Here is a 114,828-nt window from a genome sequence, read left to right as displayed (position 1 = left end):
GTTCGGGGCTCGTCACGTGTGAGGCAAGCCAGCCCGCACGGCCCCGGAACGCCCAAAACGAAGAGCGCTCCGGACGGCCCGCAGCGCAGCCCGACAGAATCGTGCGCCACCCTCGTGACGCGGCCTGCACGCTCAGTTCCCCGCGCTCTCGACCTTTGGTTCGGGCGGCAGCGGGCGATAACCCGGCGGGGGCCTGTATCCAGGCTTTCGGTATGTCAGGATCGCAATCTTTTCGTGCTTGTACGGCTGCGTTTGTCCAGGCAGGGGGCACTGGTCCCGCAGCCAGTACACATCGAAGGCGACGAGCTCATCCTCGGGGCGCCCCGTCTCCTCGTGCCAGCGCAGGAGGTACTCCTTGAGGCCGTGCCGAAAGACCTTGTTCCGATCGAGGCGGATGCGGTTGAAGTAGTCCTGCCAGATCTGGTTCAAGCCGAGCCCGCGCGCGTCCGAGAGATTGAGGTCCGGCTCCTCGCCGGTGAAGGGATCCACGTGGCGACCGCCGATCGTCCAGGCGTCGATCGTGATCGAGCCGTCGTCGCTGATCGGGTTCGGCGCGAACATCCCCCAGCCCTGGTACATGCGCGGGTAGCCGAGCGTCGCCTGCATCAGCCAGGGCTGCGGGTGCTTGAGGAACGCAGGGACGGACTTGTTCTCGTTGATCGTCTGGCTCACGGCGCAGACGAAGAACCAGGCGACGAGCGCCTCGCGCAGGCCGGCGCGCACGCGTGAGGCGCGCTCGGCCAGCGGGGAGGGCGTCCCGCTCGCCTCCTCACCCTGCCCGCGCGGGGGCAGGGTGAGGCCGAAGGCGCGCGCGGTCGCGTCACGGCGGCGCGCGACGTAGCCGAAGAGCGGCGCCGAGAGGCCGAGCGTGGAGACACGCGCGAGGGGCCAGAGGAAGCGGCCCGCGGGCAGCGAACGCGCGAGGGCGGCGAGCGCCTCGTGATCATCCTGCAGCTCGTTCGTCTCGGGATCACGGACGCGGAGCAGGGGCGGCGCGGCCTCGTCCTCGGGGCTCTCCTCGAACGAGAGCCGCTCGCAGAGGTCGAGGCGCGCGAAGAGCCGGCAGAGGAAAAACGCGAGCGGCGAGCGCCGGTCGTAGACGACGACCCATCGGCGGGCCTTCTTCGTGTACCAGCGGCCGAGGAGCTCCCAGTGCACGGGCTGGGGGAACAGGAAGCTCCAGGCGATCATGAACCAGGAGAACGGGCCGAGGCGCATCATGACGCCGAACGACCCGTGCAGGCCGGTCATCAGGAGCATGGCGAGGGGCCGCGTGATCCGGCGCCCGGCGGGGGCGAGGATGAGCGGGACGAGCAGCGCCTCGACCACGAGCACGCTCCACGCGACGGGCCGCATCATCCAGAGGGGCATGTGCTCGCGGAACGGCACGGCGAGCCCCGTGATCATGCGGTCGAGGTGGAGGACGTAATGGACGGTGTCGCCCTTCCGCCAGATGATCCCCGATTTGTTGACGACGTTGAAATAATAAATGACCGCGATGTTCAGGGTCGTGACGAGGCCGATGAGCGAGACGTGGGGCTTGTCGGCCCAGGCGAAGGGCGCGCGGGTGTTGAGCTCCGCCGCCGAGCGCTCCTTGCGCTCGCGGAAGGAGCGCAGGAGCGCGTCGACGGAGAAGCGCTGCCCGGTGGGCATGAACATCGCCCAGCCGAGGAGCAGGTTCTCCACGACGTACCCGCCGTTCTCGACCATCACGAACCGGTTGTCGAGGCTCGTCACGAAGAGGAACGAGAGCACCGAGAAGAGGCGCGTATACCAGCCGATGAAGAAACAGAAATGGCAAAACGTCGCGAGCGCGAAGGCGACGTGGACCTCTTCGAGCGAGGAGAACGCGTGGAAGAGGCTGAAATTGAAGCCGCTGCTCGGGCGGAAGAGGTGGTAATGGTTCGTGAGGACGCCCTCGTTCGAGTAGAACCAGCGCGCCTCCTTCCAGTGCCGGATACAATCCGCGGTGACGAGGAACCCGACCACGAGCCGGAAAAACCCGAGCGTGCGCGGGTCCATCGTCATGTAATGGTCGCGGACCCAGGCGAAGGCCCTCTTCGCGGAGCCCGCGCGCGATTTCGCGGCGGGGGCCTCGCCCTCGGCGGCAATCTCGGACACGGCGCGCCTACTCCTGCCGGCGGACGGCGGGCTTCACGAGGGGGAGGCGGTCGATCGCGAGGCGCCCGCCGCGCGAATGCGTGAAGAGTTTGTCCCGCCCCTTCTCCACCCGCGCAGGGCTCTCGCCGGGCCCGGCGATCGTGTACCGCACCCAGTAGGCGTCGTAGCCCATGAGCTGCTCGTCCGGCGCGCGGCCGGCGAGCGCGGGGCCGCCCTTGCCGAGGTAATCACGCAGCGCCTTCTGGAACGGCTCGTATTCGCGCTGGCGGACGCGGTTCAAGTAATCGTTCCAGAGCTGGCCGAGCTTGCGCGCGTTGAAGGCCGAAGGGTCGACCGCGGGAGGGGCGCCCGTGAGCGGATCGACGCTCACGCCCTTGCGGTTCTGGCCGTCGATCACGAAGACGCCGTCCTCGGCCGCGCTCACGGCGAGCACGTCGAAGCGCTCGAGCATGCGCGGCCAGGTGACGATCGCCGCGAGCGCCTTGCCCTGGGGGATCGAGAATGGCAGCGGGTTCTCCTTGGCCGCCTGCGCGAGCGCCGCGACGAAGAGGACGAACACGAACGCCTCGCGCAGGCCACCCGTCACGAATCGCCGCGCGCGCTCGGCCGAGGGCACCTCGAGGCTCTCGGCCGCCTCCTCGTCCCGCTCGTCCTTCGGCGCGGGGAGGCCACACGCGTCCATGCCGACGAGCACGCTGATGTCCGCGCGCCGCCTGGCGAAGGCGTCGTAAAAGACGTCGAGCAGCGCGCCGATGCCCGGGAGGCGCATGACGAAGGCGAGGGGCCGGCCGAACGGCAAAGCCCGCACGATCTCCGCAATGCCGCGGCTCCGCGTGAAGACGGTCCCCTTCTCGTCCACGACGACGATCGTGTCCTGCACGAGCTCGGCGGTGATACCCGCGGGAAGATCGACCCTCTCGACCGCGCCGTCGGCCTTGCCACGCGCGAGCCCTTCGAGGTCGCCATTGCCCTGGAACGTGAGGTGGTGGTGGGCGTCGAGGCGCTTGGCGAGGCGAGCGAGCCACAAGCAAACGCCGCAATCCTCGTCGTAAAGGACGCTGCGCGCGCGGCCGGCGGAGAATCGTCGCACGAAGGCGTCCCAGCTCTCCTCCGGAATCAAGAGCGCAGCGGCGGCGAGCAGCGTCCAGGCATAAAGGCCGAGGGAAAAGAGGACCCCGAGCGTGAGGGCATACACGACGAGCAGCCCCACGGCGATCCCGCGAAACACCCTCCGGGCGACGGGGACGAGCACGAGCAGGGGGACGACGCATTCGGCGGCGAGGAGCAGATAAGAGAGGCCCCTCGAGGCCCCCGGCGCGCCCTGGACCCGCGCGCCGATGTCGCTCACCCAGCGCTCGACGTGGAGCGCATAATGCAAGCCGCTGCCGTCCCGCCACGATCCCTGGAGATGCCAGGCCGCCGACGCGACCAGGATGATCACGATCTGGAGCGTGACCGCGAGCGCCGCGAACGAGAGCGGCGACCAGCCGGGCCCACGCGTGGCCGCGAGCTCGGCCTCCGTGGGCCTCGGGCGATCGTTCAGCTCGGCGTCGGTCTTCTCGTCGCGCGAGGACAACGATTTCACGAGGGCGTCGACGGAGAAGCGGCTGCCGAGCGGCAGAAAGAGCGTGAAAAAGAGGAGCGCGACGGCCGCGTAGTTGCCCTGGTTCTCGAGCAGGATGTTCCGCGAGCCGAGGCTCACGAGGCAAACGAGCGAGAGCGCGTGAAAGACACGTGTCTTCCAGCCGAGCAAAAAGCCGAGATAAACGAGGAGGATCAGGGCGAACGCGAAATGGTTCTCCCCGACGCTCGAAAAGGCGTGAAGAATGCTCCAGACCTGGCCCTGGTCCCGCAGGTTGAAGATGTGGTTGTGGTTCGGCAGGACGCCTTCGTTCGAATAAAACGCGCGGACCCAGGGCCAGCGGCGGAGGAGGTCGCCGAGGAGGACCGCGGCCATCACGATGCGGAAGAGCCCGAGGGAGCGCGCGTCGATACGAAGGAAGCTCGACAGAATTCGTTTGCCCACGTCAGTCCTCGACACGGAATCGGTACTCGTCCTCGTGCTCGATGAGCGGGACGCTCGGCTTGCGGAGCAAGATCGTCCGCACGGCCCAGAGGTCGTTGAAAATGCGATACCGGAGCGCCGTCTGATCGAGGTAGTCGACGCCCGCCGACCCGCCCGTGCCCGTGCGGCGGCCGATCACGCGCTCGACCATACGCGCGTGGCGCTGGCGCCAGATGATCATTTGCTGCTCGACCGCGATCACGAGGTCGATCACCTCGCGCGGCCACGCCAGGCGCGGCAGCTCGCGGTAGCTCTCCAGGAACACGATCGCCGCGCGCACGCGACGGCGGAAGGCGCGCGCCTCCTCGTCGAGCCCCTCCTCGTCCTCGGCCCGCAGGAACCGCTCGGCGAACTTGATCTCGTTGCGGTAACGCTCCTCGAGCCGCGCGATGTCGTCCGCCGTGAGCGCGTTCTGCTTGGCGAGACGGATGCGGTTCTCGATCTCCTTCTCGTGCCCCGCGATGAACGCCTTCGCGAAACGATCGGCCGACTCCGGCGTCGCGGGGCCGTCGATCGGCGTCCGCGCGAGCCACTCGTAGAGCACGCTCTTCAAGCTCGGGCCGCTCTCCCTGCGCTGCTCGACGCGGGCGAGCGCCGTCGAGGCCGAGCCGTCCGAGGAGCGCAGCGCCGCCATGTAGCTGCCCTCGCGGCCGAGCGGGATGCGCAGGTTGTCGTCGAGGCCGAGCAGGATCTCGATCTCGCGCATCTGCGCCGACTGGAAGCCGCTCGCGGGGATCAGGCGGTCGCGGAAGTCGAGGTAGTCGCGCGTGGTGAGCGTCTCCATCACGCGGAAGTGCGGCACGGCCTGCTCGAAGAGGGCGACGACGCGGCGGAGCGAGGTCGCCGCGCTCGCGAGCTTCATGTCGGGCACGGGGTTCTGGCGGAAGAGATCGCGCGCCGTCTCGAGCTCACGCAGGATGAGCTTGAACCAGAGCTCGTAGACCTGGTGCACGACGATGAAGACGACCTCGTCGTTCGAGAGCTTGCTCTCGTCGTTGTCGAACCCGCCCTGGAGCGACAGGAGCTCCTCGACCTTGATGTAGTCCCAGTAGTTTCGCATGGCTCGGCTCCTCGTCGCGCGAGGCGAGTCTACTTCCCGCGCGCGAAAACGGAAGCCACGAGCAGCCTCGTCGAAGGGCGATCTCGTCCGCGCGTTTCGTAACGTCGGGCTTCGTGTTCAGGGCGCCGTGGTGAAGCTCGTGCCCTCGGGGCCGATGTTCACGGGGGGCCCGTAACTCCGGAGTTCGGCTCGCTCGTGAGCCAGGCGCGCCTCGACGTCGAGCACGGTGATGCCGACATCGGGACAAAACGTGGTCGTGTACCGCATGGGTACGTCTCCGCCGCGCTCTTCGACCGTGACCACACACCCCTCGAAGCGGCCCGCCGGCACGGTGACCGTCGCGCCGACCGCCACGATCCGCGTCGGTCCGCCGTGCTCGCCGGTCCAGCTCGCGCCGAGGGCGAGCGGCGCGCGAAGGACGTAGACCGAGCGGCCGAGCAGCGCGACGCCCTCGCTCGTGAAGGCGACGCGGCGCGCGCCCGTGGGCGTGAGGAGCTCGCCCTCGAGGGCGCTCGTGCGACGGGCGCGGACGAGCAAGAGGCCTCGCTCGCCGTCGTCGCTCGTCGTCTCGTAGTGCCAGAGGTTTCCGTGCACGAGCGGGAAGTAGCGCTCGATCGGCATGCCGGACGACGCGGCGGCGGCGCCCTCGCCGGGCGAGGTGAACGAGGGCCGAGGCGCGGGCGCGGCGGGCCCACACGCGGCCGCGGAGCCGGCGAGCACGAGCGCGAGGGCGGCGCGCCTCGGCGTCATGGGGCGGGCGTGAGGCGGTGGGAGAAGTACCAGACCGTGAAGAAGGCGAGCAACACGCACGCGGCGAGCAGCATGTACTTCGCGAGCGGATCGGGCTCGATGCGGCGCAAGAGCTCCTCGGCGGCGCGGCGCACGGCCGGGTCCTCGGTGCTCTTCACGAGGCGCGCGCCGTCCTCGCGGACGCGGCCGTAGTCACCCCGCTCGAAGGCGGCGAGCAGCGCGTCGAGGGCCTCGTCGCGCGGGAAACGCGCGGCGAACGAGGGAACACCTTCGCGTGGCGCCTTCGCCTTCTTCTTGCGCTTCTTCCTGGGGCGCGTGTCCTCGCTCGGCGCTTCCGCCTCGCCCGTCTGCTCGGCGCCCTCTTTCGTCTCGCTCATCGTTCGTCTGGTCCTGTCGCAAAGCGCTGGTGCGGCGTCTACCTCGGCTGGACGGGCGCGCTCGGATCCGGCCGGTCACGCCAGCCGACGGGGCCCTGGCCTTCGCCTTTCACCTCGCAGGAGAGGTGCTCGCAGAGCGTCTGATAAGACGCCTTCCGGCCGCAGCCGACGGCCTTGTAGACCCCGCCGTACTCCTCGGTCACGCGGATGTCGTCCATGGGGCAGTCGAGGTCCTTCTCTGCGTGCATGAGCACGACGGGCCTGGCCGCGCCGCGCCCGTTGACGTTGTCGATGCAGCCGGCGAGGGGGACGAGCAGGAGAAGGGCGATGGGTCGCATGATCAGAACTGAAAGTACACGAACGGCACGGCCTTCACACTCGCGGCCTCGTGCAGCACCACGGCGACGAGGAAGAGCATGGCGCCCTGCGCAGCGGCAGGCATGGCCGCGAAGGCGGCGCGCAGCCGATCGTAGATCACCCGGGGCGTGTGATGCACGGCGATCCCGAAGGCGAGCAGCAGCGCGACGATCGGCGGCAGGTTCGGGTGGAACGTGGTCCCCGTCGAGATCTGCCGGAGCACGCGCACGCCGATGTCGAAGCTCGGCGCGCGGAAGAAGATCCACGCGAGGCAGACGTAGTGGAACGTGAGGACGACGCCGATCGGCTTCGGCAAGAGGCCCTTCGGCTTGCCCGCGCCCTTGCCCGAGGCGCGCTCGACGGCGCGCGTCACGGCGAGGCCGAGCCCGTGCAGGAACCCCCAGAAGACGAACGTCCACGACGCGCCGTGCCAGAGGCCGCCGAGCAGCATCGTGAGCATGAGGTTGCGGTAGGTGGCGAGGTTCGAGCCTCGGTTGCCGCCGAGCGGGATGTAGAGGTAGTCGCGCAGCCAGGTCGAGAGCGAGATGTGCCAGCGGCGCCAGAACTCGGCGAGGTTCGAGGACGTGTACGGCGCGTCGAAGTTCGGCGGGAAGCGCACGCCGAGCAGGAGCGCCGAGCCGATGGCGATGTCGCTGTAGCCCGAGAAATCGCAGTAGATCTGGACCGCGTAGCCGTAGACGCCCGCGAGCACCTCGACCGCGGAGTAGTTCTCCGGCCGCTCGAAGACCCGATCAACGAGGTGGATCGCGAGCTGATCGGCGAAGACGACCTTCTTCAGGAGCCCCGTCGCGATGAGGAACATGGCCTCGGCGCCCACGCGGCTCGGCAGCGACGGCACGGCCTCGAGCTGCGGCAGGAGGTCGCGCGGGCGGACGATGGGGCCGGCGACGAGGTGCGGGAAAAACGAGACGAAGAGCAGGTAGCGGAGGTAGCTGCGGTGCGCCGGCAGATCGCCGCGGTAGACGTCGATGACGTAGCTCATCGACTCGAAGGTGAAGAACGAGATGCCGACGGGCGGGAGCAGGACACGCAGCGCGTCGCTCGTCTGCGGGGTCGTGCCCGTGATCCAGGCGCGCAAGAGCTCGACGTTCTCGACGCCGAAGTTCCAGTACTTGAAGAAGCCGAGGAAGCCGAGGTTGAGGATGACGGTGATCGTCAGCAGCGCCTTGCGGCGCGAGGGGCGCGCCTCGTTCGCGATGATCCGCGCGAGGAAGAAGTCGACGGTGGACGAGCCGAAGATGAGCGGCAAATACCGCCAGTTCCAGGCGGCGTAGAAGCCGTAGCTCATCACGAGGAGGAAGATGATGCGCGGCCAGGAGGCGAGGAGGCGCCCGGAAGCGGTGGCGAACGACGGCTTGAGGGTCGAAAGGCCCCACCAACCGACGAACGCAACGGCGAAAAAAACCGCGTACTCGATGCTGATGAAGTTCACGAGCGGGCCGCATGTTGAACGGCGCGGGCTGCCGTGCCAAGGATTACGGTGATGCTCGGGCGCCTGATCGTAGGGATCCTCAAAGGCCTCATCGTGGGCGGGCTCATCGGGTTCGGGCTCGTGAAGCTCGGATTCGCGGTACTGCCAGCGTGGCTGGCGTACATCGCCGCCTCGATCACCGGGATCGTGATCGGCCTCATCGCGGGCAAACCCATCTGGGCGAAGGACGCGCGTATCGAGGCCGGGATGAAGGCCGTCGTCGGCGCGATCCTCGGCGCGGGGCTCATGTTCGCCGCGCGCAGGTGGCTGACGATGTACCTGCCGACCGAGCCTTTGAGCCTCATCGGCGTGATGACGAAGAGCGAGACGATCCGGTTCGGCCACTTCCCCATCACCGCGCTCGCCACGATCGCCGCGCTGCTCGGCGGGTTCTACGACGCGGACAACACGCCCGAGCCCGAGGGCGAAGCGAAGGACGAAGCGAAGGCCGAGCCGGCGAAGGCCGGGCCGCAGAAGCGCATCGCCGAGCCCTCGGCGGACGAGCTCGACGAGGACTTCGACACCTCGGCGGACGAGAAGAAGGCGAAGAAGTAGAAGCGGTGCCGCCCGCGCGGATCCTGTTCTACGTGGCGACGTTCGGGGCCCTCGCGCTCGTCGCGCGTTCGCTCCTGATCGGGCCCGTACCCGCGTGGATCACGCTCTCGATGCTCGTCGCCTACACGGCGATCGTCTTTGCAGGCGTGCTCTTCCTGCGCCTCCGCATGTTCGTCGATGCCGTCTGCCAGGGGCCGGACGACGCGCGGGGCGTGGCCCTGACCTTCGACGACGGGCCGAGCCCCGAGCACACGCCGAAGGTGCTCGACCTGCTCGACCGCGCGAACGTGAAGGCGACGTTTTTCGTGATCGGCAAAAAGGCCGAGGCGCACCCCGAGCTCGTGCGCGAGATCGTGGCGCGAGGTCACGCGCTCGGCTCCCACGGCCACGCGCACCCGCGCGCCTTCGCCATGCTCGGCACGTCCGCCGTTCGCGCGGACATCGAGCGCTCGCTCGTCGTGCTGGAAAAAATCACGGGGCGCCGAACGACCCTGTTCCGGCCGCCGATCGGGCACACGAACCCGCGCATCGCCAAGGTCGTGGACGAGCTCGGGCTGACGGTGGTCGGCTGGTCGGTGCGAGCGCTCGACGGGCTCGCCACCGCGGACCCGGCGAAGGTGGCGGCGCGTGTGGCGCGAGGCCTCGAAGACGGGGCCATCGTGCTCTTGCACGACGCCGCCGAGCGCGAGACCCACACGCCGGCGAGCCTCGGCGCGTTGCCGCGGATCCTCGAGGCCATGCGAGCGAGGAACCTCGACGGCGTGGTCGTCACGGATTTCGTGGAAAGTTCACGCGCGGAAGAAGCGGCCTAGGCCCTCGAAGAGCGCTACGACGAAGAGCGATTCGTCATGCTGCCTTCTCGTCCGAGCCTGACCCTCTTCGCTCACCTCGTCTCGTTGCCCGAATCGGAGCTCGATCTCGTGCAAGCCTCGCTCGTCTTCGCCGAGAGCGAGTACCCGTCGCTCGACGTCGCGCGTTACGTCGCCACGCTCGAGGGCCTCGGCCGCGCCGCCGCGCGGCGGATCGCCCAGACCGCGCCGCACGGGACGACGGAGGAGCGGGTGCGCGTGGTGCTCGAGTGGCTCTACGGATCGCAGGGCTTCCGCGGCAATGCCGAGGAGTACTACGACCCGCGCAACAGCTACCTGAACGAGGTGCTCGACCGGAAGAAGGGCATCCCGATCACGCTCGCGGTCGTGCTGCTCGACGTCGCGACACGCGCGGGGATCGACGCGAGGGGCATCTCGTTCCCGGGGCATTTCCTGGTCGGCGCGGCGGAGCGGCCGAAGCAAACCTCGCGGCTCGTGATCGACCCGTTCCACGGGCGGATCCTGGGCGCGTCGGAGCTCGAAGCCTTGCACGCGCGGGCGACGGGCGCGGGGACGCGGATCGATCCGCGGCTGCTCGAGCCCTGCAGCAAGCGCCAGATCCTGATCCGCATGCTCTCGAACCTCCACCGCATCCACGCGTCGCGGAACGACGACGAGCGGCTGCGCAACGTGCTCGAACACCTCGTCGCGCTCGCCCCGTCGCCGGAGCTCCACCGCGAGCTCGACCGGCTCGGCGGCAGCCGCGCGCTCCTCGCCCGTCCCAGCGCGCACCGCTCGCTCAACTGAGGTCCTTCGCGGCGAGCGGGACCGTGAAAGAAAAACACGCGCCCCCGTCCTCGCCGGCCTCCTCCTCGACGCCGATCGACCCGCCCACGGACTCGAGCAGCCCGCGACAAACGGCGAGGCCGAGGCCCGTGCCTTTGCCGACCTCCTTCGTCGTGGTGAAGGGTTCGAAGAGGCGATCGCGGACATGCGACGCGACGCCGGGGCCGTTGTCCCGGACCTCGACGCGCAGGCCCTCGGGCGCCGCGCGCGCGACGAGCTCGATACGCCCTCCCGGCTTCGGCACGGCGTCGGCCGCGTTGAAGAGCAGGTTCAGGAGGATCTGCACGAGCCGCGCTTCGGAGAGCGCGACGAGCGGCAGGTCCTTCTCCACGTCGAGCGTGATGGCCACGTCGCGCAGGGCCTTCTGCGGCTTGACGAGGGCGAGCGCCGCGTCGAGCGCTTGCGAGAACGAGCCGAAGGCCTCGGCGGCGCGTGGATCACGCATGCTCGTGGCGGGGCGCGCGAAGTCGAGCAGGTCTCGCAGGATGTGGTGGATGCGCTCGGTCTCGCGCTTCATGCGTTGCAAAAAATCGCGCTGGTCGGCCTCGTCGAGCCCGCCTGCGAGCAAGAGCTCCTCGAAGCCGAGCAGCGCCGCGATGGGGTTGCCGATCTCGTGCGCGAGCCCGGCCGCGAGGCGCCCCACGGAGGCGAGGCGCTCGGACCGCACGAGCCGCTCCTGCGCGCGCTCGAGCTCCTTCGCGTACCGCGTGGCCTCGTCGATCTTCACGCGCAGGCTCTCCTCGTCGGCGCGCAGGCGCTCGGTCATCCGCGCGACGCTGCCCGCGAGCTCGGCGAGCTCACGCGCGCCCGTCCGAGGCAGCTCCAGGCTCCGCGCGCCTTCGGCCACGCGGCCCGCGGCGCGCGAGAGTCGCTCGATCGGATCGACCACGAGCCGCGTCATCGCGAGGTACATGAAGACGAGCAACGCGAGGGCGAAGATGCCCATGTAGAGGGCGAGCAGCCGGACGAGGGGCGCGGTCGGGATGACGCCGGCCATGCTGGCCCGGTGCAGGCTCACGACGGCGAAGAAGAGCGGCAGGAAGGCGAGGACGAGCAGGGTGCCGAGCGCGAGGAGGAGCTGAAGCCGTATCCCAGGACGCACAGGGGCAGAGTAGCAGTCGACGCTTGGGGGCTTCGCTCGCGGGCGAGCTGCGCCCCCAAACCCCCGAGTTCTCCCAAAACTAGGCCCGCCCTGACAGCCTCTGCTACGGGACCGCTGGCACCCAGATGGCTCCGCTCGTGGTCCTCGTGCTCAAGCTCCGTCGCCTTGGCCGCGCCGCTTTGCCGCTCCTCGCCGCGATCGCGCTCGGCGCGGTCGTGGTCGCGTCCACGGCGAGCCCGCTCCCGCTCTTGCTCGAAGCGCCCGCGTCGGCGCTGCTCCTCGGCTTGCTCGCCGCGCGCGCGTCGAAGCGTGGTCGGGCGATCGAGGGCACGCTCCGGCTCGACCTCGAGGTCGGCGCGCTCCTCACCGTGCTCGTGTACGCGATCGTGACCCGCAGCGACGGCGCGCTCGACGGGCGCCTCTACCCGCTCGTCTACGTCTGCGTCGGCCTCGTCAGCGCCTTCGCGCGCCCTGTCGCGACGGTCCTCGTCCTCGCCTTCGCGCTCGGCCTCGACGCCTCCGTGCGGCGCTGGGCGATGGCCTCGTCGAGCTACGAGCGGCTCATCTACTCCGGCGCCTTCATGATCGTGTTCGCCTCGTTCAACGCGCTCCTGCTCCGCGCCGAGATCGCCCGCGCTCGCAGCGCGCTGAAGGAGCGCATCCAGGCCGAAGTGGAGAAGCTGCGCGACGACGCCCGCAGCTACCGGCTGCTCGGCGCGCCGGCTGGCGCGCGCAGCGCGTCACGCGGGAACGACGAGGAGCGGCTCGTGCGCTCGGGCGTGGAGGAGATCCACCAGTCGGTGCTCTTCGCGCTCCGCTTGCTCCGGCAGGCGATGAACCTGCACACGGCCGTCCTGCTCTGGCAAAACGACGCCGGCACGCACCTGCGCATCAGCGAGCTCTCGACCGACGACCCGAACGTCGCCGAGGGCCCCTTCCTCGCGGGTGACGGCATCTTCGGCGCGGCCATCACCCAGCGCGAGGCCGTCGCGCTCCGCGGCCTCGAGCCGCGCCACAAGCTGCCCTACTACACGGGCCCCTGCCCCGTGCGCGCCGCGCTCGCGCTGCCGGTCTTCGAACACGGCGCCATCCGCGGCGTCCTCGTCCTCGATCGCCTCACGGACGAGCCGTTTGGCCTCAAAGAACAGGAGCTCGCCGAGGAGGCCTGCCGCTACGCGGTGCGCGCCATCCAGAACGAGCGTGTCTTCGTGCAGCTCGAGCGCGCCAAGGTCGAGCAGGGCCGGCTCTACCGCGCGGTCGAGAGCCTCAACGCCGCGACGACCGAGGCCGAGGTGGTCGAGGCCGGCCTGCGCACGGCGCGCGAGATCACGAGCGTCGACTTCGCTGCGGTCACGCTCTACGACGAGGCGCAGAAGGCGCACGAGATCCGCGCCGTCAGCGGCGGCGACGAGGCGAACCTCGTCGGCCAGCAGTACAAGAAAAACGCGGGCCTCGTCTCGATGGCGCTCGAGAACAAGCACCCCTTGCCCTACCGCGGCGAGTACGACGAGAAGCGCCAGATCGTCTTCACGAAGAAGCTCGCGCCCCCGAGCATGCCGTCGATGATCGTCCTGCCGATGCTCGTGCACGACAAGCCCCTCGGCACGCTCGTGCTCGGCTCGCGCCGCCGGGCCGCGTTCGGCGACGCCGCGCGCAGCACGCTCGAGGTGCTCACGAGCCACGTCGCCGTCTCGCTCGCGAACGCGCGCATGATGCGCAGGCTCGAGGAGATGGCCACGCTCGACGGCATGACGGGCCTCTACAACAAGCGCGCGATGCTGGAGATCGCCGACCAGAAGATCAAGGCGGCCAAGCGCTTCGGCCGCAAGCTCAGCGTGCTCGTGACGGACATCGACCACTTCAAGAAGGTGAACGACACCTACGGTCACGACGCGGGCGACGTGATCATCAAGGGCCTCGGCGAGGTGCTGCGTCGCGAACGCCGCGCGACGGACGCGATCGCGCGCTTCGGCGGCGAGGAGTTCGTGGTGATCTGCGAGGAGACGGACGCGCGCGGGGCGATGCTCCTGGCCGAGCGGGTGCGTGAGGAGCTCGGCAAGACGATCTTCCACGCGCCGAAGCCCGGCCCGGACGGCCAGCCCGTCACGATCCGGGTGACCTGCTCGATCGGCGTGGCGAGCTTCGGCGAGTCGGGCGAGACCTGGGAAGACCTGTTCAAGGCCGCGGACGAGGCCCTCTACGCCTCGAAGCGCGGCGGGCGCAACCGCTCCACGGCGCACGCGTCCTTGCCGCGGGCGGCGGGGTCGAAAGCGCAACACGCGGCGTGATGGCTTGCGAGCGCGCTGACGCGACCCCTACACTCTGGGTATGAGCGGAAGCGACGATCGGGACGACCGCAACGAGCAAGCCGAGCGGGCGAAGACGCACCTGGTGCAAGGGCTCGGTCATCTGTTCCGCGCGGCCACGGCGGCGGCGAGCGGGATCAAGAAGGAGCTCGACCGGAGCGACGTGGGCAAGCAGGTCGAGGTCGCGGGCCGCGAGATCTACCGCGCCGCGAACAACGTGGTGAGCCGGCTGGGGACGGAGATGCTGTTCGGGACGAAGGACAAGGACAAAGAGAAGAAGCCGTCCCCGGAGGACGAGCGCAAAGACGACGACCGCGAAGCGCCGAGGTACCCGCCGGGGCAAAAGCCGAAGGGGCCGACGGAGGAGGATCCGGGGTTTCGGATCATGACGGACGACGAGGGGCCGAAGTAGACGTGGTGGAGCAGGCTGTCGATCGACTGGAGCGCTTCCGCGCGTTGCGAGCGAAGCTGGACCCAGCGGGGAATCCGGCACGGGCGCTGAGTGATGGCAGCTATGTTGAGCGAACAGGATCGGTGAGCGCGCGGCTCGTCGCGGAGCTGGCGCTCGCGCCGACTTCGACGCACCTGCTGATCGGGGGCGTGGGCTCGGGCAAGACGACCGAGTTGCTCAGGGCGCAAAGCCGTCTCGACCAGATACCGGATACGCGCGCCTTTTATGTCGACGTGAGCAAGGGGCACGACATCACCAAGATGGTTCCCGGGGCGGTCGCTGTACAGGTTGGGCTAGCACTCAGCGCATGGGTCCAGACGAACGACGCCTCCAACGCACAAGCGGCAGGCCGAGCGCTCAAGCGGCTGCGTGACATCGCTCATGGATATTACGAACGGATTGAGATATACGATCCCACGCCTGAGGATCTGGGATTTGTACCTGGAATCCTCGTCCCACCAGAAGAAGAAAAGGTTCAGGAGATCCTAACGCCGATTGCGTTGCTCCTCAATTTGATTCGCGCCAAATGGATGCACGCAATCGTGCTGCTTGACGGGCTCGATCGGCTGGCTGATATGGCCGCGCTTGAACAAATCGTAGACCACGACATCAATGCGCTTCAATCGCTTGGTCTCGGCGTTGTGCTCATCGGTCCCCTTCGAGCCCTATACGGTATGGCTCGCACTCTAGAACAGCGCTTCAACAACTTTCATTACCAGCCCTGGATCGACCCTAGCTCGGGAACATCAGCGAAAGAGCTTCTCATCACCGTCCTACAGAAACGGATTCCGAGCGATGCGATGGATCAGCAGGGGCTCGAAGCGCTAGTTCGCAACTCTGGTGGTGTGTTGCGAGATCTTCTCGCGCTCGCACAATCTGCATGCCTGGAAGCATATCTGAATGGTGCGAACGTACTCGGCCTGTGGGAAGCCGATACGGCCATCGACGCATTCGGCCGCAAGCACATGCAAGGTCTCCGGCCAGCGGACCTCGAAGTACTCCAGCGTGTACACCAAACGGGGAATTTCGTGCATACGTCGGAGGACGAACTCGCACTGCTCATGACCCGGCGCGTCCTCGAGTACCGCATCAACGGTCGGCCACGGTATGCCGTCCACCCGACCATCGTCCCCTTCCTGCAAGAGCGCGCCGGAGACGCCGCGTGAACGACACGCCGAAGCCAATCGGCACGGCGGAACTCGCGCTACGAGTGCTCGCTAGCCGTGGCGCGTCGGCATACTTTACGTACCTGGTCGGGTCCGGAAAAGGCGCGTCGGTCGTCGAGGATCTTGGTGCGGAAATCCAAGCCCTCGGCGACTGCCTGTCGCTCGGAACCATCGCCCCTTCGAGCGCGGCAGACCTGCTCCACGACATCACCTCCATCACCGACGAAGTGCTCCTCATCGACGCGAGCACCTACGACGAACGAGACTGGAAGCTCCTCGACATCCGCCGCTCCTCGCTCGGTCGTGACGGCGTGATGATCTTCGTCACCACCCCCGAGAGCTTCGCGAAGCTCATGCAAACCGCGCCCAACCTCGCGAGCTGGCTCGGCGGCTTCGTCTTCTCCCATGAGAACGAAGCCGCGCATATCGAGGAGCAGAGATCCCAGCGCCTCGAAGCGCTCCGGGCTTGGGCCGGGAAAGGCGACGACGAGGTCGTCCGGGCCGCGGAGCAGGGAACGTTGCCGCGCGACCCCGAATACGCGGAGTGGCTCGTCTTGCTCGGCCGCGGAGATCTCCTCGATGGCTGAGGTCATCCTCATCGGCGAGCACACGGACGCCATCACGCTCCGGCGGAGCCTTCGCACGATGCTGATCCAGGCCTCGAACGCCAGGAAGATCAGGACCTCTCCGGCGGACATCAACAAGCACGTGCTTCTCCTCGACGAGCCTCCACGGCACGTTCGCAAGCACCTCGAAAAGGAAGGCCTCCACCAGGGGGCCTCGTGCATCGTCCTCGGCAGCGAGAAGAACCAGTGCCGCGACCGCGCGCTCCCGCACATCGAGCGGAGCGACGGCGCGTGGTTCGACTTCACGATCACCGTGCGCAAAGGGAAGGGCGCGCTCGAGCTCCTCGCTTACGACTTCGAGCTCCGTCTCCCGCCAGGCATGGGCGCGCCCTTCCTCCGTTTCGATCTCAACCTGCCGGCGCACAGAAACGAAGAGCGCGAGCTGCGCTGCCATCTGCACCCGGGCTCGGACGACATCCTCGTCCCCGCGCCCCTGATGAGGCCGGCCGAGCTCCTCGCGCTCCTCATCGACGGCGTGCGCCCCACGGCCGAGCGCAAGGCTGCCCGGGCGCCGACGCTCTTCGAGGTGAGCTGGTTCAAGGACACCCTCGGGCTGCTCTCCCCTTCCGAAGCCGCTCCCCCGGCGCGGTGAGACGTCGCCGCGACGCCATTTTCACCACCCCACCCGCCGCCCCCGCCCCTCCCGGCGTGTGTACACTCTCACAAAACTAGGCAGCAAAGCAGAAGAACGGCCGTCGACGCCCGTCAGGAGGCGCGCCTCACGGCGAGGAGCGACCGTTGACGCCCGTCCGGGGGCGCTCCTCACGACGAGGAGCGATGCTCGACGCCCGTCAGGGGGCGCTCCTCACGACGAGGAGCAATGCTCGACGCCCGTCAGGGGGCGCTCCTCACGACGAGGAGCAATGGTTGACGCCCGTCAGGGGGCGCTCCTCACGACGAGGAGCGATGCTCGACGCCCGTCAGGGGGCGCTCCCGACGACGAGGAGCGACCGTTGACGCGCGCCGGGGGTGGTGGTGCGGCACGAACGGGTTCAGCGGCGCTGAGCCACGTGGCCCCCTCGATCGCGCCCGCTTGCTACGGCGGAAATCGTCATGCAGGGTCTTTCGCATGACGTCCCTGGAGCCCGAGTGTCCGGACGATCTCCCGCCAGACGACCTCTATAGCCAAGCGCTTGGCTTCGAATCCCCCCTGCATGCCGCGCAGCTCATGCTCCTCCTGGAGACCTTCGAACTCCACTGGAAGGACCGGACGGACATCTTCGCGGCCGGCAACCTGACGATCGAGTTCAGCACCCTCGAGCGCACGGGCGAGACGTTGGGCGCTCCCGACTTCTTCGTCGTCCTCGGCGCCCAACGTGGACCACGCAAGTCCTGGAACATCTCGCGCGAGGGCGGGAAGTACCCGAACGTGATCGTCGAGGTCCTCGCGCCGAGCACGGCCGCGTTCGATCGAGGAACGAAGAAGCGCATTTACCAGGACGTCTTCCGCACGCCCGAGTACTTCTGGTTCGACCCGGAGACGAAGGAGTTCTCGGGCTTCCACCTCGTCGACGGCCGGTACACACCACTCGCGCCCGACGCCTCCGGACGCCTGTGGAGCGCGCAGCTCGGCCTCTTCCTCGGCGTGCACCAGGGCAAGCTTCGATTCTTCACCAAGGAAGGCGCCCTCGTCCCGACGGGTCGAGAGCTCGCAGCGCGCCTCGCCGACAAACTCCGCGCCCTCGGCGTCGATCCCGACGCGCTCTAGTACTCGAACCCGCTGCCCCCGATGAACTCCCGCAGGATCGACGTCGGCGGGACGTGGTCCGGATAGATCGTCACCACCTTGTCGATGAGCTGCCGCAAGCGGTACGCCGTCACGAACGCCGGGTGCTCTTGCGGCACCTCGAGCAGGTAACGGTCCGCGAACACCTTGATCACCCCGAGCTCGTAGACCAGCGACGAGTCGAAGATCGCGTCCGCCTGCGCGAGGAACGGGAAGATGTTGCTCCGCTCGCCCGCGCGCACCGACGGCCAGCGCTGGATGTTCGCCGCCGCGTTCGTCCCGCGCCCGTGCCGGTCACGCACGATGCGCCGGAGCAGACGCACGTCGGACACGTTGATGCGGTTCACCCGGTCGAACGGCAGCGCCGTCATCGGCTGGATGAAGATGCGGAAGACCTTGTCCCGCGGGAGGATCCCGTCGAGGAGCCTCGGGTTCAACCCGTGGATGCCCTCGATCAGGAGCACGTCCGAGCTCCGCAGCGTCACCTCGCGCCCACCCTCGGGGTGGCTCTTGCCCGTCAAGAAGTCGTAACGCGCCGTCTTCACCGCCTCGCCCGCGAAGATGCGCGCGAGGTGGCCCCGCAAAGCGCCGAGGTCGATCGCCTCCAGCGCCTCGTAGTCGTACTCGCCCCGCGCGTCGCGCACCGTCTTCTCGCGGTCCACGTAGTAGTCGTCCAGCGACAAACCCACCGGGTGGATCCCGTTCACGAGGAGCTGCACCGTCAGCCGCGACAGGAACGTCGTCTTGCCCGACGACGACGGCCCCGCCACGCAGATCACGCGCACCGTACCGCGTCCGGCGATCGCGTCGGCGATGCGGCTGATCCGCTTCTCGTGTTGACCCTCGCTCACCCGGATGATCTCCGGCGTCTTGCCCCGCACGCACGCCTCGTTGAACGCGCCCACGCTCGTGATGCCCAGCGTCGTCAACCAGGGCTCGTCCTGCCGCACCCCGAGCCGCGCCGACGACGGCTGGATGTCCTCGGGCAGCCGCGACGACGACGGCGCCGCGCCGCCCTCCGGCGCCACGCGTGACTCGTCTCCGTACCGCAACATCACCGCCGCGCCGTCCACCTCGATCCGGAACGGGAAGGGCGGGAGGTGCCCGGCGCTCGGCAGCATCGGCGTCATCGACAGCACCGCCTCGCCTCCCGCGCACACGAGCTGCACGTGCCCCGTCCGCCACGTCCGGAGAAGCGCGAGCAGGTCCCGCGCGCCTCCCTCCGCGAAGTGGCTCCGCGCCTCGTCCACCGTCCAGAGCTCCTGCTGGAACGGCGCGTCCTCCGCGATGAGCTCGCGCATCATCCCCGTCACGCGCTCGGCCCACGACACGAGCGAGAGCGCGCCGGGCCGGAGCAGCTCGATCGGCTGACCAAAACCCGCCCCGGGCCCGAGCCGCACGAACACATCCGGATCGACGCGACGCGACGCCGCGAGCAAGAGCAGCCCGAGGCTCGCTCGATAGACCCGCTTGCCCTCCCAGTGCGACGCGCAGAGCGGCTCGACGTGCGCGTCCGAGGTGATCGGCATCGCGAGCGAGACGGCCTTGTTGTTCACGAGCGCCGCCACGACCGGATCGCCGTCGACGTCACGCGGCAAGAGCTCGCCGAGCGCGGTCCCCGTCCGCACCCGCATCCACGCGCGGTTCACCGTGACGTCGAGGAACACGCGCCGCGGCAAGGAGCGCTCGTGCAGGAGCGCTCCGACGTTCTCCGTCATCTCGGTGAGCTCCTCGCCGAGCGACACCACGAGCGCGTGCGTCAGGCAGAGCGCGAGCTCCGGGTCTTCTTTCGACATGCGCTCGTACTGCTCGCGCGAGAGCCGCGCGAGCGTGAGCGCCTCCGTCGCGACCACGCTCGACGTCCGCAGCCGCCCCGCGATGAGCGCGAGCTCGCCGAAGTGCGCGCCCGGCCCGATGCGGCCGAGGTCCACGTTCGCGCGCCGGAGGTGCGCCTCGCCTTCCACGAGGAAATACATCTCCCGACCGACCTCACCCTCGCGCACCACGACCGTCTTCGCGGGGAGCACGACGTGCTCGAGGTACGGCGCGAGCCTCGGGCCGATCGACGCGCAGACGGAGCTCGTGGCGATCAGTTTGTCGATGCTCGCGGGCGGGACGGGCTGGGGCGGGTAGAGCAGCGTGGACGGCGACATGCGGCGCAGGGAGAGGTACCATGCGCGCGCGAGGTGCTTTCATGCGGAAATCTCTTCCTCTTGGACTTTTGTCGCTCTTGCTCGGGCTCGGCTCGGTCGCCGCGTGTGGCGCCGACGTGCAGGTGGACTCGCTCTTCGCGAGCGGCGGGACGACCGGCAGCAGCGTGGGCGGCGCCGGCGGGCAGGGCGGCGTCGGCGGCGTCGGCGGCGCGGGAGGACAAGGCGGCGTCGGCGCGCAAGGAGGACAAGGCGGCGCCGCGAGCTCGAGCAGCGCCGTCACGGGCACGGGACCGAGCTCGAGCAGCGCGGGGACGGGAGGACAGGGCGGACAAGGCGGCGGCTTCGATCCCGAGGCCTGCGGGCAATGCTCGTTCGGCAACTGCCAGGCCGAGATCTTCGCCTGCGGCCAGGCGTGTCAGGGCTTCCTCGGCTGCGCGCAGAACTGCGCCGATTCGCTCTGCGTCGACGATTGCCTGACCCAGTACCCGCAGGCCGAGCCCGTCTACGATTGCACCTGCGCCTCGTGCAGCGCGCAGTGCGGCAGCTTCTGCGACGGCGCGGGCGGCGGGTCGAGCTCGTCTTCGTCCACGACGAGCTCGAGCGCGAGCGGCACGGGCGGCGGCGGCGGCGCGTGCAGCACGTGCTCGGAGATCCTCCAGGGCGGCATGAACACGCCGTGCGACGGCTCGGCCGCGCTGCTCGGCGCGCTCTTCAACTGCACTTGCCAGCAGAGCTGCGTGAACGAGTGCTCCGGGCTCTGCCAGGGCGGACAACCCTCGCAGGCCTGCTTCGGCTGCGTGCAGCAGGGCTGCGGGCAAGAGCTCAACGCCTGCCTGCAAGACTGATCCGACGCCACGCTCTGGGCCGGAAAAGTCCTGTAACGCCCCGGCCGTTTCGGCGTATGCTCGGGGCCTCGGCGATGCCGCTGCCCCAGAAGCCCCGCATCCTGCTCGCGCAGGAACAGGACGCAGAGCCGAGCTCGCCCGCCTTCCTGCGCGTCCAGCGCGTCATGCTCCGCGCCTCGTTCCCCGACGGCGAGCGGAGCGAGCCCTTCTCCTACGATATCGTCCTGCGGGATCGCCTCGACGCCGTGGTCATCGCCGCGCACTTCCGCGACGAGAGAGGCGTCCGCAACGTCTACCTCCGCTCCTGCGTGCGTCCCCCCGTCGCGCTCCGCAATCGCAACACCTCGCCGATCCCCGAGCGGGACGACCTCGGCAACCTCTGGGAGCTGCCCGCGGGCCTCGTCGAGGTCGACGAGCAGAGCCCCGAGGGCCTCCTGCTTTGCGCCACGCGCGAGCTCCACGAAGAGCTCGGCTTCGAGGTCGATCCGCGCTCGCTCCTGCCGCTCGGCCCCTCGTCGTTCCCGGCCCCCGGCATGGTCGGCGAGCGGCACTTCTTCTTCCACGTGGTCGTCGATCCTTCGCGGCGCGTCACGCCGACCGAGGACGGCTCGGTGCTCGAGCGCAAGGCGACCATCGCCGCGCTCCCCCTCGACGAGGCGCTCGCGCTCGCGCGGCAAGGCCTGCTCGAGGACGAGAAGACCGAGCTCGCGCTCCGCCGCCTCGCGGAGCTCTCGACATGAAGCGCGCCTCGAACGCGCGACGCGCGAAGGCGCCCGGGACCACGAACGGCCTCGCGGCCCCGGGCGCGCCGAAGCTCAAGGTCGCGCTCGTCGTCAAGCGCTCGGCCTACCGCGTGCAGGTCGAGGAGCGCAAGAACGGCCGCATCCAGCGCCTGCTCGCCGCCGACGACCCCACCGTCGCGCACCTGCGCGCCGCGCACGAGGAGCACGAGGCCACCGTGCGCGAGGTCAAGGCCGCGCTCGCCGTGCTCGGCGTCGACGTCGCGTTCGAGGGCAGCGTCGGTGAGGCCTTCGACGCGCGCGGCCTCGACCTCGTCATCACCGTCGGCGGCGACGGCACGCTCCTCAGCGCCTCGCACTCCGTCGCCGAGGTCCCCATCCTCGGCATCAACAGCGCGCCCGAGTACTCGGTCGGCTTCTTCTGCGGCGCGCGCCGCGGCGAGGCCGCGCTCGCCATCGGCCGCGCGCTCCGCGGCGAGCTGCGCCGCGCCGTGCTCACGCGCATGCAGGTCTCGGTGAACGGCCGCGTCGTCGCGGCCCGCGTGCTCAACGACGCGCTCTTCTGCCACGTCTCGCCGGCCGCCACCTCGCGTTACATCATGCGGCTCGGCGACGTCGAGGAGGAGCAGAAGTCGAGCGGCTTCTGGATCGGCCCCGCCGCCGGCTCCACCGCCGCGCAGCGCTCCGCCGGCGGCCGCGTGATTCCTTTGAAGTCAAAACAATTGCAGCTCGTCGTCCGCGAGCCCTACACGCCGCACGGCGAGCGGTATCGGCTGCGCCACGCGCTGATCTCCCCGGGCACGCCGCTCGTCGTGCGCAGCAAGATGACGGACGCGAAGCTCTTCATCGACGGGCCGAACCGCACGATCGACATCAGCGTCGGTGATCTGCTCGAGTTCACGCAGGCGAGCGAGGCCCTCACCGTGCTCGGCATCGCGCCCACGCGGCGCTGGGGCGTCGAGCACGACGAGCCTCAGGCGGCCGCGTCGAGCCGCGCGTCGCGCTGACCTCGCGGGGGTTCGTCCGCGCGCTCTCTCCTCTCGGAGGGCCTGTCTCTCGGCTGTCCCGTGAAAAATTCGCCTCGGACCGGCGCGCCCCGCGCGCTCACCTCTCCGAACCCGGATCTGCGCGGACCCTTCGGGATCCGAGGGATCCGCGGTGCGCGGACCTCCCACCGCGCCGCGATCCTCCGCCCCGCGTCGCCGTGGTTCTCCCGGAAGATCGCGCGTTTTGCCTGAAAATCACGGCTCTTTGGGCCACCTCGGGCGCGGCTCGGAGGGGCCGCTCTGCCGCGACCTCGGGCGGAGGCGGCGCCGAATGGCCTGTTTTTGTCGCTCCGAACGACGATTTCCCGCTCGACCTAGCGCGTCCCTTGTGGTTGTTTGGGCCGCGAGAGGGGCATTTACCTCGGAGGAAACACATCATGGCTGGCAAGAAGACGGAGACGAAGAAGGCGGCCTCGATCAGCAAGAGCGCGCTTCTCAACGCGATTGCGGAGGAGGCTGGGGGCGAGATCACGCGCAAGCAGGTCAAGCTCGTCCTCGACAACCTCGCGCAGATCGGCCACCGCGAGCTCAAGAAGGCTGGCATCTTCACCGTGCCCGGCTTCGCCAAGTTCCGCGTCGTGAAGAAGCCGGCCACGAAGGCGCGTGAGGGCATCAACCCCTTCACGAAGCAGCCGATGACGTTCGCGGCCAAGCCGGCGAGCAAGACCGTGCGTGCCCGCCCGATCAAGGCGGTCAAGGACGCGATGGGCTGAGCCTTCTTCCCGCCCCTCGTAGCAGGGCGGGGCAACGGGTCGCGGAACGCCGGTCTTCGCAACACGAAGCCGGCGCGCGACCCGTTTCTTCTTTTGTGCTGGGGGGTGAGGGAATCGCTCAACCCCGCAAATCAGCGAACCGCGCATACGCCCGATCCCTGTCGGCGCGGATCTCCTGCGCTCGCGTGAGCAGCGCCTCGATCGGCTCGCCGCGCAGCTTCTGGAAGTTCAGCTCCGACCTGTCGACGGCGCTCGCCTCGAACTCCTCGACCGAGCTCGCGAACACCGTGCCGCCCTCGTGCACGCCGGCCGGGATGAACTGCACGAACGGATCGGGCGCGCGTCGAAGCAGCCCCACGAGACGATGCGCTGCGTCGCGATCCCCGACGAGCTCGGGGTGGAACGCGGCCATCACCGGCGCCTCTGCGAAGGCGCCTTGCAGTCGCGCGAGCAGCGTCGAGGCGAAACGTTCGAACACGTTCGACGGCGGCAGCGCGAGCGGGAAGACCACGTGCAACACGTTGCTCTTCGCGTCGATCACGGCTTCACGCGTCGCGTCGAGGTCGGGCTCGTGGTCGAGCATCACGCAGAACTTCCCGAACGCCACGTCCACATCACGGACGAACGGGCAGAGCGCGTGCGCTTGTACGATCTCCGTCGCGTAACGCCGATGGACCCGCAGGACCTCGGCGGCGAACGCGGGCGCATCGGGGTGCGAGGCGAGCTTGCCCCGGATCATCGGCTCGAGCGCGGCCATCCTCGTCTCCTACCAAAGTTTCTCCGTGTTGCCGCGTGGTTTGCCCCGAGCGACCCTCGTGATCGTCCCTCGATCGTGGCCGGACCAACACGACCATGAACAAAACCCTGTGATTTCCGGCATCCCGGCGAGGTTTGTGCAGAAGTGAAGGGGTGCCGTGTGGTTCCGCTCGGCTTGTGTAGGGGAGCCGTGGTACTTATGCCGCCGCTGCGGCGGGTGTGGTGAAAGGAGGACGCGTGCAGGAATCGGCCAAGCTCACGCTGAAGAAAGATGGACAGGAGCAGACGATCGAGCTTCCGATCGTGACCGGGACGGAGAACGAGAAGGGCATCGACATCTCGACGCTCCGCGCAAAGACCGGCCACGTGGTGCTCGACCCGGCGTTCGTGAACACGGCGTCCACGTCGAGCTCGATCTGCTTCATCGACGGGGAGCAGGGCATCCTGCGGTATCGGGGCATCCCGATCGAGCAGCTCGGTGAGAAGTCCACGTTCGTGGAGGTCGCCTACCTCTTGATCTACGGCCACCTCCCGAGCCGCACGGAGCTCGCGCGGTTCTCGACGCTGCTCACGCGGCACTCGTTGATCCACGAGGACATGAAGCACTTCTACGAGGGGTACCCCTCGACGGCGCACCCGATGGCGATCCTGTCGTCGATGGTGTGTTCGCTCTCGAGCTTCTATCCCGAGGCGATGGACGCCGACAACCGCGAGATGGTCGACATCACCATCGCGCGCCTTCTCTCGAAGGTCCGCACGATCGCGGCCTTCTCGTACAAGAAGTCGATCGGCCAGCCCTTCGTCTACCCGCAGAACTCGCTCTCGTACTGCGCCAACTTCCTCAACATGATGTTCTCGGTCCCGGCGGAGCCGTACGAGATCGACGAGGACATCGTGAAGGTGCTGAACCTCCTGCTCATCCTGCACGCCGATCACGAGCAGAACTGCTCGACGTCGACCGTGCGGCTCGTGGGCAGCGCGAAGGCGAACCTCTTCGCCTCGATCGCGGCGGGCATCTGCGCCCTCTGGGGCCCGCTCCACGGCGGCGCCAACCAGGAGGTCGTCGAGATGCTCGACGAGATCCGCAAGGACGGCGGCGACGTCTCGAAGTTCGTCAAGCTCGCGAAGGACAAGAGCTCGGGCTTCAAGCTCATGGGCTTCGGTCACCGCGTGTACAAGAACTACGACCCGCGCGCGAAGCTCATCAAGGTCGCGGCGGACAAGGTCCTCTCCAAGCTCGGCATCAAGGACCCGCTGCTCGACATCGCGCGCAAGCTCGAAGAGGCCGCGCTCAGCGACCCGTACTTCGTGGAGCGCAGGCTCTATCCGAACGTCGACTTCTACAGCGGCATCATCTACCGGGCCCTCGGCTTCCCCACGAACATGTTCACCGTCATGTTCGCGCTCGGCCGCCTGCCCGGCTGGATCGCGCACTGGAAAGAGCAAAACGAGAACGCGTCGACGAAGATCGGCCGCCCTCGTCAGATCTACACCGGCGCGACCGAGACCAACTACATCTCGCTCGAAGAGCGCAGCTAGAACACGCGCGCCTGCGGGGGGGAGGGCTCGCTCCCCCCTCCCCCCGCGCCTCCCTCCAGCCTCAGTTGATGCTCAGTTGATGATCGAGCTGCCGAAGCTCGGCACGGGCTCGTCCATCCGATCGATCGCGGCCTTGAACCCCGCCCATGCGTTGCGGAGGGCGTCGGGCGACATGCGCACCGTCACCCCGTTCTGAAACATGGTGACGTGGACCGTGCCGCACGTGCATCGCGTGACGCGCACGGCGCTGTTCGACGCGAGCTCGGTGTGCTCTCCGCACTGCTTGTTGCCAGCCATCGACGAAACCTCCCGTGCCGCGACCATAGCAGCAAGGCGCCCCTCGCGCGCCTCCTCGCGCGCCCCCTCCCCGGAAAGGAAGTCGCGCCCGGGCAGCCGCGCCTGGATGGCCGACGACTTGCTTTCGTGTACCGTCGTCAGAGGCCCCTTTTCTCGAACCCCCGGGGAGGAATCGCCATGTCTGCGCTTCGATCTCTCATCGTCCTTTCGCTCGCCGCCCCCCTCTTCGCTTGCTCCGGGGACCCGAACCCCGTGACACCCGGACCCGACCAGGCACAACTCGACCCACCGCCGACGGGTCAGGGCTTCCAGATCGAGACCGACCTCTTCGAGGTCCCGGCGGGCGTCGAGAAGCAGGACTGTTACTTCTTCAAGGTCCGTGACCTCGCGGCTGCGAACGGCCTCGACCCGAACAGCCCCGTCTATGTCAACCGCGTGCAGATCGCCCAGCGCGACGGCTCGCACCACATGAACGTCTTCCGCGTCCGCACGATCACCGGCCTCGACCCCGCGAACGGCGCCGTCCAGGAGGGCACGGACAACGTCGGCGAGTGCTTCAAGAGCTCGAACTGGGCCGACTGGCCGCTCGTCGCGAACTCGCAGGTCGACGGCCAGCTCGACTGGAGCTTCCCCGAAGGCGTGGCCAACGAGTTCATGCCGGACGAGTGGCTCATGCTCCAGACGCACTACGTCAACGCGCAGACCCAGGGCACGCCCTCGGGCGAGGGCAAGGTGAACGTGAACTTCTGGACGATCCCGAAGGAGAAGGTCACCGCGCAGCTCGGCACGCTCTTCGCGACCAAACAATCGGTGCGCGTCTGCGCCTCGAACCCGACGCCCTCGTACAGCGGCACCTGCCAGTTCAACAGCCAGAAGCCCGTCCGCATCATCGGCGCGAACGGCCACTTCCACAGCCGCGGCAAGCAGTTCGACATGTTCGCGTGGGACGGCACGAGCATCGAGGAGCCGCCGATCGACCAGCGCTTCTACTCGTCGCAGACCTGGGACGAGCCGCCGATGCTCACGTCGCCCGAGCTCGACCGCGAGATCCCGACGGGCGGCGGCGTGTTCTACACCTGCTCGTACCAGTGGAACATGCCCGAGCAGTCGCTCGGCTGCGACGGCTTGAACTCGCTCGACAAGGAGGGCGCGGACGACTGTTGCTACACGTTCGGCCCGATCGTCGAGGCCAACGAGCACTGCAACATCTTCGTCTACTACTACCCCAAAGCCGACGACATCAACTGCTTCTAGCCGTGGACAAACGCTGGCTCGCCCTCGCGCTCGCGCTCTCGAGCGCGGCTTGCAGCTCCCCTTCCCCGCCGCCGGAGATCGACGCCGGCCCGATCGGGGGCTGCAAGCTCGCTTATCTCGGGGATCCTTCGGCCGAGCCGATCCTCGAGGTGATCGCGCTCGGCCCCGAGGGCGAGCTCCACGCCGTCAGCGACGGCGGCAGCGTCTCGCTGATCTTCCCGCCGCAGGGCGGCCGCGTCGTCTTCGCCGGCGTACGCGCCACGAACGTCGACCCCTGCGCCGTGCGTATCGCCGGCGCCCTGCGCGACCCGGTGACGAAGCAAGTTCGTTTGGACAACCGCATCATCAACCTCGAGCCCACCGAGGACGACCACGGGCGGAGCGCGCCGACGGACATCTCCACGTTCTCGAACATCCCCGCCTGCCCGAACCAGTGGGCGAGCGACGACATCTTCGACAAACCCTACGAGCTCACGGTCTCGCTCACCGATCGTGACGGCAAGAAGGTCACGAAGGTCATGACCGTGCACCCGCGCTGCGACGAGCCGGGGCGCGAGGCCGAGTGCCTCTGCATGTGCGCCGGCGACTACGTGCTCGGCATGCAGTGTGATCCGACGCTCGACGCCGGCGCGGACGCCGATCCGGACGCCTCGGGAGAGATGCCATGACGTGCCTTCGCCTCGCGCTCGTGCTCCCGCTCGTGGCGCTGCTCTTCGGCTGCTCCGATCCGCCCGAGCCGCCTCCGCCGCCCCCGGAGCAGGCCGGCTGGCAGGTCGTGCTCGACGGGGGCGACCTCGACCGCGCGGTGCTCAGCGTCTGGGGCAGCGGCCCGAAGGACGTCTTCGCGGTCGGCGGCCCGCTCGGCAACGGCCTCGAGACGCTCGTGGTCCACTTCGACGGCGAGACCTGGAGGGAGCTCCACCCCGGCGGCGACGAGACCTACTGGTGGGTCTCCGGCTCCGGCCCCGACGACGTCTGGATGGTCGGCGAGCAGGGCCGCATCACCCACTGGGACGGCGCGACCTTCACCGAGCATGTCTCCGGCACCACGGCGACGCTCTGGGGCGTCTGGGCGGCCGGCGAGGCCGACGCCTGGGCCGTCGGCGGCACCCCCGAGGGCGGCACGGGCGCCCCGAACGACGTCGTGCTCCGCTGGGACGGAGAGACCTGGACCCCCGTGACCTTGCCCGGCGCCCCCCTCGGACGCGCGCTCTACAAGGTCTGGGGCACGAGCTCCGACGACCTCTACGTGGTCGGCGAGTTTGGTACGATCTGGCACAAGAAAGGCGCGGACTGGGCCCTCGAATCGGACCCACCGCTGGCGAGCGGCACGCTCTTCACGGTGGCCGGCTGCGGCCCGGACGAGGTCTACGCCGTCGGCGGGTTCGACGTCCTGCGCTCGGACGGCGCCTCCTGGCAGAAGCTCGACGTCGCGCTCACGAACGGCGCCAACGGCGTGTCCTGCGGCGGGCCCGGGCAGGTCGTGGTCGTGGGCTTCGGCGGCTCGAAGCAGCGCCTCGACGCGGGCAGGTGGGTCGACGAGTTCGACCTGCCCCCGTACGCCGATCTCCACGCCGCCTGGGCCGACGGCACGGGCACGTACTGGGCCGGCGGCGGGAACTTCGTGACGGGCAGCATGCCCGGGGCGGCGCGGGAGGGCGTCGTGGCGCGGTACGGCCTCGGCAGGGTTGCGAGCGAAGTTACACCCTAGACGCATCTGGTCGCCCGAGAGGTCACCGGTATGACAATACCGCCCGAGGCGACGTGAACGGTGTCGCTCGTGGGTTTCGAAATCCTCGGCGGATCGTCGAACGCAGGACGTACCCTCGCGGGTGGTCGCCTCCTTGCACAGGGGGCGGCCGATCGAGGGATCCCTCGTCCACCCAGGAGACAGAAACCATGCGTACTTCCCTTGCCCCGATCTTCGCCGCCTTCGCGCTCGCCGGCGCCACCTTCGGCTTCGCTTCCTCGGCCGACGCCGCCAGGCTCGACGCCTGCAACGGCATCGAGCTCTCCGCCAACGCCAACTGTGAGATGCGTGTATCGGGCGGCTGCACGGCCGCCTGCGAACCCGTGAGCTTCCAGGTCCAGTGCGCCGCCGACCTCTACATCGGCTGCAACGGCCAGTGCACCGCGATGGTCGACGCGCAGTGCACGGCGGGCTGCACGGGTGGTTGTGAAGCGGAGTGCGAGGTCAACCCCGGCAGCTTCGACTGCTCCGCCTCCTGCCGCGCCGATTGCGGCGCGAACTGCGACGCCGCCTGCGCCGCCGACCCGAACAGCGCCCGGTGCAAGGCCTCGTGCGAGGCCACGTGTGGCGGCGAGTGCGACGCGCGTTGCGACGTCACGCCGCCCGACGCGAACTGCAAGGCGCAGTGCGAGGCGTGTTGCACGGGCTCCTGCGACGCCAAGGCCAACATCGACTGCCAGATCGACTGCCAGGCCGACGCGTTCGTGCAGTGCGAGGCCGATCTCAAGGGCGGCTGCGAGGTCGCCTGCCAGCGGCCCGAGGGCGCGCTCTTCTGCGACGGCCAGTACGTCGACGTCGGTGAGCAGATCGACTCGTGCGTCGCACAGCTCGAGAGCCTCCTCCAGGTCAAGGTCGAGGGTTACGCGCGCGGCGACGCGCAGTGCAGCGGCGGCCGCTGCACGGCCGAGGGCGAGGCGGGCGTCTCGTGCGCGCAGAGCCCGGGCAACACGTCGAGCAGCGCGGCCGGCATCCTCGGCGCCATCGCGGCCTTCGGCCTCGCGCTCGGCCGCCGCAAGAGCCAGAAGAAGTAATCGCCGGCCGCGGGGGACCTTGGGCTAGAGTCCCCCCGTCGATGCCCGCGCGTTCGAGAACCCTCCTCCTCGCGGCGGCGCTCGTCTCGGCCTGCGTCGCCCAGACGCCCGCGCCGCGCGACGACGCCGCGCCCCCTCCCCCCCAAGCTACGGCAGCCGCCGCCGCCCCGAGCGCCTCTGCGCAGGCGCCCTCGGCCGTCGTCGCCGCGACCTCCGCCGCCCCGAGCGCGCCCGCCCCCGATCCGTACCCGGCCCCGCCGCCGCCCGATCCACCCGTCGTCCTCCGCGCGGGGGGAAAACGCGCCGTCAAGGGCGAGGCGGGGCTCGTCACGTCCGTCGAGAAAAACGCCACGCGGATCGGCACGAGCGTGCTGCGCCGCGGCGGCAACGCCGTCGACGCCGCGGTCGCCGTCGCTTATGCGCTCGCCGTCACGCACCCGTCCGCGGGCAACATCGGCGGCGGCGGCGTGATGCTCGTCCGCCTGAAGAACGGCGAGGCGCACTTCATCGACTTCCGCGAGACCGCGCCCGCCGCCGGCGCGACGACCGAGAAGGTCCTCGCGATGCTCGATCACGACGGCGGCATCGGGCTGCGCTCGGCGGGCGTGCCGGGCACCGTGGCGGGTTTGTCCCTCGCGCTCGAGAGGTTCGGCACGCGCCCGCTCGCCGAGCTCGTCGCGCCCGCCATCGAGCTCGCGAAGAAGGGACACGCGCTCGGCCCGCGGCAAGCGCTCACGCTCGCGTGGGCCTGGAACAAGCTGAAGCACGACCCTGCGGCCCGCGCGATCTGGGGCAAGGGCAAGAAGCCGCTCGGCGAGGGCGAACGCGTGCGCCAGCCCGACCTCGCGCGCACGCTCGAGTCGATCTCGAAGGAGGGCCCGCGCGCCTTCTACGAAGGGTTTTTCGCGCGGGCGATCGACGAGTGGATGAAGAAGGGCGGCGGGTACGTCACGGCCAAGGACATGGCCGGCTACCGCGCGAAGCTGCGCGCGCCGCTGCGCTTCTCGTACCGAGGTTTCTCCGTCGAGACGGCGCCGCCGCCGTCGATGGGCGGCGTCGCGTTCGCGCAGATCATGCTCTCGCTCGAGCGCGCGCGGGCGTACGAGCACGAGCCGAGCTCGGCCGAAGCGCACCACCTCTTCATCGAGGCCGCGCGGCGCGCGTACGCCGAGCGCAGGCTCGTCGCGGCCGATCCGGACTTCGGCCCCGAGGACCTCGACGCGAAGATCACCTCGCTGCTCTCCGGCGTGCACCTCGCGACCCGCAAGCCGCCGATCGATCCGCTGCGCGCCACGCCCTCGTCCCAGCTCGCCGTCGCGGCGCCCGAAGGCGCAAAGGAGTCGCCCGAGACCACGCACTTCTCGATCGTCGACGCCGAGGGCAACGCCGTCGCTTGCACGTACACGCTCTCCGCGGGGTTCGGCGCGAAGGTCGTCGTGCCCGGGACGGGTGTCCTGCTCGGCAACGCCCTCGGCGGCTTCTCCAAGGACGGCCCCAACGTCATCGCGCCGGGCAAGCGGATGGCGACCTCGATGTCGCCCACCATCGTCACGCAGGGCGGAAAACTCGCGCTGGTGCTCGGCTCGCCGGGCGGCGACACGATCCCGAACACCGTGGCCCAGGTCTTCAGGAACCTCGTCGACTGGGGCATGACGATCGACGAGGCCGTCACGACCGGCCGGCTGCACCACCAGTTCCAGCCGGACAAACTGCGCGTCGAGCGACAGCGCCCGCCGCCGCGCGTGGTGCTCGCCGAGCTCGCGCGCCGCGGACACACGATCGAGCAGAGCAACCTCACGCAAGGCGACGCGAACGACATCCTCGTCGACCCGCAGACGGGCGCCGTCTACGGCTTCGCCGATCCGCGCGAGGGAGGCGTCGCCGAAGGGGTCTCGCGCGCCGAGCTCGAGAAGAAGCGTCCTTAACGCAGGCGCGGGTCGTATTGATCGACGCCCGGGTCGTCCTCGTCGCGCTTCGGGCGGACGATCACCACGGGGCACGGGGCATTGCGCGCGATACGATCGGCGAGCGGGCCGCCGAAGAGGCGCTCGAGCCGGCTCGGCGGATGGCTCGCCACGACGATGAGATCCGCCCCGATCTCGTGCGCCAGATTCACGATCGCCTTGTCCGGCCGTCCGTCCCGGTAATGCATGGCCATGAGCCGCGCCTGCCCGCCCGCGGAGCGATGTTCGAGCACCTTCAAAGGCGGCAGCTTCGCCTCGCTCGCGTGGGAGGTCGACACGCGCGGCGTCGCCACGTCCTTGATTTGCGGCGCCATGCCGCGCGCCCCGATCACCACGGCGTGAATCTCGGTCTCCTCGCCCCGCAGCTCCGCCAGATCAAACGCGAATCGCCAGGCCCGGCCGCCCGGCTCCGAGAGGTCGAGCCCCACGAGCACGATGTACGGGTCCTTCTTGCGCTCCGCCGGCGGCGCGACCTTGCGGACGGCCGATTCGGGCGGCGGCGTCGAGACGGCGCGCAGCCTCGGCTGCGTGGCTTCTTCGTCGTCTTGGGCGGAGGAATCGGGGCCGGGCTCTACCGTGGACGGAGCTAGGGCGACCATTGCCAGCGAATGTTTGGATCGCGTCGCGTGGTCGCAAGTCCTTTTCGCTCATCCTTCGAGCGAGAGCCTCTCAAAACGAGCACACGAGGCCGCGGACGGGGCTGGCCGCCGGGAACGGGCGCAGGCGGCCTCGACGGAGACGCCGCGGAAGTTTCAGCGGAGGAATGCAATCGCGAGGCCGACGGAGGCAGGAATGCGGCCGGTCAGGCCGAGCCCCAGCGTCGTATTGCGCCCCCTCCAATCGTCAGAATTGCCCCCGCACCATGACCGAGCCCGGCCCGAGGAAGACCTGCGGCGTGTACGTCACCTCGGGCTGGCGCTTGACCCTCTGGTTGCCGATGACGCCCATCGTGATGCCGCCGCCGAGCATCAAGGCGCCGAAGCCCGTGACCCCCCACGCGACGCCGTCGCCGCCGGCGCCGGCCCCGACGAGCCCTCCGATCGTGACGAACCCGCCGACGACGCCGAGGATGATCCCGCCGACGAGCATGCCCGTGCTGCGGCGGACCGTCGTGGGCCGAGGTTTGGGTTTGTCCGGCCGGCCCATTTGCGCCTGCGCGTTCGCCTCCGCGATCTGCTCGGGCGTCGGCGGCGGGACGTCGGTCGCGTCGAGCGTGACCTCGTCCTTGCCTTTCTCCTTCGATTCGACGCTCTCTTCCTTGAGCACGTCCTTGCCGCGCCGGAGCGTCACCACGTGTTTGCCCGGGTCGACCGGCAGGGGCACGCCGAACGTGACGGGCTCGAGCTTCACCTCGTCGCGGTAGACCACGAGCCCCTCGACGCTGCCCTTCACCTGCACCGAGAGCCGCGGCACCCGCGGATCGACCTCTTTTTGCCGGCGCGTGGCGAGGTCCTCGCGCGGTTTGTCGCCCTCGCGCTTGGCCTGATCCCGCGCCTCGCCCCACGCGACCCAGGCCTTCGCGAGCTGCCCCTGTTTCTCCAGGCAATCGGCCAGGTTCAGCTTCGTGCCGATGGCCGGGTCGAGCTTGTAACTCGCCTCGAATTTGGGGCAGGCTTCGGCGTAGTTTTTCTTCTCCATCAGGCCCTTGGCCACCTGGAACAGGGCCTCGGCCGCGGCCGGATCACTGGCGAGCGCCGGGGCCTGAGCGATGGAGATCGCCGCGCCGAGCAGGACGGGGGCGATGAAGCGCAAGGGGCGCCGCCGCGAAGGTTCAGCGGCGGCCGGACATGAGGTCGTCATCGTTCGGCTTCTTCTTGGTGGTTGTCGTCGGCGCCGTCTTCGGGGGGACCGAAGTGGCGGTGGAAACGGGCGCGGTGGGCTTCGCGGAGACGGCAGGCCGCGCGGCCTCGGGCTCGGCCGTGGGCTCGGCCGTGGGCTCGGCCGTGGCAGCGACGACGGGCTCGACGGTCGTCGGCGGATCGGCGGTCACGGGCGCCTTCGCCGTCGCCGTGGGCAGGGGCAAGGGCGCCGGTTCGACGGCGGGGGCCGCAGAGCCTTTCGAATCACCCCCGCCGCTCCGCGCCCCGAGAAACACGGCCGCGCCGAAGATCGCGAGCACCACCACGGCGATGCCGGCGAACATCGGGGCCTTGCTGCCCGAGCTGCCTTGCGTGCTCGACGCGGACGGCATCGGCACGGCCGTCGAAGCGGCGAGCACGGTCGCGCCCATGGCGGCTTGCGAAGAGAGCGGCGCAGCGCCCATCGGGGTCACGGCCATCGGGTTCTGCGGCCCGGGCGTGCTCGCGAAGACGGGGCGCGGGCCCGGGTCGCTCTGCGCGAGGTGCATCGGCGCGCCGACGACCGTGTGCTTCGCGGCGCCCTCTTGGGCCTGCGACCTCTGCAGGATCTCCGTCACTTCGAGCGCGAGCGCGGGCCCCTCGACCACGCCGAGCGCGGCCGCGAGATCCGTGATCGCCTCGCCCGCCGTGCGGTAGCGCTGCGAGGCGTCGCGGTTGCAGCAGCGCAGAAACCACGCGTCGAAGGCGGGGCCGAAGGGGCTGCCCTTCTGCGACGGCGGCGGGATCGGGTCGACCACGATCTGCACGACGAGGTCGCTGATCGTCTCGGCCTGCCAGTAGTCGAAGCCGAGCAAGAGGCGCGCGGCGATGAGGCCGAGGGCCCAGACGTCCGTATGAGGCCCGATGAGCTGCCCCTGCGCGCGCGCCTGCTCGGGGGCCATGTAGAGCGGCGTGCCGAAGACGGCGCCCGTCTTGGTCTTCGAGTGCGCGCCCATCGAGCTCGCCGCGCCGCCCGTGATCTTGGCGATGCCGAAGTCGAGCAGCTTCACGTACGGCGTGCCGTCCTCGCGGACCGTGAGGAAGATGTTCTCGGGCTTGAGGTCGCGGTGCACGATCCCGATCGCGTGGGCCTTGTCGAGCGCGCGCGCGGCCTGGCGCAGGTAGAGCACGACCTCCTTCGGGTGGAGCTTGACCCTCGCCTCGGCCTCACCTGCGAGGTCACGCCCGCGCAGGAACTCCATCACCAGGAACGGCGCGCCGCCGATCTCCGGCGCGACGTCGGCGTCGGTGACGCGCACGATGTGGTCGCTGTCGATACGCGCCGGCGCGCGCGCCTCCGTGCGGAACCGCTCGATCGTGCTTGGATCGGAGAGGGTCTCGTTGTGCAGCACCTTGAGCGCGAGGCGCTCGTCGGTGTGGACGTGCTGCGCGAGAAACACGGCCCCGACGCCGCCCTCGCCGAGCTGCTTGACGATGCGGTAGCGGCCGGCGATCACGAGGCCGGGCTGAACTTTTTCGGTGCTCATGGAGCGATGGCCCCCGTGAAAAGTACAGGCCCGAGCCTAGCACGCTCCGGCCGAGCCCGTCGCCTTTCCTGGTGCGCCCTCCGGGCCCGGCCCGCTTGACGGCGCGCGCGACTTCTCCCAGCTTTCGCCGCGAATGATCCCCCGATACACCCCGCCCGCGTTCGCCGCGCTCTGGTCGTCCGAGGCTCGTTACGCCGTGTGGCTCGACGTCGAGCTCGCCGCCTGCGAGGCGATGGAGGCCGAGGGCCTCGTTCCCGCCGGCGTGGCCCGCGCGCTCCGTGACAAAAACGTGAAGCTCGACGCCGCGCGGATCGAGGAGATCGAGCGCACGGTCAAGCACGACGTCATCGCGTTCCTCACGCACGTCGAAGAGCTCGCGGGGCCGGACGCGCGGTGGCTCCACCGCGGGATGACGTCGAGCGACGTGCTCGACACGAGCCTCGCCGTGCTCCTCGTCCGCGCCGCCGATCTGCTCCTCGAGCGGCTCGACGGCCTGATCGTCGCGCTCTCGCGCCGGTCCGACGAGCATCGCAAGACGCCCATGATCGGCCGCAGCCACGGCATACACGCCGAGCCCGTCACCTTCGGCCTCGCGCTCGCTGGCCACCTCGCCGAGATGAAGCGGGGCCGCGCGCGCCTGCGCGACGCGCGTGGCGAGATCGCGGTCGGCAAGATCTCCGGCGCGGTCGGCACCTACGCGCACCTCTCGCCCAGGATCGAAGCCCAGGCGCTCGCCTCGCTCGGCCTGCGCCCGGAGACCGTGGCCACGCAGGTCGTCCCGCGGGATCGCCACGCGGCCTTCTTCAACGCGATGGCGCTCGTCGCTGCGGGCATCGAGCGGCTCGCGACGAACGTCCGGCACTGGCAACGCACCGAGGTGGCCGAGGCCGAGGAGCGCTTCACCGAGGGGCAGAAGGGCTCGTCCGCGATGCCCCACAAGCGCAACCCCATCCTCAGCGAGAACCTCTGCGGCCTCGCCCGCGTCGTGCGTGCCGCGGCGATCCCCGCGCTCGAGGACGTCGTCCTCTGGCACGAGCGCGACATCTCGCACTCCTCGGTCGAGCGCATGATCGCGCCCGACGCGACGACCACGCTCGGCTTCATGCTGGAGCGCGCGACCTCGCTCGTCGAGGGCCTCGTCGTGCGCGAGGACAACCTCCGGAAGAACCTCTCGCTCACCGGGGGCCTCTTCTTCAGCGAGGCCGTCCTGCTCGCGCTCGTCTCGTACGGCCTGCGCCGGCAGGAGGCGTACGTGCTCGTGCAACGGAACGCGATGAAGGCGCTCGCCGGCGAGGGCAGCTTCCGCGACCTGCTCGCGGCCGATCCGGACGTCGCTGCGCGCCTCTCCGCGGCCGAGCTCGATCGGTGCTTCGACCTCGACCATGCGCTCTCGCATGTCTCCGGGATCGTCGATCGCGCCCTCGCGGCGCCCTGATCGACCCCCATTCCGACCTGATGAGAATGGCGATCGAGGACGCGCTCGCGGCTCCTCGCTTCGGCTTGACGCGACGATTTGCGGCGGGTTATCGTCGCATGCTGGAATGAAGCGCGTTTCATTCATTCTGGGCGCGCCGCTTCTGGCGACGCTCCTCCTCTCTTCGCCGGCCCGCGCGGACGACATCCTCGTCTGGACCGGCGGTCAGTTCCATGCGGGCATCAACAACGCGGTCACGCGGCTCCAGGCGCTCGGACACACGGTGACCCTGAGCGCGACGGTCCCGGCGGACCTCTCCGCGTTCGATACCCTGTGGGCCCTCGACTACATGAATGGCCCCGACGCGCAACCCGAGCGCGACATGGTGACCACGTTCCTCGACTCGGACCGCGGCGTGTACGCCCAGTTCGAGTGGAGTTGCTGCACCCCGTCCCAGGTCAACTGGATGGCGACCCTCGCGCCCCTCTTGACCAACCCGTTCGAGATCTCGGGCGTCCAGGGCATCAGCGCGAATGCGATCGCGGAGCCGAACGAGGTCTTCGGCTTGACGACCACGCCGAACGCGCTCCCGCTGCTCTGGACCAACGCCTCCGCCAACATCTCCACGATCCCGGACGAGAACGTCGTCTACCGGCTGAACGGCATCCCGGTCGTGGGCGCGTACGTCGACCCGCAGTTCGTCAGCGGCGAAGGCTGCATCGTGCTCTCCGGCGACATCGAACAGCTCTTCGACGCGCCCCAGGTGAACCAGTGGATCGAAAACGTCCAGCACTTCCTGCAGAGCTGCACCCCGATCCCGCAGCCGATCTGCGGCGACGGCGTCCTCGACGGCCAGGAGGCGTGCGACGACGGCAACATGACGAGCGGCGACGGCTGCTCCGCGGCCTGCGCGGTCGATCCGGGCTGGAATTGCACGAACGACACGAGCAACACGCCCGCCTCGACGTGCGTGCTCGATTGTCCTGACCATGGCACGCCCTGCTCGGCGGGCGTCGGCGCCTGCGCCGCGTCGGGCACCGTCGTCTGCGTCGGGCCGAACCAGCCGCAATGTAATGCCCTTCCCGGCGAGCCCGGGATGGAGGTCTGCGACGACGTCGACAACGATTGCGACGGCGAGACCGACGAGGGCTTCGACCTCGGCGGCGCCTGCTCCGCGGGCGTCGGCGCTTGCCTCTCGGCCGGCGTGTTCATCTGCGACGGCAGCGGCGGCGCCTCGTGTAATGCCGTGCCCGGGATGCCCTCCGCGGAGGTCTGCGACGACGGGCTCGACAACGATTGCGACGGCGAGGTCGACGAGGGCTGCCCCGTCGACACCGACGGCGACGGCCTGCTCGACTCCGAGGAGACGGACCTCGGGACCGATCCGAACGACGCCGACAGCGACGACGACGGCATCCTCGACGGCGACGAGCCCGACGACGACGAGGACACCGACGGCGACGGCCTCATCAACGCGCTCGACCCCGACAGCGACGACGACGGGCTCTTCGACGGCACCGAGGTCGGCAATGATTGCTCGGATCCGGCGACGGACCCTGCCGCCGAGACCTGCATTCCGGACGGCGACGCCGGCGCCACGACGACGGACCCGCTCGACGCCGACACCGACGACGGCTCGGTCGAGGACGGCGACGAGGACGCGGATCACGACGGCGTCATCGACGAGGGCGAGACCGACCCGAACCTGGGCTCGGACGACGTGGCGCCCGAGCCCGAGGACGACGGCACCCTCATCACGGGCAGCGGCTTCTGCACGGTCTCGGGTGATCGCTCGAAGGGCGGCGCGACGGACCTCGTCGTCTCCGCCGCGCTCGGCCTCGCCTTCGCCCTCCGCCGCCGCCGCGCGCGCCGCGGCTGAACCTTTCCCTATTTCGTCTCGTAGGCGCCGAGGCTCGGCGGCGACTTCCAGCAATTTCCGTCGTGGTCCCCGGGCGGCGCGCCCTCGATCACCTTGCCTTTGCCTGCCGCCGGGCTCGACGTATCGATGTGGTAATCACCGTTCCCCGCGTCCGCGAACGCCGGGTCCTGCCCCACGATTCCGTTCGTCTCGGGCACCGGCAGCGCGGTCGGCGCCGAGTTGCCCGGGTCGTCGTGCGCGAACCACAGGTTGTTCGCGAAGACGAACGTCTCCGGCGCCGTATTCGCCCCGACGTTGACGTTGGACGACGAGAGCTCGCTCCTCCGGAAATAGAAGACGTTGTTCTCGACCTTGCCATTCTGGGCCGGCTCGAACGTGTATCCGCTGCCCGTCACGGTCTCCTGCAGGATCCGGAAGAACCAGTTCCCCGGGTCGATCACGGTGTTCTGCGCGAACACGCAATCGACGCAGCCCACGAACGCGGCCGCGCAATCACCGCCCTCGAAGAGGTTCGCGACGACGCGGATCCTCCGGGCCTCGGCGTTCGGGCTCGACATGGAGAGCGGCGGCCGGAAGAATTCGAAGCCCGTCGAGCCGCCCATGTTGACGGGCCGCATGCCCGCCCGCTCGAAATGGTTCCAGCGGATGTCGATGTCCTCGGCGCCGCCCTTGTTCTGCACCGCCGTCGCGCCGAGGTCGTGAAAATGGTTCCGCGCGATGACGCCGTCGTGGCAGCCCACGTGATCGACCGCGCTGCCGCCGTCGCCGCAATGCGAGAACTCGCTGTCGAGCACGAAATGGTCGTTGAGCCCGGACAACTTGAGGCAGTCCTGGTTCCCGCCGAGCCCGATGTCGTGGATGTTGAGGTTCCTGAACACGACAAACCGGCTCGCCTCGGCGTTCGCGTACTCGCCGCCGTCGTCGGCGTTGATACCGTTTGCCGTGGTGTTGCGGACCTCGAGGTCGTGCAGCACGAGATATCGCACGCGCGAGAGGTGGATCGCCTGGCTGCCCCCCTCGATCACCGGTCGCGCCTCGCCCGGCGCGCCGCCGATCCATATCGGCGCGCCGCTCTGGCCCGAGAGATTGCCGATGTACGTGCCGCCCGCGTACGTCCCTGCGTGCACGCGGATCGCCGTCCCCGGCGTCGCCTCGTCGACGGCGCGCTCGATCGTGGCGAACGGGTTTCCTGCGCTGCCGTCGCCCGAGCCGTCGTTACCATTCGTCGCGACGTGCACCTCCTTCGTCGGGGCAAGGCCATCGGCGAACGTCGCCACGTCGCCGCACGCGCTCGCGCCGCCGCCGCTCCCGCCGCCGCCGCCGCTCCCGCCTTCGCCGCCGCCTGCGCCGCCGCTCCCGCCTGCGCCGCCGCTCCCGCCTGCGCCGCCGCTCCCGCCTGCGCCGCCGCTCCCGCCTGCGCCGCCGCCTCCGCTACCGCCCGTGGTCCCGCTCCCGCCCCCGCATGCGACGACGCCCGCGAGGATCCCCATACCCAGCCAAGCAAAGATGTTCCGCATGCCTCACGATACCCCGGGACGCGTCGCCCCGGGAAGACCCGATTCAGCCGTTCAATCGCGCGAAATGATCATGCCAGCGCTGGATCTCGTCGAGCACCGCCTTGCCCACCCGCGTCGGTTTCCCGTGCTCGAGCAAGACCTCTGCGCCCTCCGCGTTGATCTGCCGCACGCGCGCGAATCGGTCGGAGAAGCCCGGCGCCTTCGCGAGCGGGTGGCCCGCCTCGATCATCCGCTCGTAGAGCCGCGCCACGGGCAAGAATGCGTGGACCGCGAGGAGCACGCCGTGTAATGGCCGCGGGTCGGGGCGCACGGGCGAGGTGTAGAGCGGCGAGAACGCGTTCTCGAGGACGGCGTCGACCTCGAAGAGCGCGTTGATCTTGTTGTGCGAAAACTCGTGAATCACCGCCTCCGTCATGGTCATGAGGCTCGGGTGCAGGGACATGTAGATCGTCCCGATGGCCTCCTGGTACGACGCGGAGAGGTGCTTCTCGTCGTGGTATCCGACGGGCACGATCTGCTGCACGAAGAGCTCGATCTCACCCCGCAGGTCCGGCAGGTGATCCCGCACGAGGTCGAGCGCCGCGGAGAGCGCCCCCGTCCATTCCGACGCGTCCTTGCCGCCGAGGTCGATCGTATTGCCCTCCTTGTCGGGGTGCGCCTCGACCATCGCGAGCGGATTCGTGTCGACGAGCGCGAGCGCCGTGCTCCCGTCGATCGGGAAAAATGGCCGGGAGACGGTCACGCCGTCGCTCGTCTGGGAAAACCCGGGCGGCGCGGCCGCGAGCTTCTCGAGCGAGAGCGCCTTCGGCCCGAGGGCGCGCTCCACGACGATCTTTCCGCCATTCTCGAATGAAATGGCGCGTGTATCCCCGGGCAGATCGATCGAGAGGCCTGCCGTCGTGGAGACGAGCCGAGCGGGCGGCGCTTTTTGACGGATGGCCCGCGGCAGGGCCGATGCGCGCGAGAGGTGCAGCAGAAACACCCCCACGAGCTCGCGCGCGAGCGCCTCCGCATCGGCGCGCGGGGCGCGGAGGCAGCGAACGAGCGTGCCCATGGCCGTGCGCCGGAGCAGGCTCGGGAGCGCGCCCGGGTTCGTCCGGGCGACCTCCCGGCAGAGCGCTTGAAAGACCGCGAGATCCGCGCGCGCCTCGGGCGTGAGCGCGAGGCCCTGACCCACGCCCAAAAGCTCCGGCAAGAGGCGGCCGAGCGCGCGGGAGAGCACGCCTTTGGCGGTCTCCGAGCCCGGCGCGGGGATCGTGAGGTCGTTCGGCGGCTCGATCGGGCGCGTGGCGAGGGCGGGAGGCACGGCGGCATTGTGAGCAGAAGCGCGCGTGTCGACAAGCAGGAAGGGGCGGGCGGTTTGCGAGGCCAAAAACCGGCCTTCCCCTTGATTCCTCGCCCGATCGGGCTTACGCAGGGCCCTCTCCGTGGGAGGAATCATGCGATACAAGCTCTTGGGTCGGACGGGGATCAAGGTGTCGGAGCTGTGCCTGGGCACGATGAGCTTCGGCGACAGGTGGGGTTTCGGGGCGGACGAGGCGACGAGCATCGAGGTCGCGGCGGCGTTCGCGGAGGCCGGGGGGAATTTCCTCGACACGGCCAACAAGTATCACGAGGGCCATACCGAGGAGATCTGCGGCAAGATCATCTCGAACAACCGCGACCGCTGGGTGCTCGCGACGAAGTTCACCCTCTCGACGGCGAGCGGCGATCCGAACGCCTCGGGCAATTCGCGCAAGAACATGGTCCAGGCGGTCCACAAGAGCCTCGGGCGGCTCGGGACCGATTACATCGACCTGCTCTGGGTGCACGCGTGGGATTTCACGACGGGCGTGGAGGAGGTCATGCGCGGCCTCGACGACCTCGTGCGCACGGGCAAGGTGCTCTCGATCGGCATCTCGGACGCGCCCGCGTGGGTCGTCTCGCAGGCCAATACGCTGGCGGGCTTCCGCGGCTATGTGCCCTTCTCGGCGCTCCAGATCGAGTACAGCTTGATCGAGCGGACGGTGGAGCGTGATCTCGTCCCGATGGCCGAGGCGTTCGGGCTCACGCTCACGCCCTGGGCCCCGCTCGGCGGCGGCGTGCTCACGGGCAAGTATTCACGTGGCGACGGCGCGCCCGAGGATACGAAGCGCGCGGGCGGCAATGCGCAGCGCCTCTCGGAGCGGAACCTCGCCATCGCGAAGACGGTGGACGCGATCGCGGACGAGCTCGGGAAGAGCTCGGCGCAGGTCGCGACGAACTGGGTCCGTCAGCGCGGGGCGAACGTCGTGCCGATCGTCGGCGCGCGCAAGGCCTCGCAGATCAAGGACGTGCTCGGCAGCCTCGATTTCACGCTCACCGAGGAGCACCTCCGCCGCCTCGACGAGGTGAGCCGGATCGAGCTCGGCTTCCCGCACGAATTCCTCGGCAAGCCGTACATTCGCGGCGTCGTTTATGGTGACCGCGTGGACCAGATCGACCTGCCCGCCGCGACCCGCCCGCGCTGAAAAAAACTCCCGAATCCCGAAACAAAAAACCCCCTCTCCCGCGAGGGAGAGGGGGCTTGGGGGTGAGGCGGGGTGAGGGAGTCGTTCAGCCCTCCGGCAGCGCCGCGATCGGCGCCCGCTGCTTCTCGACCTGCATCTCCGCCATGAAGATCGGCGGACAATGCAGGGTCATGATCTCCGGGTTCGGCGGCGCCGTCTGCTTCGCCATGCGCAGCGCCTCATCCATCGTCCGCGCCGTCTCCCAGCCGAGCAATTGCGGGATGTACTCGTTGTCCGCGCCGACCACGATCATCCGACCGAGGTGCTGCCGCCCCGCCTCGCCCCAGTACCACATGAAGAACGGGTGCGTCGGGTGGTACGCGTGCCCGTACCGATACATCTCGATGTAGGCCGGGTTCTTCGCGAATTTCGGCTCCCAGATCTTGTGCAGCTCCATCGCGTCGCGCGTCTCGGGCAGGACCCGGTGCACGAACTCGATGTACGGCGCGTGGTGCTCGTTGTCGAAGAGGTCCGTGCACGGATGCATGATGATCATCGTGCCGCCCTTCTTCACCATCGGCGCGTTGCGATACAGGTTGAAGAGATACCCGTTCGCCATCACCTGCACGAGCAGCGGGTTCAGGAACGAATTCACGTTGTACGGGCTGATGTACGGGATGCCCGTGATGAGAATGTCGCTCTGCCCCACGACCGGCACGCAGTATTGCTCGAAGCTCCGCCGCAGCGTGTGCTCGTGCACCGCCTCCGTCTCGCCGGCGAACACGCCCGTCACGCCGTAGGGCGAGGGCACGCGCTGGAAGATCGCCTGGCGCGCCGGCTGCGGCACCTTGTCGAGCGTGAACCGGAGCGCGTGCAGCGCGTTTCGTTCGGTCCGCGTGAGGTCGTCCTCGTTCTTCGCGAGGAACTCGAGCGGCGTGTCGAACATCCGGTTGTTGATCGTCGTCTCGATCGTGAAGACGTTCAGCTTCTTGTTCGCGAGCCGGCCCATGCGCACGACGCTCGTGTTCAGCGCCGACGATTTCGGGTCCATGTACGAATAACATTGCCGCATCACGCGCGGATTGTGGTGCGCGCGCAGGCTCCGGTATCCGCACAGGCCCACGGCGACCGATTTGTGGCCGCCGTCCATGGGCACGAGGTTCAGGTTCACGTAGATGATGAGGTCGCTCTCCACGGCGCGCCGGTTGAGCTCGACCTCCTCGCCCTCCTCGGTCGTGCCGAGGTATTTCATGTTGGCGAGGTTCTCGGCGTCGTGGTTGTAGAGCTTCTTCGGCCAGTACGCGTTGAAGATCTTGTCGCCGACGACGTGCCGGATCTCCCAGTCCTTCATGCGCCGGTGCACGCTCGTCGCGATGATGATCTCGACGTCGTCGACCCCGTAATCGGCGAGCAGGTCGAGCACGATCGTGAGCACCCGCTCGCGCACGTCGGGCCGCCTCATCGGCGGCAGCGGCAGCGAGATGTCGTCCATCGCGATCGTCACCTTCATCCCCGGCCGCAGCTTCGCGTAGAGCGGCTCCGAGTTGTACGGGTGGTTGATCGCGTAGCGGATGGCCGCGTCGACGTCCTTGAGCGCCTTCAGCGGGGGCTTCGGGTAGACGACGCGGCTGCCCGTCGGCAGGTCGACCTCGACCAGCCTGTCGCCCGAGAAGAGGACGCGGGGTGCGCTGCGGCTGTCGATCGTCACGACACAGGGGTGGCTCATGGCATTCTCGTATTCGGCGGCAATCCCGCCCGCTTCAGTCGACGTGGATGATGGGCCAGTGGTAGGCGTTCGCGAGCAGGGACAGCTTCCTGTCCGGGTTCACGGCGGCCGGGTGTCCGACGATGCTCAGCATGGGGACGTCGGAGTAGCTGTCGGAGTAAGCGAAGCACTCGTCGAGGTCGTGGCCGCGCGAGCGTGCGTGCTCGCGAATGAGCCGTGACTTCTCGGGCCCCGCGACGACGGGCCTGAGCAGCTTGCCCGTGGCGAAGCGGTCCTTGATCTCGAGCCGGTTCGCAATGACGTCCGTCGCGCCGAGGTGCTCGGCGAGCAGGCGCATCAGGAAGTCGAGCGCGCCCGAGACGAGCACCACGTCGTGCCCTTTGTCGAGGCTCGTCTGCACGAGGTCCCGCGCGCCGGGGTAGATGTTGGGCTTGATCACGCGCTCGAACGTCTCGACCGCGAGCCCCACGAGCCGGTCCTCGCTCATCCCGCCGTAGGACGTGAAGAGCAGCTCGTTGAAGATACGCCGGTCGCGCGTCTCGGCCCACGCCAGCCACGGCGCCTTCACCAGCGCCCCGCCGAGCTTCGCGAGGCTGTGCAGCGGCGTGTTCTGGTTCAGGACGTAATAGAGCGTGGGGTGGACGAGGTTCGTGCGGATCAGCGTGCCGTCCACGTCGAAGTAGCTCGCTGCCATTTGCGTCCCGGAATCACCTCTGCGGGGCGATTCGTCAAGCACAAGCTGACGCGAACTCGCCTTCGCGCCGGAACTTCTCGGTCCGCTCGGCCCTCCCGCCGGCTTTCGCGCCCCAGAAAGGAGCGTAATCCCACAGGAAGAACGGGCTTGACAGGCGGGCGGAGTTGGCGGGGGCTGTCACCCCTCCCCCGCAGGGAGAGGGGTCGGGGGTGAGGGGCTCGCGCCGAGCGCCTCCGCATAACGATCATCCAATTCGATCGCCCCCTCGGCGGCCCCGCGATCCACGGGATTGATCCCGCAATACTGCACGCTCGCCAAATGCCGCCAGCGGCCGGCGCGCTCGGGTTCGTCGGGCAGGACCGGCGTCGTGCAGGGGAAACACCCGATCGTCCGGAACCCCATGGCGTGCAGCGGGTTCACGACGACCCCCGGGTCCTCCGCGAGGGCCCGGTTGAGCTCCGCGTTCGTCACGTGCGCGAGCGGGTGGACGCGCAGCGCCCCCATCACGAGGTCGAGCCCGACCGGACGAACCTTGCTGCGCGCGCCCCCTTCGCCCTGCCGGAGCGCCGAGACGAGCGCGTCGTAGCGGCCCCTCTGCGCGTGCAGCGGCGCCGCCTTGCGCAGCTCGCAGCAGCGCTCTTGCCCCTCCACCGACAGGTAGAGCAGCCCCTCCTCGGCCGTCTGCGCGGCGAACGTGCGGGCCGGCGAGAGCGTGATCACCCGCAGGTTCGTGTGCGCCCGCGCGAGCTCGTCCCGCGTCCTTCGGGTCTCCTCGTGCAGGACACCCGTGTCCACGAAGAGCACGTCGAAGTCGAGCCCGGCGCGGTCGGCGAGGCGGCAGAGCCACGTCCCGGCGCGCTGCATGCTGGTCAGGATCGCGGCCCTCCGGCCGAAGGTCCGGTGCACGAAACGCAGGACGTCGACGGGGGTCTCGCGCGCGAGGCGCTCGGAGAGGGCCTCGAGGCTCGCTTCGGTGACGCGCATTCCCCTCTTCGTAGCAGAACCCGGTTGCCTTTCGGGGCCTCGTCGCCTAGAGGATCGCCGGTTCGCTCATGCCCCCTTCTTCTCCCTCCGAAGGCCGCTCGTCGGGGCGGCTCGTCGATGACCTCGGGCGGCGCCGCTTCCTCTTCGTCACGGGCAAGGGCGGCGTGGGCAAGACGACCTTCTCTGCGGCCCTGGCGGCGGCGCTGGCGCGGGAGGGCAAGCGGGTCCTGGTCGCGCTCCCGAACACGAAGGAGCGGCTCTCGGCGATCCTCGGGTCGAAGCCGATCGGCGATGAGATCGTCCCCGTCGCCGAGGGCGTGTGGGCGGTGAACATCTCGCCCGAGAAGGCGCTCACCGAGTACGGCGAGATGGTCCTCAAGGTGCGCAGCGTGGCGCACGCCGTCTTCGACAACCGCTACACGAAGACCTTCTTCCGCGCGGTGCCGGGGCTCTACGAGTGGGCGATGCTCGGCAAGGCCTGGTTTCACACGACGGAGCTCGGCCCTGACGGACGTCCGCGCTTCGACGTGGTCCTGCTCGACGCGCCGGCGACGGGGCATGGCCTCGACATGATGCGCGTGCCGAAGGTGATCCTCGACGTCGTGCCCCCGGGCGTGCTCCGCCGCGACGCGGAGGAGGCGTGGGCGATGTTCCGGGACCCGGCGCGCAGCGGGATCGTGGTCGTCACGTTGCCGGAGGAGATGCCGACGCAGGAGACGATCGAGCTCGTCGAGGCGATCAAGAAGGACCTCACCTTGCCCGTGCTTCGCCTCGTGGTGAACGCGGTCCTGCCGCAGCTCTTCTCGCCGGAGGAGCGCGAGCGGCTCTCGCGCGAGTCGGGGCTGCTCTCGATCGACGCGCCCGAGCGGACGAACGGGACGCCCGAGAGCGCGCTCGTGGCGGGGGCGCGGCGGGCGGTGCGGGAGAAGGTGCAGGCCGAGAGCCTCGAGCGGATCGAAAAAGAGATCGACCTGCCGCGGATCCTGCTGCCGCACCTCTTCGACGAGGCCTCGACGGTGGAGGGGACGAGGGTCCTCTCGAAGTTGCTCTAGGTTTTACGGGGCAACCCGCTCAGGGCGCGCAGGTCTTGTTACCGGGAGCGCCTTCGCACTTGCCGCTCAGGCATTCGGCGTTGCTGGTGCACGGCTGCCCATTCTTGGACTTGCACGCGCCATTGCCGTCGCAGGCGCTCGTGAGCGTGCAGGTCGGCTGATCTTCCTCCCCGGCGGGCAGGTTCGAGCAGGTTCCGATGTAGCCCGGTCGAGCGCACGACTGGCAGTCGCCGCCGCAGTCCGAATCGCAACACACGCCGTCGGCGCAGAAGCCGCTCGTGCAATCGGCGCCCGTGATGCACATGTCGCCGAGGTTGCTGCCGCCGCCTCCCTCCCCTCCGGCGCCGCTGCTGCTGCTCCCGCCTTGCCCGGTCGCCGCCTGGCCCGTGACGGGGACCGGGCCTCCGCCCACGCCGCCCGCGCCGCCTTGCCCTCCCTCGCTCGTCGAGAGCGACAGACACCCGGGCGACCCGGCCATCCCGAGCACGCCTACCAGCACGCCTGCCGTCCAGCTCCACGCCTCGCGCATCCGCTCCTCCGTCTCCGGAGACGAACATACCGCAGCGCGGCAGGCCGACGACCTCGCGGAGCAGAGATGCCGCGAGACAAAAAAAAGAGCGCCTACTCGACGGCGGGGGGGGGGACCGGAGCAGGCGCTCGGTTGGCAGATAGAGCAACCAGCGGGCCAACCCCGAAGTGACGAAAACTCGTCAACTTGCAGGGGCTCGCTTGGGGGCTTGTTGCACTTCTGCAAGGCACACGGATTGCAGCCTTTCAGGTCCGCCGTGGAGCGAGGTAGGGGAACACACGATGGCATTCCCCTCGCTTCGTGGGATGCGTCACTGCATGGCGCGGTGGAGGAAGGTCGCCATCTGGCCGCGGGTGACGGGGCTCACCGGGCAGTAGTTCGTCCCGCCGCAGCCGCTCGTGACCCCGGCGGCGCCGAGCGCGTTGATGTCGGCCTCGTGGATCGAGGTTTCGTCGTCGGTGAAGAGGTCCTCGCCCGAGGCGTCGAGCTTGAAGGCGCGGACGAGGAACGTGGCCATCTGCTCGCGCGTGACCTGCGCGTCGGGGCAATAGTTCGTCCCGCCGCAGCCGGTCGTGATGCCCGCGGCGGCGACGGCGTTGATGGCGTCCTCGTGGATCGAGCCCTCGTCGTCGGTGAATGCGTCCGGGCCGGGCGGCAGATCGAGCGCCGCCGTGAGGAACGCGGCCATCTGCGCCCGCGAGACCGTCTCGTCCGGGCAGAACTTGCCCCCGCCGCAGCCCGAGGACAGGCCCTCCTTGGCCATCCATTCGATCGCCGGCTGGTGCGCCGATCCGCAGATATCGGAGAACACGGCCTGGCAGGTGGGCTCGGGCGGCGCGGCATTACATACAGCGCCCACGGCGAAACCGCCGGCCGGTGATTTGCGCATCCGCGACTCGGTCGCGGGGCCCCAGCTCCCGTCCTCGGCGATCTTGTCGTTCGGGTTGTTGCGGTTCCAGAGCCTCTGGAAGGCGAGCACGTCGAGGCCGCGGTGATCCTTGGCGCCGGCGCCGACCCAGTCGTAATGCCACGGATCCGAGGCGCCGAGCCACCGGAAGCCGTTCCCCTCGAAGATGCTGCGCCAGGACGAATACTCCTGCACGTCGATCGCGAGGCCGGACTCGTGGTTCGAGTTGCCGGGCTTCGCGGCGAGCGAGATCCCGCACCGGCCCGTCTGGTACCAGTTGTAGAGCAGGTATTGCTGCGCCGCCGTGCGCAGCATCGAGTTGATGGTGAGGCTCTTGCCCGGGTTCGCCTTGACGATCGACTGGAGTTTGTCGCGGGCCGGCTTCTGGATGAACAGAAAGACGCCCGACCCGGCCGTCGCGTTCGCGGGCAGCGTGAGGGGTGAAAAGGCGCCGGGCTCGATGCAGTTGCCCTCCTCGATGATCTGGAACGAGAGCCCCTTGACGCTCGCCGTGCCGCACGTGCTCGCCGCCGCGTCGGCGACGGTCCCTCCGGAGAAACCCTCCGCGATTTGCCCCGTCCCCTCGCCGTGATCGTCGGTCGCGCCGGAGGCGTCCTCCCCCGGCCCGGCCGGATCGCCGGAAGAACACGCCGCGAGCAGGGCAAACGTCGCAAAAACAACGAGTCGAGGCCGAAGGAAGGAGGACGTCGTCGGGAGGTCGTTCATGGTCCGCGCGGCAATAGCAAGGCCGGTGCCACGCAAAGCAGTGGCCGTTTCCGCGCGAATTCGCGCGCCCGTGAGGCCCGGGGGGTGGTACCTGGATGATCCAGTTGGATCGGGTGGTGATCAGCCGAAGCTGTTGACAATGCCCGGCCGCCGCGGCCTGCTCGTGAGGGACATGCCGCCGCACCACAGCCCCCTGCTCCTCGATGGCCGCGCGCTTCTCGACGCCGATCGCCTGCTCGACGCCAGGCTCGCCGATCGCCGCGCGAGCTTCGAGCTCTCGTTCCGCGCCGCGCCGCCCCACACGGGTTTCCTCGTCGTCTCCGGGCTCGAGGGCTCGCTCGAGCTCTTCGGTCGGCCGCTCATCGATCCCGCCGCCGTCGCCGCCGCGCAGAGCCTCGTCGGCTTCTCCGACGCCCTCGCGCAGAGGCTCGCCCACCTCGTGCCCGCGATCGACCTCGACGCCGTCCCCGACGGCACGATCGTCTTCCCCGGCGCGCCCATCGCCACGGTGGAAGGGCCCTTCCTCGAGGCCTCGCTGCTCGCCTCGCTCCTGCGCGCGGCCACGCGGCGCGCCACGGCGATCGCCACCCGCACGGCGCGGCTGCACCTCGCGGCCGCGGGGGATCCGGTGATCGACGGGTCGAGCGCGCACGCGGCCGGGGCCGAGGCCTCGATGCTGGTCGCGCGCGCGGCGTACGTGGGCGGCGCGGCCGCGACGACGAACGTGATCGCGGCGATGGCGCTCGGCGTGCCCTTCCGCGCGAGCCCGGCCCTCGTGCTCGGGCCGGCCGGGCCCTCGATCGAGACGACGGTCGTCGATGGCTGGGGCGCGCTCGACACCGACGACCTCGCCGACCTCGGCGCGGGTGACGACGAGGAGGCGATGCTGATCGAGGCGAAGCGGCGCGGGCGACGCGCGGGCGGGTGGATCGCGCGTGGGCTCGACGACGCCGAGGCGCGGGCGCTGCCGATGCGTTGCGAGCTCGTCGCGCTCGAGCAAGGCGGCGCGTGGGCCGTGCCGCCCGCCGACCTCGGCGACGAACCTGCGCCGCGACCGGGCCGGAAGATGGTCGTTCGTTACACCGACGCGGCCGGCAGGCTCGTCGCCGACGTCGTGCACCTGATGGCCGAGCGTATGCGCTCGCCGCAGGATTTCGGGGCTTCGACGCTCGCGCCCTTGTCGCGCCCGCGCGTCAGGCAGGGCCGCGCGCTCGAGCTGCCGGAGGCGCCGAGCGCGGGGCGGGATCGGTCGATCGCGGCGCGCGCGACCTTGCCCGAGGTCGTGACGTACCTCCGCGCGCCGGCGACGTACCGCGTGGAGGAGTCGGCCGCGGTCCTCTCGCAACGCGAGGCCGCGGCGCGGGCGCGCGCGAAGTTGCCCTTCCGGGCGGGCTGATCAGGCCGCCGAGCTTCCGGCGCGTGCCCCGAGCAGCGCGCGCACCGCGGCCTCCAGCATGCTCGCGGTGAACGGCTTCGGCAGGAACGGCACGCCGAGCGCCGAGATCGCGGTCGAGTCCTCGCTCGAGTAGCCGCTCATGAGCAGCGCGGGCAGCGTGGGATCGACGGCGCGCACCGAGCGGATGAGCTCGATTCCGCCCACCTCGCCCATGGTCAGATCGGCGACGATCGCGTTGACCTCGCGGCCGTGTTCGCGGAAGAGCCGCTCAGCTTCGCGGCCGTCGGAGGCGACGAGCACGCGGTATCCCGCGCGTTCGAGCACCCGGAGCGCGACGCGTCGGACGGCGTCCTCGTCGTCGACCACGAGGATCGTGCCGCGCGAGCAGACGGGCGCCGCCTCGGCGCTCGGCAAGAGCAGCGTGAACGTCGTGCCCTCGCCGGGGTGGCTCTTCACGTCGACGAGGCCTCGGTGTGCGCGGACGATCCCGAGCACGGCGGCGAGGCCGAGGCCTCGGCCGCCCACCTTCGTCGTGAAAAACGGGTCGAAGATCCGGGCGAGCACGGCCTCGCTCATCCCCTGCCCGGAGTCCGTGACCTCGAGCACGGCATAGTCGCCGGGCGGAATGGGCTCGGCCATGCAGGCCGATCGTCGCGGCGCCGCGAGCGCCTCTGCGCCGGTGCGGATCTGGATCTTGCCGGGCCGCCCTGCGAGCGCGTCCGAGGCATTCGTGATGAGGTTCATCACGACCTGCCGCAAATGGGTGACGTCGCCGTCGACGCAGGTGGGCGACAGATCGAGCTCCAGCGTGGCCCCCTTGGAGACGATCGTCCGCAGGAGGACGGCCATTTCCCGGACGACGGTGTCGAGCCGCATGTGTTCGGTCACGAGGGTGCCTCGGCTGGAGTATGCCAGCATTTGCCGGGCGAGATCGGCGGCGCGCTCGGCTGCAATGGATATTCCTTGGGCATCGCTGACAGCGGCGCGGGGTGGCTCGTGACGTTGGGTCGTTCGAACCACACCAAGACGCCGTTCTTCGGTTACCATGCGCCCCGGAAGGAACTGCTCCGCATGCGCCGCTCTTCTACGTTCGCCTTGCCCTTCGCCACGTTCATCCTCGTCGGCCTCGCCGCGCCGGCCCTCGCGTTTGCTGCGCCCCAGGCGGAGCCGGAGCCGCTGCCGCCGGGCGAGAAGAAGGCCGACCCGATGGAGATCGCCGCGCCTCCGCCGCCGCCTCCGCCGCCGCCTCCGCAACGTACGATGCAGGTGCCCGAGACCATCCGCACGCCGGAGCCGCCGCCGCGCTCGTCGTACGACGAGGACGACGACGACGACGACCGTCGCTGGGCCGCGGGTGACCATTTCGAGTTCACGATGGGCTTCCTCGCGGGACAGCGCTCGTACTCGAAGACCTCGTTCAAGTTCGAGGAGGGCACGGCCGAGGGGATCGGCGGCGGCGGGCTCGTCGCGCCCTTCGTCATGCCGCCCTTCGACAACGCGACCGTGCTCGGGCTCCGCTACGACATGCGCGTCGTGATGAGCCACATCCGCATGACGGTGGGCTTCGACCTGCCGTTCCCGACCTACAAGGCGAGCGACTCGACGGCGGTCTACGACGTGAACGGCACCCCGCGCACGGTGACGGTGCAGTCGCTCTCGGCGAAGGAGCTCCGGTTCGGGATCGGCGGCGAGTATGCGTGGACGAAGGTCGCGCTCTTCGCGGACCTGCTCGGCGGCGTGCACTGGGTCGACACCGAGCTCTCGATCGACGGCTACAAGGCCGACTACGGCGCGGTGACGTTCGCCTTCTCGGGCCGCGCGGGCGCGCGGGCGCACGTGCGCAAGTGGTTCTTCGCGCAGCTCGCCGGCGAGGTGGGGATCATCGGCGACGTCCGCTGGAACGCGGAGATGTCGGTCGGGTTTTCGCTGAAGTAGACGAGGACGAGGACCGCGACCACGGGCTCAGCCGGCGATCAAAGCCTCGACGATGTCCCATGCGCCCGCGGCATCGAGCCGCTGGCGAAGCGCCTCGGCCACGGCGGCGTCCTTCCACAAGGCCTGGTAGAACTCGTCGCAGCCCTTGCTGGCGTACCAGCCCGCCATGTGGGACCAGGCAAACTCCTTCGGCCCGGGGGGCGGGGCGTCCGGGCGGGCCACGAGCCACGCCGCGACAGCAGCGCCCCGATCCGGGTAGGCGGCGCACAGGGCCGAGCAGACGAGCCTCTCCAGGGTTTGCTTGGCGGGGACATGTGCAGGGACGCGCTCCGCGGCAGATTGCCAGAGGACGAGCGAGGCGACCGTCCTGCCGTCGTCGAGGATGAGGTCGCCGTTGGCGAGGCGCTCGTATCTGGGATCCGCCGCGGCGATGGCGCTCGTGAAGCTCTGACGTAGGCTCTCGGCGCGCTGCGACAGCGCGACGTCACTCGTGATCGCGTCGTTGTCGAGGCTCGTGATCACCCGGCGGAGGGCGTTTGTCTTTCGTCCTTCGAGCCGAGTGCGGAGCTCCTTCAGCACCCCGTTGTCCCCTCCGCAAGGAGAGACGCGCAAGAACCCACCGCCAGGCGTTCGGAACGCCCACTGCCCGCCCTGAACGGGCTTCCCGAAGGGATCCTTGGCCGTGCCGTAGCTCCCGTCGGGCCGCACGGGCCGAGCGTCCTCGCAGCGGAGGTGCTCGAGCCACCCTTTCCAGAAGGCCCTGTCGTGAAAGCCTTCGCAGAGGACGACCGATTCGGAAGGGCTCGTCATCGCAGATCGGTCTCGATTTCACCCCGGGCGTGCAGCACGTCCGGACCGGGGAACCGGCTGCTCGCGAGCCTCCCGGCGTCGAGCTTCAACCTGTACACGGTCAGGAGGTCCAGTTCGTCCTCGAGGAGCACGTCGAGCAGCGCGTCGACGAGCTCCATGCTGTGCGTCGTGAGGACGATCTGAAGGCCGCTGCGCACACCGGCGGCGATTGCGCTGGCGCTGGACCAGATACCCGCCGGGTGTTGATGCGCCTCGGGCTCCTCGAGCAAGACCACGCCCTCCTGCCGCGTCGAGAGCTCCAGGCCCAGGCGGATGAGCGCTTGAATGCCGTCTCCCGCGAGCACGACCGGCACGCTCCGGTCGTCGAAGGTGAGGTTCAGACGGGCGTCGCCATGCTCGGTGAGGATTTCGATCACGCGCAAGCCCGGGATGAGCGGCTGCACGAGCTCGAAGAGCGCTGCGCGACGACCATGCTCCGTGAGCCGCGAATACAGGTCGTGCAACGGGCGGCCGTGGCGCGGATCCGCGAGCCACGCCGTGGGGCCATCCGTCTGCGCCTCGTGGGCGTCGTTGGCTTCGTGCTCGTTGTCGGCCGCGAAGACACAGACATGCGGGAACATCGCCGCGACCGGCTCCGTGCGCACGTGGATCGCGCTGTAAGGCCCCTCGAAGCCTCGCTGGGCCAGGAGCGCGCGCTTGTCGGGTAGAAGGAAGTTTGAGTCCGACCAGGTCAGCTCTCGTTCCCGATACGCGCCGTCCGCGAAGCCCAGCCTGATACGTCCCGGCGCATCGCCGCCCCGATACAAGAGCCACCGCGCGCCATGTCGCATTCCGCTCCGGCGCTTCACGGCGTAACCGGCGCTCGAGGCGGGTCGCCGGCTGGCACCGATCAGCATGGCATCCAGGATCGTGCTCTTCCCGCTGCCGTTGGGCCCAACGAGCACGACGAGCGGCGTCAGGCCTTCGAGCTTGCCTTCCCGAATTCCCCGCAAGCCGTGAATGTCGATGGAGGTGATCACGTGCCGAGCTGCATCTGGCCGCAGAGGATCGGCCACGTCAAGCAGGCTCAGCAGGAGGAGGGGACGAGTCAGGGAGCGCGGCGGTCGCGCTCCCCTCGACGAACGCTCAGGGCGAGATCGTGCTGATGAACACGAAGAAGCCGCCGAGCACGATCACTGCGAGCCCGAGGAGCTTGGGCACGGTCCAGTCGTCGGTCGGAGCCTTCTCGTTTGATGTATCGGTCGCCATGATGCCTCCAGAGACGCGGCCGGCCGTGCCGGCGCCGCTCTCCGTGACACTGGCGCGGCGCCGCGTCAACCGTGGACGTCAGTGGGAGCGCGCCACGAGGACGGAGCAGTGCGCTCCTCGCACGATCTTCTCGGCCACGCTGCCGAGGGCCACGCGCGCGAGGCCGGTGCGGCCGTGGGTGGAGACGACGACGAGCTCGGCGTCGAGCTCCTCCGCGGTCCGGAGCACGGCCGTGGCGGCGTCGCCGTCGGTCACGCGGCGCTCGGCCTTCATCCCCATCCGCTCGATGATGCCTGCGAGCACGCCGTCGGCCCCGGTGCGCATCTGCTCGATGAGCTCGGGCGGCGGCACGACGGGCGCGCCGCCGAAGGGCACGGTGAAGCCAAACGCCGGCGCCGGCAGGATGTCGAGGCTGTGCAGCACGGTGAGCGTGGCGCCCTGCATGGCGGCGACCTGACCGGCGAGCGCGATGCCGGGCTGCGAGAGCTCGGAGAGGTCGGTCGAGGCGAGGACCTTGTTCGTCCGGGCGTGCGAGCGCGCGACGAGCACGGGGCAATGCGCGTAGCGCACGATCCGCTCGGCGACGTTGCCGAGCAGGAGCCGCGCGATGCCCGTGAGGCCGCGGCTGCCCGTGACGACGAGCGTGGCTGCGACCTCCTCGGCGACGCGGAGGATCGCGGCGTCGGCGCCGCCGCTCTCGATGCGCACCTCGAAGCCGTTGCTCGGGCGGCCCGTGATCTCCTTGACTCGATCCTCGACGGCGGCCGCGGCGCGGCTCTCGGCGTGGATCACGGCCTCCATGTCGGCCTGGACCGCCTGCGGGAAGAGGGGCGCGGAGCGCAGCACCTCGTGCACGACGTGACAGACGACGAGCTTGCCGCCCGCCCGCTCTGCGTACTCGTGTCCGAGCTTGATCGCCACGTCGGCGGACTCGCTCAGGTCCGTCGCCACCAAGACCACATCACCCAGGGCCATGCGCTCTCCTTGCCGGATTCGTGGCACACCTTAGGCGCTCTCCCGGCGCTGTTCAACGCCGGATGCGGACTCAGGCGGGTTCGAGGTGCCGATAGGCGCCGCGGAAGTAGAGCAAGGGCGCGGACGGATCGCCGGTCGAAGCGGCCACGACTTCGCCGAGGAACACGACGTGATCACCTGCGTCGATCGCGCGTTCGAGGCGGCAGTCGAGCCAGCCGAGGGATCCGGGCAGGACGGGGGCGCCGGTGACGGCGGTCTGGCCGATCTCGGCGAGCAGGGCCGAGCGCTCGGCGTCGGTGCCCTTTCCGGCGAAGAGGTCGGAGAGGTGGCGCTGGTCCTCGGCGAGCACGTTGACGGCGAAACACCTGGCCGCGCCGACGATCGTGCCGGAGCGAGCGCGTTTGTCGGCGCAGAAGAGGACGAGCGGCGGCTCGAGGGACACGGAGGTGAAGGAGTTCGCGGTCATGCCCTGGGGCACGCCCTCGTGGCGGGTCGTGACGACCGTGACGCCGGTCGCGAACTGCCCGAGGACCCTGCGAAGCTCCGCCGCGGAGAGGGACATCGGGCGGGACGGTAGGTCGGTTCTCGGCGGTCGGCAAGGCGGTTCGCGCGGGCGCTCCGGCTCGATCGGGCGCCAATCGTGGAGGTCAGCGCGGCGACGCGAATACCGTATGCAATGCATTGAATACGTGGGGGGTCGAGCAGGATCACTCGATCATCTTCCGCCCTTCCAGCGTGAGCTCCCAGCAGACCCCGCGGCCGCGCAGCTCCGCCGTGTAAATGGAGTCCTTTCGCAGGGCGCGCGAGATCGCCGTGGCGAGCGCGGTCGCGAGCATCAGCGGGAGCACGACCCCGTAATCACCCGACAGCTCGAAGGCCATGACGGCCGCCATCAGCGGCGCGTGTGTCGTCGCCGCCGTCGTCGCGGCCATCCCGACGAGCGCGTAGCTCCCCACGGAGCCCGCCGCGGGCCCGAAGAGGTACACGAGCGCGGTCCCGTAAAGAAAACCCACGCCGCCGCCGAGGAGCAGGGTCGGCGTGAACACCCCGCCGGGGCTGCCCGAGGAGACCGAGGCCGTCGTCGCCACACACTTCGCGACCAGGAGCACGGCCACGAACCCCGCGGAGAGGCGCGCGTCGAGCAGCTCGTTGAGCGGCTCGTACCCATTACCCGCCACCTCGGGCAACGCGGCCACGATGGCGCCCGTGAGCAGGCCCCCGAGCGCCGTGCGCCAGGGGAGCGGGATCCTCGAACGCTCGAAGAGGGCCTCGCCCTGCGCGAGCAGCCGCATGAATCCTTGCGCGGCCAGGGCGCCGAGCACGCCGACGCCCGCGTGGGCGACGAGCTCCCAGGAAGAGTATGCCGTGAAGGTCCGCGCGCCGAAGATCGGCCCCTCTCCGACGATGGATCGTGTGACGGCGGTCGCGAGCACCGTCGCGACGAACGCGGGGACGATCGTGTCGAGCACCACGATGCCCGTGACGACCTCGAGCACGAACAGGATGGCCGCGAAGGGGGTGTTGTACGCCGCCGCGAAGCCGGCGGCGGTGCCCGCGGCGATGAGGATACGCGCGTGTTCGAGGGGCAGGCCGAGCTTGCAGCTCACGAGGTTGCCGATGGCGCCGCCGAACTGGATGAGCGGCCCCTCGCGCCCGATGGAGCCGCCCGAGGAGATGGCGCAGAAGGAGCCGAGGGATTTGAGCAGCGTCACGCGCATCGAGAGGCGGACGCGCCCGAGGACGACGGCCTCCATCACGGAGCCCACGCCGTGGCCGCTCGGCTTGCGCGCGGCGAGGGCCACGAGCACGCCGGCGAGCAGGGCGCCCGCCGGCGGGAGCAGGAGACGCATCCACGGCGGCGAGCGTCGCATGGCGCTGACGACGTCGCCCTCGCCGAGCGCGTGCCCGAGCACGAACGAGAGCGACGCCCGGAAGAGGACGGCGAAGGCCGCGGAGACCAGGGAGACGACCAGCAAGCCCGCGACGAACCGCAGGGAGGCGGGGCCGGGTTTGCTCGCCGGCGGGCTCATGGGGGGAGGATGAGCACCGACAGAGCCTGGTGTAAAGCGCCATGCGAGCGCCAGGGCGGCCGAGCCCTGAAGGGAGGACTTATCCGGCCATCACCGCCTGCTCCTCGTCCCCTGCCGGCTCCTCCGCGACGGCCTTTCGCCGCATCCTCGGCCCTGCGCCGAGCGCCTCGAAGCTCGCGCGTTTCGTGTCGTCGTTCGCGAACTCGAGCCGTCCGGCGGCCTCGATGCGCGCGACGGCCGCCAGGATCCGGTTTCCGACCCGGTTCCTCTCCTGCGTCGTGAGCGGCGCGCTCGCGCGTTTTTTCTCCTGCACGGTATCGGCGTCCGTGATGGCGGCGAGCGAGAGCGCGAGGTTGTCGAGGTCCTTCTGCACGATCCCGAGCGACGCGGCCTCGGCCGGGTTGTTCTTGGCACGGTCGAGGATCTGCTGAATGGCGGCTTTCACGTGGGCCACGCTCTCCTTTCGCGCCCTTCGCCCCACGCCATAACCGCGTTTCACGTCCTCGGGCGCCATGGTGCGGCGGATGGCGGCGCGGATCTGCCGCACGCGCGTGTGCCCCTGGGCGAGCGCGGTATCTTGCGTGCTCGTGGCGGCCACCGACTCGCTCCGCGCCTGGATCGCGCTGGGAACGACCTCGCCGAGGATCTCGATGTCGAGCGAAAGGTCCTCGACCATCCCCTGCGGCAGCCGCGGGCCGAGCGCCACGGCGTACGTGAACGCGAGGTTCAAGGCCTTGAGGCCGAGCTGCGTGATGGCGATGAAGTTCTTCCGGGGCAACGTGTCCTTCACGATCAGGGTCGCAGTCATGACGATTCCTCTCTCGACGCGCCTGGGGGTGCGTGGCGCGTCGGGCGCGAGGCAATGCACGAGGAATGCCAGGAGGGGACAGCGAGGGCAAACGTGGGAAATCAAGCGTGAGCCACAGAGCGCGATGCCCGCAGGTCCGGTCGGATGGAGGAAACTTGTCCGGACATCTCCCCCATTTGTCCGGACATCTGGCCCCAGAGAGCGAGCCCCGCCGCCCTCGGCGCGAGCCCCGCCGCCCTCGGCGCGAGCCCCTCCGCTCTCGGTGCGAGCCATCCCGCCCTCGGCGCGAGCCATCCCGCCCTTCGCGCGAGCCATCCCGCCCTCGGCGCGAGCCACTCCGCCCTCGGCGCGAGCCACCCCGCCCTTCGCGCGAGCCATCCCGCCCTCGGCGCGAACCATCCCGCGCTCGGCGCGAGCCACCCCGCCCTCGGCGCGAGCCACCCCGCCCTTCGCGCGAGCTACCCCGCCCTCGCGGGACCTCGTCTCACCCGCCCGCAGAGCCCTTCCGCAGCCGGGGGATGCCGAGGGCATCCATCCACCGCGCGAGCTGCCGCTCGTGCACCCCGAGCTGACGCGCCGCCTCCCCTTGGGATCCCTTCGACCGGAAGAGGGCCGCCTCGATCGTCTCCTTGGGTGGCCGTTTTTTGTTCCGCCGCTCCTCGTCGCTCGCCTCGGGGACGGGCGGCTCGACGCTCGGCGCCTTCTTCTCCCGCGCCGTGCGTGCTCGAAGGGCGCTCAGGTGTGGCAGGTCGATCGGCCCGTCGCCCATGAGCACGACGGCGGTCCCGAGGGCTCGCTCGAGCTCGCGCACGTTGCCCGGCAGGTCGCCCCCGAAGAGCGCGCGCGCCGCCGTCGGCGTGATCGAGGCTCGCTCGGCGCCCGCCCGGCCGAGCAGGTGCGCGACGAGGAACCCCAGATCCTCGCGGCGCTCCCGGAGCGGCGGCAGCTCGGCGACGTACCCCGCGAGCCGAGCGCGAAGATCCGCGCGAAAGCCGCTCGTTTCGGAGAACACGTCGGCGTTCGTCGCGGCGATCCATCGCACGTCCACCTTCTGCCCCTGATCGGCGCCCACGGGCGTCACCTCGCGCTCCTGAATCGCGCGGAGCAAGCTCGCCTGCGCGCTCCCGGGCAGATTGCCGATCTCGTCGAGGAAAACCGTGCCGCCCTCCGCGCTGCGAATGCGGCCCTTGCGCTCCTCGTGCGCGCCGCTGAACGCCCCGCGGCGGTGGCCGAAGAGCTCCCCTTCCACGAGGTGCTCGGGGATGGCGCCACAATCGATGGCGACGAAGGGCCCCGCGCGTCCGCTCTTTTCGTGCACGTATCGCGCGGCGATCTCCTTGCCGGCGCCGGTCTCCGCGAGCAGGAGGATGGGCTCGACGGTACGCGCGAGCTGTCCGAGATCGAGCGCGAGGCGCATGATCTCGGGGCATAACGAGCGTGTCGGGCCAAACGTGAGCCCCCCGCGGATCATCCGGACCGCGGACGTCGCGTCGACGATCCGATAGACGAAGAGTGATTGCCCGATTTCCACGAGGTCGCCGTCGGCGAGGGGGACGGGCGCGTGGATGCGCTCCCCGCGCACGAACGTGCCGAGCCTGCTGCCGGCGTCCTCGAGGAGATCCCGTCCGCCGCGACGAACCACGCGGGCGTGGAGGCGCGAGACGAATCGATCGGGCAGGAGAAACCTCGTCTCCTCGAACGCGGGCGGCCGGACCTCGGGCGCGCGCCCGATCTCGAAGCCGTCGCCGTCCTGCGTGAGGGGAGGCAAAACGCCGGAGTCGGCCGCGCGGAGGTCCTCGTAACGCAGGACGAAGACGAGGACGCCGGCGGTCTGGGAGGAGCCTGCTTCCTCGATCGGATCTTCGGTGTTGGCCAGGAGGTGGCCCATGGGCGGGGCATTCTAGGCGAGGGCAGTTCGGCCGGACAAGGTGGTTGACGAGGAAACCACCAGCGGCCGCCCCCCTCACCTCACCATCACCACCCTCTGCTCGCACGGCCTGTCCTTCTCGTCGCGATGCAGCCCTGCGATCCGCATCGGATCCGCGTCCCGCGCTGCGATCGCGCCTCGCACCTTGCTCAGGATGAGCGCGTCCAGGTTTCCGCTCGTGTAATCCGTGTGTGTCCCGCCGCAGCTCGCCTTCGGGTCGCCGCCGCCCACCGACGCAGGCCCCGCGCCGCCGCGCAGGACGAACATGTGCGTGCCGCCCGTGTATTGCGCGATCTGACGGAAGACGACCTGCCCGAGCGTGTCCATCCCCGAGGCCGCGATCGAGTAGATCTGCACGCCCGCGTGGCTCGCCTCCTTCATCGCGGCCGCATACCCCTCGTCCTGCGCGTAATCGAGGTGCGGGGGCGCGTCGCCGATCAAGAAGACCAGGCGGGCCACGGATTCGGGGCGGTATCGCAGGTTCCGCACCGCCACGCGTAACGCCTCGTTGACGTGCTCGGGCGTGTCGCCGCCGCCGCCTGCGCCGAGCGACGCGATCCGCGCCTGCAGGCCTTTGACGTCGGTCGTCATCTGGTGCATCCGGGTCACGTAGACGTCGCCGCGGTCGCGGTACTCGACGAGGCCCACGCGCGGCCGGACGTTCAGCGTGGCGAGCGCGCTCGCCACCTTCTCCAGCGTGTCGCGTAATGCGTGGATCTCCTCCGACATCGATCCGGTCGTGTCGAGGACGAAGGCGACGTCGATCGTCTGCGCCTCGGGCAATCCACGCGGGCCGGAGAGGGCGAGGTCGACGACGTCGTCGCCCGGCGTGACCGTGGTCGTCTTCGTCACCACGCGGCCCTCGCAGCGCGCCGTGGCCTCGAGGTTCGGGCCCTTCAGGCCCTCGGCGCGCGGGAAAAGGAGCGCCCGGCCGCTCGCCGTCGTGCGCAACGAGAGCGTCGTCCCCGAGGGGTCACGCACCTCGATGGAGCAGCTCGGGACGGGCTTGCCCGCGCTGTCCCGCACGACGAGGAAGCGGCGCGAGGAGAGGTCGAGCGTCGCGGCGCCCGGGGCGCGCTCCTTGCCGAGCCAGCCCGTGTAATCGCGGAAGTTCGCGTTGTCGTCCCATTCCCCCGTGCGCACGCCGCCTTGCCATTGCGAGGGCGCGGCCGACGCGCCGAGCCCCCCCGAACCCACGCGCACGCCGCCCACGGCGCGGTGCGAGCCGCCGAGCCTGCCATGGCCCGAGCCGAACCCGGCGCCCGTGCCCACGCCCGCGCCGCGGCCCAGCGTGCCGATCGTGCCGAGGCCGATGCCCTCCCCGCGCCCGCCGCCGCCCTCGCCCACCCCGGTCAAACCCAGGCCACCCGCGGCGCCGGGCGCGGCGCCGTGACGCGTATCGACGGGCTCCACGAGGGGCTCCTCGGAGGCGGGCGCGCTCTCGACGGGCGCGGGCGCGTCGCTCTGGGTGACGGGAGGCGCGAGGGGCTCGTCGACGAGCGGCTTCGTCGCCCTGGCGACGGCCTTTTGCGCGGGCGCGAGGGGCGCGGCGGCTTCGGGGCCGGGAGGTGATTTCGTGCAGGAGGCGAGGACGAAGAGGAGGGCGGGGGCGAGGCGGCGGGTCGACATGGCCGATCCGAGCGCGGGCGCGGCCGGAAGTTCCCGCGAAGGCCGCCGGTTTGTCCCAGCACGCAGCGGGGCACGCCGGACGGATGCCCGCTCGGCTTGACCTCGACCCGCGCACGCTGGACGATGCCCCCATGTCGAGCGTGCCCGCCTCCGTCACGAACGAGCCTCGCGGCGAGGCGCCCGTGGCCGATGCCGCAGGCGTGACGGACGAGGTCTGGTACGACCGGGTCTTTCGGCCCCTGGAGCGGCAGTTCACGCTGCGCGCCGTGGTGTTCGGGTGCGTGATCGGCTCGGTCCTCTCCGCGGCGAACCTCTACACGGGGCTGACGATCGGCATCACGTACAGCGCCTCGATCACGGCGGCGATCTCGGCGTGGCTCCTCTTCCGGCTCTGGCGCGGTGTCGCGCGGGGGCCCGCGTTCACGGTGCTCGAGAACAACACCATGCAGACCGCCGCCTCCGCCGCGGCGGCCATGGCGGGCGCGGGCATGGTGTCGGCCATGCCCGCGCTCATGATCGTCACGGGGCAGCGCCTGTCGCTCCTCCAGATCACCGCGTGGCTCGTCTCCGCCGCCCTGCTCGGGTTGCTCTTCGCGATCCCGCTGAAGCGGCAGATGATCAACCGTGAAAACCTGAAGTTTCCGTCGGGTGTCGCCGCAGCGCAGATGACCCTCGCGCTGCACGGCGAAGGCGAAGGCGGGACGAAAAAAGCCGTGGCCTTGATGGTGGCGGCCGGGATCGGGGCGACGCTCGTGTTCACGCGCGGGGTGCTCGGCTTCGTGCCGGATACCGTGCCGTTCGCCTTCGCGAGCCTCGGGGCCTTGGGTTTGGCGCGGCTCACGCTGGGGCTCGACATGTCGCTCATGACGCTCGGCTCGGGCGCGCTCGTCGGGCTGCGGACGGCGGCGTGGATGGCCGTCGGCGCGACGCTCTGCTGGGCCGGCGTCGTCCCCTGGGCCGTCGGGCGAGGCTTCGTGACGCCCACGCCCGCCGCGCCGAACCTCTACGGCGACGCGGTGGGATATTGCGTTTGGCCGGGCGTAGCGATGCTCGTGGTGGGGGGGCTCGTGTCGTTCGCGCTGAAGGGCGGCTCGATCGTGACGGCGATGCGATCGATCGGCTCGATCGGGGCGAAGGCGCCCGGCGAGGCCGACCCGAGGGACGTGGAGGTGCCCTCGCGCTGGCTCGGCTGGGGCCTCGCCGCGGCGGCGATCCTGGCCATCACGACGCAATGGTTCGTGCTCGGGATGCACCCGGCGACGACGCTCTTCGCGATCGTGCTCGCGGGCGCGCTCGCGCTCGTGGGCACGAGGACGCTCGGCGAGACGGACGTGAACCCGCTCGGCCCCATGGCGATGGTCTCGCAGCTCCTCTTCGCGGTGCTCGCGCCGGGACAAACACACGTGAGCCTGATGGCCGCCGGCCTGACGAACGCGGGGGCCAATAGCTGCGGCGACATGATGCAGGACCTGAAGACGGGCCGGATCCTCGGCGCTTCTCCGCAAAAGCAGCTCTTCGCGCAGCTCTTCGGGATCACGGTGGGCGGGCTCGTGACGGCGCTCGTCTTCCTGACGGCGTTCCCGCTCGAGCTGCTCGGCACGAAATACCCCGCGCCCGGGGTGCAGATGTTCAAAGGGACGGCGGAGCTGCTCGCGCGAGGCTTCGCCGGCCTGCCCCCGCACGCGGCCCTCGCCATGGCGATCGCGGCCGCGCTCGCCGCGGTCTGCACGCTCGCGAGCGAGCTCGGGCCGAAGCGCCTCGCCGCCTGGGTGCCCTCCTCGATGGGGCTCGGGCTCTCGTTCATCCTGCCGGCGTCGACGAGTTATACGCTCTTCCTCGGCGCCGCGATCGGGGCGATCGTGGCCCGCTTTTTCCCCAGGAAGGACGCGCTTTACACGACGGCGACGGCCTCGGGGCTCGTCGCCGGGGAGAGCGTGATGGGCGTTGCCGTGGCGATCTGGGCGGCGGGGCGAATCTGAACGGCGTCAGTAGAGGCCGGGGTTCGCGAGCGTGACGCGATAGAGGCCGGTGCGGGCCGTGATGTAGAGCGTCTTCTTGTCCTCGCCGCCGAACGCGCAGTTCGAGGGCTGCTGCGGGACGGCGATGGCGCCGTAGAGCTTGCCGGCGGCGCTGTACACCTCGACGCCGTTCTTCGTGGTGACGAAGAGGTTGCCCTTCTCGTCGACGGCCATTCCGTCGGGGCCGGGGCCCGTCGTGACGAGCGTGCTCCCGGCGCCGAGCGAGCCGTCGTCGTTCACCGGCCAGGTCCGGAGCTCGCCGGTCTGGGTATCGGCGACGTAGAGGGATTTCTCGTCGGGCGAGAGGGCAATGCCGTTCGGGCGCTGCATGTCGTCGGCGACGAGCGTGACCTCGCCGCCGGGCGTGACGCGGAAGACGCCGAAGAAGCCGAGCTCGCTCTGGCCGGGGTCGGGCAGGCCGTAGGGGGGATCGGTGAAATAGACCGTGCCATTCGAATGCACGATGACGTCGTTCGGGCTGTTCAGCTTCTTGTTCTCGTACAGGTCGGCGATGGTCTCGATCGTGCCGTCCGCGAGCGTACGCGAGACGCGCCGGCCGCTGTGCTCGCAGGCGACGAGCAGGCCGCTCGGGTCGAGGCCGAGGCCATTCGTGTTGGCGCTGGGCTCGCGGAAGACGGTGATGACGCCGCCGCCGGGGGAGTGCGCGTAGATGCGGTTCGCAGGGATGTCCGTGAAGAGCAGCGTGTTCGTGGAGGGGATCCATTGCGGGCCCTCGGTGAACATGAACCCAGCCTGGATCTCCTCGACGGTCCCGATGCCGACGAGGGGATCGACCTCCATCATGCCCCCCTCGCCGCCCGTGCCGCCGGCGCCGCCGCCCATCCCCCCGGCGCCGCCCGCGCCGCCGGCGCCGCCCATGCCGCCGGTGCCGCCCGCAGCGCCGCCGCCGCTGGCGCCCGCGCCGGTCGTGTTCGAACCGCCGTCGCCGCAGGCGGCGAGGAGGAAGGTCGTGGTGATCAAGCCCAAGGAAATCGCGCGTTTCAGCATGAAGGCAGTCTAGCCTCTCCCGCGCGGCCGAGACGACGAAAGAGCTCGTCGGCGAGCGCGCGGGCCGCGGCGGCGCGCGAGGCCTCACCCCGCGCTTCGAGCGTCCACAAGGCCATCCGCAAGGCCTCCGCGCACTCGACGAGCGAGACCTGCGTGGTCCGGGAGAAAGCCTCGAACGCCTCGAAGCGCGCGTCGAAGAGGGCGAGGTCGTCCTCCGCGGCGAGCGACGGGAGCAAGAGGCCCGTGAGGAAAAACCAGAGCCGGTGCCGCTGCCCTTCGGGCAAGTCGGCGAGGGCCGCTTCGGCCTCGGCCCGCGCCTCCCCGACGCGCCCGGCGCGCAGCATCGCATACGCCGCGTTGCCCCGCGCATACCCCACGACGGGCGCGCGGTGATGGGCCGCCGCCGCAGCCTTGCGGCTCCACTGGATGGCCGCGTCGAAGCGGCCCCGGCGCACCTCGACGTCGGCGAGCGTGACCAGCACGTGCGCCGCGAGGTGGCCGGCCGCGCCTTCGCCGAGGTCCACGAGGACCTGCTCGCAGCGCCGCGCCGCATCGTCGAGCAGGCCCGCGAGCAAGGCCGCGTCCGCAGCCACGGTGCGCGCGCGGGCGATGACGCGTGGATCGGCGCCCTCGCTCCGCGCGAGGGTGGCGTCGACCGTGGCGAGGCACGCGGCCGGGCGGCAGCCGACGAACTCGGCCCGCCCGCGTTGCATCGCGGCGAGCAGCGCGTCCGTGGGATCCCCGAGGCGCGCGGCGAGCGCCTCGAGCTCGTCGGCGAGCGCGAGCGCCTCGTCGATGGCGCCGCGGCTCGTGGCCGCCGCGCCGAGGGCGAGCAGGGCGTCGAAGCGGGCGCGCGGATCGTCGCTCGGGAGGTCCGCCGCGAGGGCGCGGCGCGCCGCGGCCTCCGCCTGCGCGCTGTCGCCGCGCTGGTAATGCGCGCGGGCCGCGAGCGCCCACAAGGCAGGCAGGGCCCGAGGCCGCGCGGCGAGCCGCGACACGAGCCCGTCGAGGAGGTCGAGCATCGCGGCCGCGTCGGCGGCGCCCTGGTCCACGAACGAGGTCGCCTGCAGCGCCTCGATCGCGCGCTCGGGCTCCCCCGCGCGCTCGAAGTGGCGCGCCGCCGCGAGCGCCGCGCGAGGCCGCATCCGGCAGGCTCCCCGCGCGCCGAACCGCGCCTCGGCGCACGCGAGGTGGAGCGCCGCGAGCTGCGGGTCGCCCTCGAGCCGCCGCTCGACGACCTCGCAGACGATGGCGTGCGAGAGCAGGAAGCCCCCCGGGGCGCGGACGGCGAGGCCGGCGTCGAGCAGCACCTCGGCGAGGTCGGGCGGGGGCGAGACGCCGGCGAGCGCGCAAGCCCGGGAGAAGCAGCCGCGGCCATCGTCGCCGCCGAGCAGGACGGCGAGGGCGACGGCGCGGCCGAAGGTCTCGTCACGCGCGGCGAGCACGGCGGAGAGCTCGTCCTGGAAGAGGGCGACGAGCGAGTCGGGGATCGGCGGCTCCGGGCCGGCGAGCGCGAGGCCACGCGCGGCCGGGACGAGCAAACCTCGTTGCACCCAGTCCCGCACGAGCTGGCAGGCGAAGAGGGGGCTGCCCTCGGCGCGCGCGGCGATACGCTGGCGCGTGCGCTCGTCCGAGCCGATGAAGCTGGCGAGCAGGCGCTCGGTCTCGGCGTCCGTCAGAGGCGGCACGGGGCAGGCACGAACCCGAGGCCGCGCGCCGAGCGCGGCGAGCGCCGCGGCGGCCGGCGCGCGCGCCTCGGGCCGCTGGGCGAGGACGAACATCACGGGGCCGAGGCGACCGTCCGGGGTGTCGAGGGCGTCCGCGGCGAGCGCCACGGCTTCGGGGTCGGCCTCGGCGTCGTCGATCACGACCACCACGGCGAGCGCGTCCGCGGCGAGCGCGGCGAGCCACGCGAGCAGCGCCGCGCGCCGCTCCTCGGTGGTGGGCGCGACCCGCGCACCACCACGGGGCGAGAGGCCGGCGAAGGCACGCTCCCAGAGCGCGCCGAGCCCGTCCCCGTCGCGGCCCTCGACGTGGATCGTCCGGGCACCGAGCCGCTCGTGCGCGGACTCGGCGAGCCAGCCGGCGAGCCGGCTCCTGCCGGCGCCCACGGGCCCGGTCACGATCACCCCGCGGGGCGCGCGGGCGCGGCACGCCTCGGTGAGCGCCTCCCAGAGGGCCGCGCGCAGGTCCTGTTGCCCCACGAGCGGCGGACGGCGGAGCGCACACACGCCCGCGCCGAGGCCCGGCGGCAGCGGCGGCGGGAGGGGTTCGTCCAGGAACACGAGCGACGGGACGAACACGGGCCGCGCGCCCCGCGCTGCCCGCCCCGCGCCGCCCGGCGCCTCGCCCGCCGGAGCCACGTCGAGCACCTCGGCGAAGGGGGCGGTCGTCGCGAGCGCGCCCGCGTCCACCTCGCGTGGCGCCGCGGCCGCGCGCGCGGCGGCGATCCCCTCGGCGAGCGCGCGCCGCTCCGCCGGAGACGCGACGAGCGAAGGCGCGCCGCCCATCACCCCGAGCCAGTGCGCCGCCTCCGCGGCCGACCGGGGCCTCTCGCGGGGCTCCTCCGCCGTGAGCGCCGCGATCCACGCGTCGAACGCGGGTGGCCTCTCGGGCGCCGCGACGAGCTCCGCGGCGAGCAACCCCACGGCGTACAGGTCCGTCCACGGACCGAGGTCGCGCAGGCGGCCCGTGTGTTGCTCCGGAGCCATGTAGCCGGGCGTGCCGCCCCGCGCGCCGAGCGGCTCGGTCCTCCGCGGGACGAGGGCGAACCCGAGATCCGCGACGACGGCGCGGATGGAGAGCGGGCCCTCGGGGAGGAACAGCAGCACGTTGGCGGGCTTGATGTCGCGGTGGACGACCTCGCGCGCGTGCAGGGTCGAGAGCCCACGCAGGACGTCGAGCAGCACCACGCGCGTGGCCTCGAACGGCAAGCGCCCGACGTACCCCGCGAGCGAGCCGAGCGAGGCGTAGGGCAGGACCAGGTAGGGTTGTCCCGCGAGCAGGCGCGTGCGCGAGGCCGCGGACTCGGCGGGCGTGACGCGCCCGAAGTCGAGCACGCCGAGCACGTGGGGGCCCGTGACCTCGGAGGCGATGGCCGCCTCGGCCTGGATGCGCCGGAAGGCCGCGGCTTCGCCCCCGGCGGGCGCGTGCGGGATCTTGAGCACCACGTCCGCGCCCGAGGGCCTGTGCTGCCCGAGCCACGCTTCGCCGCTGCCGCCCCGCCCGATCCGGCGCGCGGCCGTGAAGACACCCAGCGACAGGGGAACGTCGGTCACCATCGTCCGCGTTTCTGGCCGCGACGGGGCGGGCGAGCCACCTTGCCGGCGGCCCTGCCTCCGCGCTAATCCCCAGGAGGTGCATTTCAGGGCCCGCGTACTCCGTGTCGTCGGCCCCGGCCGCCTCCGGGAGGGAGAGGTCGTCGACCTGCCCGAGGGCGGCGTGATCGGGCGCGAGCCGGGCGTGGAGATCCGGCTCGATCACCCCTCGGTCTCGCGGCGCCACGCGCGCATCACGGCCGGGCCGCGCGGGGCGCTCGTGCCGCCGCTCCGCATCGAGAACCTCTCCACGTCGAGTGGCCTCTTCCTCGACGGCGCGCCCCTCGAGCCGGGCGGCGCGCGTGGCTTCGGCGAGGGCTCGCGCCTGCAGATCGGCGCCGTCTTGCTCGAGGTGCTCGGGCCCGCCGAGACCGAGCCGTTTTGCAGCCCGATCCCGCTCGAAGGCGCGCCCGGCGAGGCCGCGGCCTCGCCTGCGTTCGTCATCACCCGGGACGGCGACGCCTGCGTCGTGCAGTTCGCCGGCCGTTACCTCGACCTCCAGGCCGCGGCGGCGCGCGCCTTCGCCGCGCTGGCGGCGAGCCCTTCGCAGGTCGTGCACGTGTGGGACATCCAGGAGGCGGTGGGCAGCGCGGGCGTGGTGGCGCCGCTCGTCACGGCGATCCGCCACGCGGTCCGGCGCCTGCTCGACGACGGCGCGCTCGACGAGGCGCTCTTGCGAGGCCTCATCGCGCGGAGCGGCAGCGGCGAGCGGCTGGCGAGCCTCGAATCACTCGATCGGGACGCGCTCCTCAGGCGGCTCGTGCTCTCGCGCCGCGGGCATGGATACGTCCTCTGCTTGCCGCCCGACGCCGTGCGGATCATCGACGCGGGCTGAGGGGGGCCAAGCTTCGACCGAGCTTCGTCGAAGGCTTCTCCCGCCCGAGGCGGCTACATCAGGCGGCGCGCCCCGGTCACCGGGCGCCTTTTGCTTCGAGGAGGCTTTTACATGCGCACGACCACGTTCCTCTGCACCCTGCTCACGTCCCTCGCCCTCCTGTCCGGCTGCATCATCACGACGAACAACCCCGGCGGCGGCGGCAATGGCGGCGACGGCGGTGAGGCTGGTAATGGCGGCGCCGGGGGTCAGGGCGGACAGGGCGGCAGCGGCGGACAGGGCGGCGGCGGCGATCACGAGGCCACCTGCTACGAGCCGACCGCGGCCGAGGGTACGGACGGCTTCGAGGCCACGGCCGAGGCGAACACGCACACGTTCACGTTCACCGTGCCGAACGACGCGGGCGGCGGGTACGTCGAGGTCCGCGGGCACGGCGAGCAGCTCTTCATGGGCCTCATGGCCGCCACGGACCCCGACGGCGACATCTCGGGCTCGGCGAGCGGCGAGGGCGGCGTGGCCGCGCGGCGCTTCGTGGTCACGCCCGGCATGACGTATTCGGTGCGGCTCGAGGAGACCGGCGTCGCGACGGGTGACCCTCCGCAGAAGGTCACCTACGACTGGAAGTTCCACGCGGCCGTGGATTGCTTCGAGCCGAACGACACGCCCGCCGAGGCGCGGAGCATCGCCCTCGGCAAGCCGCTCAGCGCCTACATGCTCGCGGGGTACGTCGAGAATGCCTGGCCGACCTACGAGGCGCATTACGATTATTACGAGGTCCAGGTGGACAGGCCGGGCATGCTGCGCGCCACCCTGGACACGCCGATCGCGCTGTCGCTGGACATGTACGGGCCCGACGGCGAGACGAAGCTCGCCGGGGATCTGGCCCTGGAGACCGAGCCCAAGACGATCGAGGCCGAGATCACGGAGCCCGGCACCTATTACGTGCTCGTCTCCCCGTTCGTGTCGCTCTATTACAACGATTTCGACACGGGCGGCGAGCTCGCGAAGAACTGGGTCAACCCCTACGAGCTGACCGTCACGCACGAGTGAGCCCCGCTCGGGGGGGGCGGCGCTACCGGAGCACGCAGCGGAAACACGCCCGGATCGGGAGTAGGTCCGACGGCGACGCGGCGCGGTGGGTGACCCGGAAGAACCGTTCGAGCAGGCGCTCGAATTCGGCCGGGGTCCACGTGTGCAGGTGGTACCGGTCGCCGCCCCATTCGATGCGATCCCCGAGGGCCCAGCCGATGGGCGTCTTGCGGACGAAGCCCTTCAAGCCGAGGATGAGCGGGTCGTTCGGGACCGTGATGACCGCCGCGCCCTCGGGCCGGAGCAGCCGCGTGATCGCCCCGAGGATCGCGCCCGGATCCTCGCAATGCTCGAGGACCTCGGTGCAGATGATCCGGTCGAACGAGCGGGCCGGCAGGTCCATCTTGTCGACCTCACCCTTCAAGAAACGCGCGTCGTACCCCGCCAGGTTTTTCCGGGCCGTGTCGAGGAAGACGTCGGAGACGTCGATCGCCGTGATGCGGGCCCGCGGGAACATGCGCAGGACGTGCCCGCCGCCCGAGCCGATCTCGGCGAGGTCGAGGCCGTCCGCAGGGCCGATGAAGCGGCGAATGATGGCGAGGCGGCCCCTCTCGATGAGCCGGATCGGCAAGAACGAGCGCTCGTAATAGGCGTCGATCGGGTGCTCGCGGGCGAGCTCGTCGTTCAAGGCCTCGACGTCGAGGCCCGCGGGCGCGTGTTTGTCCGGACTCGCCATGCTTCACATGTCTCCCAGCATCACCTGCGTGAGGACGTAATTGGCCACGAGGATGGCCACGCAGCTCTCGACGACGGCCCGCGTCGTCGCCATACCCACGCCGCGCGCGCCGCCGGACGCGAAATACCCGTGGCGGCAGGCGATCGACGCGATCAGGAAACCAAAAATCGCGCCCTTCACGAGGCCCATGAAGAGGTCACGCGGGCGGGCGAAGTCGTGAATGCTGCGCAGGAAAAACCCCCAGTCGCCGCCGAGCCAGGCGACGGCCACGAGGTAGCAGCCGATCATGCCGATGGTCGAATAAAGCATGCAGAGGAGCGGGCCCATCATCACGCCCGCGAGCAGGCGCGGCGAGAGGAGGTACTGCACCGGGCTCACGCCCATCGTGGTGATCGCGTCGATCTGCTCGGTCACGCGCATGTTGCCGAGCTCGGCCGCCATGCCGCTGCCCGCCCGCGCCGTGATCATGAGCGCCGAGAACACGGGCGAGACCTCACGCATGAGCGAGACGGCCACGATCCCGCCCACGTTCGCCTCGGCGCTGAACTGCTTGAGCGCGTAGACCGACTGGAGCGCGACGACCATGCCGCTGAAGAGGCCCGTGAGGCCCACGAGGAAGGTCGACTGCACGCCGATGTAATCCATCGCGGCGAGCATCTGGCTCGCCCGGAACGGGGGGCGGAAGAGCCAGGCCACGGTCTGGAAGGTCAAGCTCACCGTGGTCCCGATGTTCTCGAAGAAGCCGAGCACGGGATCCAGGATCCGCTGCAAGAGCTTCGGCTCGGAGTCGTCCACGCGAGGACCTCTGTATCACGGCCGTCCGGCGCCCGTCACGGCCGCGAGCAGCGCCGAGGCGCGCGCGCCGCCCGCCTCGAGCCGCGCCCGCCTCGTCCCATCCGCCGCGACCTCGAACGTGACGGAGAGCGCGTCCCCGCCGAGCGCCGCCGCATACGGCGCGCCCCACTCGACGACGAGCACGGCCCCCTCGCCGCGCCGATCCCGCAGGCCGAGCTGCGCGAGCTCGTCCTCGTCGCCGACGCGGTAGAGGTCGGCGTGGGCGATCGGCAGGCGCGCTTCGTGCTCGTGGACGAGGGTGAAGGTGGGGCTCGTGATGGGCTCGCTCGCGGGGACGCCGAGGGCGCGGCAGAGGGCGCGGGTGAAGAAGGTCTTCCCGGCGCCGAGGTCGCCCGCGAGGATCACGAGGTCACCCGGGACGAGCGCCGCGGCGACGGCGCGGGCGAGCCGGATCGTGGCGCGACGCGTGGGGAGCGGGACGATCGTGGGCACGGCGGGAGGGCTCAGAAGCGATACGTGAGGCCCGCGGTCGCGCCCATGAGGACGATGGTGCCGTCGTCCGTGGGCACGAAGCGGAGGTTGCCGAGCTGGGTGTCGATGCGCAGCGACGGCGTGATGCCGAAGACGAGGTCGAGGGCGGCGCCGATGGAGAAATGCCCCGTGCTGCGCCCCTCGTAGGTGACGCCGTTCGGCGCGGTGACGGTGCTGCCGAGGCGGACGAAGGGGCCGAGGAAGAGCTCGGGGCCGACGTGAAAGGAAAAACCCTCCTTGCGGCCGTCGGGCGCGGTCCGGATCATGGGAGAAAAGAGCCAGCGGCCGCCGACGTCGACCCACAAGGCGGGGGGGCCGGCGACGTTGCCCGCGAGGCCGGCGAAGAGCTCGAGCCCCGACGCGCCGATCGCATAACCGCCCCGCACGCCAAAGGCGAACGCCCCGGAGCTGCCGGCGGCGCCTCCCGGCGACGAGGCGGCCCCGGAGACGCCGAGGAGGGCGGTCAAAAAGACGGGCTTGCCCGCGGTGTACGGAGGCCAGACGGCCTTCTGGGAGCCGCCGAGGTAGTTCATGGTGACCTCGTTTTTGGCCGGCTGCGGCGGCGGCGGAGGAGGCGGCGGAGGCATGAACTGGCTCATGTCGAAGGGCGGCGCGGCGCCGACCGGGGGCGGAGGAGGCGGCGGAGGAGGCGGCGGCGGAGGCGGGATGGGAGGCGGGGGCGGAGGCGGCGGGAGGGCCTGTTCCCAGGGCAAAGCGCCGACGCCGACGCCCTCGGGGCGCATGAGGACGGCGAGCATCTCCTGGACCTGGGTGGCTTGTTTCTGGGGGTCGACGTCGCGGGCGACGGACTCGACGCGGCCGAGGGTGGCGAGGTAGGCGGAGATCTCGACGCGGGTGGTGGCCTGTGCCGGCTCGACTTTGGCGGCGAGGATCCAGCTCGCGCGGAGGAGATTGGCGACGGAGGCGAACTCCTCGGGGGTATCGGCGACGCCGTCGGCGATGCGGACGAGGGCCGCGTGGGTCTCGACCTCGGAGGCGATTTGATGGTTGAACGAGGCCGCCCCACGCATGAGGTCCTGATCGAGCCCGAGGCGCGCCGCCGGCGCCGCGCCGCCCTGCGAAGGCAGGACGACGACACGATCGGCGAGGGCGGGCGCAGCCGAGAGGAGGAGCAGAGCGGCGAGGGCAAAAGCGGGGGCGCGGAGACGCATGCCGGGGGAGGATGTACCGCCTTTTCTGCGGGGGAGCGAGGGAGATGTCGCCTCCGGGAACGTGGTTGACAATCCCAGGAACCCAGTCAGTTTTCCGTCCTGTATGAAAATTGGCGAGATCGACCTTCGTAAGATGCTGGAGTTCTCCCCCCACGAGGGCCAGATCCGCCTCGGCCCGGATCGGATGTTGATCTTCCGGCAGGCTGCGTTCGGCGTGCTGCGCGCATTGCTGTTCGAGCGGCTCGGCCTCGAGATGACGAACAGCGTCCTCGCGCAGTTCGGTCATCGGTGTGGGCAAGGCGATTACGTCGCGCTCAACGCCATGTTCGATTGGGACACGGACGAAGATCGTGTCGGGTCGGGCCCGGTGCTCCATTCATGGGAGGGGCTCGTCCTCGCGAAGCCGGAGCACCTCCATTTCAATCGAGCCGAGGGGTCGTTCCACATGTACGGCGCGTGGGAGAGCTCCTACGAGGCGGAGATCCATCGGGAGCACATCGGCGAGAGCGGCGCCCCGGTATGCTTCACGCTGGCGGGATACGCCTCCGGTTACGCGTCGGCGTTCATGGATCGGCCGATGCTCTGCGTGGAGACGCAATGCGCCGCGGCCGGCGCGGAGGTGTGCCGCTGGGAGATCCAGCCGGAAGACGCGTGGGACACGCGGGCAGATCCCTACCGACGCGCGCTCGCGGCGACGGGCAGCACGATTCAAAAGGAGCTCGAGCGATCCCTCGAGCGATTGTCCACGCCGCTCCTGCGCGTCTGGGACGGCGTCCTTGCGATGCCGATCATCGGCGCGCTCTCCCCGCGGCGAACGCAGACGATCACGGCGACGCTGCTCGAGGAGGTCATCCGTTCGTCGACGCGGAGCGTGATCCTCGACGTGACGGGCGTCGATACGGTGGACGCCGAGACGGCGGACGCGCTCTTGCGCATCGTGTCGGCGGTGGAGCTGCTCGGCGCGAAATGCCACCTCTCCGGCATACGCGGCGAGGTGGCGCGGACCTTGTCGGCCTCCCCGATCGACCTCGGCGGGCTCCGCACCTTCGCGACGGTCCGACAGGCCTTGCGCCATTGCTTGCCGCTCACCGCGGCGCGTTGAGGTCGGCTCGATTTTCGCCGAGACGACTCACCCCCGAAAGCGCCGCACGTCGACCCCGTGCTCCGTGATCCACCGATACACCTGCTTGCGCGACCGGCGCATCACGCGGGCCACGTCCGCGACGACGCCCCGGTGCTTCTGAAGCAGCGCCTCGAGCTCCACGCGGCCCGGCGGCGGCTCCTTCTCGGCGGCGGCTTCCTCGCGCTCGTCGTCCTCGTCCGTGTCGCCCGTCGCGGCCGGCGCGGGCGTGAGACGACCTTCGACGAGGTCGAGGTCGAGCACGTCCGCACTGCCGCCGCGAATGCGGAGCTGCGCGGCGAGCGCGAGGACCTCCCGGACATTGAAGGGCCACGGGTGCAGGAGCAAGGCCTCCGCGAGCGCGGACGAGAGGCGCCGGCGAGGCGCGCCGAGCGCGTGGAGGAGGAGCTCGAGGATGTCCTCGCGGCGCGCGCGCAAGGGGGGGATTTCCAGCAGGAAGGTGGAGATCCGCGCGAAGAGGTCGCCTCGGAAGGCCCCGCCTTCGACCGCGGCCCGGAGGTCTCGGTTCGTGGCGGCGACGATTCGCACGTCACACGCAATCGGGCTCGTGGCGCCGACGGGGAGAACGGCGTGGTCTTCGATCGCGCGGAGGAGCTTGGGTTGAAGGGCGGGCGGCAGGTCGCCGATCTCGTCGAGGAAAAGCGTGCCTCCGTGCGCCGCGCGGAAGAGCCCGGGGCGGGCCACGGCCCCGGTGAAGGCGCCGGCGACGTGGCCGAAGAGCTGGCTCTCGGCCAGGGTCTCCGGGATGGCGCTGCAATTGACCGCGACAAACGGCCCCTGGGGGCGGCCGAGGTCGTGGAGCGCGCGCGCGACGACCTCCTTGCCGCACCCGCTCTCGCCGAGGATCGAGACCGTCGCCCGCGTGGGCGCGACCTCGTGGATGGCCCTGCGGAGCGCGCGCATGCACGGCGCGGTGCCGACGAGGGCCGGCACGGGCGCGTCGCCGAGGTCCTCCGGCTCGAGTCGGACGACGAAATGAGAATCGCCGACCGAGAGGACATCGCCGTCCGCGAGGGAGGCCTCCTCGACGCGCCGCCCATTGACGTAGGTGCCATTGCGGCTTTTTTCGTCGACGATCCGCAGCATGCCGAGCGCGCCGCGGTGCAAGGTCGCGTGCAGGCGCGAGGCGCGGCCGTCCTGCGCGAGCCGAACACCCGCGGGGACATCACGCCCGATGGGCGTCTCGCCGTGCGAGACCACGAACGTCGAAGGCGGGACGAGCACGTCGCCCGAATACACCAGGCGAAGCCGCGGGGCCCGCGCCGGACCCCGCCGGACGACAGGGGCTTTCTCCTCGGTGGTGCTCATGCGCGGCGTCTCGCTGGGCCGGCGGCCCGGGGCAGCCGATGCTAACAAGCGAGGGGGCGGCCCGCAATCCCGTGTAGAGTCGAGCGCGTGACGAAGGAGTTCGGCCCCCGGGATCCCGCGGCGACCGTGGCCACCGTGGACGGTACGGCGCCCCACCCGCGCCCCACGCGTGAGGCGTCGATCGGACCGGGATCGATCCTCCGGCATTACGAGATCATTCGGCCGCTCGGCCGGGGCGGCATGGGGACGGTTTTCCTCGCCCGGGACCGGTCGCTCGGCCGCCGGGTCGCCCTGAAGCTGATCACCGAGCACACGGGCGCGCGCGCCGAGCGATTCCTGGTCGAGGCGCGCGCCACGGCGGAACTTTCGCACGAGAACATCGTGGTCATCCACGAGCTCGGCGAGCATTTCGGAAAGCCGTACCTCGTCCTCGAATACCTGGAGGGCGAGACGCTCGACGTCCTGCTCGCCGAGGACCACGGGCGCCGAGGGCTCTCCCCGAGCCGCGCCGTCGAGCTCGTGATCCCGGTCGCGCGCGCGCTCGTCTTCGCGCACGAGCGAGGCATCGTTCACCGCGATTTGAAGCCGGCGAACATTCTGCTCACCCGTGCGGGCGTGGTGAAGGTGCTCGATTTCGGGATCGCGAAGCGCGTGGGCGCGCCGGAGACGACGACGCACGGGGCGAACGATCCGGACGACGACGATCCGGCCCTGACCGCGGAGGGCGCGCGGATCGGGACCACGTCGTACATGTCGCCCGAGCAATGGGAGGGTTCGCCCGTCGATCACCGGACCGATATCTGGGCCGTAGGTGTCCTCCTGGCCGAGCTCGTGCTCGGGGAAAACCCCCTGGCGAACGCCCCTTCCGGCGAGCGCCGCCCGCCGATGCCCAGCCTGCGCGAGCTGCGGCCCGACCTCGGCAAGCTCGGCTCGATCATCGACCGTTGCCTCATCGAGCAAAAGGAAGATCGGCTGGAGAGCGCCCGCGTGTTGCTCGACGAGCTCGAAGCGCTCCTGCCCACGTCGGGGCGGGCGCGAGCGGGCGAAGCGCAGAACCCGTACGCGGGCCTGTCCGCATTTCAGCAGAGCGATGCCTCCCGGTTTTTTGGTCGTTCCCGCGCGATCGCGGAGGTCGTCGGGAGGCTCGCCGAGGAGCCGCTCATCGCCGTCGTGGGGCCGTCGGGAGCGGGGAAATCGTCCTTCGTGCGCGCGGGCGTGATCCCCGCGCTCGGGCGCTCGGGCGACGCCGTGGAGGCCTTCACGATCCGCCCGGGTCCGAGGCCGCTTTGCGCGCTCGCCGAGCTCCTGCTTTCGCGGGCCCCGGACACGTCGAGCCACGACGCGCAGGCAGCGGTGGCCCCGCGGGAGGCGCCGCTCGCCGAGGATCGCGAGGGGCTCGTCACGAGGCTCGCGCGGGAGCCCGGGCTCGTCGGGACACGATTACGGATGCGCGCTCGGCGGAAGCAAAAACGTATCGTGCTCTTCGTGGACCAGCTCGAAGAGCTCTTCACGCTGGCGAGCGCCGAGGAGCGCCTCGCGTTTTTCTCGTGCCTCGCGGGCGTGGCCGACGACGCGGGGTCGCCCTTGCGGGTGATCGTCGCGATCCGGAGCGATTTCCTCGACCGGGTGGCCGAGGCGCGCGGGCTGCTCGGCGCATTCAGCCGTGGAATCATGCTGCTCGCGCCGATGGACCGAGAGGGGTTGCGGGAGGCGCTCGTGCGTCCGCTGGAGGCGGTCGACCACGCATTCGAGAGCCCCGCGCTCGTCGAGGAGATGCTCGACACGCTGGAGCACACGACCGGGGCGCTGCCATTGCTCTCGTTCACCGCGGCGCGGCTGTGGGAGACGCGGGATCGGGAGCGGCGCATCTTGACGGAGGAGAGTCATCGTCGCATGGGCGGCGTGACCGGGGCGCTCTCGGGCCACGCGGAGGCGGTGCTCGCGGCCATGTCCCCCGAGGAGCGCAAGCTCGCGCGCGCGGCGCTGCTCCGGCTCGTCACGCCCGAGCGCACGCGGGCGCTCGCGACGCTCGGCGAGCTCGGCGAGCTCGGCGCGCCCGCGGAGATGGAGCGGGGGCTCGGGCGCTTGATCGAGGCGCGGCTGCTCTCGGTCGAGGGCGGCGGGAAGGCGGACGCGCGGGTCGAGATCGTGCACGAGTCGCTGATCGGCGGCTGGCCCTCGCTCGCGCGGTGGCTCGACGAAAACGGGGAGGACGCGGCATTTTTATCGCGGTTGCGGCACGCGGCGCGGGAATGGCAGGCGAGCGGCGCGTCGGACGATCTGCTCTGGCGCGGGCAGGCGGCGACGGATGCGCAGCGATTTCAGGCGAGGTTTTCGGGGGAGCTCGCGCGAGGCGAGGCGCGGTACCTCGGCGCCGTCGTCGATTACGCGGATCGGGCGCGGCGGCTGCGTCTTCGTATCGGGGCGGGGGCGTTCGCTGCGCTCGCGACGATCGCGGTCGTCGTGTCGTATCTGGCGATCCGCGCGGATCGTGAGGCCGTTCGGGCGCAAGCGGAGGCTCGGCAGGCGCGCAATGCGACACGAATGGCCGCGGCGCGCGAGCTCTCGGGGGATCCGACGACGGTGCTCGCGCTCCTTCGTGAAATCGAGCCGCCCGACGCGCCGCGGGGCTGGGCGGAGCTATCGCGCTGGGCGCTCGAAGCCGGCGCGGCGGAGGTGGTGCTCACGCATCCGGAGCCGCTGACGCGCGCGGCGTGGAGCCCCGACGGCGCGCGTATCGTCACGACGTCGGACGACCGGATCGTCCGGGTATGGAATGCAAATGGGACTGGACAAACCATCCCTCTCCGCGGTCACGAAGGCCGGGTCTGGTGGGCGGCGTGGAGCCCCGAGGGGAGACGCATCGTCACCGCGTCGGAGGACAGGACGGCGCGGGTATGGAATGCGGATGGGACCGGACAAACCATGGCCCTTCGAGGGCATGAGGACCGGGTCTGGTCGGCGGCGTGGAGCCCGGAAGGCGGGCGGATCGTCACGGCGTCGGAGGATGGGACGGCGCGGGTATGGAGCGCCGAGAGTGGAAAAGAGATCCTCGTCTTGCGTGGCCACGAGGCCGGGGTCCTTTCGGCGGGGTGGAGCCCCGACGGCCGGCGCGTCGTGACCGCGTCGAGGGACAGGACGATTCGTGTGCACGAGCTCGATGCGACGCGCGAATCGCTCGTTTTTCGTGGACACGAGGACGTCGTGAGCTCGGCGGCGTGGAGCGCCGACGGCCAGCGCATCGTCTCGGCCTCGAGGGACAAGACCGCGCGAATATGGCGGGCGGACGGAAAGGGCGACCCGCTGGTACTCCGCGGTCACGACAACTGGCTCTGGTCCGCGAGCTTCGATCCCGGCGGCGAATACGTCGTCACGACCTCGCAGGATTTCACGGCGCGGGTATGGAGGGCGGACGGCAAGGGCGAGCCGCTGGTGCTCCGCGGGCACGGCGATTCGGTCTGGTCCGCGGAATGGAGCCCCGACGGGCAGCGTGTGGTCACGGCGTCGAAGGACAAGACGGCGCGGATGTACCGGGCCCATGGCGGGGCACATCGACCCGTGGTTCTTCGTGGCCACGAGGATACCGTGTCATCCGCCTTGTTTCGGCCCGACGGGCAGCGAATCCTTACCGCGTCGGCGGACAGGACCGCGCGCATCTGGAGCGAGCGCGGCGAGGAGGCGCTTTTCGTCCTGCGGGGTCACGACGATGCGGTCTGGTCGGCGGTGTGGAGCCCCGACGGCAAACGCATCGCCACCGCGTCGGACGACAGGACCGCGCGTTTCTGGAGCGCCGACGGCGGGGCGCCCTCGCGTGTCTTTCGTGGGCACGAGGACACGGTCTGGTCGGTGGTGTGGAGCCCCGACGGCAAGCGAATCGCCACGGCTTCGGCGGACAGGACGGCGCGGATATGGAATGCCGAGGGCGAATCCGCGCCCTTCGTGTTCCGAGATCACGAGGATACGGTCTGGTGCGTATCGTGGAGCCCCGACGGGGAGCGTCTCGTGACGGCGTCGGCCGACAGGACCGCGCGTATCTGGAGCGTCGAGGGCCGCGCGCCGCCGCTCGTGCTCCGCGGGCACGAGGACACGGTTGGCTCGGCGGTGTGGAGCCCCGACGGCGAGCGCATCGTCACGGCCTCGTGGGACAATACGGCGCGCGTCTTTCGTGTCGAGGACGGCGTGGAGCTCTTCGCCCTTCGGGGTCACCGGCATTGGGTAAACTGGGCGGAGTTCAGTCCTGATGGCGGGCGCATCGTCACGGCCTCGCAAGACAAGACGGTCCGCATCTGGAATGTGGACGGGACGGGCGAGCCGGTGGTTTTGCGCGGGGCGGAAAAAGGCTACAATCGTGCGTCGTTCCGCGCGGATGGCAAGAGCGTCGTCGCCGCGGCGGAGGACGGGACCGCGTGGTTGTGGACCGACCTCGAGCCGCTCGCCGGGACGTCGGATCCGAAGCTCTGGTCGGCGACCACGTATTGCATGCCGGTCGAGCGCCGGATCGAGATCCTGAACGTCTCCGAGGCCATGGCGCGGGCCGATCTGGAGAGCTGCCAGCGGCGCGTCGAGCAGGCCCACGCGGCGCGTCCCTGAGGCGTGTCCCTCGCGTGTGACGTCGGTGGGACCGCCCGCGTGCGGCCCGCGGGCGTGCGCCGCCGGAAGGCGGGAGAGCCCGCGAATCTCCACATTTCGAGCTGGGCACGAACGCTGCTCTTGGAGGGGCCAAACGTGACGGAGGGATGTGCCTTGTTCAAGCAAGCGACGGCTTTGGTTCTGTGCTCGGCGGGATTTTTCGGCTGCGCGGCGGAGGTCGCCGATCCGGTCGAGGGCGCGGCGGAGGGCGAGGTCTTCACCGAGACCGTCGTCGTGTTCCAGGAGGACGGGTCGGAGAAGGTGTACACCCGCGAGCTCACCTTGGCCGAGGTCATGTACCCGGCGATGCCCGCTCCGGACGTCGAGGCGCAAGGCGACGAGGAGAACGTGGGCGAGGCGGCGCAGGCGCTCGGGACCATCTCGTGTTACGACAGCCCGCTGCTCCTCATTCTCCATGATCAGCCGAACCTGCAAGGCAACCGGATCTGCTTCGCGCACCATTCGAGCAGCGGCCAGACCGTGGATCTCAACGCGTATTGTCGGATCTGGCAGACGAACTATTTCCCCTATAGCAAGACTTGCATTGGCAAGTGGAACCACTTCGTCGCGAGCTACCGGGCCGGCAACTTCGGGGGCACGTTCACGGATGCCTATGGAGCCGTGACGACTTATTCCCCCTGGCAGACCGTGAATGGCGTCGGCCCCGCGATGCAATACGCGCGGCACCTCTACGCGTCGGGAAACATCGGTTGTTGGAACAAGGTCTGCGATACCGGCGAGACCTGCTCGAGCTGCCCCGGCGATTGCGGGAGCTGCTGCGGCAACGGCGCCTGCGACAACAACGAGACCTGCTCGACCTGCTCCCAGGACTGTGGAGCGTGCACCTGGTGCGGCAATGGCACCTGCGACAACGACGAGACCTGCTCGACCTGCTCGCTGGATTGCGGCGCCTGCGGCCCGGTGTGCGGCAACTGGAGCTGTGAAACCCACCGGGGTGAGACGTGCAGCTCATGCCCGTATGACTGCGGCGCCATTTACTATTACTGTATCTCCTGTGGTGGCGGCAACGGGATCACACAGTCCTACGCAGCTTGCTCGCAACAGGAGGCGAACGCCATGGTACAGGCCGGCTGGGGCTCGTGCTTCATCGGCTACGGCGCCTGCTTTTGAGCAGACGCTCTCACCTCACCTCCCGCACCAAAATCCCCCGCGGCATCCTCCGTTCCCCGCCAAACCCTTTCGCCTCCGTCGTCCACAATTCCCGCGTCGCCGCCGCCAGCGCCGCCGCCGCCTGCTCCCGCCGACTCTTCACCTCTTTCGGGTCACGCGTCCCCTGCGTGGGCAATCCCTCCACGCCCACCCACGCGAGCACCGCTGCGTCACGACCGAGCCCCGCCCACAGGCTCGGCGGGTCCGGGTGCAGGCGCATCCACTCCGCGATCGACGATGGCGACGGCGCCTTCGGGTCGATCGGATACGCCCCCGCCGTCGCCGCCAGCGTGCCCTGCGGCAAGCTCACCCCGCCGAGGTCGAGCCCCACCGCCACCTTCACGCTCGTCCCCGCCGTCGCGAGCAGCACGTCCGATACGCAGCTCCCGTAGACCGCCGCGCCCCCGATGCCGCGCCACGACGGCGGCAGGCGCGTGCACTCGAACGCCTCCTCCTGCGCCATGTCCACGCTGCCCTTGTCGCCGATCCACACCGTTTGTCCCTTCGACGGCAGCACACCCACGAGCGCCTTGCGCACCCGCTCGGGCTCCTCGCCGATCACGAACACGAACGGCGAGTCGGCCACGTCGGGCGCGGGCGGATGCAAGAGCAACACCGGGATCGACTCGCGCGCCGCGAACTTCGCCGCGATCGTCGCCTCCTCCCGGTCGACGCCCGCGATCACGATCGCCGCCCCGTCCGCGCCGAGGCCCTCGAGCGCGTCCTCGATGCCCGTGTCCCGGCCGAGATCGTCCCGCGTCACGAGCCGCGCCTTCGACCCCGGCAGCCCCAGGCCGAACATCACGCCGCTCACGACCTGCGTGCCCCGCCGCCGCGCCTCGAGGCTACGCGTCGGCAGCACCAGGCCGAGCGTGGGCGCCTCGACGCGCGCGCCACCCGCGCCCTGCGCGAGCTCGGCGATCTCGTCGGCGCCCGTCCCGAGCAGCGGCATCGCCGACCCGAGCAGCCTGCCCGCGAGCTTCTGATCGTGCGCCGAGATCGCCGCGTCCGAGAGCCGCGCGACGAGCGCCTTCTGCACCTCGAGCTCCTCGCTCTGCGGCTCGGGGTACTTCTTGCGGCGCTCCTCGAGGATCGGCGTGAGCGCGTCCGGCGGGATGCTCGCGACGAGCTCGGCGAGCTTCGCGCGCACCTCGGACCGCTCCTCGAACGAGGCCTCGTGCAGCCACACCAGCATCAGCTCGATCGCCTGGCCGTGGTGCTTGGCGCCGATCGCGCTCGCGGTCGTCTCCTCGTTCAAGAACGTCCGGGCGTGCGGGTCGAGGAGCTTGCCGAGCAGCGGCAAGAGCTTGCCCAGCGCGGCCTCGGCCTTGCCCGATCGACGCAGCGCGGCGCCCTGGATCATGCGGGCGAGCTCCGCGGTCGTGCCGAGGAGGTCCGTCTGCTTCTCGGCGCGGGACGCGAGCTCCGTGGCGCGGCCGAGGTCGCCTCGCTCGAGCGCGATCCAGGCGAGCATCACGTCGGCCACGGGGCCGAGCGCGTCCTCGGGGAAGCGCTTCTGGAAGGCGAGCAGGCGTTTTTCGAGGGCGAGGCGCTCGGCTCGGCTCGACTGCGCGAACGAGGCCTCGATGCCCCGCAGCTCGGTCTGCGCCTCGATCGACGACGAGAGCGGCACGGTGGGGGCGACGACGATGGTACGCGATCCATCACACGCGGAGGCGCACGCCAGCGCGACGGCGAACGCTGCGAGAGCCCGGATCGAGCGGCCGAGCGAATTGCCTGAAGATCGCGCCACCTTACCTTGACGTCCTGGCCAGAGTTTCATACATCGCCGGTCGCCCGCAAGACGACGAGGAGCATTCGTGTCCGAAGCAGCGCTGGCCGATCAATCCCTCTTCGCGCAGAACCGCCGCGCGTTTCTCCTGCGCAAGTTGCACTCGCTCACGGGCGTCGCGCCCGTCGGCGCCTTCATGGTGTTCCACCTGTGGACGAACGCCAAGGCGCTCCAGGGACAGGAGCCCTTCGACAAGGCCGTCTCGGAGATCACCCACACGCCGTACCTGCCGGTGCTCGAGTGGGGGCTGATCCTCCTGCCCCTGCTTTTCCACGCGGGTTACGGGGTCAAGCTCGCGCTCGACGCGAAGTACAACGTCTCGAAGTACAAGACCACGCGCAACTGGGCCTTCACGCTCCAGCGCGTGACAGGCCTCATGGCCTTCGCGTTCATCGCGTTCCACCTCTACGAGTACTGGGGCAAGAAGCTCGTGGGCAAGATGGCGCCCGAGCAGTTCTACCCCGCGCTCTGCCAGAACATGTCGGCCACGGTGAAGGGCATCCCGGTCGTGGGTTTGCTCTACGTGCTCGGCATCGCGGCGTGTGTCTTCCACTTCGCGAACGGGCTCTGGGGCTTCTGCTTCTCGTGGGGCGTGACGGTGTCGCGCCGCTCGCAGCAGATGGCGGCGGCCGTCTTCGGCGTGCTCGGCGTGGCGATCTTCTTGCTCGGCGCGAACACGGCGATCTACTTCGCCACGGGCCAGAGCGTGCAGGACATGATTTTCGGCAGGAAGGAAACGTCGGGCGCGCGCACGTGCGCCGACATCCTCCAGCAAACGCAGAAGCCCGTCTCCGTCGGGCCGGTCATCGAGTGAGGTACTGAGCCATGGCTGCGAAAAGCACGAACCGGGGCGAGGGGAGCAAGGTCCGAAGGGTGGTCGTCGTCGGCGGAGGCCTCGCGGGCCTCATGACGGTGATCAAGCTCTGCGAGGCGAAGGTCCCGGTGGACCTCATCTCGCTCGTCCCGGTGAAGCGCTCGCACTCGGTGTGCGCGCAGGGCGGCATCAACGCCTCCGTCAACACCAAGGGCGAGGGCGACAGCCCGCAGATCCACCTCGAAGAGACGGCCTACGGCGGCGACTTCCTGGCGAACCAGCCGCCCGTGAAGGGCATGGCCGAGGCGGCGCCGGGCATCGTGTTCATGCTCGACCGCATGGGCGTGCCCTTCAACCGCACGCCCGAGGGCCTGCTCGACTTCCGCCGCTTCGGCGGCACGCTCTTCCACCGCACCGCGTTCGCGGGCGCGACGACGGGCCAGCAGCTCCTCTACGCCCTCGACGAGCAGGTGCGCCGCTACGAGATCCAGGACGTCGTCGACGAGCACGGCGTGGCCATCCCGGGCGAGAAGATGGTCCGCAAGTTCGAGTTCTGGGACTTCCTGCACGCGGTGCTCGACGACAGCGGCACCTGCGTCGGCTGCGTCGCGCAGGACCTCAAGACGATGCAGATCAAGTACTTCCAGGGCGACGCCGTCGTGCTCGCCACGGGGGGCAACGGCATCGTCTTCGGCCGCTCCACGATGAGCGTGATCTGCACGGGCACGGCGGCCGCGACGGTCTACCAGCAGGGCGCGGTCTACGCGAACGGCGAGTTCATCCAGGTGCACCCGACGGCGATCCCGGGAGCGGACAAACTCCGCCTCATCTCGGAGAGCGCGCGCGGCGAGGGCGGCCGCGTGTGGGTGCCGAAGGACCCGAAGGATCAGCGCAACCCGAAGGAGATCCCCGAGCGGGAGCGCGACTACATCCTCGAGCGCATGTACCCGGGCTACGGCAACCTCGTGCCCCGCGACATCGCCTCCCGCGCCATCTTCAAGACGTGTTTCCACGAGAAGCGCGGCGTCTTCAACCCGAAGACGGGCAAGAACGAGAACGAGGTCTACCTCGACCTCACGCACAAGGACGAGAAGTTCCTGCGCGCGAAGCTCGCGGGTATCCTCGAGATCTACGAGAAGTTCGCCGGGACCGACCCCTACCACAACCCGATGAAGGTCTTCCCCTCCGTGCACTACTCGATGGGCGGCCTGTGGGTCGACTTCGAGAGGGACGCGCGCGGATCGATCAAGGCCGGCTCGCCGCGCAACCACGCGACGAACATCCCCGGGCTCTACGCGGTGGGCGAGGTCGACTACCAGTACCACGGGGCGAACCGGCTCGGCGCGAACTCGCTGCTCTCGTGCATCTACGGCGGCATGGTCACGGGCCCCTCGGTCGCGAGTTACCAGAAGAGCCTCGCGAAGAGCGCGTTCGACCTGCCGAAATCGATCTTCGAGAAGGCCGAGAAGCGCTGCCAGGAGGACTACGAGCGCATCCTGAAGCAGAACCAGGACGCGAAGAGCGCCGAGAACCCCTACAAGCTCCACCAGGAGCTCGGCGACATGATGCTGCGCGACGTCACGATCGAGCGCGACAACGCGACGCTCGACGGGGTGATCACGAAGATCGGCGAGCTCGACGAGCGCGTGAAGAAGGTCGCCTGCCCCGACGGCTCGCTGCGCGCGAACCAGGGCGCGCAGTTCGTCCGGCACCTCGAGAACATGCTCGTCCTCGCGCGCGTGATCGCCGAGGGCGCGAAGAACCGCGACGAGTCGCGCGGCGCGCACTACAAGCCCGCGTTCCCGAAGCGCAACGACGCCGACTGGATGCGCACGACGCTCGCGAAGCACGAGCAGAAGGGCGCGGTGAAGTTCGTCCGGGAGTTCGACTACACGTGCGCCGGGCAGCCGGTCCACGTGACGGACGCGGTCGACGCGAGCCTCGTCGCGCCGCGTGAACGCAAGTACGAGCAGGCCGGCGCGGCGAGCGCGGCCGCGACCGGGAAGATCACGCAACAGCCGGCTGCCGCCGAGCAGCAGAAGAGCGTTTGACCATGGCGAACAGCGACACGACGAAGGGCACCGGGCGTCTCGTGCATCTGCGCGTCAAGCGCCAGGACGGGCCGGATCTCCCGGAGACGAAGCGGTACGAGGAGTTCAAGGTCCCCTACCTGCCGCAGATGAACGTGATCAGCGCGCTGCAGCAGGTGCAGAAGGAGCCACGCACGGTCGACGGCAAGGACGTCGCGCCCGTGGTGTGGGAGTCGTCGTGCCTCGAAGAGGTCTGCGGCGCCTGCACGATGATCATCAACGGCCGCGTGCGTCAGGCGTGCTCGGCGCTCGTGGACCAGATCGCGCCGAACGGCGAGGTGATCACGGTCGAGCCGATGACGAAGTTCCCGCTCGTGCGGGACCTCATCGTCGATCGCGAGCGCATGTTCCACGACATGAAGAAGGTGAAGGCCTGGATCGACATCGACGGGACGCACGAGCTCGGCCCGGGTCCACGCGAGTCACCCGAGGCGCAGCAGGAGCGTTACCCGCTGTCGCGCTGCATGACGTGCGGGTGCTGCGTCGAGGCTTGCCCGCAGTACAACGATTCGACGCAGTTCGTCGGGCCGTTCGCGCTGAACCTGGTGCGGCTCTTCAACATGCACCCGTCGGGGGCGCTGCACAAAAACGCGCGGCTCGAGACGGTCATGGGCGAGGGCGGCGTGCAGGACTGCGGCAAGTCGCAGAACTGCGTGGAGGTTTGTCCGAAGGAGATCCCGCTCGTCGATTCGATCGCGCAGGTGTCGCGGGACGCGACGAAGCGGCTGCTGTTCGGCTGGTTGTTGAAGTAGGGCGAGCCGCCGCTCACCGCCAGGGCATGCCGAAGCCCATGCCGGGCATGTACCCGGGGCCCCAGCCGAGGCCCCGGGGCATGTAGCCGTTCATGTTCTGCGTCCGCGCGATGATGCGGGGCGTGAGCAAATGGCTGACGAGCGTACACGTCTGGTGCTGCAGGTAGTTCTGGTTGCAGCCGATCCAGACGCCGAGCGAGCTGCGCGAGCCGTCGCCCTCGTAACGGACGACCTCCCCCGTGGGCAGGACGCTGAGCCAGGCGTGGGGCTCGTCGCCCTGCGAGGCGTGCAGGATGCCCACGTTGCCGAGCAGCTTGTCGCCGGGGCCGACGAGCTTGCCGCCGGGCTCGAGCAACGCGACGGGCTCGTTGTTCGGGTCGTAGACGCGTCCGCCGCGGTCGACGGTGAGCTCTTCGCTGTCGTTGATCGTGACGCGCCCGTTCGGATGGACGTCGACGACCGACGAGCCGACGACCCAGCGGGCGCGGGGCACGTCGAGCATCGCGCCGCCGCGGGCCCAGTTGGCCGGGGCGCCCGGCGCGCATGCGCCGAGGACGAAGGCGGAGGCGAGGATCAAGCGCCGCATCATGGCCTCCAGGATATAACGCAAGCGGCCCGTCGGTCAGGGCCCGCCGCGCCTAAACCTTCTCGATCGAGGCTTTTCCGAGCAGGCCCGTCGGCTTGACGAGCAACACGGCGATGAGAGCCGTGAAGACCAGGACATCCTGCAGGCCGGAGTACGCCGTGAGCTTGGTCATCTCGCCGATGATGCCGATGAGCAGGCCGCCGAGCATCGCGCCCGGGATGTTGCCGATGCCGCCGATGACGGCCGCGACGAAGGCGCGCGTGCCGATCACCACGCCCATCGTCGGATACACCTGCGACTGATCGAGGCAGTAGAGGACGGCGCCGAGCGCGGCGAGCATCGAGCCCACGATGAAGGTGATCGAGATGACCCGGCTCGTGCGGATGCCCATGAGGCGCGCGGCCTCGATGTTCACGCTGAGGGCGCGCATCGCTTTGCCCATCCAGGTTTTGTGCACGAGGAACTGAAGCGCGACCATCACGGAGAAGGCCGAGATGAAGATGACCTTGCGCGTGTGCTCGATCGGCAAGAGCTGCGGGTAGCCGCGGTACTGCGCGGTGAAGAGGAGCTGCGCGAGGTTCTGCAAGAGCACGCTCATGCCGAGCGCCGTGACGAGCGGGGTGATGCGGCTGTTCGCCTTGCCCTTGCCGCGCGTGCGCAGCGGCGCGTAGGCGACCTTCTCGACGAGCATGCCGAGCAGGCCCGCGAAGGCCATGGCGAGCAGCGTCCCGCCCACGCCGGCGATGAGCGGCGCGTCCTTGCCGCCGATGGCCGTGATGGCGAAGAAGCCGATGAAGGCGCCCATCATGAAGACCTCGCTGTGGGCGAAGTTGATGAGCTTCAGGATGCCGTAGACCATCGTGTAGCCGAGGGCCACGAGCGCGATCATCGACCCCTGCGCGAGGCCCGTGATGAGGGCGTTGAGGATCTTCATGGCCATGGCGTTCACTCGACCTCGCGCCTCAGGGCTTCGCCGCCGCCTTGTCGTTCACCGTCGCGAAGTAGGTGAACTTCTTGTTCTTGATCTGGACGATCACGATGGATTTGTCCGCGTTGCGGCTCGGGTCGATGGTGATCGTGCCCGTCGCGCCCTGGAAGTCCCTGGTCTCGGCGATCGCGTCGCGGATGGCCTCGGGCGTGTCGCCCTTGGCGCGGCCCATGGCGTCGAAGAGGAGCATGGCCGAGTCGTAGCCGAGCGACGCGAGGCTCGACGGGTCGCGCTTGAAGCGCTCCTTGTAGGCCTTGAGGAAGGCCTGCGCGTGGGGCCAGGGCACGTCGGGCGCGTAGTGGTTCGTGAAGTACGCGCCCTCCATCTCCTCGCCCGCGTCCACGAGCAGCGTCTCGGCGTCCCAGCCGTCGCCGCCGACGAACGTGCTGCCCGGCAGACCCGCGGCCTTCGCCTGGCGCGCGATCGGGACCATCGCGTTGTAGTAGATCGGCGCGTAGACGAGGTCGGGCTTCGCGTCGCGGATCTCGTTGATGTACGTCGTGAAGTTCGTCTCGGTCTTGATGAAGCTCTTCTCCACGACGATCTCGCCGCCGAGCTTCTTCGCCGCCTCGCGGAACTGCGAGGCGAGGCCCGAGGAGTAGACGTCGTCCGAGGCGAAGAGCATGCCGATGCGCTTCTTGCCCATGGTCTTCACCACGAACTCGGCGCCCATCTGGCCCTGGATGTCGTCGGTGAAGCAGACGCGGAAGACGAAGGGCCCGATCTGCGTGACCTCCGGCGCCGTCGCGCTCGAGGTGATCATCGGGACCTTGTGCTTGTTCGCCACGATGCCGCCGATCGTGGAGCGCGAGGAGGCGACCTCGCCGAGCAGCGCGACGACCTTGTCCCGCGTGACGAGCTGCAGGACCTTGTTGTTCGTCTCCTGCGGGTTCGACTTGTTGTCCTCGTAGAGGACCTTCACCGGCCGGCCCTTCGCGCCGCCCTTCTTGTTGACCTCGAAGACCGCGAGCTCGATGCCCTCCTTGGTCTCGATGCCGAACTGCGTCTCGGCGCCGGACAGGCTCAGGTACGCGCCGACCTTCCAGGGCTCGAGGGCCGCGGGCGCGCTCGGATCCTTGCCGGCGGCGTCCTTCTGCGGCGCGTCTTTCGGGGTGCACGCGGTGAGCCCCAGCGCGCTCGCGCCGAGGGCCACGATTGCCATCACCCAACGCCGTCGTCCGAGCATCGACTTCTCCTCGCCGGCAAGGGCCGCGGAGACCGCGAGACACCCCGAGCCGGGCCGATGAGTACCATCATCGCCGCGAATCGTCAGCCCCTCGGGATCAACCGGCGCGGCGGCGCGCCCAGACGAACCGCTCCACGTTGCCCTTCGGCCCATGGACCGCGCTGTCGACCTCGGCCACGACCTCGAAGCCGGCCGCCTCGATGTCGCGACGCGCCGCGGCGATCGCGCCCTCCCGCGTCTCCTTGTCCCGGATGACGCCCCGCCCCCGCGAGGCCGCTTCCCGGCCCGCCTCGAACTGCGGCTTGACCAGGGCGACGAGGTCGCCGCCCGCGTCGAGCATGGCCGCGATGGCGCCGATGAGCTTGCCGATCCCGATGAACGAGGCGTCCACGACCACGAGGTCGACGCCCTCGGGCAGGTCGCTCCGCGAGAGCTCACGCGCGTTGACGCGCTCGCGGACGTCGACGCGTGGATCCTGGCGGAGCTTCTCGGCGAGCTGGCCGTAGCCGACGTCGACGGCCACGACGAGCGCGGCGCCGCGCTGGAGCAGGCAATCGGTGAAGCCACCCGTGGAGGCGCCGACGTCGACACACCTGCGGCCCGTGACGTCGAGGCCCTGGGCCACGAAGGTCGCGAGCGCGTGGTCGAGCTTGTCGCCGCCGCGGGAGACGAAGCGCGGCGGGGCGGCGACCTGGAGGAGCGCGTCGGGCACGAGGAGCGCGCCGGGTTTGTCCACGCGCGAGCCCTCGGTGCTGACCTTGCCGGCCATGATGAGGGCCTGGGCCTGGGCGCGGCTCTCGGCGAGGCCTCGGGTGACGAGCAGGGCATCGGCGCGGACGCGGGCGGGCGAGCGGGTCATGGCTTGAAGGTGTCGCCGTGGATGGCACGAGCGACGGTGAGAAGTCCATCAGCGATGCGGGGGCCGGGGCGCAAGACGTCGGAGCCGACGAAGTGGATCTGGCCTTTCTGGACGGCGCGGAGCTCGCGCCATCCGGGGGCGCCCTCGACACGCTCACGCAGGCTCTTGGTGGCGCGCATGTCGGAGGCGCCGTCGAGCAGGACGTCGGGATCGAGGGCGAGCAGGTGCTCGAGGCCGATCGTCGGGTACGCGCCGCCGCGGGTGATCACGTTTTCCCCGCCGGCCAGACGGACGAGCTCGTCGGGAAAACTGCCGGGGCCGGCGACGACGATGGGCGCGGCGTCGAACACGAAGAGCACGCGTCTCCTGGGGAGCTTCGTGGCTTTTTCGGCGAGCGCCTTGCGTTTGTCCTCGATGTCCTCGGCGACCCGCTTCGCTTCGGCCTCGTGGCCGACGCGGCGGCCGAGCTCGACGATCATGCGGGTGATGCCGTCGAGCGACTCGGTCTCCGGGAAAAACGTGTCGATGCCGTGCGCGCGCAGGCCCTCCTCGAGCACGGGCCCGGCCGGTCCACGCGCGCCGACGACGAGCGTGGGGGCGAGCGCGACGATCGCCTCGACGTTGGGATCGGCGTAGCCGCCGACGACGGGCAGCGCCGCGGCCTCCTTCGGGAAGTCGCAGTACCGCGAGCGGCCGACGAGCAACCCGCCGGCGCCGATCGCGAACATCACCTCCGTCGTGCTCGGCGAGAGCGAGACGACGCGGAGCTTTTTTTCTTTCCCCGATCCGCGCGAGCAGGCCGCGAGCGCGAGCGTGGCGAGGACGAACGCGCGCCGCTTCACCGCGCGCGGCGCCGCAGACCGAGCACGACGAGCGCGAGCGCGAAGAGGCCGCCGCGCCAGGGAACGGGCTTCGTCGGATCGGCGCTCATGCTGCAGGAGCTGTCTTGCGAGAGCGCGGGGCCGTCGCCTTCGTCCTCGTCGCCCCAGCCGCCGCCGGGCGTCTCGCTCGTCTGCTTGAAGCAGACGCCTTGGCCGGCGCTGTCGCTGTCGCAGTACCAGCCCTCGGGGCACGGCGCCTTCTCGTTGCAGAGGCGCGTGCAGTACTGCTCGTTGCCGTCGTTCACGCATCGACCCGAGGCGCAGTCGGCGGGCTCGTTGCAGGCGTCGCCGGGCGTGTACGAGTAGTCGGGGTGCGTGGGCGCGCCGTTCGCCCATCCGGGTACGGGATAACCGCCCATCTCCGCGGCTTTGATCGCCGTGTCCTTGATCCACTGATCCCAGGCCTTGACGTAGCCGTAGATCGGGCTCGAGCAGTTGAAGCCGCCGCGCGAGGTCACGCCGATGACGCGGTTTTGCAGGTCGATCGCGGGCCCGCCGCTGTCGCCCTGGCAGACGCCGGCGTTGCCCATCCACTCGGTCTCGGTGACCTGGAACTGCGGGCACTCTTCAGTGACGCACGTGATCGTGAGATCGTCGCGGCGACGCCGCTGACCCGCGCCGTTGCCCGCGCCGTCCGTCGCGCCGTACCCGACCGCGGAGTACGTCTCGCCCGTGACGAGCGGGTCGTCGACGCGGGGCACGAGGGGCTTGGCCTCCGATTCGGGGATGTTCTCCGCGAGGATCAGGATCGCCTGATCCTGACCGCAGAAGTCGTCGCCGCTCGGCAGGAGCACGACCTCCTTCGCGGCGCGGTAGGCGGAGGGGTCTTGCGAGACCTCGGGATGGGTCGTGACGAGGTAGTTCGACGCCGCGACCGGCGGGGCGAACTTGGTGACGCCGCACTGGACCGAGCCATCGTTGTTGTTGATCTGCGAGATGCAGTGGCGCGCCGTGAGCACCATGTTCGGCGCGAGCAGCGAGCCGGTGCAGATGCCGCCGAGGTTCATCGCGTAAATCCCGACGACCGCGGTGTCCTTGTCATCCAGATAGCCGCCGTTGATCTCGAGCTCGGCCTCCGAGACGTCGCCCTCCGGCGAGCCTTGCGACATGTCGCCGCAACCGACGAGCGCGAGAGCGCCGAGAAACAGGGCCAAACGAGCGCGGGGCGGACAAGGGGACATCGGCGACCTCCAGGGAGCGGCACGCGCGCGGCACGAAGCAAGGAGAACGCGCGCAAGAGAGCCGCCATTGTAGGAAGCGCACTCCGCCAGCGCACGTGTTCTCTGAGCGCCGACGCACGCACGAGAGGCGAGTTTTACGGGACACGGAATCCTGCAATCCAGTTGCATGACGTGGGACAGAGGGCGGGCCACGCGCCTTCGCCAAGGTGGCGGCCGTCAGGGTCCGCCATGGCGGCGCCAGGGGTCGGAGGGAGCGATCACGCTGGATTTCCCGCGTGTTCGAGGGCGGCCCGACGTTTGCCGATCGCGCCGTCGTGACCGACAAGCTCCTGCTCACCGCGCTCGCGCTCGCGGCCGGATCCGCCCTCGCGCGCGCGCCGCTGCCCGCCGCGCTCGCGGCCGTGATGTCGCTGTTTCTGCTGCGCCGTCACCTCGAACGCTGGGCCCTCGCGGGCCTCGTGATCACGCTCGCCCTCGGCGCGCTGCGCGCCCGCGCCGCGATCGACGAGGCCGCGGCCTTGCACGCCCGCGTGACCGAGGCGCTCGGCCCTCCAGGTCGCTGCGAAGGCGAGGCGATCGTGCTGCGTTCGCCGGTGGTGCAGAGGGATCGCGGCGAGCGCGCGCCGCCCGGCGAGGAGCGCGGCGAGGCCCGCATCGAGGTGGAGATCGTGAGCGGCGCCTGCGAACGTGGCCCGATCGTCGAGCCGCTCCGCGCGAGGCTCCACGGCGCGCCCGAGGACCTCGCGCGGGGTGACCGCGTGCGCCTCGTCGCGGACCTCGCGCCGGTCCATCTCTTCCTGAACGAGAGCCTGCCCGACCCGCGCCCATCCATCGCGCGGAGCGGCGTCGCCGCGTCGGGCGGGCTCGTGGACCTCGAACACGTCTCCCGCGGCGAGCGTCTCCCCGCCTGGATCGATCGAGCCCGCGCCCACGTGCGCCGGCGCATCGAGGCGACCTTCCACCCCGAAGCCGAGCCGCTCGCGCGTGCCCTCGTCCTCGGCGAGACCGACCTCCACGACGCCGACAACGAGGCCTTTCGCCGGAGCGGTTTGTCCCACCTGCTCGCGGTCTCCGGCACGCACCTCGTCCTCGCCGTCGCGGGCCTCGCGGCCGCCGCGCGCGCCTTGCTCCTGCGCGTCACGCCCCTCTCGGCGCGCTTCGACGTCGGGCGCGTGTCCGCGGCGCTCGCGATCCCCACCTCGTGGCTCTACGCCGATTTTGCGGGCGGCAGCGGCTCGGCCCTGCGCGCGGCCGGCATGCTCTCCGTGGTCATGCTCGTGCGCGCGCTCGGCCTCAGGCCGAGCGGCGTGCGCGCCTTCGGCGGCTCGCTCCTCCTCGCGGCGCTGCTCGATCCGCTCGTCGGCAGCGACCCTTCGTTCGTGCTCTCCGCCGCGGCGACGGCGGGCCTGCTCGGGCTCGACAGGCCCATCGCCGCGCGCCTCGTGCGAGGCCCCGCGCCCCTCCGCTTCGTGCTGCGGCCCATCGCCACCACGCTCGCCGCGATGACCGGCTGCACGCCCTTCCTCGCGATGATGACGCCCTCCTTGCCGCTGCTCGGCATCCTCGCGAACCTCGTCGCCGCGCCGATCGGCGAGCTCGCGGCGCTGCCCGTTTGCCTCCTGCACGCCGCGCTCGCGTGGGCGCCGCCCGTCGAGCGAGGCGCGGCCCTGCTCGGCTCGGGCGCGCTCGTCGCCGTGCGCGCGGTCGCCCGCGTGACGAGTGACCTCGGCGGCATCGTCACCTTCCCGCCGCCCACGCCTTCCCAGCTCGCGGCCGTCGCCGTCACCGCGCTCGCGGCGGCGCTCGTGAAGGGCCGCGTCCGCCGCGGCGTGGCCCTCGCGCTCGGCTTCGCCGCGCTCCTCGTGCTGGAGCACGCCGCCGCGTTTGCTGGGAGCTCCAAGGGAGTGCTGCGCGTCCGCGCCCTCGACGTGGGCCAGGGTGATTCGATCCTCGTCGACCTTCCCGACGGAAAGACCATGCTCATCGACGGCGGCGGCTTCATGGGCAGCCCCGTCGACACGGGCACGCGGGTCGTGCTCCCCGTGCTGCGCGCGCTGCGCAAGGAGCGCGTCGACGTGGTCGTCCTCTCGCACCCGCACCCGGACCATTTCGGCGGCCTCGTCTCCACGTTGCCCGCGGTCGAGGTCGGCGAGCTCTGGGACACGGGCCAGGGCGAAGAACACGGCGCCGGCCCCACGTACCGATCCATGCTCGCGGATCTACGCCGCCGCGGCGTACCGATCCGCAGGCCCGACACGCTCTGCGGCAAACACGTGATCGGCGGCGCCACCATCGAGGTCCTCGCCCCCTGCCCCGGCTTCGCCCCCGACGAGAGCGCGAACGACAACTCCTTCGTCCTGCGCATCACCTACGGCAGCCGCTCCGCGTTGCTCGTCGGCGACGCGGAGGCCGCGGCCGAGCGCGCGCTCGTCGCGAAGGACCCCGCTGCCCTGCGCGCCGATCTGCTCAAGCTCGGCCACCACGGCAGCCGCACCTCCACGACGCCGCCCTTCCTCGACGCCGTCCGCCCGAGCGTCGCCCTCGTCTGCTCCGGCGTACGCAACCGCTATGGCCACCCCGATCCCGGCGTCCTCGCGTCCCTGGCCACGCGCGGCGTCACGATCGCCCGGACCGACCGGGGCGGCGACGTCGTCTGGGAGACCAACGGCGAGGCCGTCCACCTCTCGCGCCCCTCCGCCCGTTGAAGCGGGGATCTCGGGTGTTTCCGTGAGGAAATCGGCTGCGATCGCTTGCGCCCCCGGGGCTGCTGAAGGAGTCTCCTGCCGAATGTCACGTGACGTCACCGTGGCGACCATCCGGCGGCGGCTCGCCGGGGAGGTCGGCCGCCTCGACAAACACGCGCCCTGGCGCGTCGCGCTCGCCTACCCGTCGCCCTACCACACGGGCATGAGCTCGCTCGGCTTCTTGCAGGTCTACAAGTCGATCCAGAACGAGCCCGACATGGCCGCGGATCGCGCCTTCTTGCCCGACGACGATCACGGGCCGCGCGCCATGCCCATCACGTACGAAGCGCTCCGGCCGCTGCGCGACTACCCCGTGATCGCCATGAGCGTCGCCTACGAGCTCGAGTGCGCGGGCGTCGTCCGCCTGCTCGAAGCCTCGAACATCGCGGCGCTGCGCGAGGAGCGCTCGCCGCGGGATCCCTTCATCCTCGCCGGCGGCCCGCTGACGAACTCGAACCCGCTGCCGCTCGCGGCCTTCGCCGACGCCATCGTCATGGGCGAGGCCGACACGCTCGCCGTCGACGTCCTGCGCATCCTGCGCGACACGCCCTCCCGCGAGGACGCGCTCGACCTGCTCGCGAAGACCCCGCACGTCTTCGTCCCCTCGCGCCACGGCGCCTCCATGCCCCCGATCGCGCAGTGTGACGACGAGCTCTTGCCCGCATGGGCCCCGATCCGCACGCCCGAGACCGAGCTCTCGAACATGTTCCTCATCGAGACCGAGCGCGGCTGCTCGCGCGGCTGCGCGTATTGCGTGATGCGCCGCTCGACGAACGGCGGCATGCGCATCGTCCCCAAGGAAAAGATCCTCGGCCTCATCCCCGAGGACACGCGCCGCGTCGGCCTCGTCGGCGCCGCCGTCAGTGATCACCCGAAGATCGTGGAGATCGTCCGCACCTTGACCGACCGCGGCTGCGAGGTCGGCCTCTCCAGCCTGCGACCGGACAAGCTCAGCGACGAGTTCGTCGGCGCGCTCAAGGCGGCCGGCTACCGCACGCTCACCACCGCGATGGACGGCACGAGCGAGCGCGTGCGCGAGATCCTCGACCGCCGCGCGCGTATCCGCCACCTCGAGCGCGCGGCCGAGATGGCGCGCAAGCACGGCATGCCGCGCATGAAGCTCTACTTGATGATCGGCGTGCCCGGCGAGGCCGACGAGGACGTCGACGAGTGCGTCCAGTTCATCACGCAGCTCTCGCAGAAGGTGCCCATCGCGCTCGGCATCGCGCCCTTCTGCCCGAAGCGCAACACGCCGCTCGCGAACGCGCCCTACGCCGGCATCGACGTCGTCAACGCGCGCCTCGATCGGCTCCGCCGCGGCCTCAAGGGCCGGGCCGACGTGCGCTCGACGAGCGCGAAGTGGGCGTGGGTCGAGGCCGTGCTCGCGCAGGGCGGCGAGCCCGAGGGGCGCGCGCTGCTCCAGGCGGTGCACGAGGGCGGCACCTTCGCCGCCTACAAGCGCGCCTTCGAGGCGCTCGCCCCCAGGCCGAAGAAGCCGAAGAAAAGCCTCTCCGTGATCACCAGCGCATGAAGACCCTCGCGCTTGCTCCGGCTGATCCCGGAGGAATGGGTCCGAGCTTGTGGGCGAAGAGGTACGCTTGCGCTATGGAGGTCGTGGCATGAAGTCGGGAACGGTCCTTCAGATCCTCTTCATCGTGGCCGCGGCCATCGCCGTCTTCGGCTTCGTCACGGCGGCGAAGAACGATCAGGTCCGCGCGAGCTGCACCGCCATGTGTGGCCTCGGCCCCGCGTACGCCGGCCGCGATCGCCTCGCGCCCGACTTCGAGTTGCCCGACCTCGACGGCAAGCCCGTGCGGCTCTCGTCGTTCCGCGGCAAGGTCGTCTTCCTCAACTTCTGGACCGAGACCTGCGGCCCCTGCAAGGAGGAGATGCCCTCGCTCGCGAACTTCGCGCGCGTGCTCCGCGGCCGCAAGGACATGGTCCTCGTCACCGTCACGATCGACGAGGACCGCACGAAGGTGCGCGACCTCCTGCGTGTCCTGCTCGACGGCGATGCGCCCTTCCCCGTGCTCTTCGACGCGGACTCGGAGATCGTCGCGGGCAAGTACGGCACGAAGCTCTTCCCCGAGACCTGGGTGATCGACAAGAACGGCATCATCCGCGCTCGCTTCGACGGCGCGCGTGACTGGTCCGAGGCGAGCGCCGTCGAGATCGGCGAGATGCTCAAGAAGCCCGCGGGCCCGATCCTCGACTTCGGTTGCCCCGTCGAGTTCATCCAGGGCGTGCCGCGCGGCAAGCACGCTTCGTTGTGCATGGACGACTCGTGACGCTACATTGGCGCCGCCGATGACGCCCCGCAGGCCAGCCGATCTGGACGGAGAACCAAGCGCGCCCGACGAACGCGTCGTCGCCGCGCGGCAAGCGTTGCTCGAAGGCGTGGGCGCCGAGATCGCCGCCTCCTTCCCTGGCATCACGCGGCTCGGCGGGCAGGTCGTCGCCGCGCTTTACCTCGCCGACAGCCCGCGCTCGATGGACGAGCTCTCGATGGAGCTCGGTCGTTCGAAGAGCAACATCTTCGCGAACCTGCGTGGCCTCGAGGCCGCCGGCATCATCGAGCGCCGCCGCGAGTCCGGCGCGCGGCACGACTCCTACACGCTGCGGGGCAAGTACCCCGACGTGATCATCGGCGCCTACCTCGCGCGCCTTCGCCGCGTCGTGCAGGACAAACGCGCCCTCTCGCGCCGCGCGCTCGGCCTGCTCGGCGACGCGCAGGGCGACGAGGCGAGCGCGCTGCGCAAGCGCCTCGACGACCTCTCGCGCAAGTACGACCTCTTCGCCGAGCTGATGGACCGCTACGTCCCGAACACGGACGGCCCGGTCGACCTCGAGCGCCTCATCGCCCTCGTCCCCGAGCCCGTCCTCCGCGCGCTCACCACGGCCGTCAAAGCCGCCTTCTCCGTCGCCGACACGCTCGGCGCGGCCCGCGACGAAGCCGCGCGCCGCAACCACCGCAAGCGCTGATCAGCCCAGCCCCGTCTCGACGAACCGCTCGATCCGATCCCGCGTGATCCGCGCCATCGCCATCCGCTCGAGCTCCCCCGCGCCTTCCGCGAGCAGCTTGCACGAGAGCGCCTTCGCGTCGGCGACCGGCGCCGCTCCGTCTCCGAGCCACACGACCGTGTGCGGGGTCGCGAGCGCCTCGTCGAGCTTCACGATCGCTGGCGCTTCCAGCCCGATCTCTGCGAGCGCCGCCGTCACGTCGGCTGGCAGCGGCTGCGGCTCGCTGGTCGTCGCGCCGAGGGCGTCGGCGTGACCGAGCGCGCGCGCGACGGCTGCGCCGAGGGCCGCGAGCGCGCCGCCGTTCGCGTCCGCGAAGAGGAGCGGCCGATGGGTCTTCGTGGTCACGGCTTCGCCTAGTTCGTGTTGAGCTCGACGCGCAGGAGCTTGCGGCCGATGAAGAGGTAGTCGCCGTGCCCGAGCTCGCGCTCGCTCTTGATGCGCACGTACGTCCCGTTGCGGCTGTTGAGGTCCGTCAGCGAGAAGCGCCCGCCGCTCTCCTCGATGCGGCAGTGCGAGCCGGACATGTAGAGGTCACCGGGGAAGTTCAGATCGCCGCCCTCGCGCCCGATCTGCAGGGACGAGCCACGCGCGCACACCGTCATGCCCACGGCGCCGCCCTGCAGGATCTGCGTGAGGCGGAACGGGCTCGGGTGCTTCGGCGACGAGTAGAAGTAGGTGCCGTCCGGGTCTGCGCCGTCGGAGGGCTTGGGGCTCGAGTCGAGGCGGAAGAGCTGCTCGCCGGCGAGGAACGTGTCGCTCGGGACGATGTCGACCGTGCCGCGCACGCGGATGTACACGCCGTTCAGCGAGCCCTCGTCGCGCACGACGAGCTTGCCGTCTCGGTAGAAGAAGTTCGCGTGTTTCGGCGAGACGAACGGATCGTCGGGGAAGACGAGCTGACCGTTCCGGCCGACGATGTGCTGCTCGGCCTTGAGGTGGAAGGAGAGGCCATCCATGCCTTCGCCGCGGATGAGGATGAGCTTCGCCTTCGCCGGGTTCTGCATGTCCCCGAAGAAGAGCGTCTGCGCGTTGAGGATCTCCATCGGGACGGCCGTCCCGCACCTCCCGCAGAACTTGTGGCCCGAGGGGACGCCGCTCGAACAGGAACGGCAGACGTAGTTACGGGCTTGCTCCATGAGCTCCTCCTGCGATAAGTCCGCGAACTCGCTTCGTGCTGGGTTTTTCTGCGCGGGCCCGGCGAAGCCCGCGGGGCCGACGCGCCGGGGACCTGCCGAGACCGAAGTCGTCGAGGGCTGCGGCGTCACGGGCCGTTGCAGCGGCGGCGCTGGCGTCGTCGCGGGCCGCGCCGACACGGCCGGGCGCACGGGCGGCGGCGGCGGCGGCGTCGGCAGGACGGATTGCCGGCTCCCGAACAGGGCCAGATCGTTGTCGCATTCGGCGCAGCTCGCGGCGCCCATGGGGCTCCACGTGTCGCACTGACCGCAAACGATGCCTATCTCGTGCTGCTCGTTGCCCAACGTCGTTCCTCGGGGACATCCGGTTCTAGACGGCGATCACGAAGGGGGTCAAGCAACAAGGATCCCTTCCTCAGCGGATGACGGTCATGCGGGCGTCCGCGTCGCCCCAGCCGTTCTTGCCGACGAACCGGAAGACCACGCGCTCCTTGCACGAAGCGCGCTCCAGCGTACCGAACTCGCGAGAATCGTCGTAGAGGTCGATGTTGTCGCTGAGCAGGAAGACCATGCCCTCGCCCACCTCGGCCTTGAAGTTCATGGGGCTCGTCCTGGTCTTCGTCTGCCCGCGGTAAAACCAGCCGCCGCCCATCTCCACGACGCCACACTCGAGCTCGACCTCGGCGTCGGTGTTCGGGTGCACGGTCTCGTACTTGCGCGTCGGGCAGGCCTGGACGGGGTTGTAGCGCTTGCCGTTGATCTCCACGCTCCGCCCGGTGACCTCGACCTTGTCGCCCTCGACGCCGACGATGCGGCCGACCACGTACTGGGTCGGATCTTCGGGGTCCTTGCAGCGGACGAGGTCGCCGAAGCCCGGCGTGCCCCGGGTCAAGAGGAGCACGAAGTCCCCCCCGTCGAGCGTGGGGGCCACCGACGCCGAGAGCCGCGGCAGGGTCGGCACGGTCCAGGTCTTGAACAGGATCACCCGCAAGAGCACGAGGACGACGACCAGGCCGAGGACGGTATAGCCGAGCGCTTTGCCGAACTTCTGCATCGAAGCGCGGATCGTATCGCAGGTGGGGCCGTGGGGGCGAGCATCCGGCGCCCCGCGATCGAGGGACTAACGCTGGCAGCTCCGGAAGGGCGGCAGCTCGCTCGGGCTCGTCCCGTTCGCGATCTCCCGGGCGGCGGCGAAGAGCTCGCGCCACGCGTCGAGCCGCACGAAGATCGAGGGCGCCGCCGTCATCTCGTCGCCATCCATCACGGAGGCCGAGACCACGCCGACCACGTCTTGCGTCTTCGGGCTGTAGGCCGGTCCGCCCGAGTCGCCGGGGCAAACCGAGGCGACCGCGAAGAAGTCGCGCGCCCGCACCTTCGAAATCGGCCCGCCCGAGCGCTCGATCCGGTGGATCGGCCCTCGCGAGAGCGCGCACCTCCCGAACCCGATCGGGTAAATCGCCTCGTTCGGCGAGGGCGCCTCCTCGATACGCGGGCTCAGCGTGGGGACGCCGACGAGCTTGCGCGAGAGCACCAGGATGGCGATGTCGCCTTCCCCGGCCACGTAGCCGCAGTCGGGGCTCACGATCGCGCGCACCGTCACCTCGCCCCAGGGCAGGTCGTCGCCGCCGAGCTCGACGGTGAGGCTCTCCGGGTCCTTGTCGTGGTTCTGGACCGTCCCGTCCTCGTCGCGCTGCGAGACGCAATGGTGCGCCGTGAGCACGAGGTCCTCGGCGATGAGCGTGCCCGTGCAGGTCACGTCGCCCACGATGCGCACGACCGCGTTGACCTTGTTCTCGACGTCGAGGTCCACGGGCGGCTGGAAGACGAAGGGGCGATCCTCGGCCTGCCTGTGCGACGCGGGGGTCGCGATCGGGCGTTTTCCGGGCCCGGCGCAGCCGACGAGGAGGGAGGTGGAGACGAAGACGGTCGCCCAGGGCAGACCACTCGCGAGGCGGGCGCCGAGGGAGGAGGGCGGGGAGGAGCGGGGTTCGCGTCGGTTCAGCACGCTGGCCAAGGCCTCCCGGGTACGGAGGGAAGGTGGAATCCCGTCAACGCTTCCTGAGACGAACCAAAAGAAGAATCGTGACATGGCGGCGCCGATGGGGCATCCGACAACGCCGTCGTATTTTCCTTGGGTGCGTGTTTCTCGCGTCTCATGAGGCCCCCCGCGCGGCGCGTCAACGCATCGCGACGAGGCCGACCTTCTGCGTCGAGCGCTCGTATGCAGCCCGGACGGCGGCGGGGTCGGTCATGGGATCCTCGACGCCCGCGGCCACGACCTCCTTCAAGAACGCCGCCTGGCGCTCGGCCTTGGCGACCTGCCAGGAGCGGCAAGCCACTTCCTCGGCGTCGCAGGCGTCGATCGCGTCCTCGACGGCCGCGAGGGCCTTTCGCGCCTGTCCGCGGTGGAAGAGGGCGCGGGCCGAGACGTCGGCGACGCGGGGATCGAGCTGGATCTTGCGGGGGGCCTTCTCGATGACGGCGCTCGCGAGGCCGGGCTGACCGCGGTCGACGTAGGCCGAGGCGAGGGCGACGACGCTCTCGACGGTGGGCGCGAGCGACGCGGCCGATTCGAGCGCGGCCATGTCGACGGGGGACTCGGACACCGCGGCGGCGTCGGCCGGCAGCAGGCGCTTTCCGTGGGTGCCGGGGCCGATGGTGAGGACTGCCGCGATGCCCGCGAGGAGGATGCCGTTCGTGAAGAGGAGGCCCGAGCGCATGGGGGGAAGGACAGCGCTCCTCGGGGGAGGTTCCCGAAAAAAGAGCGCCCTTCAGTACGCCATGCCGAGGCCGAAGGTCAGGTAATCGCCGGGGCGGATCCGGAAGCGCTCGAGGCGCTCCTCGTCGCCGGAGACGCGGGTGTATTCGAAGAAGGCGTGCACCGCGAAGGAGCCGAAGTCCCGGCTCCTGTCTTTTTCGCCGACCCGCACGAAGAGGGAGCCGCGCAGCTTGTGCTCGCCGAAGCCGTCGTCCTCGAGGCCGTCCTCGCCGTCGAAGACGTTGCTCGCGGTGTTCGGGATCCATCGATACGTCGCCTCGGCCTCGATCCGGTCGGGCACGATCGGGAAGGCGAGGCGCGGCTTCAGGTAGCCGTAGCCGTGCGCGTTGAAGCCTCCGCCGATCGCGACGCTGAGTCGCAGGTAGCGGAACGCGAGGGGCTGCAGGACGAGGCCGACATTGCCGCCGATGCCGCCGAAGTACGATTTGACCAGCGGAAAGCCGAGCGTGAAATCCGCCTCCAGGCCGAACTGGCTGCCGAAGAGCGTGGGGATCGGGAGGAAACTCGCCCCGATCGTGAGGGCGCCGGTGCCCGCGATCGAAGGGTTTTGCGGGTCCTCCTCGAAGTCGACGACGGAGCCCGGCAGATACACGATGGCCATGCTCATGACGTGGCTGAGGCCGAGGCCGGGCGCGCGCTCCAGGAGGGCGTCCTTGTCTTCGAAGATCTCCGGGAGGGCCGCGAGCTTTTCGTCCGCGGCGCGGGCCTCGCCGGGCGCGAGGCAAAACGCGGCGAGGAGGATCGAGGCGACGCCCATCGGGCCGAGCCATCGTTTGCAAAGCTCCATGATCAGAACCTCGCCCCCGCCGTCGCGAAATAACCAAACTGCCCCGTCCACGGCCGCGCCGTCTCCACGCCCGCCGAGAGCGCGAGCCGCCAGAGCATCGCGTGCACCGACAAGGAGAAGGGAATCGGCCGCACCGGGTCCACGCGCATCGGCCGGCCGTCGACGTCGCGGTATTCGATGTCGTCGTCGGCGAGCAGGCCAAAGTCGAGGCCGCGGAAATTCAGGTCGAGCGCGGCCTGCGCATAAAACGGCCCCCAGGGGACGATGACGCGCACGGGCATACCGATGTATTTTTCCTCGACGAGGATGTCCTTGCCGGGGACGATGGCGCTCACGTCGCCGAAGCCAAAGCCCGTCTCGACGAAGAACCGCTCGTGGCTGTAGACGGTGAAGAGGAAGTTCATGCGATAGCCGCGGGCGTCGCCGAGGCCCGAGCCGAACCAATCGCGGGTATAAACGTCGAGCTCGAAGGCCTGCTGGCGATACGCGACGAGGGCCTTGGCGCCCTCCTCGCTGGCCTTGAGGGCGGCGGCGTTTCGCGCGGGGTTGTTGTAGGTGGCGGTGCGGCGGGTCTCGATGACGCGTTCGGTCTCGCCGCGGTTGTTGGTGCGGAGATAAGAGGAGGTGGTGGTCGTGGTGGAGTCGGGCATGGCCGCGGCGGTGGCGCCGAGGAGGTAAAAGAGGCCGCCCACGACGAGGCCCGAGATGACGCCGCCGCGCTCGACATAACGATACCCCGTGACGAACGGATTGCCCCTGCCGAGCGAGGAGCCGTACACGCCGCCGCCGCCACGCACGCTCGCGCCGACGGTGTAACCCGGGAAGACCATCGCGAGGGAAGCGCTGGTCTGCGCCTGGAACAAGGTCAGGCGGGGGGCAGGCGCGGGCTTCGGGGTGATGGGTTCGGGTGGGGGTGGCGGAGGTGGAGGCGGCGGAGGCGGCGCCTCGGGCGGGGGCGGCTCCGCGGAGGAAGAGGCCTCGGGCGGCGGCGGAGGCGGCGCCTCGGGCGGGGGCGACGCAGACGCGGTCGGGGCCGAGGGGGCCGAGGCAGAGGCGGAAGGCGTCGGCTGGGCACGCGCCTCCGGCGCGGCGAGCGTGAGGAGCAGAGCAGCCGGGAACAGGAAGCGATGTTGCTGGAAGGAGGACATCGGCCGGAGCTTCGAAAAAGGGCCGCGAGTGTAGCCCAAGTCGCGGCTCGGACGGAAGGGGCTTCGACGTCCTGGTGGCGGGTGAGGCCCGGCCGCCGGGCCGGCGAGGTCACGGGCGGATGCGCGTGATGAGAACGTCGTGCCCGCGCGTCTTCTTGAACATTGCCCTGAATGTCGCCTCTCCGGGCTTCACGGATTCGACACAATAAAATGTTTCGTTGAGCAGCAGGCAATCTCCGACACTCGTCATCTTCCGTCTAGCCCCCCTCCCAGGAGCCCCGTCAATCTCCACGGATCGACCATGCTCCCCGCTCCCTCCTCCACATTGCTTGCCCGCCCTCACCCACCCCGGCGGAGGCCGCCGCGCGCGTCGATACCATCCCTCGACCCTGCAAGCGGCATCCGCGAATCCGTCGACGCCATCAACCCACCCTGCGAACACCATCATCCGACCCTGCCCGCAGCATCGCCGAAGCCGCGGACACCATCCACCCACCCTGCGGGCACCATCGATCGACCCTGCCCGCGCCATCCACAAAGCCGCGGGCACCATCCACCCACCCTGCGGGCACCATCGATCGACCCTGCCCACGGCATCGCCGAAGCCGCGGACACCATCACCCCACCCTGCCCACGGCCTCCACGAAGCCGCGGGCACCATCCACCCACCCCGCGGGCACCATCGATCGACCCTGCCCACGGCCTCCACGAAGCCGCGGGCACCATCCACCCACCCTGCGGGCACCATCGATCGACCCTGCCCGCGCCATCCCTCGCCCCGCGAGCAAGATTCCGACCCTTGCAAACAAATCCGCCATGCCCATCCTCCCCATCCACCTCGCGCCATTGCGCGTGGAGACCGCATTGCACCCATGCCCCCCTCTTGGGGAGGAGACCACCATGCCGAATCTGGAGCCCATCGCGCTCGACATCCTCGTCCACGATTGCACCGCGCTCGCGCCCTTCCTCGTCGACCTGGCGTCCGGGGAGCGCCGAGGCTTTTGCACGGAACAAGATGGCTTCTCGGAGGTCGTCTCCGAGATCCTCACGAACCAGGCCGCGCTCGGCGATATCGCCGGGATCACCAAGTCCGATTTCGAGTCCTTCCAGCAGTCCAACAGCCGCGTCGCGATGATCGACGCGCACCTGCCCGCCCTCAAGAAGCTCGTCGAGGTGATGGAAGAGACCCGGGCCCTGGAAGACGACAAGAGGCAGCGGCAGGTGAACGCCTTCGCCGTGGCCATCGAGCGCCGCGCCAGGACGACGAGGAACGAGAGCCTGCTCGCGAAGTACGAAAAGACGCGCAAGTACCGGTCCGCCCTCGCCATGAAGGGCCTCAAGACGCGGAAGAAGAAGCTCGCAGAGGCGGCGCAAGCAGAGTCGCAGGCCACGCCGGCCGAGGGCTAGCAGCCCCGTCCCCCGCCCCGCTCCCGCCCCTCACTCCCCCGGCAGCACCACCAGGTCGTCCCGATGGATGACCACGATCTCCTCCCCATCCTCCTCCCGCTTCTGCCCCGCCACCCGCGCCGCGTCGGACGGTGACAGGCGGCAGAGCCCACGCGCGATCTCGCGGCCGTCGGGGTCGACGACGGAGACGGCGTCCCCAGGCTGGAACGTGCCGCGCACGCCGAGCACGCCCACCGCGAGGATGCTGCGGTTCCGCGCGCAAATGGCCTCGGCCGCGCCACGGTCGACCAGGATCGCGCCGCGTGGACGCAAGGTGTAGGCGATCCAGTGCTTGCGGGCGCTCAAGCGCTGCGGGACGGCAGGGAAGAAGGTGCCGACGTCCTCGCCCCCGACGACGCGCCCGAGGATGCCAGGCTCGCGGGCGTGGGCGATGACGACGTGTGCACCCGCGAGGGTCGCCCGGCGCGCGGCCTCGACCTTGCTGGTCATGCCACCCGTGCCGACGCCCGAGGTCGAGCCACCCGCGAGCGGGCGCGCCTCCGTGGCGATGCTGCGCACGAGCGGGACGCGGCGGCCCCCGGCGTCGAGCAAGCCCTCGACGTCGGAGAGCAAGAGCAAGAGGTCGGCGTCGACGAGGGGCGCGACCATACTCGCGAGCTGGTCGTTGTCGCCGAACTTGATCTCCTCGACGGCGACGGCGTCGTTTTCGTTGATGATCGGGACGCAGCCCGCCTCGAGCAACGCGCCGAGCGCGCCGCGGGCGTTGTTCGTGCGGGCGCGGTCGGCGAGGTCGGCGTGCGTGAGGAGGACCTGCGCGACGGGGATGCCGACCTTGTCGAAGGCCTCCTCGTAACGCTGCATGAGGATCGATTGGCCCGCGGCGGCGGCGGCCTGCAGCCAGGCGATGTCCTTGGGGCGGCTCTTCAAGCCGAGCTTCTGGATGCCGTGGGCGATGGCGCCGCTCGAGACGATGACGACGCTACGCGCGCCACGCTTGCCGTGGCCCCCCCGGTAGGCGGCGACGTCCTCGGCGAGGCGGTCCCAGGCGTCGCCGGTGAGGCTCTTCGAGCCGATCTTGAGGATCACGCGCCGCGTCTTGGCGAGCAGCACGCGGGGATGGGAAGGGTCGACGGCGCCCGGCTCAACCATCGTGGCTCACGACCTCGTCGAAGGCTGCCTCGAGGCGGCGCTCGACGTAACTCGGCAAGGACGCGCCCGTGAGGATGGCCGTGTCGATCCAGCGGGTGAACTCGTCGCGCAGGTCCTCGACCGAGTCGGGCAGCGTGATGGGCGTGGGGCGGAGCATGGGGGAGAAGGCGTGCAGGAAGGCGCGGTCGATGGTCTCGCGGATCTTGCGGGCCTCCTCGGCGTGGATGCGGACGGCCCCGGACTGGCGGACCTGCGCGACGTAGCGGTCGAAGAGGTGGCCAAAGGCGAAGACCTCGAGCGCACGAGCGACGTTGGTGAGCGCGCCGAGGGGGCCGAGGCCACGCTTCAAGATGGCGAAGCCGATGGCCTCGGCAGCCTTGCGGCCAAGGGCGCGGGCGGCGTTTTGCTCGCTGTCGACGTTGGCCAGGAGCGCGCGAGCGTCGGTGGTGAGGCTGATGCCGTGGCGCGTGGCGGTGTCGTGGGCGAGGGCGCCGCGAAGGCGCGTGACCATGCGGTCGGGCAGGATCGGCAGCGGGATGGCGAGCGCGCCCATGGCCGCCACGGAGAGCACGGCGAGGCGGCCAGTCGGCGCGCTCGCCGCCGTGGGGACCGCGACGGTGCTCTGGCTCTGCGGGCGGACGGCAGCGGCGGGGGTCGTCATGGCCCGACCGTACCCGAGCGGCCGGCGGAGGGGCAAGCCCTCACCCCCCGAGCGGCGCTCCACCCCCGTACACCTGGCCGACGATCGACGCGATGAGCGCGTCGGACAGAATCACGCCACGCGCCTGCCGCCACGCGACGTGGCCGTCCGGCCGGATCAAGAGCGCGCCGTCCGGCTCGATCTGGAGCGCCGTGTGCACCGCGGCCACGTGGCAGGCGGGGATGTCCGCCGCGCGGAGCTCGAAGAGCCGGACGCCGTGGCGCGCCTCGACGTCCCCGAGCCGCGCCTCGACCGCGGCGCCGACGAGCAGGATGGAAGCGCGGTAATCGATGATGGCTCGACTGCCGCGGCGCCGCGTATTGCCGTCCAGCCAGACATGGGGGAATCGAGCGCCCGGCCGCGTGGAGGGGACGTACGAGGAGACGTGGTCACCCGTGGCCGGCGGCGGCGTGCCGTCGCGCAGGATCGCGCCCTCTTCGTAGGTGTAGCCGAGGTCGAGCCCGATCCGGTCGAAATGGGAGCGCTGGTGCGCGATGGCCAAGAGGACACGCTCCCGCACCGCGGGGTCACGATGGTACCGCGCGAGGACACCCTCGCCGTAACGCTGCGCCTGTCGCTCGGCGAAGGCGCGCAGAGCTTCGGGCAGCGCGCGCATCGTGGAGCTCGCGAGCGCCTCGGTGACCCATCGCGCGTCGTCGACGTGAATGCCGAAGGCCTCGGCGACCTCGCTCATTCGCTCGAAGTTGAGGCGGCTCTCGTCGCAGTTCGTCTGGATCACCGGGCGGCGCTCGGCCTCGTAGGTGTCGAGCAGGCAGGGCGGGGCGCGGCCGTCGAGCACCATGGCGAGCTTCCAGGCGAGGTTGTGCGCGTCGCCGATCCCGGAGTTCATGCCGAGGCCGCCGGTGGGCGGGAATCGATGGGCCGCGTCGCCGACGAGGAAAACACGCCCGCTCCGGAAGCGGTCGGCGACCTGCGCGGTCATGCGCCAGTGGCTCATCGAGGTGATCTCGATGTCGACGTCGTCACGCCCGAGCGCCGCCTTGATCTTCTTCTGCATCACCTCGGGCGTGTATTCCTCGATCTTCTCGTGGGGCGTCGCCACGGGGTAATGGAAGACCCAGCGCTTCTCGACGTGGTGGGCGATGAACACGCTGCCCGGCGCTCTGGGGGAGAAGATGAAGTAGAGCTTGCCCCGGGTGCGGACGACCCGGTGGAGGTCCGCCTGGAAATAAGCATTGACGAAATCGAGCAGCTTGTCCGGGCCCCGCATCTCGATGCCGAGGGCCTTGCGGCTCCGGCTGCCCGCGCCGTCGGCGCAGAGGACGTATTCGCTCCGGACCGTGAAGGTCTCGCCCGTCGCCCGGTCCTGGATCCGACTCGTGACGCCCTCGCGGTCCTGTTCGAACGACTCCCACTGGTGGTTGTAGAGCACCCGGATCCGCGGCGAGGCGAGGACGTGCCTTCGGACGACCTTCTCGAGCTCGACCTGGGAGACGTTGAGGTAAGGCATGGGCGCTTCGAGGTGCTCGCGGTACTTGCGCCCGGCGCTGCCGGCGTGGAGATCGATGCAGCCGAACTCCTCCTGAATCGTGTCGCAAAAGAGGATCTTCGCGGCGTCCTCGGCCGGAGACGCCTCCGCGGCGAGCTCGTCGTAGCCGAACCCGAGCTCGTGGAGGATCTCGATCGAGCGCGCGGAGAGCTCGTGCGCCTTGGGGTGCGTGTCCGGCCCGTCCCGGCGCTCGACGAGCAGACAATCGATGCCACGTTTGGCGAGGCATAAGGCGCTCACCATACCCGAAGGCCCAGCGCCGATGACGAGGACGGGAGCGGCGACGGTTCGATCACTCATGTGGTTTTGCCTTTCGGGTGGCAGAGGCGGACGCCGGCGAAGAGCAGCGCCGCGGACGTGCCGAGGTGGAGCATGGCCGGCGGGAGGAAGCCGAAGAGGACGCGGCCATCGGCGTCGAATTCGGCGCCCGCCGCGTTCTTGAAGGCGGCAGCCACGAAGAACCCGCCGATGTGGAGGGCGCCGAGGAGGGCGCCCGTGTGGATACGCGCGAGGGAGCGGGGGGTGGCGGTCCAGAACAGGTAAATGGAGGCGAGCGCGCCGAGGGCACCGCCGCTGATGAGCCAGAGGAGGTGGAACCTCGCGTGCCCCGGCCAATCGGGGTTCCGGAGGTGGTGCGGGTCGAAGACGTCGATCCCCGCGGTGAGGAGGCCGTAGGTGAAGGCCGAGAAGATACAGAGCGCCTTGCCCACGACCCAGGTCGTGGAGGAAGGCGGGGGCTCGGAGCTCATGCGAGCAAGGAGAGCACGGGCGCCGGGGGGGACGATGGCCAGAGGTGGCCAGGGGGTGGCTGGAAATGAGCCATGGTCCCCGCGGGGTGGCTCAAGGGGGAGGCGGGCACATCATGACGACCGGCGGCGTGCACGCCGCGTCCGCCTCCACCTGGACGATCTGCATCATGCCGATGTCCTCGTGTTGCAACATGTGGCAGTGGAGGACGTACGAGCCCGTGTAATGGAGGAACCGCGAGCGGAACGTCAACGTCCCGGCGAACCCGTTCATGTCGTAGCCCTCCTTGGGCAGGAAGATCGTGTCGCGCCACATGGGGTGCGCGGGCGCCTTTCCGTTGATGGACGTCACGAGGAAGGAGTTGACGTGGATGTGGAAGGGGTGGAGCGATGCCATTTCCTGGACGTTGTTGATCGTCCACTCCTCCACGGCGCCGAGCGCGACGCACTGGTCGACGCGGCCTTCGCAGAACTCCTTGCCGTCGATCGTGAAATGGTATCCCGCGGTGCTATCTGCGCCCGGATCGACGGCGACCTTGAACTCGAGCGTCCGCGTGTTCGTGATCTGGTTCCCGGGCTTCATCGGGTCGTCGAAGGAGGGGTAGAGCGCGGGCGTCTTCATCGACGTCGGGATCTGGATGCTCGTGTCCGGCTCTCCCTCGACGACGATCGTGGCGAGGACCTGCGGCGTGGAGCAAGCAAAGCCGAGGTCGTAGCCGAGGGTCACCATCTGGTACGTGCCCGCGTCGAACCGGGCGAGGATGTCCACGCGGGCCCCCGGCCCGACGAGGTATTCGACCTCCGAGACGGCATTGGCCATCGGCATCGGCAAGGGCTCGGCGTAGGTGACCCCGTCCGTCGCCACCTGGACGTAAGGGACCGACTGCGCGCGGAGCGCGTTCTTCGCGGCCTCGAAGGCGGCGTGCTCCGCCGGGTCGAATTTCTTCGCCGGGCAGTCGTAATCGAACGGCGTGTAGCCGGCCTTCGGCAGGGACGTCGCGGGGTCCACCTGATCGTCCGGCACGCGGACGTACACGACGTCGACCGGCAAGTGGAAGCCGGCGTGAATGAGGCGATGACGCTGCACCTCGCTCGGGCGCATGCGGAGGATCGGGTTGACCTGGCCATTGATGTGGAAGAAATCCACCGTCCCAGCCGCGTCGGTCACGATCTCGTTGTAGGTCGCGAGGCGGGTCGTGCCATTGCAGGTCTGGAGCATGAACTCCCCGAGGACGAGGAGCTGCTCCTTGCCCTGGCCCGGCTGCGGATCGGGCGAAAAGAGCTTGTCGAGGTCGTCGTTCGCCTCGTCGCGGATGAGGATCGCCCCGGCCATGCCGCCGAAGACCTGGATGGCGGTCGAGCGGTGGACGTGCGGGTGATACCAGTACGTCCCGGCGGGGTGATTGGCCAAGGTCCCGTCCGGCATGCCGACGCCCTCGGGGATGTCGAACACGAAGATGTAACTACCGCCGGGAGGGATCTCGAGCAGGACGTCGTCGCCGGGCGGCCCGGGATCGACGTGCAGCCCGTGGACGTGGAGGTTCGTCGTGTTGTTGCTGTGCCCGGGGAGGTGGCCGTGCGCGCCACCGCCGCCGCTGCTGCTCGAGCTGCTGCCGCCCATGATGCCGCAATCGGCGGGGTCATTGGCGCTGCCGTCGTCGGGGAGGTTGTTGATGAGCGTGAAGCGGATCGTGTCGCCGGGCTGGACCAGGAGGGTCGGGCCGGGGATCGCGCCCGAATAAGCGCCATTCTCGAAGCTCGCCGTGCCCTGCTTGACGGTGACGTCGGTATAGGCGCGGGTCATGAAGGTATACGAACCCACGGTGACCTGCGTCGCGGTGATGGTCACCTCGATGTCGAGCAGGCGGCCCTGGGATCGGACCCAGGCGGGCTGAAAGAGCTCGGGGGCCACCGCCAGGTTCGGCGGCGGGGGGAGGACGGGATCGTCGCCGCACCCGAGGGTATCGGGCAAGAGGAGGCCCGCGCCCAGCGTGGCGCCGAGCCTCAAGAAGCCGCGCCGATCGAGCGATATCGCGAGGCCGGAAGAGCGTTTGTCGTGCCTGTTTTCATCATGCATGTAAGGACCCCTCGTGCGTCTTCGGTCGGCCGGGAGGACCGGGGAAGGACGCGGCCGCACCTGAAACCATAGGACTCGATGCAGGCGCGACACAACAGCACCCGTCGTGCCAGGCATCGACCCCTTTTATTCTCGCGCGTTTGCAGGGGGCGCGCGGGGCGCGGCGGTGTAACAGGTACATCCGCGGTACGGTCATGATACAGTCGCGCGCACGCGAGGCGCCCGGACCGAGCCGCTCAGCTCATCGCGTCAATGCTTCGAGGGCACGTCGTCGAAGTCGAAGCGGTAGATGTCCTCGAGCGGCGCGCCGGGCTTCATGAGGGCGTGCTCCTTGAGGAAGCCGGTGCGCAGGTCGTAGACCCAGCCATGGACCGTGGGGCGATTGTACCGCGCCCAGGCGTGCTGGACGATGCTGGTCTCGGCGAGGTTCTGCACCTGCTCGGTGACGTTGAACTCGACCAGGCGGTCGAGGCGCTTCTCGGGGTCGGCGATGGTCTCGAGGTCGCGGCGGTGGGCGCGGTAGACGTCCTTGATGTGGCGAAGCCACTTGTCGATGAGACCGAACGAGCGGTTCGTCATCGCGTTGCGCACGCCGCCGCAGCCGTAATGGCCGCAGATGATGATGTGCTTCACCTCGAGGACCTCGACCGCGTACTGGAGCACGCTGAGCATGTTGAAATCGGTGTGGACGACGAGGTTCGCGACGTTCCGGTGCACGAAGAGCTCGCCGGGCTCGGTGCTCGTGACGGACTCGGCCGGGACGCGGCTGTCGGAGCAGCCGATCCACATGAACGCAGGGGTCTGCGTGGTCGCCGTGCGCTCGAAGTAGTCGGGGCGAATGGCGAGCTTCTCGGCGACCCACGCTTTGTTGGCGAGCAGGAGTTTCTTGTACGCATCCATGACGATCACCTCGTCGCCGCCGGCAGCTCGCCGTCGGGGCGCTTTCCGCGCAGGTTCTTGAATTCGACCTTGATGTCCTTGAACTTCGCCGTCTCGCGATAGTCGTCGAGCACCTCGAAGGCGTCCCGGTCGACGTGCAGCGCCCGCGTGCCGTCGATGATGAGCGTCGCGCCCTCGGGGATCCTCGAGAGCTTCTCCTTGAGCTCGGCCTTGTGCACGAAGCTGATGTCCTTGTTGAAGCGCAAGAGGTAATAGTTGTCCTGCGAGACCACGATCATGGCCGCGTGCGAGTTCGTGCGAATGACGAAGAAGACGCCGAACGCGAGGCCGATGAGGACACCCTTCAGGAGGTCGGTGAAGACGATGGCGACGATCGTCACGAAGAACGGGACGAACGACGAGAGGCCCTCGCGCCACATCTCCTGAAAGAGCGCGCGCGGCATGAGCTTCGAGCCGATGACGATGAGGATGGCGGCGAGCGCGGCGAGCGGGATGCGATTGAGGACGCGGCCGAGGAGGAGGACGGCGACGAGCAAAAGAAGGCCGTGGAAGATCGTCGACCAGCGGGTGCGATTGCCGGCATACACGTTCGCGCTCGTGCGCACGACGACGGAGGTGACCGGCAGGCCGCCGAGCAGGCCCGAGGTGAGGTTGCCGAGGCCCTGCGCGATGAGCTCGCGGTTCGGCAGGGCGATCCGCTTGTACGGGTCGAGCCGCTGCCCCGCTTCGAGGGCGAGGAGCGATTCGAGGCTCGCGACCGCGGCGAGGGTCACGCCCGTGACGTAGACGCCCTCGTCCCGCAAGGCCGACCAGGCAGGGCGCGTGAGCTCGCCGAAGATGTCGAGCGGCGAGCCGAGGATCGGGAGCGTGACGAGGTGGCCGTCCTCGCCCCGGAGGTAAAACCCGGCCATGCCGCGGAGGCGAAAGAGCTCGTTCAAGAGGGTGCCGACGACGACGACGACGAGCGGCGCAGGGACGAGCTTGAGGGCCTTGGCGCGCGGGGCGACGAATTTGTCCCAGGTGAGCAGGATGCCGAGCGAGGCGCCCGAGATGAGGAGGGCGCCAGGGCTCGCGCTGAGCAGGGCCTTCACGATGGCCGAGAGGGTGTTCTCCTTGCCGTCGGGCTCGATGAAGCGCATGTCCATCTCGAAATCGAGGTCCCGGCCGAGGGCGTGCGGGATCTGCTTCAAGACGATGACGATGCCGATCGCCGCGAGCATGCCCTTGATGACCGCGTTCGGGACGTAGTCGGCGAGGGCGCCGAGGCGCAAGGCGCCAAAGGCGAGCTGCAGGACGCCGGCGAGGATGACGGCGACGAGGAACGCAGGATAACCGAGGTTGTGGATCGCGGTCGCGACGATGACCGTGAGGCCGGCAGCCGGGCCGCTGACGCTGACGTCCGAGCCCGAGAGGAAACCCACGACGATGCCGCCGACGAAGCCAGCGACGAGGCCAGCGAGCAGCGGCGCCCCGGACGCAAGCGCAATGCCGAGGCAGAGCGGCACCGCGACCAGAAAGACGACCAGGCCAGCCGCGGCGTCGTAGCGGAGGTAGTCCTTCCCGATGTTGTCCTTGAGCGTCATCGCACGATGCGCTTACAGCCGGCGCGGGGCGGTTGCCAGATGGAAGCGCATGAGGAGCGTCGAGATTCCGACGATGGGGACGTTGAGAACGTCGGGGGCCTCCTGTAAGGTGCGCGGCCGTTTGCCCCGGAGAGCCGGGCTGCAGGAGAAATGGCCCCCATGTCGATTCGTCGTCTGCGCCTTCGTTCGTTCGTGACCCTCGTGCCAGCCGCGCTCGGCCTGTGTATCTCGGCCCTGGCCGGTTGTGGCGGCGGCGCCACCACGGAAGCCGCCCCGAAGACGACGGAGCAAGCCAAGACGGAAGGCGCCCCGGCGAGCCCGGCGAAGGAGGGCGCATCGACGGAGGTGAAGGCGCCCGAGGGCGCCGCGCCCGCGCCCGCGGTGAAGGCCGCCGGGCCCAAGGAGAAGGAGCCCGAGAACCCGCCGAAGGACCACAAGGACATGAGCGTG

At 70.0% G+C, this 114,828-nt stretch carries 99 protein-coding genes and 1 pseudogene (1 of these 100 running past the window's edge); 41 read left to right on the top strand and 59 right to left on the bottom strand.

All coding sequences use genetic code 11. From position 1 onward, the window contains the following. Window positions 1-132: 132 nt before the first annotated feature. The 7 genes and pseudogenes from GF068_RS23120 to GF068_RS23090 all read right to left on the bottom strand — a co-directional run bounded on the left by GF068_RS23120 (window position 133) and on the right by GF068_RS23090 (window position 8,183). Window positions 133-2,121 (bottom strand): HTTM domain-containing protein, encoded by a 1,989-nt coding sequence (locus GF068_RS23120; RefSeq protein ID WP_338046527.1) that lies wholly within the window; start codon window positions 2,119-2,121, stop codon window positions 133-135. Window positions 2,122-2,128: 7 nt separating this feature from the next. Further along, a complete protein-coding gene (locus tag GF068_RS23115) occupies window positions 2,129-4,147 on the bottom strand; it encodes a DCC1-like thiol-disulfide oxidoreductase family protein (RefSeq protein ID WP_338046526.1) in 2,019 nt (672 codons plus the stop codon). A 1-nt stretch (window position 4,148) separates the two neighbouring features. Then, a pseudogene (locus GF068_RS23110) lies at window positions 4,149-5,276 on the bottom strand (tryptophan 2,3-dioxygenase family protein); the annotation flags it as partial. A gap of 87 nt (window positions 5,277-5,363) precedes the next feature. Next, window positions 5,364-5,996 carry a hypothetical protein gene (locus tag GF068_RS23105; protein ID WP_153821593.1) on the bottom strand — a complete coding sequence of 211 codons (633 nt, stop codon included), beginning with the start codon at window positions 5,994-5,996 and terminating at the stop codon, window positions 5,364-5,366. Next, a complete protein-coding gene (locus tag GF068_RS23100; RefSeq protein ID WP_153821592.1) occupies window positions 5,993-6,373 on the bottom strand; it encodes a hypothetical protein in 381 nt (126 codons plus the stop codon). The genes GF068_RS23105 and GF068_RS23100 overlap by 4 nt, the downstream gene beginning before the upstream one ends. A 38-nt stretch (window positions 6,374-6,411) precedes the next feature. After that, window positions 6,412-6,711, bottom strand: coding sequence for a hypothetical protein (locus GF068_RS23095; RefSeq protein WP_153821591.1), 300 nt, complete (start codon window positions 6,709-6,711; stop codon window positions 6,412-6,414). A 2-nt stretch (window positions 6,712-6,713) separates the two neighbouring features. Then, entirely contained in the window at window positions 6,714-8,183 is a 1,470-nt protein-coding gene (locus GF068_RS23090) for an MBOAT family O-acyltransferase (RefSeq protein ID WP_338046525.1), read from the bottom strand. Window positions 8,184-8,234: 51 nt separating this feature from the next. Between GF068_RS23090 and GF068_RS23085 the strand changes: the two genes are divergently transcribed. The 3 genes from GF068_RS23085 to GF068_RS23075 are packed head-to-tail and all read left to right on the top strand — an operon-like array spanning window position 8,235 to window position 10,393. Beyond that, entirely contained in the window at window positions 8,235-8,777 is a 543-nt protein-coding gene (locus GF068_RS23085) for a hypothetical protein (RefSeq protein ID WP_153821590.1), read from the top strand. A 5-nt stretch (window positions 8,778-8,782) separates the two neighbouring features. Beyond that, complete coding sequence (locus tag GF068_RS23080; protein WP_338046524.1) at window positions 8,783-9,589, top strand: polysaccharide deacetylase family protein; 807 nt, start codon at window positions 8,783-8,785, stop codon at window positions 9,587-9,589. 36 nt (window positions 9,590-9,625) lie between these two features. Next, the gene (locus GF068_RS23075) at window positions 9,626-10,393 is read left to right on the top strand and encodes a SirB1 family protein (protein WP_240807220.1); all 768 of its coding nucleotides are present in this window, start codon (window positions 9,626-9,628) and stop codon (window positions 10,391-10,393) included. Here the strand turns inward: GF068_RS23075 and GF068_RS23070 are convergent. After that, window positions 10,386-11,534: a sensor histidine kinase gene (locus GF068_RS23070; RefSeq protein WP_338046523.1), complete on the bottom strand. Its 1,149-nt coding sequence runs from the start codon at window positions 11,532-11,534 to the stop codon at window positions 10,386-10,388. The two genes, GF068_RS23075 and GF068_RS23070, sit on opposite strands and share 8 nt — an antisense overlap. 125 nt (window positions 11,535-11,659) lie before the next feature. Between GF068_RS23070 and GF068_RS23065 the strand changes: the two genes are divergently transcribed. From GF068_RS23065 to GF068_RS23040, 6 genes are all read left to right on the top strand, one after another. After that, entirely contained in the window at window positions 11,660-13,822 is a 2,163-nt protein-coding gene (locus tag GF068_RS23065) for a sensor domain-containing diguanylate cyclase (protein WP_153821589.1), read from the top strand. Window positions 13,823-13,862: 40 nt separating this feature from the next. Continuing rightward, window positions 13,863-14,252: a hypothetical protein gene (locus tag GF068_RS23060; RefSeq protein ID WP_153821588.1), complete on the top strand. Its 390-nt coding sequence runs from the start codon at window positions 13,863-13,865 to the stop codon at window positions 14,250-14,252. Window positions 14,253-14,257: 5 nt separating this feature from the next. Then, window positions 14,258-15,457, top strand: coding sequence for a hypothetical protein (locus GF068_RS23055; RefSeq protein WP_153821587.1), 1,200 nt, complete (start codon window positions 14,258-14,260; stop codon window positions 15,455-15,457). Window positions 15,458-15,501: 44 nt separating this feature from the next. Then, a complete protein-coding gene (locus GF068_RS23050) occupies window positions 15,502-16,044 on the top strand; it encodes a hypothetical protein (protein ID WP_153821586.1) in 543 nt (180 codons plus the stop codon). After that, window positions 16,037-16,675 carry a hypothetical protein gene (locus GF068_RS23045; RefSeq protein ID WP_153821585.1) on the top strand — a complete coding sequence of 213 codons (639 nt, stop codon included), beginning with the start codon at window positions 16,037-16,039 and terminating at the stop codon, window positions 16,673-16,675. Before GF068_RS23050 ends, GF068_RS23045 begins: the two co-directional genes overlap by 8 nt. Window positions 16,676-17,152: 477 nt before the next feature. Beyond that, entirely contained in the window at window positions 17,153-17,791 is a 639-nt protein-coding gene (locus GF068_RS23040; RefSeq protein WP_153821584.1) for a Uma2 family endonuclease, read from the top strand. On the opposite strand, the gene GF068_RS23035 is transcribed toward GF068_RS23040, so the two are convergent. After that, window positions 17,788-19,962: a cyclic nucleotide-binding domain-containing protein gene (locus GF068_RS23035; RefSeq protein ID WP_153821583.1), complete on the bottom strand. Its 2,175-nt coding sequence runs from the start codon at window positions 19,960-19,962 to the stop codon at window positions 17,788-17,790. The genes GF068_RS23040 and GF068_RS23035 overlap by 4 nt on opposite strands. A 41-nt stretch (window positions 19,963-20,003) precedes the next feature. Between GF068_RS23035 and GF068_RS23030 the strand changes: the two genes are divergently transcribed. The 4 genes from GF068_RS23030 to GF068_RS23015 all read left to right on the top strand — a co-directional run bounded on the left by GF068_RS23030 (window position 20,004) and on the right by GF068_RS23015 (window position 23,306). Continuing rightward, the gene (locus GF068_RS23030) at window positions 20,004-20,807 is read left to right on the top strand and encodes a hypothetical protein (protein WP_153821582.1); all 804 of its coding nucleotides are present in this window, start codon (window positions 20,004-20,006) and stop codon (window positions 20,805-20,807) included. Between the two features lie 74 nt (window positions 20,808-20,881). Further along, the gene (locus tag GF068_RS23025; RefSeq protein WP_153821581.1) at window positions 20,882-21,547 is read left to right on the top strand and encodes an NUDIX hydrolase; all 666 of its coding nucleotides are present in this window, start codon (window positions 20,882-20,884) and stop codon (window positions 21,545-21,547) included. Beyond that, the gene (locus tag GF068_RS23020) at window positions 21,544-22,554 is read left to right on the top strand and encodes an NAD(+)/NADH kinase (RefSeq protein ID WP_153821580.1); all 1,011 of its coding nucleotides are present in this window, start codon (window positions 21,544-21,546) and stop codon (window positions 22,552-22,554) included. Before GF068_RS23025 ends, GF068_RS23020 begins: the two co-directional genes overlap by 4 nt. Window positions 22,555-22,970: 416 nt before the next feature. Continuing rightward, the gene (locus GF068_RS23015) at window positions 22,971-23,306 is read left to right on the top strand and encodes an HU family DNA-binding protein (protein WP_153821579.1); all 336 of its coding nucleotides are present in this window, start codon (window positions 22,971-22,973) and stop codon (window positions 23,304-23,306) included. Between the two features lie 118 nt (window positions 23,307-23,424). Here GF068_RS23015 and GF068_RS23010 read toward each other — a convergent pair whose 3' ends face one another. Beyond that, window positions 23,425-24,063 carry a hypothetical protein gene (locus GF068_RS23010; protein WP_153821578.1) on the bottom strand — a complete coding sequence of 213 codons (639 nt, stop codon included), beginning with the start codon at window positions 24,061-24,063 and terminating at the stop codon, window positions 23,425-23,427. A gap of 236 nt (window positions 24,064-24,299) precedes the next feature. On the opposite strand from GF068_RS23010, the gene GF068_RS23005 reads away from it, so the two are divergent. Beyond that, window positions 24,300-25,601 carry a citrate synthase gene (locus GF068_RS23005; RefSeq protein ID WP_338046522.1) on the top strand — a complete coding sequence of 434 codons (1,302 nt, stop codon included), beginning with the start codon at window positions 24,300-24,302 and terminating at the stop codon, window positions 25,599-25,601. Between the two features lie 72 nt (window positions 25,602-25,673). Here GF068_RS23005 and GF068_RS23000 read toward each other — a convergent pair whose 3' ends face one another. Next, complete coding sequence (locus GF068_RS23000) at window positions 25,674-25,898, bottom strand: hypothetical protein (protein WP_153821577.1); 225 nt, start codon at window positions 25,896-25,898, stop codon at window positions 25,674-25,676. A gap of 177 nt (window positions 25,899-26,075) precedes the next feature. Between GF068_RS23000 and GF068_RS22995 the strand changes: the two genes are divergently transcribed. The 5 genes from GF068_RS22995 (at window position 26,076) to ggt (ending at window position 31,858) form a co-directional block, all read left to right on the top strand. Next, on the top strand, window positions 26,076-27,152 hold the full coding sequence (locus GF068_RS22995; RefSeq protein WP_206079523.1) for a hypothetical protein: 1,077 nt from the start codon (window positions 26,076-26,078) through the stop codon (window positions 27,150-27,152). Between the two features lie 2 nt (window positions 27,153-27,154). Continuing rightward, window positions 27,155-27,820, top strand: coding sequence for a hypothetical protein (locus GF068_RS22990; protein WP_153821576.1), 666 nt, complete (start codon window positions 27,155-27,157; stop codon window positions 27,818-27,820). Continuing rightward, the gene (locus GF068_RS22985) at window positions 27,817-28,863 is read left to right on the top strand and encodes a beta propeller repeat protein (protein ID WP_153821575.1); all 1,047 of its coding nucleotides are present in this window, start codon (window positions 27,817-27,819) and stop codon (window positions 28,861-28,863) included. Before GF068_RS22990 ends, GF068_RS22985 begins: the two co-directional genes overlap by 4 nt. Before the next feature lie 188 nt (window positions 28,864-29,051). Then, complete coding sequence (locus GF068_RS22980) at window positions 29,052-29,933, top strand: hypothetical protein (RefSeq protein WP_153821574.1); 882 nt, start codon at window positions 29,052-29,054, stop codon at window positions 29,931-29,933. A gap of 41 nt (window positions 29,934-29,974) precedes the next feature. Further along, the gene (ggt, locus tag GF068_RS22975) at window positions 29,975-31,858 is read left to right on the top strand and encodes a gamma-glutamyltransferase (protein WP_153821573.1); all 1,884 of its coding nucleotides are present in this window, start codon (window positions 29,975-29,977) and stop codon (window positions 31,856-31,858) included. Here ggt and GF068_RS22970 read toward each other — a convergent pair. The 3 genes from GF068_RS22970 to GF068_RS22960 form a co-directional block, all read right to left on the bottom strand. Beyond that, the gene (locus tag GF068_RS22970; protein WP_153821572.1) at window positions 31,855-32,496 is read right to left on the bottom strand and encodes a universal stress protein; all 642 of its coding nucleotides are present in this window, start codon (window positions 32,494-32,496) and stop codon (window positions 31,855-31,857) included. The two genes, ggt and GF068_RS22970, sit on opposite strands and share 4 nt — an antisense overlap. 244 nt (window positions 32,497-32,740) lie before the next feature. Continuing rightward, window positions 32,741-33,697 (bottom strand): tetratricopeptide repeat protein, encoded by a 957-nt coding sequence (locus GF068_RS22965; RefSeq protein WP_153821571.1) that lies wholly within the window; start codon window positions 33,695-33,697, stop codon window positions 32,741-32,743. After that, entirely contained in the window at window positions 33,669-35,222 is a 1,554-nt protein-coding gene (locus GF068_RS22960) for a serine/threonine protein kinase (RefSeq protein WP_153821570.1), read from the bottom strand. The genes GF068_RS22965 and GF068_RS22960 overlap by 29 nt, the downstream gene beginning before the upstream one ends. 133 nt (window positions 35,223-35,355) lie before the next feature. Between GF068_RS22960 and purB the strand changes: the two genes are divergently transcribed. Then, a complete protein-coding gene (gene purB / locus GF068_RS22955; RefSeq protein WP_153821569.1) occupies window positions 35,356-36,657 on the top strand; it encodes an adenylosuccinate lyase in 1,302 nt (433 codons plus the stop codon). Window positions 36,658-36,763: 106 nt separating this feature from the next. Next, window positions 36,764-38,515, top strand: a complete 1,752-nt coding sequence (locus GF068_RS22950; protein ID WP_170319627.1) for a myxococcus cysteine-rich repeat containing protein — start codon at window positions 36,764-36,766, stop codon at window positions 38,513-38,515. Window positions 38,516-38,523: 8 nt separating this feature from the next. Here GF068_RS22950 and GF068_RS22945 read toward each other — a convergent pair whose 3' ends face one another. Continuing rightward, a complete protein-coding gene (locus GF068_RS22945; protein ID WP_153821567.1) occupies window positions 38,524-40,032 on the bottom strand; it encodes a DUF1565 domain-containing protein in 1,509 nt (502 codons plus the stop codon). 43 nt (window positions 40,033-40,075) lie between these two features. After that, window positions 40,076-41,338: an aKG-HExxH-type peptide beta-hydroxylase gene (locus GF068_RS47115; protein ID WP_170319626.1), complete on the bottom strand. Its 1,263-nt coding sequence runs from the start codon at window positions 41,336-41,338 to the stop codon at window positions 40,076-40,078. 133 nt (window positions 41,339-41,471) lie between these two features. On the opposite strand from GF068_RS47115, the gene GF068_RS22935 reads away from it, so the two are divergent. Beyond that, window positions 41,472-42,521, top strand: a complete 1,050-nt coding sequence (locus GF068_RS22935; protein WP_153821565.1) for an aldo/keto reductase — start codon at window positions 41,472-41,474, stop codon at window positions 42,519-42,521. Window positions 42,522-42,606: 85 nt separating this feature from the next. On the opposite strand, the gene larAH is transcribed toward GF068_RS22935, so the two are convergent. The 3 genes from larAH to GF068_RS22920 all read right to left on the bottom strand — a co-directional run bounded on the left by larAH (window position 42,607) and on the right by GF068_RS22920 (window position 45,904). Then, window positions 42,607-44,226 (bottom strand): NPN-dependent hydroxyacid isomerase, LarAH14/15/16 family, encoded by a 1,620-nt coding sequence (gene larAH, locus GF068_RS22930; protein WP_153821564.1) that lies wholly within the window; start codon window positions 44,224-44,226, stop codon window positions 42,607-42,609. A gap of 34 nt (window positions 44,227-44,260) precedes the next feature. Next, on the bottom strand, window positions 44,261-44,920 hold the full coding sequence (locus GF068_RS22925) for an HAD family hydrolase (RefSeq protein WP_153821563.1): 660 nt from the start codon (window positions 44,918-44,920) through the stop codon (window positions 44,261-44,263). A gap of 177 nt (window positions 44,921-45,097) precedes the next feature. Then, entirely contained in the window at window positions 45,098-45,904 is an 807-nt protein-coding gene (locus GF068_RS22920) for a phosphoadenosine phosphosulfate reductase family protein (protein WP_153821562.1), read from the bottom strand. A gap of 68 nt (window positions 45,905-45,972) precedes the next feature. Between GF068_RS22920 and GF068_RS22915 the strand changes: the two genes are divergently transcribed. Beyond that, on the top strand, window positions 45,973-46,956 hold the full coding sequence (locus tag GF068_RS22915; protein ID WP_153821561.1) for an ArsA family ATPase: 984 nt from the start codon (window positions 45,973-45,975) through the stop codon (window positions 46,954-46,956). Window positions 46,957-46,975: 19 nt separating this feature from the next. Here GF068_RS22915 and GF068_RS22910 read toward each other — a convergent pair whose 3' ends face one another. Together GF068_RS22910 and GF068_RS22905 are read right to left on the bottom strand one after the other, a co-directional pair. Continuing rightward, window positions 46,976-47,485, bottom strand: a complete 510-nt coding sequence (locus GF068_RS22910) for a hypothetical protein (protein ID WP_153821560.1) — start codon at window positions 47,483-47,485, stop codon at window positions 46,976-46,978. A gap of 310 nt (window positions 47,486-47,795) precedes the next feature. Then, a complete protein-coding gene (locus GF068_RS22905) occupies window positions 47,796-49,118 on the bottom strand; it encodes an S-layer homology domain-containing protein (RefSeq protein WP_153821559.1) in 1,323 nt (440 codons plus the stop codon). 139 nt (window positions 49,119-49,257) lie between these two features. Here GF068_RS22905 and GF068_RS22900 point away from each other — a divergent pair, with 139 nt between their 5' ends. Continuing rightward, entirely contained in the window at window positions 49,258-50,514 is a 1,257-nt protein-coding gene (locus tag GF068_RS22900; protein ID WP_240807218.1) for a beta/alpha barrel domain-containing protein, read from the top strand. Here the strand turns inward: GF068_RS22900 and GF068_RS22895 are convergent, their stop codons facing one another. Further along, on the bottom strand, window positions 50,515-51,402 hold the full coding sequence (locus GF068_RS22895) for an ATP-binding protein (RefSeq protein WP_170319625.1): 888 nt from the start codon (window positions 51,400-51,402) through the stop codon (window positions 50,515-50,517). 183 nt (window positions 51,403-51,585) lie between these two features. Here GF068_RS22895 and GF068_RS22890 point away from each other — a divergent pair, with 183 nt between their 5' ends. After that, window positions 51,586-52,449, top strand: a complete 864-nt coding sequence (locus GF068_RS22890; protein WP_153821557.1) for a hypothetical protein — start codon at window positions 51,586-51,588, stop codon at window positions 52,447-52,449. Window positions 52,450-52,476: 27 nt separating this feature from the next. Here GF068_RS22890 and GF068_RS22885 read toward each other — a convergent pair whose 3' ends face one another. From GF068_RS22885 to GF068_RS22850, 9 genes are all read right to left on the bottom strand, one after another. Further along, entirely contained in the window at window positions 52,477-53,259 is a 783-nt protein-coding gene (locus tag GF068_RS22885; RefSeq protein WP_153821556.1) for a hypothetical protein, read from the bottom strand. Beyond that, entirely contained in the window at window positions 53,256-54,314 is a 1,059-nt protein-coding gene (locus tag GF068_RS22880) for an AAA family ATPase (protein ID WP_170319624.1), read from the bottom strand. The genes GF068_RS22885 and GF068_RS22880 overlap by 4 nt, the downstream gene beginning before the upstream one ends. 70 nt (window positions 54,315-54,384) lie before the next feature. Next, entirely contained in the window at window positions 54,385-54,507 is a 123-nt protein-coding gene (locus tag GF068_RS46370; RefSeq protein ID WP_275939212.1) for a hypothetical protein, read from the bottom strand. A 78-nt stretch (window positions 54,508-54,585) separates the two neighbouring features. Continuing rightward, window positions 54,586-55,482 carry a universal stress protein gene (locus GF068_RS22875; protein WP_153821554.1) on the bottom strand — a complete coding sequence of 299 codons (897 nt, stop codon included), beginning with the start codon at window positions 55,480-55,482 and terminating at the stop codon, window positions 54,586-54,588. Window positions 55,483-55,552: 70 nt separating this feature from the next. Then, complete coding sequence (locus GF068_RS22870) at window positions 55,553-56,044, bottom strand: flavin reductase family protein (RefSeq protein WP_153821553.1); 492 nt, start codon at window positions 56,042-56,044, stop codon at window positions 55,553-55,555. Window positions 56,045-56,189: 145 nt separating this feature from the next. Beyond that, on the bottom strand, window positions 56,190-57,512 hold the full coding sequence (locus GF068_RS22865; protein WP_153821552.1) for a chloride channel protein: 1,323 nt from the start codon (window positions 57,510-57,512) through the stop codon (window positions 56,190-56,192). A gap of 79 nt (window positions 57,513-57,591) precedes the next feature. Further along, window positions 57,592-58,320 carry a hypothetical protein gene (locus GF068_RS22860; RefSeq protein WP_153821551.1) on the bottom strand — a complete coding sequence of 243 codons (729 nt, stop codon included), beginning with the start codon at window positions 58,318-58,320 and terminating at the stop codon, window positions 57,592-57,594. Window positions 58,321-58,804: 484 nt separating this feature from the next. Beyond that, the gene (locus GF068_RS22855) at window positions 58,805-60,208 is read right to left on the bottom strand and encodes a sigma 54-interacting transcriptional regulator (RefSeq protein ID WP_153821550.1); all 1,404 of its coding nucleotides are present in this window, start codon (window positions 60,206-60,208) and stop codon (window positions 58,805-58,807) included. 75 nt (window positions 60,209-60,283) lie between these two features. Further along, window positions 60,284-61,876 carry a vWA domain-containing protein gene (locus GF068_RS22850; protein WP_153821549.1) on the bottom strand — a complete coding sequence of 531 codons (1,593 nt, stop codon included), beginning with the start codon at window positions 61,874-61,876 and terminating at the stop codon, window positions 60,284-60,286. 131 nt (window positions 61,877-62,007) lie between these two features. Between GF068_RS22850 and GF068_RS22845 the strand changes: the two genes are divergently transcribed. Beyond that, window positions 62,008-63,855 carry an OPT family oligopeptide transporter gene (locus GF068_RS22845; RefSeq protein WP_170319623.1) on the top strand — a complete coding sequence of 616 codons (1,848 nt, stop codon included), beginning with the start codon at window positions 62,008-62,010 and terminating at the stop codon, window positions 63,853-63,855. Window positions 63,856-63,861: 6 nt separating this feature from the next. On the opposite strand, the gene GF068_RS22840 is transcribed toward GF068_RS22845, so the two are convergent. Then, window positions 63,862-64,902 carry an SMP-30/gluconolactonase/LRE family protein gene (locus GF068_RS22840; protein ID WP_206079522.1) on the bottom strand — a complete coding sequence of 347 codons (1,041 nt, stop codon included), beginning with the start codon at window positions 64,900-64,902 and terminating at the stop codon, window positions 63,862-63,864. Beyond that, window positions 64,896-68,183, bottom strand: a complete 3,288-nt coding sequence (locus GF068_RS22835; RefSeq protein ID WP_153821547.1) for a serine/threonine-protein kinase — start codon at window positions 68,181-68,183, stop codon at window positions 64,896-64,898. Before GF068_RS22835 ends, GF068_RS22840 begins: the two co-directional genes overlap by 7 nt. Before the next feature lie 76 nt (window positions 68,184-68,259). On the opposite strand from GF068_RS22835, the gene GF068_RS22830 reads away from it, so the two are divergent. Beyond that, on the top strand, window positions 68,260-69,054 hold the full coding sequence (locus GF068_RS22830; protein WP_170319622.1) for an FHA domain-containing protein: 795 nt from the start codon (window positions 68,260-68,262) through the stop codon (window positions 69,052-69,054). Window positions 69,055-69,165: 111 nt separating this feature from the next. After that, entirely contained in the window at window positions 69,166-70,104 is a 939-nt protein-coding gene (locus GF068_RS44320) for a hypothetical protein (protein WP_206079521.1), read from the top strand. 22 nt (window positions 70,105-70,126) lie between these two features. Here GF068_RS44320 and GF068_RS22820 read toward each other — a convergent pair whose 3' ends face one another. The 4 genes from GF068_RS22820 to GF068_RS43675 are packed head-to-tail and all read right to left on the bottom strand — an operon-like array spanning window position 70,127 to window position 73,317. Beyond that, complete coding sequence (locus tag GF068_RS22820) at window positions 70,127-70,819, bottom strand: class I SAM-dependent methyltransferase (RefSeq protein WP_153821545.1); 693 nt, start codon at window positions 70,817-70,819, stop codon at window positions 70,127-70,129. Between the two features lie 3 nt (window positions 70,820-70,822). Next, window positions 70,823-71,614: an MlaE family ABC transporter permease gene (locus GF068_RS22815; RefSeq protein WP_338046521.1), complete on the bottom strand. Its 792-nt coding sequence runs from the start codon at window positions 71,612-71,614 to the stop codon at window positions 70,823-70,825. A 15-nt stretch (window positions 71,615-71,629) separates the two neighbouring features. Then, window positions 71,630-72,106, bottom strand: a complete 477-nt coding sequence (gene tsaE / locus GF068_RS22810; protein ID WP_338046520.1) for a tRNA (adenosine(37)-N6)-threonylcarbamoyltransferase complex ATPase subunit type 1 TsaE — start codon at window positions 72,104-72,106, stop codon at window positions 71,630-71,632. A gap of 11 nt (window positions 72,107-72,117) precedes the next feature. Then, on the bottom strand, window positions 72,118-73,317 hold the full coding sequence (locus tag GF068_RS43675; RefSeq protein WP_170319594.1) for a hypothetical protein: 1,200 nt from the start codon (window positions 73,315-73,317) through the stop codon (window positions 72,118-72,120). A 133-nt stretch (window positions 73,318-73,450) separates the two neighbouring features. Between GF068_RS43675 and GF068_RS22795 the strand changes: the two genes are divergently transcribed. Then, entirely contained in the window at window positions 73,451-74,419 is a 969-nt protein-coding gene (locus GF068_RS22795; protein WP_170319621.1) for a XylR N-terminal domain-containing protein, read from the top strand. 27 nt (window positions 74,420-74,446) lie between these two features. Here the strand turns inward: GF068_RS22795 and GF068_RS22790 are convergent, their stop codons facing one another. Continuing rightward, entirely contained in the window at window positions 74,447-75,766 is a 1,320-nt protein-coding gene (locus GF068_RS22790; protein ID WP_170319620.1) for a sigma 54-interacting transcriptional regulator, read from the bottom strand. A gap of 87 nt (window positions 75,767-75,853) precedes the next feature. Between GF068_RS22790 and GF068_RS47110 the strand changes: the two genes are divergently transcribed. Both GF068_RS47110 and GF068_RS22780 read left to right on the top strand, forming a co-directional pair. Further along, window positions 75,854-80,356, top strand: a complete 4,503-nt coding sequence (locus GF068_RS47110; RefSeq protein ID WP_338046518.1) for an nSTAND1 domain-containing NTPase — start codon at window positions 75,854-75,856, stop codon at window positions 80,354-80,356. A 135-nt stretch (window positions 80,357-80,491) separates the two neighbouring features. Beyond that, window positions 80,492-81,526, top strand: coding sequence for a hypothetical protein (locus tag GF068_RS22780; protein WP_153821539.1), 1,035 nt, complete (start codon window positions 80,492-80,494; stop codon window positions 81,524-81,526). Between the two features lie 10 nt (window positions 81,527-81,536). On the opposite strand, the gene GF068_RS22775 is transcribed toward GF068_RS22780, so the two are convergent. Next, on the bottom strand, window positions 81,537-83,318 hold the full coding sequence (locus GF068_RS22775; RefSeq protein ID WP_153821538.1) for a hypothetical protein: 1,782 nt from the start codon (window positions 83,316-83,318) through the stop codon (window positions 81,537-81,539). 67 nt (window positions 83,319-83,385) lie between these two features. On the opposite strand from GF068_RS22775, the gene GF068_RS22770 reads away from it, so the two are divergent. From GF068_RS22770 to sdhB, 3 genes are read left to right on the top strand one after another with little or no spacing between them, the layout of a single operon-like run. After that, window positions 83,386-84,171: a succinate dehydrogenase/fumarate reductase transmembrane subunit gene (locus tag GF068_RS22770; protein WP_338046517.1), complete on the top strand. Its 786-nt coding sequence runs from the start codon at window positions 83,386-83,388 to the stop codon at window positions 84,169-84,171. An 11-nt stretch (window positions 84,172-84,182) separates the two neighbouring features. Continuing rightward, window positions 84,183-86,222, top strand: a complete 2,040-nt coding sequence (sdhA, locus tag GF068_RS22765) for a succinate dehydrogenase flavoprotein subunit (RefSeq protein WP_153821537.1) — start codon at window positions 84,183-84,185, stop codon at window positions 86,220-86,222. A gap of 2 nt (window positions 86,223-86,224) precedes the next feature. Further along, window positions 86,225-87,013 carry a succinate dehydrogenase iron-sulfur subunit gene (sdhB, locus tag GF068_RS22760; RefSeq protein WP_153821536.1) on the top strand — a complete coding sequence of 263 codons (789 nt, stop codon included), beginning with the start codon at window positions 86,225-86,227 and terminating at the stop codon, window positions 87,011-87,013. A gap of 13 nt (window positions 87,014-87,026) precedes the next feature. Here the strand turns inward: sdhB and GF068_RS22755 are convergent, their stop codons facing one another. From GF068_RS22755 to GF068_RS45300, 6 genes are all read right to left on the bottom strand, one after another. Then, window positions 87,027-87,602, bottom strand: coding sequence for a hypothetical protein (locus GF068_RS22755; RefSeq protein WP_153821535.1), 576 nt, complete (start codon window positions 87,600-87,602; stop codon window positions 87,027-87,029). A gap of 49 nt (window positions 87,603-87,651) precedes the next feature. After that, window positions 87,652-88,539: a branched-chain amino acid ABC transporter permease gene (locus GF068_RS22750; RefSeq protein WP_170319619.1), complete on the bottom strand. Its 888-nt coding sequence runs from the start codon at window positions 88,537-88,539 to the stop codon at window positions 87,652-87,654. A gap of 22 nt (window positions 88,540-88,561) precedes the next feature. Beyond that, complete coding sequence (locus GF068_RS22745; RefSeq protein WP_240807216.1) at window positions 88,562-89,749, bottom strand: ABC transporter substrate-binding protein; 1,188 nt, start codon at window positions 89,747-89,749, stop codon at window positions 88,562-88,564. A gap of 121 nt (window positions 89,750-89,870) precedes the next feature. Beyond that, window positions 89,871-90,632 (bottom strand): TlyA family RNA methyltransferase, encoded by a 762-nt coding sequence (locus tag GF068_RS22740; protein WP_153821533.1) that lies wholly within the window; start codon window positions 90,630-90,632, stop codon window positions 89,871-89,873. Beyond that, a complete protein-coding gene (locus GF068_RS45305; protein WP_338046516.1) occupies window positions 90,629-91,474 on the bottom strand; it encodes an ABC transporter substrate-binding protein in 846 nt (281 codons plus the stop codon). The genes GF068_RS22740 and GF068_RS45305 overlap by 4 nt, the downstream gene beginning before the upstream one ends. Continuing rightward, window positions 91,471-92,694, bottom strand: coding sequence for a S1 family peptidase (locus GF068_RS45300; protein ID WP_240807214.1), 1,224 nt, complete (start codon window positions 92,692-92,694; stop codon window positions 91,471-91,473). The genes GF068_RS45305 and GF068_RS45300 overlap by 4 nt, the downstream gene beginning before the upstream one ends. Before the next feature lie 314 nt (window positions 92,695-93,008). On the opposite strand from GF068_RS45300, the gene GF068_RS22725 reads away from it, so the two are divergent. The 4 genes from GF068_RS22725 to GF068_RS22710 all read left to right on the top strand — a co-directional run bounded on the left by GF068_RS22725 (window position 93,009) and on the right by GF068_RS22710 (window position 98,420). Next, window positions 93,009-95,399, top strand: coding sequence for a DNA internalization-related competence protein ComEC/Rec2 (locus GF068_RS22725; RefSeq protein ID WP_338046515.1), 2,391 nt, complete (start codon window positions 93,009-93,011; stop codon window positions 95,397-95,399). Between the two features lie 82 nt (window positions 95,400-95,481). Continuing rightward, entirely contained in the window at window positions 95,482-96,969 is a 1,488-nt protein-coding gene (locus GF068_RS22720) for a B12-binding domain-containing radical SAM protein (protein ID WP_153821530.1), read from the top strand. An 88-nt stretch (window positions 96,970-97,057) separates the two neighbouring features. Then, window positions 97,058-97,726 carry a TlpA family protein disulfide reductase gene (locus GF068_RS22715; RefSeq protein WP_153821529.1) on the top strand — a complete coding sequence of 223 codons (669 nt, stop codon included), beginning with the start codon at window positions 97,058-97,060 and terminating at the stop codon, window positions 97,724-97,726. A 19-nt stretch (window positions 97,727-97,745) separates the two neighbouring features. Beyond that, window positions 97,746-98,420, top strand: a complete 675-nt coding sequence (locus GF068_RS22710; protein ID WP_153821528.1) for a GbsR/MarR family transcriptional regulator — start codon at window positions 97,746-97,748, stop codon at window positions 98,418-98,420. Here the strand turns inward: GF068_RS22710 and GF068_RS22705 are convergent, their stop codons facing one another. Both GF068_RS22705 and GF068_RS22700 read right to left on the bottom strand, forming a co-directional pair. Next, window positions 98,421-98,804, bottom strand: coding sequence for a hypothetical protein (locus tag GF068_RS22705; RefSeq protein ID WP_153821527.1), 384 nt, complete (start codon window positions 98,802-98,804; stop codon window positions 98,421-98,423). A gap of 8 nt (window positions 98,805-98,812) precedes the next feature. Next, entirely contained in the window at window positions 98,813-99,595 is a 783-nt protein-coding gene (locus tag GF068_RS22700; RefSeq protein WP_153821526.1) for an FHA domain-containing protein, read from the bottom strand. On the opposite strand from GF068_RS22700, the gene GF068_RS22695 reads away from it, so the two are divergent. Beyond that, entirely contained in the window at window positions 99,594-99,899 is a 306-nt protein-coding gene (locus GF068_RS22695) for a hypothetical protein (RefSeq protein ID WP_153821525.1), read from the top strand. The two genes, GF068_RS22700 and GF068_RS22695, sit on opposite strands and share 2 nt — an antisense overlap. A 108-nt stretch (window positions 99,900-100,007) precedes the next feature. Here GF068_RS22695 and lepB read toward each other — a convergent pair whose 3' ends face one another. The 5 genes from lepB to GF068_RS46355 form a co-directional block, all read right to left on the bottom strand. After that, on the bottom strand, window positions 100,008-100,646 hold the full coding sequence (lepB, locus tag GF068_RS22690) for a signal peptidase I (RefSeq protein ID WP_153821524.1): 639 nt from the start codon (window positions 100,644-100,646) through the stop codon (window positions 100,008-100,010). Between the two features lie 66 nt (window positions 100,647-100,712). Next, entirely contained in the window at window positions 100,713-101,597 is an 885-nt protein-coding gene (locus GF068_RS22685; protein ID WP_338046514.1) for a trypsin-like serine peptidase, read from the bottom strand. Between the two features lie 172 nt (window positions 101,598-101,769). Next, window positions 101,770-102,312 (bottom strand): hypothetical protein, encoded by a 543-nt coding sequence (locus GF068_RS22680; protein ID WP_153821522.1) that lies wholly within the window; start codon window positions 102,310-102,312, stop codon window positions 101,770-101,772. Window positions 102,313-102,363: 51 nt separating this feature from the next. Next, window positions 102,364-103,158 (bottom strand): hypothetical protein, encoded by a 795-nt coding sequence (locus GF068_RS22675; protein WP_153821521.1) that lies wholly within the window; start codon window positions 103,156-103,158, stop codon window positions 102,364-102,366. A gap of 2 nt (window positions 103,159-103,160) precedes the next feature. After that, window positions 103,161-104,306: a hypothetical protein gene (locus GF068_RS46355; protein ID WP_153821520.1), complete on the bottom strand. Its 1,146-nt coding sequence runs from the start codon at window positions 104,304-104,306 to the stop codon at window positions 103,161-103,163. 900 nt (window positions 104,307-105,206) lie between these two features. On the opposite strand from GF068_RS46355, the gene GF068_RS22665 reads away from it, so the two are divergent. Next, window positions 105,207-105,713: a hypothetical protein gene (locus GF068_RS22665; protein ID WP_153821519.1), complete on the top strand. Its 507-nt coding sequence runs from the start codon at window positions 105,207-105,209 to the stop codon at window positions 105,711-105,713. 30 nt (window positions 105,714-105,743) lie between these two features. On the opposite strand, the gene proB is transcribed toward GF068_RS22665, so the two are convergent. From proB to GF068_RS22630, 7 genes are all read right to left on the bottom strand, one after another. Next, entirely contained in the window at window positions 105,744-106,862 is a 1,119-nt protein-coding gene (gene proB / locus GF068_RS22660; RefSeq protein WP_153821518.1) for a glutamate 5-kinase, read from the bottom strand. Then, entirely contained in the window at window positions 106,855-107,523 is a 669-nt protein-coding gene (locus GF068_RS22655; RefSeq protein WP_240807210.1) for a hypothetical protein, read from the bottom strand. The genes proB and GF068_RS22655 overlap by 8 nt, the downstream gene beginning before the upstream one ends. Window positions 107,524-107,563: 40 nt before the next feature. After that, a complete protein-coding gene (locus tag GF068_RS22650) occupies window positions 107,564-109,372 on the bottom strand; it encodes an FAD-dependent monooxygenase (protein ID WP_153821517.1) in 1,809 nt (602 codons plus the stop codon). Then, on the bottom strand, window positions 109,369-109,821 hold the full coding sequence (locus GF068_RS22645) for a hypothetical protein (RefSeq protein ID WP_153821516.1): 453 nt from the start codon (window positions 109,819-109,821) through the stop codon (window positions 109,369-109,371). The genes GF068_RS22650 and GF068_RS22645 overlap by 4 nt, the downstream gene beginning before the upstream one ends. A 91-nt stretch (window positions 109,822-109,912) precedes the next feature. Continuing rightward, complete coding sequence (locus tag GF068_RS22640; protein ID WP_170319618.1) at window positions 109,913-111,895, bottom strand: multicopper oxidase family protein; 1,983 nt, start codon at window positions 111,893-111,895, stop codon at window positions 109,913-109,915. Window positions 111,896-112,144: 249 nt separating this feature from the next. Beyond that, window positions 112,145-112,795 (bottom strand): carbonate dehydratase, encoded by a 651-nt coding sequence (gene can / locus GF068_RS22635; RefSeq protein WP_153821514.1) that lies wholly within the window; start codon window positions 112,793-112,795, stop codon window positions 112,145-112,147. A 5-nt stretch (window positions 112,796-112,800) separates the two neighbouring features. Further along, the gene (locus GF068_RS22630) at window positions 112,801-114,378 is read right to left on the bottom strand and encodes a SulP family inorganic anion transporter (RefSeq protein WP_153821513.1); all 1,578 of its coding nucleotides are present in this window, start codon (window positions 114,376-114,378) and stop codon (window positions 112,801-112,803) included. Window positions 114,379-114,537: 159 nt separating this feature from the next. On the opposite strand from GF068_RS22630, the gene GF068_RS22625 reads away from it, so the two are divergent. After that, window positions 114,538-114,828 carry the 5' portion of a hypothetical protein gene (locus tag GF068_RS22625; protein ID WP_153821512.1) on the top strand. The gene runs 33 nt beyond the window's last position, so the window shows 291 of its 324 coding nt (coding positions 1-291); it begins with the start codon at window positions 114,538-114,540; the stop codon falls past the right edge of the window.

Origin of the sequence: Polyangium spumosum (assembly GCF_009649845.1) — a bacterium.
GTDB lineage: Bacteria > Myxococcota_A > Polyangia > Polyangiales > Polyangiaceae > Polyangium > Polyangium spumosum.
The sequence above is the reverse complement of the archived record's forward strand: the minus strand, read 5'-3'. Positions and strand labels throughout refer to the sequence as shown.

Bases quoted from the DNA above. Each gene is read 5' to 3' on its own strand.
- GF068_RS23105 (WP_153821593.1), bottom strand. From the start codon at position 5,996: ATGACGCCGAGGCGCGCCGCCCTCGCGCTCGTGCTCGCCGGCTCCGCG.
- GF068_RS23100 (WP_153821592.1), bottom strand. From the start codon at position 6,373: ATGAGCGAGACGAAAGAGGGCGCCGAGCAGACGGGCGAGGCGGAAGCG.
- GF068_RS23095 (WP_153821591.1), bottom strand. From the start codon at position 6,711: ATGCGACCCATCGCCCTTCTCCTGCTCGTCCCCCTCGCCGGCTGCATC.
- GF068_RS23085 (WP_153821590.1), top strand. From the start codon at position 8,235: ATGCTCGGGCGCCTGATCGTAGGGATCCTCAAAGGCCTCATCGTGGGC.
- GF068_RS23075 (WP_240807220.1), top strand. From the start codon at position 9,626: ATGCTGCCTTCTCGTCCGAGCCTGACCCTCTTCGCTCACCTCGTCTCG.
- GF068_RS23065 (WP_153821589.1), top strand. From the start codon at position 11,660: ATGGCTCCGCTCGTGGTCCTCGTGCTCAAGCTCCGTCGCCTTGGCCGC.
- GF068_RS23060 (WP_153821588.1), top strand. From the start codon at position 13,863: ATGAGCGGAAGCGACGATCGGGACGACCGCAACGAGCAAGCCGAGCGG.
- GF068_RS23045 (WP_153821585.1), top strand. From the start codon at position 16,037: ATGGCTGAGGTCATCCTCATCGGCGAGCACACGGACGCCATCACGCTC.
- GF068_RS23040 (WP_153821584.1), top strand. From the start codon at position 17,153: ATGACGTCCCTGGAGCCCGAGTGTCCGGACGATCTCCCGCCAGACGAC.
- GF068_RS23035 (WP_153821583.1), bottom strand. From the start codon at position 19,962: ATGTCGCCGTCCACGCTGCTCTACCCGCCCCAGCCCGTCCCGCCCGCG.
- GF068_RS23030 (WP_153821582.1), top strand. From the start codon at position 20,004: ATGCGGAAATCTCTTCCTCTTGGACTTTTGTCGCTCTTGCTCGGGCTC.
- GF068_RS23025 (WP_153821581.1), top strand. From the start codon at position 20,882: ATGCCGCTGCCCCAGAAGCCCCGCATCCTGCTCGCGCAGGAACAGGAC.
- GF068_RS23020 (WP_153821580.1), top strand. From the start codon at position 21,544: ATGAAGCGCGCCTCGAACGCGCGACGCGCGAAGGCGCCCGGGACCACG.
- GF068_RS23015 (WP_153821579.1), top strand. From the start codon at position 22,971: ATGGCTGGCAAGAAGACGGAGACGAAGAAGGCGGCCTCGATCAGCAAG.
- GF068_RS23010 (WP_153821578.1), bottom strand. From the start codon at position 24,063: ATGGCCGCGCTCGAGCCGATGATCCGGGGCAAGCTCGCCTCGCACCCC.
- GF068_RS23000 (WP_153821577.1), bottom strand. From the start codon at position 25,898: ATGGCTGGCAACAAGCAGTGCGGAGAGCACACCGAGCTCGCGTCGAAC.
- GF068_RS22995 (WP_206079523.1), top strand. From the start codon at position 26,076: ATGTCTGCGCTTCGATCTCTCATCGTCCTTTCGCTCGCCGCCCCCCTC.
- GF068_RS22985 (WP_153821575.1), top strand. From the start codon at position 27,817: ATGACGTGCCTTCGCCTCGCGCTCGTGCTCCCGCTCGTGGCGCTGCTC.
- GF068_RS22980 (WP_153821574.1), top strand. From the start codon at position 29,052: ATGCGTACTTCCCTTGCCCCGATCTTCGCCGCCTTCGCGCTCGCCGGC.
- ggt (WP_153821573.1), top strand. From the start codon at position 29,975: ATGCCCGCGCGTTCGAGAACCCTCCTCCTCGCGGCGGCGCTCGTCTCG.
- GF068_RS22970 (WP_153821572.1), bottom strand. From the start codon at position 32,496: ATGGTCGCCCTAGCTCCGTCCACGGTAGAGCCCGGCCCCGATTCCTCC.
- GF068_RS22965 (WP_153821571.1), bottom strand. From the start codon at position 33,697: ATGACGACCTCATGTCCGGCCGCCGCTGAACCTTCGCGGCGGCGCCCC.
- GF068_RS22960 (WP_153821570.1), bottom strand. From the start codon at position 35,222: ATGAGCACCGAAAAAGTTCAGCCCGGCCTCGTGATCGCCGGCCGCTAC.
- purB (WP_153821569.1), top strand. From the start codon at position 35,356: ATGATCCCCCGATACACCCCGCCCGCGTTCGCCGCGCTCTGGTCGTCC.
- GF068_RS22950 (WP_170319627.1), top strand. From the start codon at position 36,764: ATGAAGCGCGTTTCATTCATTCTGGGCGCGCCGCTTCTGGCGACGCTC.
- GF068_RS22945 (WP_153821567.1), bottom strand. From the start codon at position 40,032: ATGCGGAACATCTTTGCTTGGCTGGGTATGGGGATCCTCGCGGGCGTC.
- GF068_RS22935 (WP_153821565.1), top strand. From the start codon at position 41,472: ATGCGATACAAGCTCTTGGGTCGGACGGGGATCAAGGTGTCGGAGCTG.
- larAH (WP_153821564.1), bottom strand. From the start codon at position 44,226: ATGAGCCACCCCTGTGTCGTGACGATCGACAGCCGCAGCGCACCCCGC.
- GF068_RS22925 (WP_153821563.1), bottom strand. From the start codon at position 44,920: ATGGCAGCGAGCTACTTCGACGTGGACGGCACGCTGATCCGCACGAAC.
- GF068_RS22920 (WP_153821562.1), bottom strand. From the start codon at position 45,904: ATGCGCGTCACCGAAGCGAGCCTCGAGGCCCTCTCCGAGCGCCTCGCG.
- GF068_RS22915 (WP_153821561.1), top strand. From the start codon at position 45,973: ATGCCCCCTTCTTCTCCCTCCGAAGGCCGCTCGTCGGGGCGGCTCGTC.
- GF068_RS22910 (WP_153821560.1), bottom strand. From the start codon at position 47,485: ATGCGCGAGGCGTGGAGCTGGACGGCAGGCGTGCTGGTAGGCGTGCTC.
- GF068_RS22905 (WP_153821559.1), bottom strand. From the start codon at position 49,118: ATGAACGACCTCCCGACGACGTCCTCCTTCCTTCGGCCTCGACTCGTT.
- GF068_RS22900 (WP_240807218.1), top strand. From the start codon at position 49,258: ATGCCCGGCCGCCGCGGCCTGCTCGTGAGGGACATGCCGCCGCACCAC.
- GF068_RS22890 (WP_153821557.1), top strand. From the start codon at position 51,586: ATGCGCCGCTCTTCTACGTTCGCCTTGCCCTTCGCCACGTTCATCCTC.
- GF068_RS22885 (WP_153821556.1), bottom strand. From the start codon at position 53,259: ATGACGAGCCCTTCCGAATCGGTCGTCCTCTGCGAAGGCTTTCACGAC.
- GF068_RS46370 (WP_275939212.1), bottom strand. From the start codon at position 54,507: ATGGCGACCGATACATCAAACGAGAAGGCTCCGACCGACGACTGGACC.
- GF068_RS22875 (WP_153821554.1), bottom strand. From the start codon at position 55,482: ATGGCCCTGGGTGATGTGGTCTTGGTGGCGACGGACCTGAGCGAGTCC.
- GF068_RS22870 (WP_153821553.1), bottom strand. From the start codon at position 56,044: ATGTCCCTCTCCGCGGCGGAGCTTCGCAGGGTCCTCGGGCAGTTCGCG.
- GF068_RS22865 (WP_153821552.1), bottom strand. From the start codon at position 57,512: ATGAGCCCGCCGGCGAGCAAACCCGGCCCCGCCTCCCTGCGGTTCGTC.
- GF068_RS22860 (WP_153821551.1), bottom strand. From the start codon at position 58,320: ATGACTGCGACCCTGATCGTGAAGGACACGTTGCCCCGGAAGAACTTC.
- GF068_RS22855 (WP_153821550.1), bottom strand. From the start codon at position 60,208: ATGGGCCACCTCCTGGCCAACACCGAAGATCCGATCGAGGAAGCAGGC.
- GF068_RS22850 (WP_153821549.1), bottom strand. From the start codon at position 61,876: ATGTCGACCCGCCGCCTCGCCCCCGCCCTCCTCTTCGTCCTCGCCTCC.
- GF068_RS22845 (WP_170319623.1), top strand. From the start codon at position 62,008: ATGTCGAGCGTGCCCGCCTCCGTCACGAACGAGCCTCGCGGCGAGGCG.
- GF068_RS22840 (WP_206079522.1), bottom strand. From the start codon at position 64,902: ATGCTGAAACGCGCGATTTCCTTGGGCTTGATCACCACGACCTTCCTC.
- GF068_RS22835 (WP_153821547.1), bottom strand. From the start codon at position 68,183: ATGGTGACCGACGTTCCCCTGTCGCTGGGTGTCTTCACGGCCGCGCGC.
- GF068_RS44320 (WP_206079521.1), top strand. From the start codon at position 69,166: ATGCGCACGACCACGTTCCTCTGCACCCTGCTCACGTCCCTCGCCCTC.
- GF068_RS22820 (WP_153821545.1), bottom strand. From the start codon at position 70,819: ATGGCGAGTCCGGACAAACACGCGCCCGCGGGCCTCGACGTCGAGGCC.
- GF068_RS43675 (WP_170319594.1), bottom strand. From the start codon at position 73,317: ATGCGTCTCCGCGCCCCCGCTTTTGCCCTCGCCGCTCTGCTCCTCCTC.
- GF068_RS22795 (WP_170319621.1), top strand. From the start codon at position 73,451: ATGCTGGAGTTCTCCCCCCACGAGGGCCAGATCCGCCTCGGCCCGGAT.
- GF068_RS22790 (WP_170319620.1), bottom strand. From the start codon at position 75,766: ATGAGCACCACCGAGGAGAAAGCCCCTGTCGTCCGGCGGGGTCCGGCG.
- sdhA (WP_153821537.1), top strand. From the start codon at position 84,183: ATGGCTGCGAAAAGCACGAACCGGGGCGAGGGGAGCAAGGTCCGAAGG.
- sdhB (WP_153821536.1), top strand. From the start codon at position 86,225: ATGGCGAACAGCGACACGACGAAGGGCACCGGGCGTCTCGTGCATCTG.
- GF068_RS22755 (WP_153821535.1), bottom strand. From the start codon at position 87,602: ATGATGCGGCGCTTGATCCTCGCCTCCGCCTTCGTCCTCGGCGCATGC.
- GF068_RS22750 (WP_170319619.1), bottom strand. From the start codon at position 88,539: ATGGCCATGAAGATCCTCAACGCCCTCATCACGGGCCTCGCGCAGGGG.
- GF068_RS22745 (WP_240807216.1), bottom strand. From the start codon at position 89,749: ATGGCAATCGTGGCCCTCGGCGCGAGCGCGCTGGGGCTCACCGCGTGC.
- GF068_RS22740 (WP_153821533.1), bottom strand. From the start codon at position 90,632: ATGACCCGCTCGCCCGCCCGCGTCCGCGCCGATGCCCTGCTCGTCACC.
- GF068_RS45300 (WP_240807214.1), bottom strand. From the start codon at position 92,694: ATGTCCCCTTGTCCGCCCCGCGCTCGTTTGGCCCTGTTTCTCGGCGCT.
- GF068_RS22720 (WP_153821530.1), top strand. From the start codon at position 95,482: ATGTCACGTGACGTCACCGTGGCGACCATCCGGCGGCGGCTCGCCGGG.
- GF068_RS22715 (WP_153821529.1), top strand. From the start codon at position 97,058: ATGAAGTCGGGAACGGTCCTTCAGATCCTCTTCATCGTGGCCGCGGCC.
- GF068_RS22710 (WP_153821528.1), top strand. From the start codon at position 97,746: ATGACGCCCCGCAGGCCAGCCGATCTGGACGGAGAACCAAGCGCGCCC.
- GF068_RS22695 (WP_153821525.1), top strand. From the start codon at position 99,594: ATGAGCTCCTCCTGCGATAAGTCCGCGAACTCGCTTCGTGCTGGGTTT.
- GF068_RS22700 (WP_153821526.1), bottom strand. From the start codon at position 99,595: ATGGAGCAAGCCCGTAACTACGTCTGCCGTTCCTGTTCGAGCGGCGTC.
- lepB (WP_153821524.1), bottom strand. From the start codon at position 100,646: ATGCAGAAGTTCGGCAAAGCGCTCGGCTATACCGTCCTCGGCCTGGTC.
- GF068_RS22680 (WP_153821522.1), bottom strand. From the start codon at position 102,312: ATGCGCTCGGGCCTCCTCTTCACGAACGGCATCCTCCTCGCGGGCATC.
- GF068_RS22675 (WP_153821521.1), bottom strand. From the start codon at position 103,158: ATGGAGCTTTGCAAACGATGGCTCGGCCCGATGGGCGTCGCCTCGATC.
- GF068_RS46355 (WP_153821520.1), bottom strand. From the start codon at position 104,306: ATGTCCTCCTTCCAGCAACATCGCTTCCTGTTCCCGGCTGCTCTGCTC.
- GF068_RS22665 (WP_153821519.1), top strand. From the start codon at position 105,207: ATGCCGAATCTGGAGCCCATCGCGCTCGACATCCTCGTCCACGATTGC.
- proB (WP_153821518.1), bottom strand. From the start codon at position 106,862: ATGGTTGAGCCGGGCGCCGTCGACCCTTCCCATCCCCGCGTGCTGCTC.
- GF068_RS22655 (WP_240807210.1), bottom strand. From the start codon at position 107,523: ATGACGACCCCCGCCGCTGCCGTCCGCCCGCAGAGCCAGAGCACCGTC.
- GF068_RS22650 (WP_153821517.1), bottom strand. From the start codon at position 109,372: ATGAGTGATCGAACCGTCGCCGCTCCCGTCCTCGTCATCGGCGCTGGG.
- GF068_RS22645 (WP_153821516.1), bottom strand. From the start codon at position 109,821: ATGAGCTCCGAGCCCCCGCCTTCCTCCACGACCTGGGTCGTGGGCAAG.
- GF068_RS22640 (WP_170319618.1), bottom strand. From the start codon at position 111,895: ATGCATGATGAAAACAGGCACGACAAACGCTCTTCCGGCCTCGCGATA.
- can (WP_153821514.1), bottom strand. From the start codon at position 112,795: ATGGATGCGTACAAGAAACTCCTGCTCGCCAACAAAGCGTGGGTCGCC.
- GF068_RS22630 (WP_153821513.1), bottom strand. From the start codon at position 114,378: ATGACGCTCAAGGACAACATCGGGAAGGACTACCTCCGCTACGACGCC.